Below are 115,343 nucleotides of genomic sequence, written 5' to 3' on the forward strand. Positions count from 1 at the left end.
GGACGCCGCCGGCAAAGCATAGCGGGTGGATCTTCGCATATACGCCATGGATTCCGCCGTTCCTGGTGCTGGAAACGCAGATTAGCAGCCTGTTCGGCTCTATGTGGTGCAGTTCACCGATGCGCCGGACGATGTCGCCGATCAACCGCTTAAGCGCACCGGTGATATTGAAGCTGCCCACCTAGATCTTCTGAAGTTTGTGGCAGAACAGGCAGCGCGACGGACCTTCCTTCGGTTTGACCGGATGGTTTGCCGGGAATGGGATTCCCCCCTGCTCGTTGTGGCACTGGGGGCATCCCTTGTCCGCCTCCATCTTGCTGCCCGTCTGTTTGAAGATCTCGTAAGACGGTTTATGATTCTCGTCGTACGGGACCTTCTTCGTCTTTTCTTCCCCCGAAATGGCGAAGAAAACGATGAGCACCCCCGCCACCAGGGCAATAAACAGCCAATCCTTTTTCGCAATTTTCATCGAACCTCCATAATGGCAGGTAGAGGCCCATGCCTTTACCTGTTTCTAAAAGTTGCGCATCCGATAGCGCCGTTGTGCTGCGGGTAGGTGGGGACGACGACCTGCATCCCGCTATCCCTTTCAAGAAGCTTGATCAGCCCCTGGTTCCGGGCGACCCCGCCGGTTACAACCACGTTAGACGAGGGGTATCGACGAAGCATGGGAAGAACCCGCTTGACGAGGGTCTGATTGACTCCCGCGCAGAGCCGGGGCACCGGATGCCCCTGCAGGATCTGGCCGATCAGCTCCGATTCGCCGAAGATGCCGCAGGTGGCGTCGAGTTTTACCGGGTCCTCCCAGTAGGATGACAACTCGTCGAGGCTGACTTCGAGAATGGCCGCCATGTTTTCCAGGTACCTGCCGCTGCTTGCCGCGCACTTGTCGTTCATGACGAAGTCGTCCAATCGTCCGCTGCGGACGAGGGCCACCTTCGTATCCTGCCCCCCCAGATCGAGCAGTGTGAAATCCCGCAGCCCCGTCTGGTGGAGAACTCCCGCCACGTGTGCCCGGATTTCCGAAATGACGGTGGCACCGCGAAGCGAAAGGGTATTGCGGCCGTAGCCGGTGGCGGCTATGGAAGCCTCCTCCAGTTCCATGGTAGTGAAGAACCCGGTGGCCGGCAGGTCGAGGCAAAGCTCCCCCCCCTCCAACCGGCCGAAGCGCTTGTAGAAGAGGACTGTGTCGAAGTCTGCCAGCCGCGGTTCATCCCCTTCCCGGATGAGTGCGAACTTTGCCTTTCTGCTTCCGAGATCGATTCCTATATGTATCCGGTTTTCCATGGCTACACGTTCTTCTTTCGTTCCTGGAGCATCTCGATGAACCCTTCGATGCGGATCTTGCTCCGGGCGTCTAAGGGGGAGGGTTTGTCCCCTTCGAGGGTGAGCACCGGGAAGGGAAGTTTTGCCCGGATGATCATATCCTCGATCTGGCGAAAGCAGAAGGACTGTACGTAGTGTATTACGCCGTCCACCCGCCTTTTCCCTGTCTCTGCAACGATGTCCGCGAGCCTGTGGAAGATGTCGTAGGGATAGGTATAGGCCAGATACTGCTGCACCAGATCGTCCAGGCAATACGGCATCGCGAACTGGCGCTGCGTCTCGTTGAATACGACCCGTGCACCGTGGGATTCCAGAAACCGGTACAGGTCGCTGAAGATCGGCGGCACCCCGATGTATGCGAGCCTGAGCGGCTGGTCTGAAGGGGTTCTGCCGGATGCCCTGGCCAGAAACGCATCGACCTCCTCTTCAAAGAGGTCCGGATCGCTGTTCATATCCGAGGTTGCAACCTGGAAGTAGTGGTTTTCCTCCCCACTGACGACGTTTTCCTGCCATGTGAGGCGGTCTATCTCCGAGACCTTCCGCCTTATCCTGTCGAGCCTTTCCTTGGACTGCCGCACTTTCTCTCTATCTACGCCGAAGTGGCTCATGAGCCGTTCTATCTCGGCGCGCAGGGAATCGGCATCCCGGCGGTGCGGGTAAGCGAAAGGGATCACGGTGACGCCATGAAGTGAAAGCACTTCCATAAGGGCTTTAGTGTAGCTGCAGTCCCCCTCGGTGACTGCAATCATCTCCTTGATTCCCCGTTCCAGGATGACTGAATAGATACCCTTGATCCAGCCGCATGTATTGCGGGGAAAGCCTGCCAGTTCAGCCTCATCTATCAGCTCAAGGCTTCTCGGGCTGGTGATGAAGATGTTGTTCAGGTCTACCGGGACTCGCCCGGCGGCAAGGATTATTTCCAGCGGAATTGTGGTTGTAAAGCCGACTGTGGTCACGGTCATTCCGATTTGACGAACAGGAAGTAGATGAGGGCGCCTCCAATTATGAGGGAGCCGAAGGCGAAGGGGAGAGTCGAGCCTAGACTGAGCTGGTCCCCTTCATGGCCTTGAAGCGTGAAGCGAACGAGTAGAATGGTCGAGACGCAGGCGAATAGAAACGCCAGCACGAACTTCGAACGCTTTACGACGGCGTAAAAGAAGACGACCATGAGCATCGTCAGGATAAGCGGGTTTTCCATGATCGACTTCAAGGTTAGGCTGGTGGCGAACCGGATCACATTTTCCGTTTCCAGCGGAGCTACCAGCTCCTTCGTCTTCGTCAGAAATGATTTGGTTCCCATCGCTTCCCCCGCGCCTCCCCCTCTCATAGCAGATTTAGTCCTCGAATTACAGCAGGATTTTCAGGAGGTTGCGCGCCAAATGCCTTGACACTGTCAGAGATGACCTAGTATATATGTCTTTTTCGACAGCTACAAGATACTCTTGATACACTTGAATGTGTGAGCATAGCGGCAGGCGGGTTTAGAGCACCGTGCCGGCAAGGAGACGTGCCATAGTGGCCTGGAAAGGTATAGGGATTTTCGATTCCGGAGTGGGGGGGCTTACTGTCCTCAAGGAGATAATGAAGACTCTTCCCCAGGAGGACACCATATATTTCGGGGATTCCGCGCGCTTCCCCTACGGTACGAAGTCCCCTGACACCATCGTCAGGTACAGCCACGAGATCGCCGCCTTTCTTTCCCACCGTGACATCAAGCTCCTCGTGGTCGCCTGCAATACCGCATCTGCAATGGCGCTCGAATCTCTCAAGCAGCAGTATGACATGCCCATCGTTGGCGTGATCGAGCCGGGGGCGCGCCGGGCGGTGACGGTGACGAGAACGGGGAGGGTGGGTGTAATCGGGACGGAGGGTACAATCCGGAGCGGCGCCTACACGAAGGCCATCAAGCGCATGAACCCTGAGGTCGAGGTGCTCACCCGGGCGTGCCCGCTTTTTGTTCCCCTGGCTGAAGAAGGCTGGGTCGATAATGATGTGGCGAGGCTTACGGCCAACCGTTATCTTCAGGGGCTCAAGGAGGAGGGGGTCGATACGCTGGTCCTGGGCTGCACCCATTACCCGCTCCTCAAGGGGATCATTTCGGAAGTGATGGGAGAAGGGGTTACGCTGGTCGATTCAGCCGAGGAGACGGCGCGCACCGTTGCCGAAATTCTTCGCGGGAGAGCGCTGCTGCGCCCTTCGGCAGAGAGGGGCAATCATCACTACTTCGTAACAGACGTGCCGGCGGGCTTCATACGGATCGGTAACCGCCTCTTCGGGGGGAAGCTCGGCGATGTCTTTCAGGTGAGCCTTGACGACCCTGAGCTGGCGGGAAGGGGAGCGGTGCATGAAGAGAGTTAGATCGCGGCGGAAGACGACGCTCATCTTTCTTGCGTTCCTGGTCTGCGCCGGCTTTCTGGGCCTGTTCATGCTGAAGCGGTACGAGACCAGGCATCCGCAGGTTCCGGCAGTTCCGGTTCCTCAACAATCGGGCAGCGTTTCCCTTACACTCTTCTTCGCCGCTCCCGATGGTTCCGGCCTGATTCGCGAGGGGCGCAACGTCGAACCGTGCAGCGCTACCGCAGAGTGCATCGGACGGCTCATCGAGGAGCTCGCAAGTGGGCCACTGGGAGAACTTGGGCCTACGATCCCGCCTAATACCGTTGCCCGTGGAGTGAACGTAGCGGGGGACATGGCGGTTATCGACCTTGAGGAGAGCTTCGTGGAGGGCCTGCCGCCGGGAAGCTCCGCGGAGATGATGGCGGCCTACTCCCTCGTCAACAGTATCGCGGTCAATTTCCCGCAGATCAGCAAGGTGCGATTATTGGTAGGTGGCAAGGGTGTAGAAACGCTGAAGGAGCATCTTGATATCCGGGAGCCTCTTTCTCCCGATTTTTCTCTGGAAAAGAACGCCGCGGCACAGTGACCGATGCTGCTGCGGGATGTTCCAGGGCTGCATGTTCATCTCGGCAGCACATATTCTAAAGTGAGGACGAATTAAATGATGCGACCTTTTCTTCAGGCCCTGCAGGAGCGGGTGCTTGTTCTTGATGGTGCGATGGGGACCCTGCTTCAGGAGCGCGGGCTCGCCCCTGGGCAGTCGCCGGAAGAGCTCAACCTGACGATGCCCGATGTGGTGGGGGGGGTGCACCGAGATTACGTGGAGGCCGGGGCCGATATCATCGTTACGAACTCCTTCGGCGGAAACCGGATCAAGCTTTCCCACTATGGCCTTGAAGAGAAGGTGCGAGAGATCAATGTCCGCTCTGTCGAGATAGCACGTGCGGCTGCGGGTGACCGGGCTTACGTTGCGGCATCCATAGGTCCTACGGGGAGGTTTATGGAGCCTGTCGGAGATGCTTCCTTCGACGAGCTGTACGAGGTCTTCCACGAACAGGCCGAGGCTCTCATCGCAGCCGGGGCCGATGCTATCACTTTCGAGACCTTCCTGGACATAAAGGAGCTTCGAGCCGGCATCATAGCTGTCCGGGACATAGATCCCACCTTTCCGATTATCGCAATGCTTACCTTCGACGATAACGGCAGAAGCGTACTGGGTACGCCGCCGGAGGCCGCTGCCATCACCCTTGAAGCGGCGGGAGCCGATGTTGTGGGTTCCAACTGCGGTCTGGGCGTGGAGGGGATCTACGAGATACTGTCGGCCATGCGCCGCGTATCGCGTCTTCCGCTTATCTCCCAGGCCAATGCCGGACTTCCTCTTCTCGTGGATGGAAAGACGGTCTTTCCCGGTACACCGGAGGAAATGACATCGTACCACGACCGTTTTCTCGACCTGAACGTGCGAGTGATCGGCGGCTGCTGCGGGACGACACCTGCGCACATAGGGGCTATAAAGAAAAAACTTTCCGTGTGCGATCAGCGGTGGCGTTCTTGCGGGCCCCCCGACGGCGTGCTGTTTCTTTCAAGCCGCACTGCCTGGACCGCCATAGGTGGCGACAACCCGGCCGCCATTATCGGCGAACGGATCAATCCGACCGGCAAAAAGGCTTTTGCCGCGGAGCTGCGGGAGGGGAAGGTATCATATATCCGTCGCGAAGCTGTAGAACAGGTGGCAGCCGGAGCCACACTTCTGGACGTTAATGTCGGAACGCCCGGCATCGACGAACCGGAAGCCATGGAGCGCGCCGTTTTCTGTGTTTCCGGGGCCGTACCGGTCCCCCTCGTTCTCGATTCGTCGAACCCGGCGGCCCTGGAGCGTGGCCTCAAGGCTGTGGACGGGAAGGTTCTCGTCAATTCCGTTTCTGGGGAAGAGAAGAGCATTGCGCGGGTGCTGCCCCTCGTCAAAAAATATGGCGCTGCGGTGGTAGGTCTTGCCCTGGATGAAGCGGGCATACCGGAGACTGCGGAGGGACGGGTGCGCGTCGCTGAGCGCATCGTCGCTGCCGCCGAGACTCTGGGCATCGCCAGGCGAGATGTTGTCGTCGATTGTCTGACCCTCACCGTGAGCGCTGAACAGAAGAGGGCCGTGGAGACATTGTCTGCGGTGAAGGATGTGAAGGAACGCCTGGGAGTGGCTACCGTCCTGGGCGTCAGCAATATCTCCTTCGGACTTCCGAGGAGGCCGCTGGTTTCTTCCACTTTCTTCGCCATGGCTCTTGCCGCGGGTCTGGATGCCGCCATCGTCAATCCGAAGGAAGAGGCCATGATGGCGGCTTTTCGCTCCGCCATGGTTCTTCTGAACCGGGACGCCAACGCGGCAGCATACATCGAGGCATACAAGGGGAATGTGGAAGAGGTCGCTTCGGCGGTTTCAGCTGCTCCTGCCGATATTCGGGGGCGCCTCGCTTCTGCGGTAATCGGCGGTGAGCGGGAAAATGTCGTATCCCTGGTGGATGAGGCGCTGCGTGAAGGCCTTTCACCACTTCAGATCAGCAACGAGGGGCTCCTGCCGGGCCTGGAGGAGGTAGGGCGCAGGTTCGAGCGTAACATATACTTCCTTCCCCAGGTCATGCTTTCCGCCGAGACCATGCAGGCTGCCTTCGGCCGCCTCAAGCAGGAGATGCAGGGTGGAGAGATGGGGAGCGCCGGCCGCATCCTCATGGCGACCGTGGAAGGTGATATCCACGACATAGGCAAGAACATCGTCTGCACACTCCTGGAAAATCACGGGTTCGAGGTGATCGACTTGGGGAAGAACGTCTCCGCCGAACGGATAGTTGCGGAAGCCAGATCAAGGCAGGTTGATGCCGTAGGGCTTTCCGCTCTCATGACCACGACCATGACTGAAATGGAGAATGTCATAGCACGCCTGAAGGAGCAGGGAGTGAAGACATTTACGATGGTGGGGGGCGCCGTGGTGACTCAGGAATACGCCGACAGTATCCATGCCGATCTCTACGCCAGAGATGCAATGGAAGCGGTCGCTAAAGTCAAGCGCCTTCTCGCGGGATGACGGAGCAGGAAAAAGCCGGACTGCTTTCCTTTGCCGCTTAAGCCCGCGCCTGACGGGGTTTTACTTGTTGCAACTATTTCACCCCTGTGGTACGGTGCAGTTACGTCATTTGGCGGGAAGCGGAGTTCCGCGATGGTCGTAGGGTTCAATCACAACATAATGTACAGGGGCGAGGCCTTCCATATTCAGACGGAGGATGGTGGTGCCGATAACCCCAGCATCGTGACCCACATATTTCGCGGCGGCAGTGTTGTCTCCTCCAAAAAGCTGAGCTACGCCGACATCGTCAAGGTCGAAAATCTGGATACGGTAGTGACCGAACTGATGAAAGACCAGCACAAGGAAATGCTCCGCAGGCTGAAAGACGGCGAATTCGATGACCGTGCGCTTCCGGAACGATCTCGCGGTACGGATCTGCCATAGCTGCCGCCGGCTTGCCTCCTCTTCCTCCCGCCGTGATCCCGTACTTCAAACTCCGAATTTCATAAATCACCCCTGAAAGGAAGTCGTAGTGAACCTCGCTATTGCCGATCTGGAAAAGAAAGCCAACAGCCTGCGCGTTTCCATCGTCAGAACCCTTCACAAATCTCAGTCCGGCCATACCGGAGGGTCCCTTTCCGCCATTGACATGGTCGCCGCCCTATATTTCCACAAAATGCGCCACAACCCGCAGAACCCGGCGTGGGAGGGGCGCGACCGGTTCGTGCTCTGCAAAGGACACGCTGCCCCCGCCCAATATGTGGCTCTGGCGGAAGCGGGTTATTTTCCGAAAGAAGACCTGATGATGCTCCGCCGGCTCGGAAGCCATCTCCAGGGGCATCCCGACAGCAAATCAACCCCGGGGGTCGACGTCTGCACCGGCTCCCTCGGCCAGGGCCTGTCGATGGCCAATGGTATTGCGCTCGGCTTGCGGCTCGATGGGAGCGCTTCGCGAGTTTATGCACTTCTTGGGGACGGCGAACTGCAGGAGGGGCAGGTATGGGAAGCCGCCATGGCTGCGGCGCATTACCGGCTCGACAACCTGTGCGCTCTCGTGGATCTGAACGGGCTGCAGATCGACGGGGAGGTCGCGAAAGTGATGAATGTGATGTCCGTCGCAGACAAATTCCGCGCGTTCGGGTGGAATGTCCTTGAAATCGACGGCCATGACATGGCCGCCATCGTCGAAGCTCTTGATGCAGCCGAACAGGCAGAGGGGATGCCGACCGCTGTGGTTGCCACAACCGTAAAGGGGAAGGGGGTTTCCTTTTTCGAGAACAAGGCTTCCTACCACGGAGTAGCCCCCAGTGACGAGGAGCTACCGCGGGCACTGGCCTGCCTCGGCGTTGTCGACTAGACGGTTGTTGAAAAGCAGCCATTTCGCCCCCGTCCTCGAAAGCCGCCGTGTGCGGCGTAGCGCTGTTTATGCCCCAGAGGGTACTACGCCTCCGTGGGCTTTCTGCGGGTGCGACGATCTAGCTATTTTTGAACAACCTGGGCCTTCGTAATGACTTGCGCTGCCTGCTGTGGGTTTAAGAAATTGAAAGGATGAGTTGAGTTATGAGCCAGATGATTGCTACACGGGACGCTTATGGGGAAGTTCTTGCCGAGCTCGGGACGGAGAACCCCGATATCGTAGTGCTTGATGCGGACCTCTCGGGTTCAACCAAGACCGCCGTCTTTGCGAAAAAATTTCCTGAGCGTTTCTTCAATATGGGTATAGCCGAGGCCAACATGGTAGGGACAGCGGCGGGGCTGGCTGCTGCCGGGAAGGTGCCCTTCGTTTCCACCTTTGCGATATTCGCGGCTGGGCGGGCGTGGGAGCAGATCCGCCAGTCGGTGGCCTATCCGAAAGCCAACGTGAAGATAGTTCCGACCCACGGCGGCGTGACCGTCGGCGAGGATGGCGGTTCGCACCAATCGGTGGAAGATATCGCCATCATGAGGGCAATACCCAACATGACCGTCATCGTTCCCGCGGACGGACCTGAGACGAAAGCGGCTATAAGGGCTGCTGCCCTTTACAAAGGGCCGGTGTATGTGAGGCTCGGACGAAACAAGGTCCCTTCGGTCTTTCCGGCTGACTGTTCTTTCCAGATCGGGAAGGGGTGCGAGCTGCGCGGGGGCGCCGACCTGACTTTCGTCACAACCGGGTTGATGACAGCCCAGGCGCTGAAAGCTGCCGAGCTTCTGCAGAAGGAAGGAATCTCCGCACGCGTAGTGCACCTGGGAACCGTTAAGCCTCTGGATCAGGAGCTTGTAATCCGCGCCGCCCGGGAGACCGGAGCCATCGTCACTGCCGAGGAGCATTCGGTCGTGGGCGGGCTTGGGGGGGCTGTCTCAGAGGTGCTCTGCGAGAATTTCCCTGTGCCGGTAAAGAAAGTGGGAGTAAACGACCGTTTCGGGACCTCCGGTAAAGCGGAGGAACTGCTCAAATACTTCGGACTTACCGCGGAGGATCTGGTGGAAGCGGCGCGGGAGGTCCTTGCGCGGAAAAGGTAGCGGGTAATGAAGCCGAAGTGTCTCTTCTCAACCGCAGGATTCACCTACATCGCTGCGCTCATGATGGTGGTGGTCATGGGGATCATGCTCGGCGTGGTGGCCGAGTCGTGGCAGATGATCATGAAGCGGGAGCGTGAAGAGGAGCTTCTGTTCCGTGGCGAACAGATCCGGTATGCCATCGAGCGGTGGTACAAACCGAGACCGGGGCAACACGTGCCGACTCCGCTGCGAAATCTTGATGACCTTGCCCAGGACCCTCGCTCTCTTTCGGTAGTGAAGTACCTGCGGAATAAACCGTCTGAAGCGGCATCGCTGAAAGACCCGATAACCGGCAATGAGTGGGAGGTTGTAAAGAACCCCGAAGGGGGCATCATGGGCGTTCACAGCAAGAGCGAAGCGGAGCCTGTAAAGCAGAAGAACTTCCCCATTGTGAACGAGACTCTTCCCAACAACACCGTGAATCGGGATATTTACAAAAGGTTCGAAGGTAAGAAGAAGTACAGCGAATGGCAGTTCGTTTACAACCAGCTGCCGCCTGCCGGATCGGTAACCGGGCTAGACAGGCCGTTCGGCTCCGGCGCCCGATGATACGTACCAAACTTAGCGACGGGATTTTTATGTTGCCTCATCTGCCGTTTTTCATTCACAGCATCGCCTTTCCGGCCTGATTCGACGGAGGCAGGTTGATTTTCAAAAGCGTTACAACCAGAGTAATCGTTATCTCCATCAGCCTGCTGGTCTTCGGCATCAGCTCCTTCACCTTCCTCAATCTCACAAGGGAAAGAACACAGCTCATCAAGTCTGCCCGGGAGAGCACAGAGCTTCTGCTGCAGACCATCGAGCGGAGCATCTACGGTTCCATGCGGATCGGGAACACCGAGGACGTTCAGCGGATACTGGAGATGGTGGGTCAGAATCACAAGCTCCAGGGGGTGCGGATCTTCCATCCTCACGGAGTCGTCCTCAAGTCCTCCAATCCGGATGAAGTGGGGAAGCCGGTGGATGACCGGGACTACAACCTCTTCATCAACAACAAGAAGGATGGAATTTTTACCGTTGCGGGGCGTGGTGACGTCATCAAGATGCTCAAGCCCATCTATAACGACGTTGCCTGTTACACCTGCCATGGCCACAAAACAAAGGTCATCGGCGTTCTCAATATCGAATATTCGCTGGCGGAAACGCGGAAACGGATGGTGGAGGCCACGAAGCTTTTCATCGTCTCCACCATTGCCATCATCTCCTTCCTTTCAATAATGATCTCCTTCGTGATGCTGAAGTTCGTACGAACACCCCTGCGGCTCATGGCGGAGAATATGGCTCGGGTGGAAAAGGGGGATTTGTCGGTCCGGATGAAGCACGAGGCCCCGGACGAGATAGGCCGCCTTATTTCCAGTTTCGACTCCATGGTGGGCCGGCTCGACACTGCGCGTAAGGAACTGGAGCAGCTTCATTTCCAGCAGATGGAGCGGGCCGACAGACTCGCTTCGGTGGGGGAGATGGCGGCGGGTATCGCCCATGAGATCAAGAACCCGCTGACCGGAATAGCTTCGGCCATTTCCATTATAAAAGACGATTTTTCCCCCGAGGACGGGCGGACGGAGATATTAAACGAAGTCCTGGAGCAGGTGAAGCGTCTCGACAAGACGGTTAACGACCTGCTCTTCTTCGGTAAGCCGACTCCCCCGGAACCTGCCTATACGAATATCAACAGCGTTCTTAAAAAGACGCTGCTTTTCGCTGCGCAGCACCGCGGCGGCAAAAGCGTGGAGAAGCGGCTTGACCTTCAGGACGAGCTTCCTCCCGTTTACGTGGACCCGAAGCAGATCCAGCAGGTCTTCCTCAACCTGATGCTCAATGCTCTCCAGGCGATGCAGGGCAAAGGAGTGCTGACAGTGAGGACGCGCCTGACGGACGAGGAGGGGGCGCGATGGATCTGCGTCAGCATAGCCGACACCGGGCCCGGAATTCCTGCGCCTATTCTGGACAAGATTTTTATACCTTTTTTCACCACCAAAGCCCAGGGGACCGGTCTCGGACTTGCCATCTGCCATAAACTGATCAAGCAGCAGGGGGGGGAGATCTCGGTGGTAAGTGAAGACGACGTTGGGACCGAATTCATCGTCAAGCTGCCTGTGGCCGTCGATCCGACCCTTCTTGCCGAAGGTAGGATTTCGGAAGTACATTACGAAGGAGCATAGGGGACGAGTATGAGGAAGACGAAGATCCTTGTGGTCGATGATGAGCATCTTATCCGCTGGTCGCTGGAACAGAACCTTAAAAAGCAGGGTTATGAAGTCATCACCGCGGGAAATGGCGAGGATGCACTGAAGCTCGTTCGTGACGAGCAGCCGGACATGCTGCTGCTGGATATTCAGCTTCCCGGAATCAGTGGACTGGAAGTGCTGGAAAAGGTGAAGGAGATCGATGAGGAAATCATCGTCATCATGGTAACTGCCCACGGCGGCCTTGAGACTGCGGTTAACGCCATGCGGCTGGGTGCTTACGATTACATCAACAAGCCCTTCAACCTCGATGAAATGGCCATTGTAATCAAAAAGGCCCTGGAAACTTCCGATCTCCGACGGGAAGTGGCAAGCCTCCGCAGCGAGCACAAGAAGTTCGGGCCTCCGAAGATAATAGGTGCCAGCAAGCACATGCAGAATGTGCTCGATATGATGGCGAAGGTGGCACGCAGCGAGGCTTCAACTGTCCTTATTCAGGGAGAGTCGGGTACCGGTAAGGAATTGGTCGCCAAGTGGATACACTATGAGTCGAACCGTGCCGAAAAACCGTTTGTAGCCATTAACTGTGCGGCGGTTCCTGCGACGCTCCTTGAAAGCGAGCTGTTCGGGCATGAGAAAGGATCATTTACCGATGCCAAGGTAACGAAGAAAGGCCTTTTCGAACTCGCCGACGGCGGTACCGTGTTTCTCGACGAAATAGGTGACATGGAAGTGGGGATGCAGGCCAAGCTCCTCCGGTTCCTTGAAGACAGGACCTTCCGCAGGATCGGGGGAACAAAAGGAATCTCTGTCGATGTTCGCATCATCTCGGCGACAAACAAGGACCTGCTCAAGTCTATCGAGGACAAGACCTTCAGAAACGATCTATACTACCGGCTCCAGGTTATCCCGATCTTCCTGCCCCCCCTGAGAGAGCGTAAAGAAGACATCATTCAGATTGCCAACTACTTCATCGAGCACTTCAACAAGGAATTCAACAAGCACGTCAGGGGCATCTCCAGCATGGCCGAGAAGATGCTGGCCGACTATCATTGGCCGGGCAACATCCGCGAACTGAAAAATGTGATCGAGCGAGCGATTATCCTCGGGAACGAGGACACCCTCCTGCTGGAACATCTACCTCTTGAAATAGTGGCCAAAAGCACCAGCTCCTGCGCTTCCGTCACAACGTTCAAGCTCCCCCCCGAAGGAGTGGACATTGAAGAAGTCGAAAAAGAGCTGATCAGGCAGGCTCTCGACAACAATGACTGGAATCAGTCAAAGGCTGCAAAAAAACTGAACCTGGGAATAGATGCCTTCCGCTACAGGATGAAGAAGTTCGGTTTCCTAAAGTAGCAGAAGTGCATACATTGTTCTTTCTGAGCCCCCGAACGCTTCGGGGGTTTTTTTTGCCGGGGGTACGGCAGATCTGCCAAGGTACAGAAAAAGAGAGCGGCGTGGCCGGGACTGGGCATCTTGATTGCATTTGTCCTGGGTAATCTTCGCAGCACGACTTTTATGAACTATACGGTCTGCAAAAATCTCCAATAGTTTCGGAGGGATATAAAATGGGACTCAGCTCACCGAAAAACCTCGCAACACTGGTCATCTCGCTGGCATTGACGGTTATTTCACTGCCTGCAGTATCGTTTGCCGGCCCGCCAGTAATTGCGCCTTCAAGCATCCGTGTGCTTACGGATGGGGTGAAGACGCCTCTTGGCGTGGCGCTGGACGGCGAGGGTAACATCTTCGTGGCGGATGCCGGCCGACGCGGCGTCGTGCGCTTAAGCAAGTTCGGTGTGCCGACGATGTTTATAAAAACCGTGGGGGTTCCTCAGCGGGTTCTGGTGAAGGATGACGGGAACATTCTCGTTTCCCAGGGCAATCAGGTTATTGAGTATAACAATAACGGCAGTGAGGTCCGTCGGCTGACGGGTGGCGATCTCAAGTTCGCAAACGGTATCGCCGTTCACCCGGTCACTAAGGAGATTCATGTTGTCGACAGCGGAGCCAAGCTTGTAAAGGTTTTTGCGTCTGACGGAAGCTATGCCAACAAGAGTTATGGGACGAACATTGCTCCTCCGGAGCCGACCCGTCCCGGTTATGTTGATTTTCTGATGCCGACGGACATAGTTCTTGTTGATGAGAGGCCTGGCGGAGGCCCCTTGCGTAGTATCCGATTTGCGGTCGCCGATACGGGTGGCGGCAGGATAGCTATCTTCGACGGTTCGGGGGTCATTCAGAGCGTGATCGGCAGGTTTGGCGTCAACATGAATGAATTTCTGATGCCTCAGGGTATTGCGGTCGAGTACACTGATGGTGCGGCGGCGGACAGGGTCGTGGAGAGGTTTTATGTAGTCGATTCCTATCACGGCGTACAGGTTATGGATGCTTCCTGGTTGTCGCAGGGGTTTGTCGGGCGCTACGGGACTGGCACGGGAAACCTGATCAATCCGGCGGCGGCAGCGTTTGACGTTGCAAACAGTCGGCTCATTGTCTCCAATGGCTTCGGCAACGTTACCATGTATCCAGTTGATGGCGGCAGTAATCCTGTGGCCAGTGACGTGACCCCTCCTCAGTTCGAGATTCTGGTGTCAGCCAATAACGTAAGCGTGCCCGACATAACCATTAACGGTACCCGTGAGGGGGCCGATGTAACTCTTCGTCTGACCATCAATACTGTCGCAAAGGTAGGTAAAACCGAGTATCTCGACGCCCAGAACTGGAGGACGGCCATCGCCGGTCTTGCGCCGGGGGCCAACGCAATTACGGCTGAGGCGGTTGACCTTGCTGGAAATAAGACTACAAAAACCGTAACCATTTACTATACAAATTCTCCATTCCGCATTCAGAGCTGGGACGGCTTGACAAAGGTCAACCCCTATCCGTTCGAGGGGGAGCGGCCTGTAGGCGCAACTGTTGATGTAAACCTTGCCGCTACGTGTTCCTACCCTACTGTAACTACCTGGAGATGTCTCGTTACCCTGGCTGAGGGGCCGGCGCCGACTCTCGTTCAGTTCACCGTCACCGATGGAGGAGCCTCCTCTACCGGGTCCGCGAGCATAATCCTTGATACGACTGCCCCGGACGTTACCGTCTATGCCGTTGGGGATGGGAAATCCACGAGTACCCAGGTTCACAACGTAATAGGCACTGTTGCTGATCCGCATCTTGATAAGGTCACTGTCGAGTTCAACGGTCAGGCTCCTCAGGATGTCGCGGTGGTCAATGGTGTCTTCAGTGTTCCGTTTGTTCTCAACAACACCGGCTCGGCGGGAAATATATTCTCCGTCAAGGCTATAGACCGGGTTGGCAATGAAAGAACCACGCTGCCTCAGACGGTAAATCTCGATATGAATGCGCCGGTTGTTACTATTGATGCTCCGGCGGATGGAATAACCACCAAAACCTCCAGCCTTTCGCTCGCAGGAAGTGTGGATCGCGTCGCAACCTGCAAATTGGGTGGAGTGGATGCAAACGTTGATGGCCTCAATTGGACGATTTCATCAGTTAACCTGGTGGAGGGATACAACAATCTCGTCGTCGAATGCACCGCAGGCGGAAAGACATCCGCTGTCAAGCGCACAGTATATTACCAGCCGGCTGCGCTTGATCTGACTGTTGCGTCTCCAAAGCAGGATGCTGCCACCAAGGCAGCTTCCGTGGCCATTGCAGGCACGGTTGACAGCACCGTCACTTCTCTCACTGCTACACTCAACGGGGTAAGCAGCAAGGTTAATGTAGACAATGGCGCCTTTACTTTTAATGCCCCCCTGTCAAAAGAGGGTACATATTCTGTTGTGTTTGCTGCTGCTGATGGGAGTGGAAAAACCTCTATCTCCACCAGAAGCGTAATTGCCGATACTACGCCCCCCGCTCTCGCCACTCAGTATGCATACAGTGGTGAAACTCCGGTGACTAATGCTTCGGCTGTCTCCGGTACGGTTGAGCCTGGTGCTAAGGTCGTTGTCACTAACCTGAGCAACCAGCCGGTCGGCACAGTATCCTATACCCACGGCGGATTCGATGCGGTGCTTGGGCAGAATTACGATCTCTTCAGTCTTGTTGTTGCCGCTACGGATCAGGCCGGAAACGTGACGACCAGGTCTGCAGCCCGGCCGGACGGCAATTGTAATGGAAGCGTAGGAGGTTCTGTCAACTCCGATGACGTGCTTGTGTGTCTCGATATAGTCGCTGGAAGAGCGGCGACAAATCTCGAAGTTGCTCACTGCGACATCGGCCCGCTCCAGGCGGGGCAGATCAATCCGAGTGGTCAGATCGACCTTGCCGATTGTATTCTTACTCTGCGTAGGGCCAATACCCTTCCGCCGGAATGGTGGAAGAAGCCCACGCCGTAGCTGAAGGTAGATTCACGTTGATAATCACATGCTTTGCTAGGAGCGTGCTATGAAAAGATCGGCAGTCCAATATCTGATTTTCGCCACTGTTCTGTTGCTGATGCCCTCTGTGGTCTTGGCTGCGGACGGCCACGAGCTGCATCAGCCTTATGAATGTGCGACTTGTCATAAGGCAAGTACACACAAGGACCTGGGTGTCTCAGGCAGGTACTCGAACCTTTGTGTCGGTTGTCATAAGCCGGGCAACGTGGACCTCTATACAGGCGATTATTATGTTCGCTCATTCAGCTACGGCGACATGGCCAACCCGTACAAGAATGACCCGGGTCTCAACGGCAAGAAGGATGCCATGCAGCTTTCCCACAAGTGGGTAGGGTCCGATACGGTACCTGCTGCCGGAGCGGTTCCTCCGACTACCGATGCATTGAATCCCCGTACAAACGAAGGTTACGCGCTTCTCGGCACTGTCAGTTGTACGCGTTGCCATAACGTCAAACTCGTAAACACTAACAAGCCTTACCTGCGAGCCCAGATCGACGACATGTGTCTTGACTGTCACAGGCCCCGCAATACCACGAGTCACCTCGAAGGTACCCATCCGGTTAACGTCTCGTACACAAGCGCTACATCGAAGCCGAAGCTCTTCCCGGGTCAGTACTATCCGCGCCCCCTCAACTCAAACCCTGATAACAAGACTTCTCAGCTTGGGACGAAGGGGGGTAAAATCCTCTGTACCACCTGTCACGGCATCCACTATGTCGATTCCAATAGCCGCACCTATGATAATTTCTCCAGTCTCGTGATGGGACGCCTTTCCAGCTCACAGGGCAACCTGCTGAAGACCGATCTTCGCGGTGGAACGGCCAACGACAGAAACATCTGTACCAATTGTCACAAGTCTGCAGACGACCCTGCTAACACTCTGGCCAAGGTTAAGAATCACAACGGCAAGAAAAACCAGAACGTTCAATGTGCTGACTGCCACGGTGGCCATGTGGAGTACGATCCGGCAGATCCGACCGCGCTTAAAAACGTGTACCTCATCAACCGTTACATGAATATCTCCACTACCTATGGAGCGGTCAGGAACAAAAGGGTCCTTTTCCAGGATGTGAGCAACAAGAACTACAACCAGGACCAGTATGGCGTCTGCGTAGCATGTCATGTGCCTACACCGCGAATTGAGCATACGAATAAGGGTGGCGTCTACTGCAACAAGTGTCACGTCCATGAAAAAGGATTCTCTGCCGACTGCACAACCTGCCACGGCTTCCCGCCGACAGCGTCTGACAAGGGTGGGGGACCTTACGGCTACGCAGATACCCCTTACGATTACAGCGATCCGCAATATGGTGTTTACAAAGATGAATCCAAGACGCCTCATGCAAAGCATGCGGCAGGAGGGAGTAGCAACTATTCATACGATTGTGCCCAGTGCCACAAAGGGTACACTCACATGGACGGCAAGTTCCAGGATGTTTTCATCGATCCTGTCGACACCCTGGCTGGATCGGCGGCGACCTACACCAAGGCCTCACCCGGAACCTGTAACAACGTCTACTGCCACAGCAACGGTGCTCAACCTGCCGTTTACAAAAACCCCACGTGGGATCAGGGTAAAAACACCGTTGGCTGTAATTTCTGCCACGATGCCAAACCTACAACCAATGCTCACTCTCGTCACGTAGCAGGCGGGGCGCAGGGCAAGGCGTATGACTGCGAGGCTTGCCATAGCGCAACAGTGACCGGTTCCACCATTATCAAAGACAGGGCCAAGCACGTTGATGGACGTTTGGATGTAGTCGGTGCTGATGGATGTCTCGACTGTCATAACAATGCCGCTGGCGGTCCTCCGGCTGTGACACCCGACTTCAAGGTCAGCACGACCGGACAGTGCGGTTCCTGCCATGCCAACCCCCCAGGATATGCTCACAATGCGCATATCTCCGCAGTATACGGTCCGGTCTTCGGTGCTGATACACTGGTAGCCTGTGCCAAGTGCCATACCTACACCGGCGAGCTTTCAGCGACACATGTCGATGGCAAACTCGACAACACTCTTCAAGCAGTGGCATGCGGAACATGTCACCCCGGCACCCTTCCCAACTGGAAAGGGATAGGCAGGGTTACCTGCGAAAGCTGTCACTCCGGCGGAACCCAGTCCGTTATTAACGGTATCGCTGCGCCTGCCAAGAAACTTTCTACCGAGTCGGGCCACGGAAAATTCGAAGGGGCCAGAAAGACCTGCGCCGACTGTCATGACGGTGATTCAGCCCATATCGATGCCAGTGCCTCCGTACACAGAAAACGCGTGTTCGACAACATGACCGGCTTCAACAAGGGTTGTACTTACTGCCATAACGACGAGCAGAAGATCAAGGCCGGATGGACATGGCGTAACTACAGCAGTACCTACAAGATAAGAGGGTATGTCCCCTTCTACAATATGAGCACGCACTTCACCAAGAAGGGCGGAAGTGCGGTACCCAATGGTCAGGACATGGCTTGCTCGCAGTGTCATGATCTTCACGGCACTACCAACCTCTCCATGGTCAGGACCAAGATTGCTTACACAAACAGCACTACCTGGACCATCAGTTTCGCCAACAGATCCACGATCGGTGGAGGTGACGGGCCAGTCAACAAGGTAACGAACCGCGGTCTCTGCCAGGTCTGCCACACCAAGACCAAGTACTTCAGGGCCGGTGTAGACGAGACGGGGCATCCGGACCGCAACTGTTTCAGCTGTCATCCACATAATGCAAGAGGCGGGGCGTTCAGCCCGAGTGATGGTACCTGCGACACCTGCCACGGCTATCCGCCGATTCCGAAGAGTTCGGTCGTTGGTCCCGAGCAGGTAAGGGGCACTGCCCTCTTCAGGCAGACCTATGGGGTTGAGAACAACTTCATCAACGCCAAGTTCGAAGACTACTCGGGTGGCGGCGGTGTCCATATGTGGCACGTCGACCCGGCTGCCAAAGCAAGCGACGGCTGGAACGCCTGTGCCATCTGCCACACCGGCGGAAGCATGACGAATACGCAGACTCACGTGATGAGAATGCCCCTCAAGCAGAACATCAGCAACGTAACGGTTAAAATAGATCCAAGGTGGCGCTTCAATGACGCCGTCCTGCCTACCTACACCGGGGCAAGGCTGGTGAATCCGCCTGAGGTCAACAAGACCGGCTCCTGCATCAGCGTCGGCTGTCACTTCAAGCCTACAGGACTGATCGGTCCCTGGAGTGCTGATAGGTAAACCTGTTACATAGATGGAATAGTGAGGCATGCGCCAGGATGGGCATGCCTCTTTTTTTGTATTGAAGCAGGAGTCGGGAATGGTTGTGTCGATCAAGATTAGCGCGATGCGGACATTTCGAGTCTTTTCGTTCGTGTGCATTGCCGGATTAGGTCGTACCGGGATCTAGTTCTGATCACAGCAGATGCCTGTCATAACCAGTCGCATGCCAACCTGTTTTAGCTGCTCCCGGCTATATAATAGACGTTGAGGCTAGCCCATGATGCGTTATTCCACCGAGCGATATGGCAGTTGCCGTATCTATCATGTGCAGGTAGGCCTGGATCAAACGCCGGGTGTGCTTGTTAAAATTTCACGTTTTTCGGCGTTAAACAGGTTCTAGTCTGCAGCATAATATCGAGCATGGAGAGGTAAGCCTAGCGAAGAACGCCCTGCGCAGACACTCCCTCAAAGCGACAGTAATAGGTTTAAAAAGAAGATGTGAATGGGCTCATTTCTCCAAAATAATTTTAAGATCTGCATATTTCCATGTAGTTGGTATGCATATTTGCATATGTACTTGTCCTGAGAAGGATGGAACAGTCAAATCCCCAATGATTTAACAGTGATGCGATTAGCTTTAAATATTATTGTGCAGCTATTTCGCGGTTTACTGGGTTAAAAGGCCAAACAATTTGAGCTGGAGTAAACCGTACGGAACTGTATCTGCTGGTGCAGCGTGCCAGCTAAAGAGATTATGTTTGAGAACCGAGAAGCTGATAGGTATCGCAGTGAAAAGAGACTCGCAGGTAGATTCGATAAAGGAGGAGATTATTGTGAGCAGCTATTTTAGGAGGATGGCGGCATTAGCGCAGGTCGGATTGTTGGCCTTGTGTCTAGTTGTCGCAATTTCAGGTGCAGCACAGGCCGCGCAGTACAGCATGACCTGTGCCTCTTGTCACGGGATGCCCCCGCTGGACGACACCACCCGAAATATCGGTACGGGTGCATTCCAAGGGAATCACCAGACTCACCAGCCGGCAGTTGCTACTGCTACTGATTGCGCGATGTGCCACAACGTCACAGGATTCCACAATGGGCACATGGATGGGCGGATCAATTTACAGCCGAATGTAAATAATTCTCCGGCTACGGCTCAATACAGAGTAGGTGGGGCGGCTGTTGCATTCAAGAACCAGACATCTGTGCCTGTTCTTGGTTCCTGTTCCAATGCAAACTGCCATTTCGAGAGACAAACTCCTGTCTGGGGCAGCCCGAAACTGGGCGCACGCTCAGAAGCCGTCTGTTCCACTTGTCACGATGCAGTTCCGACCACGGATGCTCATGCAAAGCACACTGCATTCATTGCCTCCAAAAACTCAGTCCCTGCGGCAGATACCTGTAATTCCTGTCACGTAACCAATTATGGTGATGCAGCGCATGCCTTCGAGGTTGGGCGGGCTATCAAGGTGCAACTCGCTTCTGGAAAGTATAGCACCGCCACCAAGGCGAGCTACCTGCCATCCCAGCAGTCTTCAAGGGTCGCTGGTGATTGTAGCAACCTTTACTGCCACAGTAACGGTGCAGGAAGCTTCACCAAGCCGAACTGGGGAACTCCGGCATCTGGAGCCTGCGGAACATGTCATGCTAATCCTCCGGTGACGTCGACCCACCAGACCTTCGGCGCAGCAGCAAATAACTGCTCGACCTGTCACATCGACACGGACGCAGCCCACGTAAATACAAAAATCGATAAATCGGCACGGCTGACCAGCGCGCCGCACTTCAATAACGTTACCACCGGCTCATACCCGGCATCGTACATCACCTCGAGATCTGCCTGTGCGGACTGCCACAACACCACGGCCGGCAATCAAACGATTCGTCAGCAGTGGGCCGGCTCAGGCCATGGCACCACTACCGCTTCACCCTGGGTTTCTTCTGACTTCAAGACGCGCTCAGGCTGCGTACAGTGTCACACCACCACAGGCTTCGTAGCCTTCTCTTCGGCCAAGAAGACCTCCGCATGGGGTGTTGCTTCCGACAAGACGAAGGAAACCATCACTTGCCGTGCCTGCCACAGCGACGAGGCCACAGGTGCTGTGCGGATGGTTACTCCGGCTAAGACGTTCAGCAGCTATACTGCGTTCCGCAATGCCGACATGCGTACCTCCAATATCTGCGCCGACTGCCACAGCGGCAGGGATGCAGCCAACCGCAGAGTTGCCGTAATGACAAACTTCAGTACGGCTATGAGCTATGGCGCACATTATCTGCCCGCAGCGGGTACGGTACAGGGGATAACCGGCTACGCATTCCCCGGCCGCAGCTACACTCTTGCAGACAACAGCCACAGCAAGGCCGGGACGCTCAATGCCAACAACACCGGCACTGACGGCCCCTGCGTTACCTGCCATATGACCGCTACCGATAAGCACACGTTCGGTGCTGTCACTACTGATGCCGGGGGTGCAATCACCGGTATCAAGACCACCATCTGTACGAACTGCCACAGCAGTTCGCTTCCTGCAGCAACGCTCGATGCCAAGCGTGTAGCATTCAACAACGCCATGGATGTCCTTAAGGCAGCCTTTGCCGACAAGGGGATCATCTGGAACAGCACATCAAAGACCTTCAACACCACTACCGGTGGAACTGTCATCAAGTGGGGACTTAAAACCGGCAACGAGGCAGCTAGAAACAAGTACGGCGCGGCTTACAACTATCGTCTGTTCTATGCCGACCCCGCTGCCTACACCCACAACCCGGCGTATGCGCGTCAGTTGATAATTGATTCTATCGACGCAGCATATAATAACGGGATTGTTACCGGCGACATTACCGCAGCGCTTGCCGACCTGGTAAACAGAGGCAAGATCACACAGGTCCAGGCCGACAGCGTCGTGGCCTACAAGAGCCCGACGGCCAGCTGTAACGGCTGTCACGGAAATCCGCCGGCCACCACAACCCACACCGCGTTCGGCACTGCAGCAAATACCTGCTCGACCTGCCACGTATTCACCGGCGTGAACGGCGAGACGCACCTCAACGGCACGGTCAACAAGACGGCACTGCTTACGAGCGCACCGCACTTCAACAACCTGACGGGAGCGAAGTTCCCGGCCTCGTACATCACCACCCAGTCTACCTGCGCTGACTGCCACAACACCACTGCAAACAACAAGACGATCCGTCAGCAGTGGGCCGGTTCCAGCCACGGGGATACCACGGGGCTGGCCTGGATCAACTATGACTTCAAAACCAGGGCCGGCTGCGTACAGTGTCACACCACCACCGGTTTCGTAACCTTCTCGACTGCACGTAAGACCAGTGCCTGGGGCGTTGCTTCTGACAAGTCGAAAGAAACCCTTACCTGTCGTGGCTGCCACAGCGACGTAGCCTCGGGTGCGGTACGCAACGTCACCCGCTCGAATCCTTTCGACGTAGAAACCACCTACCAGAACGTCGAAATGTCCACGTCGAACATCTGTTCCAACTGCCACAGCGGCCGGAACAACGGCGTATCTATTCAGTCCAAGGTCGGGACCTCCGACTTCACCAACCTGGCCTTTATTTCGCCGCACTACCTGTCGGCTGCAGGTTCGGTACAGGGCAAAACTGCTTTCCACTTCCCCGGCCGCACCTACACTGGCTTTGCGGACAACGCTCACGGCAAGGTCGGCATGGGTAACGCCAACGGTACCGGCACCACCGGCCCCTGCGTCGCCTGTCACATGACCAGTGGGGAGAAGCACACGTTCGAGCCGATATCTACCGCCTCCAACGGTGCGATCACCAAGATCACCAGCACCTCATGTACCAAGTGTCACAACACATCGCTGCCGGCTGTCACGCTGGACACGAAGCGAGTTGACTTCAACAGCGCCCTCAACGTCCTCAGGGCGGCCCTTGCAGCACGTACACCTGCCATCATCGTCACCGATGCCTACCCGTATGTCAGCAACAGGAACTGGGGCACGGGTCAGGCTGGTGCGAACCTGATGGGTGCAACCTTCAACCTCAAACTTTTCATTACCGAACCGGGCGCTTATGCCCATAACCCGGCGTATGCGAAGCAGATCATCGCAGACTCCATCGAAGCAGCAGTAACGGGGGGCACCGTAACAGGCGACCTCAATACCGCCCTGGCCACCCTGGTAACGCGTGGCACTATCACGCAGCCCCAGGCTGACAGCGTTCTCGGTTACAGGGATCCCGAAGGCTCCTGTGCAACCTGTCACGGAAATCCGCCGGCCACCACAACCCACACCGCGTTCGGCACTGCAGCAAATACCTGCTCGACCTGCCACGTATTCACCGGCGTGAACGGCGAGACGCACCTCAACGGCACGGTCAACAAGACGGCACTGCTTACGAGCGCACCGCACTTCAACAACCTGACGGGAGCGAAGTTCCCGGCCTCGTACATCACCACCCAGTCTACCTGCGCTGACTGCCACAACACCACTGCAAACAACAAGACGATCCGTCAGCAGTGGGCCGGTTCCAGCCACGGGGATACCACGGGGCTGGCCTGGATCAACTATGACTTCAAAACCAGGGCCGGCTGCGTACAGTGTCACACCACCACCGGTTTCGTAACCTTCTCGACTGCACGTAAGACCAGTGCCTGGGGCGTTGCTTCTGACAAGTCGAAAGAAACCCTTACCTGTCGTGGCTGCCACAGCGACGTAGCCTCGGGTGCGGTACGCAACGTCACCCGCTCGAATCCTTTCGACGTAGAAACCACCTACCAGAACGTCGAAATGTCCACGTCGAACATCTGTTCCAACTGCCACAGCGGCCGGAACAACGGCGTATCTATTCAGTCCAAGGTCGGGACCTCCGACTTCACCAACCTGGCCTTTATTTCGCCGCACTACCTGTCGGCTGCAGGTTCGGTACAGGGCAAAACTGCTTTCCACTTCCCCGGCCGCACCTACACTGGCTTTGCGGACAACGCTCACGGCAAGGTCGGCATGGGTAACGCCAACGGTACCGGCACCACCGGCCCCTGCGTCGCCTGTCACATGACCAGTGGGGAGAAGCACACGTTCGAGCCGATATCTACCGCCTCCAACGGTGCGATCACCAAGATCACCAGCACCTCATGTACCAAGTGTCACAACACATCGCTGCCGGCTGTCACGCTGGACACGAAGCGAGTTGACTTCAACAGCGCCCTCAACGTCCTCAGGGCGGCCCTTGCAGCACGTACACCTGCCATCATCGTCACCGATGCCTACCCGTATGTCAGCAACAGGAACTGGGGCACGGGTCAGGCTGGTGCGAACCTGATGGGTGCAACCTTCAACCTCAAACTGTTCATTACCGAACCGGGCGCTTATGCCCATAACCCGGCGTATGCGAAGCAGATCATCGCAGACTCCATCGAAGCAGCAGTAATGGACGGCACCGTAACGGGCGACCTCAACACCGCCCTGGCTACCCTGGTAACGCGTGGCACTATCACACAGGCCCAGGCTGACAGCGTTCTCGGTTACAAGAATCCCGAAGGCTCCTGTACAACTTGCCACGGCAATCCGCCAAATAACGATACGCATCTTGGTATCGTGGCGGGGACATGCGCAAGCTGCCATGAGTACACCGGGGTAAACGGTGCAACTCACAATAACGGCACCGTAGACATGAATGCCACCGGCGGCAGCTGTGATGCTTGCCATGGTTACCCGCCTGCACCGCGTAAAATCGCAGAGGGACAGACTCTTGTATTCGGTAAGCAGGGTCAGTGGTCAAGCGCACGCTTCGAGGATTACTCGGGCGGTGGTGGTGCTCACCTCGTAGCAGCTCATATCAATCCAGGCGTCAAGCCTTCGGATGGCTGGGCACCGTGCCTCACCTGCCACGTAGACGGCTCTGCGGCACATGCCAGAACGTTGCCGGTCAAATACAACGTGAGCAACGTGACGGTCAAGATGAAGCAGAATTACAAGAAGTTCAACGTCAGCCAGTTCATTACCTACAGTGGCGCGAAGTTGAGCAATCCGCCGCTGCGTAACACAACAGGCAGCTGTTACAACTCCAGCTGTCACTTCAAGCAGTCTCCGCAGTGGAGTATAGAGAGGTAGCAGGGCAGTGAGTGGAGGGGGGCCTGTGTCCCCCTCCACGTCTTAATTTCGAAAGTTATGTGGCTAAGTTAAGTAATTCACAATTCATGTCGAAGATATTGCTGTACCTGTTTGTGAGGCAGGTCACAGTTTTTACTTTTTCCCGCATTTACAATGGTTTTAGATAATCACATCAATGGTTGGAGATATTACAAATTTTTAATTGTTTTTTTGTTGAAAAGTCTCCGTTCAAATATTAAAAACGTACAAATGTTTTTCTATGTGCAAGGAGTATGAGATGAGAAATACGTTTGGAGCTACTACCATAGTTCGCTCAAGAAATTGGCTCTTCCTGCTGCCTGTTCTCATGCTGTGTGGTATTCAGTCCGTGGAGGCCGCTCCGCAATACAATCTCACCTGCAGCTCCTGCCATAATATGCCCCCTCTAGACGGCGCTAGCAGGAATCCTGGGACCGGGGCTTTTACCGGCAATCACCTGACTCATCAGCCTGCCAGCGCCACCAGTGGCGACTGCGTTCTTTGCCACAGTGATGATGCCGCTGATTTTTCAACCGGTCATACCGATGGGACTATCAGCTTCAAGGCTAATATCAATGCATCACCTGCTGTCGGGCAGTATAAGGTTGCCGGCAGTGCCGTATTATTCAAGAACCAGACGTCGGTCCCTGCTTTGGGTACTTGTTCCAACGTCAATTGTCACTTCGAAAAAACGACACCACAATGGGGCGCGCCCGCATTAGGTGCTGCAGATATAGCAAACTGTTCCGTATGTCACGATGCATTGCCCTCCTCGAATTCACATGCAAAGCACATTTCCGCCGGTGGCGGCACTTTGGCTTCATGCGCTAAATGTCATCCCGATTACGCTGCCCCCGCTCTTCCCAAGCCTTACATGCATGCGACGAGTGTCGGCCGCCCGATTCTCATAACAGCGGAAAATTCTTACATTGGCTCCAATAATCTCTATCTTCCCAGCCAGAGCGGAAGCCGAGTTTTGGGTAGCTGCGATACCGCAAGTTGTCACGATGATGGTACCGGAACACAGGTTGATACTCCTGCCTGGGGGACGGTTGTTCCGAGCTGCACCGTCTGTCACCCGCGCCAGCCCCAGTCCGGGAGCCATGAAGGGCATCTGGGCATGGGAGCGGTATGCGCAGACTGTCACGGTGGGACTGTTGAAGGCTCGACGGCGAATGCGAAGCATGTCAATGAAGTCATAGACGTCTTCAAAACAAACCCCGGCGACCTTGGATATCCGCAGAACAAGGCAAAAGGAAGTGCATACGCTACCTGTTCAAATGCCAGCTGCCATGACAACGGAACCGGTGTTCCCAGCACTACTCCCGTCTGGGGAGATGTAGCTCCGAAATGTACTCAATGTCATGCTCTTAAGCCGACTACCGGAAGCCATACCGCTCACTTCAACGGAATGACCATGGTATGTTCAGACTGCCATAAGGGTGCAGTTGAGGGTGTCACTCCTCCGGTGGAGCATCTCGACCACAACATCGATGCTTATGTAACCAATCCTGGAGATATGGGCTACCCGGCCAATAAGCCGAAAGGCACCGCAGGCGCAACCTGCAGCACTGCAACTTGTCATGACGACGGGCGGGGAAACCTGGTTACCTCGCCAGCTTGGGGCACTCCCAATAATGACTGTTCAGCCTGTCATGCGAAACGGCCGACTACCGGGACTCATACTCAACATGTTGTCGGCGTCGGCATGACCTGCGCAGGCTGTCATAAAGGGGCGATTGAAGGATCTACCGCTTCCCTGCAGCACATGGATCATAATGTCGATGTTTACAAAACGGTAGACGGCGATCTTGGCTACCCTGCCAATAAGGCAAAGGGAAGCGCCTTTACTTCATGCTCGGCGTCTGCTTGTCATGGCACGTTGTCCCCCGCTTGGGGAGCCAATACCAACAGTTACCAGTGCACCAAGTGCCACGGCAAGGGCACTGTACTGCAGAACTACAGCACCGGCACGCATCAGCAGAGCGCTCCCGGCTACGACTCTGTCGGGCTCGGCACCGGAAGACAGACGGGAACGATTATCAGTGAAGTATCGGATGATCCCAAGGTCGGGGCGCATGACGCACACCTCAGGTCCCGCAACAATATTGGAAAGCCTTCGCTCTGTACTGACTGCCATGCGGTACCCGCAACGGCTCTCATAGCGGGACATATGAACGGGTCGTCCCTCCCCAGCTTCAGCAAGTTCGTCAAGAACGTTGAGACTTCAACCGGCAGTAACGTGCCCTATACCTGGTCTTCAGGAGCATTGATCTCTTCCTATTCTGCCGGTACCTGTTCCAATACGTACTGCCATGGTTCCACGCTGCCAGGTGGAACGGACAAGAGCCCGAAATGGAACGTGGGAAGTTATCTCGATGGAACGAGTGCAGACTGCGCGAAGTGCCATGGTAACCCTCCCACCACCTCTGTTAAATATCCTCACGCCGCAGGCGACACAGCTTGCTCGTCATGTCATCCGCACGACGGTCACAAATCGGAGGTCGATCCGCTTAATGGTGTTCCTTTCCACCTCAACGGCAAACTCGAGGCCAACAAATACTGTGATACCTGCCATGACTATGACACTCGCGGTGTAGGAGGAACTATCTGGGGCAAGGGTGCGCCGATGGCTGTAGAAGGTTTCGGCGCCCACGCAATGCATATCAACTACCTTAAAATGCGTATGAACGCGACATACCTCAATCCAAACGTGGATGAATACGGGCAGGGCTATGCCGCTGCCGTCTGCGGTGTTTGTCACACGAACGACCCGCTCAAGCATGAGAAAGGGAATCGCAGCGCGCCGCGGGACATCACCTTTGGTGAAAGCAACGCACGCCAGTTTGGATCTGTCAGTGATTACACCCTCTGGTACAACGGAAGAACAGGCCAATCATCAGCCGTTCGACTCAAAACTTGTTCCAACATAGACTGCCACTACAAAACGTCGCCTATTTGGCAGCCGTTCTAGGTTTGGGAGGAAATTACATCATGGGTAAGAAACTGGGCAATTCTATAAAACGTATGAGCTGGCAGGCGAAAGCCGGGCTTGTAACGCTTTTCACTCTCCTCCTCACTGTTGGAATGTATCAGGGATGGTACGGCATCCTCACTTCTGAAGCAGCGCCTGTGGGAGGAAATGCTTGGACCTCGGTATATGCAAACCAAGCGTATCCGAACAACTCCAATTACACTCTGACCATACCTTCGGGCCAGAACCGCCTGCTAGTAGTCGCAATCGGTACTACGCGAACCACCGCCGGTGCTGTAACCATCGCTACTCCTACCTTCGGCACCCGTCCGATGACGCTCGCCGCTGGTGATGCCGGGAGCACGACGACTTGGAATCATTCGGCACTTTACTACTTGACGGAAGCAGATCTCGCAGCCGCATCAAACTCAACACTCAATCTGACCATCAGTGGCGGAACGGCCTATTATAACTATGTTTATTACCGGGTCTACACAGGAGTAGATCAGAGTGCTCCCATTACCGCAGCCCGAAACTACAACAGCAACTCCACATCCAGCAGCAGCGTTGGTCCTTTCAATCCGACCCTTACAGTCGGCGCAAATGATCAAGCCATTGAGATCGTAAACCTTGCAAGAAACGCATCAGGTACAACTGCACCGAGTATCTCAACCTGGGCTACCGGTTGGACAACCGCCGGCGTAGCGCCCACCGCGCGCACTACTTCAGGACCCACTGCACGGCTATACATCCGGGATCGGGCTGTCCCGACCGCTGTCACCAATGACGGTTCCACCCACACCGCCAGCACTGCCAGTTCATGGAAGTCGATGACCGCAATGAGTCTGAAGGCTGCGCCTGCCTCTACAAGTCTCACAGTTTCGAACAATACTGCTATAGCAACAGGGAGTAAACTCGATAGCGATGAGGGCGTCCTGATGCAGCGCATTCAGGTGACAGGCTCGGGCCAGCTAGAGCTTAACTCCCTTACAATGAACAATACCGGAACTGCCACTACGATCGGCGCTGCAGAAATCTATATCTCTTCCTCCTCTCAAACAACGCTTCCTGCCGATGCTGTCCTGCTCGGCAGCGCTACCAACTGGGGAGGTGCCTCCACCCAAATCAGCCTTACCGGTGGAACACAGACAAACAGGACATTGGGAGGTACGCAGCCGCTGACCAAATACCTCTACATTGTGTATGACATGTCAATTGGACAGGCAGGAAGCACTGTCGGTTCCCGTGTGACTGCAGTCGGTGTTGCATCCCCCAACACGGGGGCAACAGGCCTGAGCCTCAGTTCCAATACCCTTACTCTTACCCGCTCCGGCAACCTCCTTTCGGTCACCGGAAACATTCCCGGCCGCACCACAGCCAAGGATTCCGACGCCGCGGTCGTGATGCAGCACTTCCAGGTTGACTGCGACGCTGCATTCGATAACGCACTGCAGATCGATTCCGTTACCATCGAGGATCTGGGAACCGCAGCACTCGTCGATTCCGTCAAGGTCTATATCAGCTCGGTTGAGGAAGCCGATGCTACTGTGCTGCCAGCTTCAGCAAAACTGATAGGCGCTATTGGAGAATGGAACAAGACTTCCACGGTGATAGATTTCAACGAACATGATCCCGGCACTACAGCCGACAGAACCGTCATAGCCAATGGGACGTTGAACGGTGGACCCAAGTACATCTATATAGTCTACAGCATGCATTACGATGATGTATTTGTCGCCGGCAAGACAGTTCAGTCGAAAGTGACTGCAGTGGGAGTCGCTTCTCCGGATGGCGGTGCAAACAACCTCAGCCTTCTCTCAAACACCATCACGCTCACCCGTGGAACCTGGTCCAAGATTACCAGCTGCGGTGGTTGTCACGACACGGCCAATATCCAGGATGGAACTGCTCGTAACGTTCCCGATGGTAAATTCATCGGCTCTCACAACAAACATACCAATGCACTGGCAATGGACTGTATTGTCTGCCATGCCAAACCACCGATCAACAAATTCAATCACGCCGACGGATTTATCAACCTTACAGGAGCTGTAGGGAAAGGTTATTCCAAAACCAAAAAGTTTCAGGTCTCGAATAATCCGACAATGGGAACATGCTCCGGTCTTTACTGCCACAGTAACGGTACATCCGTAGCTACCGGAAATGTTCAGCCTATCCAGACTCCTGCTTGGGGGGGAAGTACCAATTGCAGCAGCTGTCATGCATTCCCACCGGCATACACAAGCGGGACACCTAAAGCAAATACGCATTCCGCCAGTGGTCATAATATCGGCTGCGACAGATGCCATTACTCGGTTACCACCAATGGAACTTCCGTAACAAATGGTGCAAATCACGGTAATAATGCCTATGATGTAAGCCCGAATACCGGGGCCGGCATAAGTTTCACCTATACATTTGCACCTTCAGGAGGCACATGCTCCTCCAATGCGTGCCACGGCAACGTCGCTTGGGGCGGTTCCCTCGGCTGCATAGAGTGTCATAACAAGACTATCACGCGAACCAAAGGGCGGCCCGGGACCACTCTCGCTAATGTCTCAGCCGAGTTCGGACTGGCATGGGGGCACAAGAAGGCTGGGCGAGGGGCAGTAACGAGCGCCGACTGCATCGTGTGCCACCTTGAGGGTGTTTCGTCAACAGGCAGAACCTCCTCGTACCATCAAAACGGCAACATCGATCTGAGAGACCCTGACGGCACCGGTGAGGCACAGATTAAAGATGTTTCCGGTGTAAATGCTTTTGCGTTCGCACGGTTTTCAACATCATATGCAGCTGGAACAAGGACCTCGACAGGGCACAACTCCAATACCGACATCGCCAACGTGATAACTCAGAAATTCTGTCTCGCCTGCCATGATGCCGATGGTGCTACCAACACTACCGCCCGTTCGGGTGCCAATGCTACGCAGTACATGCCATGGAACGGTGTTCAGCTCGGTGCAAACTATACGGCAACCAATGGCGCTACCGGGACCCAGGGGCTCGTTAACGTGAAGTCACAGGTCGCTACGACGAACTCTTCGAAGCATCCGGTACTCGGGCCGCTCAATCGCGATTACCCGACGGCAGCAAGGCTCCAAGTTCCGTACAAGCCGACAGGAAGCCGCGGGACTTCCGGCACGCTGTCACAGGGCGTAGTTATCAACTGCTTCGACTGCCACAACATCCCCGGCAACTCGCCGCTTACGAAACGTACCGTGACGGCGCACGGTAATGCCAATACGGTCCGCGGCGTGCCTGCCGTGTTCGGGACAGCCTCGGTGTCTAACCAGGCGTCACTTTGTCTGATCTGTCACCTCGGATACGACACTGTAAGTACCTACGACCACGGTACCGGCTCTGCGGCCGGGACCAGCGGCACATTCGACAGGTCCGAGAAGAGTGCGTATATCAAGTGGGGCTGCAACCTCTGCCACAGCAGTACCTATACTTCGACTGCCACCGCAGTACGTCCCGTCAGGGCCATGGACGTACACGGTTCCAACGTCGTGCCTACCGGCCAGGTCGCCAAGCGTTCCGGCAGCAGGTGGGCCAGCGGTGGCGGACCGATCGCTTTCATCCGCAACAGCGATCAGTTTAGCACTCACAACCCGAGAAGGATCGGTACGACGACCTATACACCGGAGTGTATGGGCGGTAGTTCCGGTAAATTCAGTGCCTGCAACAGAAGCTCCGTAGAAAACTACGCTCCAGGCGGAACATTCTAGCATCTGACAGTGCAGATGCGACAAAAGCCCCGCTTGCCAAAGGCGGGGCTTTTGATTTATCCTCGTAAGGGTGTTCAGCCCCAGCAGTTCCCATTTTTATTTCAATGTTTTTAACTGAGGCAGAATGAATCCGAAGATCGTATGGTTTCCCGTCATCCTCCTGTTGCTTGCGTTATCCGCGTGCAGCAGGACCGCCGGAAAGGCTTCACCCTCACCATTCAATTCGAAATCGACAAAGCTTGCCACGCTCCCTCCTGGGTACGAGATAGGAGATATATTTTTCAGCCCCAACGGCCACGGAGTTGCCGTATTTGCTGGCCGGGAAGGACAGTCTGTAGTATCGCTCAATGGACGGCTTGGCAAAAGCTATGCGGCAGTACTTACCCCGGTTTTCAGGCAAGGCGCTGATGATTTTGCGCACGTTGCCGTTGAGGGCAGCAAGCAGCGGGTGTTGGTAAACGGAGATGAGGGTAAGGCATACGACTCGGTCGGAAAACCCGTTTTTGCATCTAATGGCCGCATCATCCATGAAGCACGTGTCGGGGAGAAGTGGGTCATAGTCAGGAACGGCGGGGAAAGCTCCCAGTTCTCATCTGAGAACCCGGGCATAGTAGTCGCCTCTGACGGTGCACGATTCGCCTATGTAGAGCAGACGCCCGATCATAAGAAGTCTTTTGTTCGCGTGTGTTCCAGTGATATGGGAACCTGTTTCAAGGGGAAAGAGTATGACTGGATCAGTGCAATTGAGACTGACAGATCTGGGACCCGTCTCTTCTATACCGTCAGGAATGGGGCAAGCAAAGCCCTCGTCACTACTGATCCCCGTCAGAAGGACTTTTCAGAGGAGGAATCCCCCTGGTATATTGATATTCTTTTTGCAGGGATCTCGGATGGCGGTGGTCACGTCGCTTATTTTGCCCAGCGGAAAGGGCGGACTGTCCTGATCAGGGACGGCCACGAAGTGGCCCCCGCCCCTGACCAGAACATTTTCAATATTGCTGTTTCTCGGACAGGCAGGACAGTTTATTCGGCCTTGATTGATGGGAAGGTTGCCGCATGGGTTGACGGCATCAGGCAGCGAGAAGCTTACGATGAAATCAATGAACCTTCATTCAGTCCCGACGGCATTCACTTTGTTTATGCTGTAACGCGTGGGGAAAAATCGTTCATTGTGGTGGACGGAACCGAAGGCCCGCAGTACGACAAGGTGGTTGGGCCGAAATTTTCACCGGACGGCTCGCGTCTAGTCTATCGTGCTCGTAGAGACGGGCAGCGTTTTGTGGTGATTGCAGACCTCAAGGGGGCTACCCTTCGGGAGCTTCCTCAATACGAAGCGGTCTGGGACACTTCTTTCTCCCCTGACGGGAAGCTTGTCGGATACGGCGTGAGACAGGGGAACGATCTCTGGTGGATGGTCGAAAAGCTTTAGAACGCGCATTATCAGCATGGATTGCAGCTCGCGCACACATTCAGTGCTGCTCATATTCGTAAGGTTCACATGATCGACAACAATCAACCGGCCTACACAGAACAGGAAAAAGATTCCGAAACCTATCCCGTCCAGCCCCGATATCACCCTATCCATAAAATACCCCGCGTGATATATGATTTTCTGGCTTCCGCAAGGCTTGCTATGGCCTTGCTCCTGGTTATCCTCTCCTGCAGCGTCGCCGGGGTGACTATCTGGCGGGGAGAGACGGCATGGCAGCTTATCTTCAGCACCGTCTGGTTCAATTCGATTCTGGTCCTGCTGGTTGTAAATGTCGCCTGCTGTTTTTTCGGGAGGATCTGGGGGCGGCGGATCACCATAGTGTCCTTTGGGATGATCCTCTTTCATCTGAGCTTCGTTGCCATGTTTGCCGGCATAGTCTATAACAGCCTGTTTTTCTTCGACGGCATTTTGCGGCTGACCGAAGGGGAGACTCTGCGCAATGGGGACCCACAGAGTTATGACACGATCCGTTACGGGCGCTTCTTTTCATTTTCGAAACTCAAGGGAGAGACCACCCTCATCAAGATGTACAAGGGGTACAGGGTAGGGGATGAGGACAAAAGGGTAGCTTATGAAGTCGCTGTAGGGGAAGGGGCTTCGAAAAAGCAGCAGGTTATCTATGTTACAAAGAATCTATCTTTTAACGGGATAAAGTTTTTTCCTGAAAAGGAGGGGTATTCGCCTCTCGTTCTGCTTGCCGACGGAAGAGGCAGAGAAATTTATGGAGCATACATCCCGCTCCAGAGCCTCAGGCAGGCGGATGACTCCTATTTCTACACCACCGGAACCAAGGACGGGCCCGGTGCGTTCCTCTATCCGCAGGAGCCGCTGGGAAAGCCGCTTTTCGATTTGCAGGTGACATATCTGCCTTCGAAGCTGGACGACCGTGGAGGAGAGGTCACCCTCAGCATATGGCCCATTGACGGATCACAATCTGGAGGGAAGCCTATTGGGGGGGGGAGAATACCAATTAATTCGAGCCTGGAAGCCGCCGGGCACAAATTCATGTTTAAAGAGCTGCGTTACTGGGTCGGCATGAAGGTGCGTTACGATCCGGGAAAGCCGTTTGTGCTGACGAGTCTCTGGATAGGACTCGCCGGGATGCTCATTACCACTGTCGGGCGCATGATGCGAAGCGGGGCGCGTAAAGCCTGAGCGGCTTTTTCAGTTCAGCCCTGTTTGAAACGCATAATGCGCATGCAGCGCTGCCATTCCATTATAAGGAGCCTCTATGAAACCCGAATTCATGTTCTTTTGGACTGCTGTCGCACTCTATGGCGTCAGCGCGTTCAGCTACATCTTCGGCATGATGGCGAAGCAGGACAAGCTGTTCAAGATCGGCCTCTTCAGCGCGTTGGCCGGTTTCATCCCGCATACTGTTGCCATTGGCCTTCGTTGGGCAGCGACGAGCATCAGTCCTTTCATTGCAACGTCGGAATCGCTTTCTCTCGGTGTCTTCATGGCGGTGCTGATATTCCTTGCTCTTGAGTTCAGCCCCCGCAAAGTTATGCCGATGGGGGTGCTGGTTATGCCGATATCGTTCGTTCTCATGGGATGGGCAGGAACGCTGATGGAGGAGGTTGCAAGCACTATCGCTCCGGCGCTGCAGAGCGGCTGGATCTGGGCCCACATAGTCGGAGCATCTGCCGGTTTCGGCGCAGTTCTCGCGGCGGCAGGACTCGGATTGATGTACCTCCTCAAGGAAAAGAACTCCGGAGGCATGTATGCAAAGCTGCCGGATTTAAAGGCGATGGATGAGCTATCCTACAGATTCGTTGCAGGGGGCTTCATCATGTATGGCCTCATGATGGTTTCAGGGTGTTTCTGGGCTAACCAGGTGAAAGGGAACTACTGGAACTGGGATCCGGTCGAAGTATGGTCTCTCGTTTCATGGCTCACCTACGGAATCTACCTCCACTTGCGCGTCACCTTCGGCTGGCGTGGTAAAAGGCTCGCCTGGTACGCGCTTCTCGCTCTGGTAGCGATGATCGTCAGCTACTGGGGCATACCTTTCACAGTGGAAACTTTCCACTCGGGATTCCGCATCGAACATTAAGGCAATGGGTCGCGCCTTATACCGGGGAAGGTAAATCGGCAGCTCGGCTGTACATGAGTAAGAGGGGGAGTATCCAGTTGACCAAGATCGTCGTTATGTTCATCCTTGTGTTTGCCGCGCTGCAGGTCGGTGCATGTTCGAGGAATGAATCGGAAACCTTGACTAATAAAAAAGGAACACCTGCGTTTCATGGTGTGAACGATACCTCAGCAGGCTCTTCCCAAGGTTTTGTAGCAATCATAAAGGGTGCAACCCTTGCAGATTACAGAACGGCAACAATCGGTAAGGCTACCGACGATTACCGCTACTTCACCCGTAGGGAGTGGAGTGAGACAAGGTCCGAAAACGGCAAGGTATATGTGGATTTCTCCGGCTGGTTCGATGGCAAGAGGGTGATCAATGGACTTGCTGCTGACGGAGTCGAAGTGAAGTTCGTCATCGAGCCTACCGGTGAATTCTATGTTGCCATGGTGTCCGGTCTTCAGGGCAATGCGGGTGCAGGGATCACACGACATCCACTGGCGCAGATCAAGCCGGTGCTGGAATCCATCTACAGCAACAAGCCGATCACCCTCTGATCGGCCCTGTTATCGGTCTTAAGGCTACTGAAATGAAACTCTGCATTATCAAGCCGCCCCTGCCGTTCGGGTGGACCCCGGTTGCACCTCCGATACTGGAGTATCTCGCTGCGCTTACCCGTCGGGCTGACCCATCCATCGAGATCGAGCTCCTCAGCGCCAGTGCAACCCCGGACGCCATCGATAAGCTGGAGTGCGACCTGGCGGCGATAAGCCTCCTCACCCCTACCGCAGTGCCCGGCTATCGGATTGCAGAGAAGTTGCGCGCTCGCGGAATAAAAGTCGTTTTTGGCGGCATGCACGCTTCCGCCATGCCCGAGGAGGCCAAGTCACACGGCGACTCTGTAGTGATCGGCGAGGCTGAATCGGCTTGGCCCGAGGTGCTGCGTGACTTCCGGGCGGGCACGCTCAAACCGTTCTACTATGGCGAGCAGCTTCCGCTAGACGATCTTCCCACTCCTCTCTACGGGATGCTGCAGGGGGGGCATCAGTTCCGGATCCTGAATACATCGAGAGGCTGTCCATACAATTGCACATTCTGCTCGGTAAAGCCGTTCATGGGGGAAAAGATACGGTTCCGTCCCATAGACGATGTCGTTCGCGATGTGGCCGCAATACCTGAGAAGATGTACATCAACGGCGATGAGAATATCTGGTGGGCCGGCTTCGAGCAGAGGGCCATCGATATGTTCACCGCGCTGAAGGGGAGCGGAAAGAAATGGATGGGGTTCGGGAGCCTTCGCCCCGTCCTTACTCCGGCAGGGTCCCGCATGCTTAACGCTGCCCGCGAAAGCGGGATGCTGACGGTCTGGGTGGGCTGGGATGCTATCTCCGACGAGAGCCTCACGGCATACAAGGCTGACGGAAAGATCGGGGTGGACCGGGAACGGGCGGTGCGGACTCTCAGGGATCACGGCATCGACGTCTCCCTCTTTTACATGCTCGGCAGCCGCACGGACACGCTAGATGATTTCAAACGCGCTGTCGATGTGGCCGACCGTCTTGGGGTCAGCATGCATCCATCGCTGGTCGTGCCCTATCCGGGAACCGAGCTTGCGAAGCAGTACGAGCCGTATATCTACAAGGACCTGGGTTGGGAGTATTATACCGGGGCATACGCCCTCTTCGAGCATCCAGATCCGGCCATGACGCCGGAAGCGCGAGAAGAGCAGTTTTACGAGAGCTCGCTCGAGCTGTTAAGCCTTCCGCGCGTCCTGAGGCATATGTTCAAGATCCCGGTTTCCGGCTTCCCCTATGCTCACATACTGTCTCTCATGAACCAGCTTCCAGTCCGAAAAGGGATGCGGATCGCATATGAGCAGTGGAAATTATCAAAGAAGCAGGTGCGAGAGAAACAGCTGAAGGTTTAGCGGCGATTTGCGTGCATACATAATAGGCCCTCTCGCTGCGCTGTCTCGCCTGTCTTTCCTGTTATCCCTGAAACCCCTGTCCTGCCGGGCATTCATCCGGTTCACCTCATCGTGTCCTATGTTCAGAGAAAACGGGGTTTTTCATTTACTCTTTCAGGATGTTCCTGTTATATTTTGCTTTCTGCATGCACATAAACCTTCAGTATTAGCCGTTATGAGACAATCTCCAACGACGCAGGTTGATCGTCATACGGACAAGAGGCAGCCAACAAGCTAGAGGAGGTCTTTCATGTCCACGAATGACAACAGTACCCATCAGCTGACCGAGGAGGTCCTGGGACTCATAGCCGCCGGGGTTGACGCCGATCTTTCGGACGCGGCTTTCAACGCCTATTCAATGCGGCTCTTCGCGCTGCATTACGACAACAACAAGATCTTTCGTGAGTTCTGCGAGGCAAAGAAGGTCACGCCCGAACAGGTAACCAGGTGGGAAGACATCCCGATGGTCTACAACGATGTCTTCAAAACCCATCTGGTAGCCTCCTTTCCCCTTGAGCAGGCTGTCATGGCCTGCCTTACCGGAGGAACTACGAGCCTGACCCAGAGGGGACGAATTTTTAGAGACGAGGACGGGAAGCGGTTGGTTTTTGCCGCCAATCGAACTATGACCGGCGCCTATCTTTTTCCCGATTTCGAGGAAGGGAGGCGGTGCCGTATCCTCATTCTTGCGCCAAGCCCTGATCTGGCTCCTTCCATGGGGATGGCCATAGGTATGGACCAGACCCGCCGCGCGTTCGGTACCGAAGACAGCATGTTTCTTCTCGGGAAAAGCGGCATTGATATAAAGGCGCTCCTCAAGGCGCTTCGCGAGTCGGAATCGAGCGGCGTACCTGTGGCGTTGATAGGTGCGACATCGGCATATGTATACTTCTTCCAGGCCTGTCGTAGAAAAAATATGTCGTTTCGTCTCCCCCCGGGCAGCCGCATCTGTGACGGAGGCGGATACCGTGGGCGTTTCGGCAAGGTAAGTCGCCAGGACTATTATGATATGGTGCAGGAAATCCTGGGCATACCGGAGACTCATTGTGTGAATGTGCTGGGGGAGGCCGAGACTGCGACCAATTTATTTGACGACGCTCTGCGGCGGCATGTGAAAGGACTCCCAACGCGCCAGCGCACTCGGCCTGTACCCCCCTGGTCACGGGTTCTGGCGATGAGCATCGATACCCTGAAGCCCCTGCCGGACGGCGAAGTAGGGCTCCTTGCCCACTGGGATCTGGCTAACGTTCCCACTGTCCTGGCGGTAATCACCGACAACCTCGGCTATACCACTGACGGCGGCCGCGGGTGTGAGATGGTGGGGCGGGCGAAGATCGAAAATGGCAAGGTGTCGCCGCTCCCCGATGAGACGCCCATCAGCCCCATGGGGGATTCCGCGATCTTTCGGATGCTGGAGACGTATGTCAACTTCTCCATCGACTTCAAGATGCGGGTTGCCAAAGATCCGAAGGTCGAACCGAGTGTGCGGGAGGAAATCGAAGCACGCCCAGGGTCCGTGGCGTCGTGTCCTCAGGTGGTGGATGAAATTCTTGTTGCCCAGGCTGATGAGGAAGCAGCCAGGCTGCGGGATGCCGCGCTTGGTACGTTCAAGGATCAGACTGAACGGCCGCTCGACTGGTACAAGGCTGAAGCGGAAAAACAGGACCTCCTGGACCACCCTGAAGGTCTCGGCTCTGAGAAAAAGACTGCTGTGAAAAAAGGGCGCCCTTGAGGCTTCATGGCTGACTCGCGGAGATGAAGATTAAGAAATCGGTTGTCATACTGAATGGTTTTATACACGACTTCGCAGCGGGTATTTGGCTGGCGGCGATTGTCGTCATTGGCTGGCTCCATGCGGCTCAGCAGACTCACCCGTTGGCGGCAGAGGTTCTCTCCCTGCTCGAAAAGCGGATGTTCTGGATGAGCGTGGTGTCCGCAGTCCTCATCATGGCCACCGGAGCGGGAAGAACCTTCACCTACGTAGACAACTGGTATGGTGAGGATGCCGAGCGCACCCGTCGTCGTGCCCTGATCGTCAAGCATGTTGTGCTCTTCGCCGCCTATGGGACCGGGTATCTTTGGGTGTGGGAAAAGGTATTCCATTGAAGGGGGCCAAGATCGGGCAGGTATCGTTTGACCGGATTGAACGGGACTGGGCGATTGCATGGTGGTCCGTTTTTTGCTATTCGTGCATGAACCTTTTCTATCAGGAGCTGCGTGCATGAACCTTTTCTATCAGGAGCTGAAATGAAGATAAAGAAAGTCGCCCTCATCACGCCACCGTATCACTCCGGTGTGGTCGAATCCGCCGGCACATGGCTCAACGTCGGCTTCGTATATATCGCAGGAGCCCTCCGAAAAGCAGGCTATGAGGTCGACTACTACGACGCAATGTCGTTGTGGCACAAGTGGCCGGAGATCGAAAAGCGGATTGAGGAATTCGCTCCAGATGTCGTCTGCACTACCGCATACACAGCATCGATCGTGGATGCTGTAAAGCTCCTCAGGTTGGCCAAGCAGATCAACCCTAGGACCATCACCGCGCTAGGCAATGTCCACGCTACCTTCTGCTATGACGAGCTTCTGAAGGCGGACCATGATGCAATCGATTTCGTGGTGCGGGGGGAGGGGGAGGAGACGCTTCCCATGCTCCTTACTTGCATAAATGCCGGAGACGATCCAGCAAAGGTTCCGGGACTTGCATTCTGGCGTGAAGGTAAGGTGGAAGTCACCGTTAAGGCCCCCTATATTCAGGATCTGGACTCTCTGTCTCCAGCCTGGGACCTGGTGCAGTGGCCGATTTATTCATACCGAGCAAAAAACAATGCCCGCCTTGCCATAGTATCTTCTTCGCGCGGCTGCCAGCAGCAGTGCTCCTTCTGTTCACAGCAACTCTTCTGGGCAAGAAGCTGGCGCGCACGCAGTCCTGAAAATTTCGTGGCCGAGCTTGAACTGTTGCATGGCTCCTACGGGGTCGAAGTGGCGATGCTTTCCGACGAAATCCCTACTTTCGACCGTGCGCGATGGGTCAGGATTCTTGACCTGATGATCGAGCGCCAGGTACCGGTAAAGCTCCTGATGGAGACCCGTGTCGACGACATTCTGCGGGACGTCGATATCATGGAAAAGTACACGCGTGCAGGCGTCGAGCACATCTATGTCGGCGTGGAGGCGGGAAGCCAGGAAACGCTCGATCTCTTCAAGAAGGAAACTCTTGTTGAGCAGTCGAAGCAGGCCATAGACATCATCAATGAAGCCGATATTGTCTCCGAGACCTCCTTCGTGCTCGGGATGCCGGAGGATACGCCCGAATCCATCGCCCAGACCATCGAGCTCGCCAAGCATTACAATCCGGACATGGCATTTTTCCTCGCCATTGCGCCGTGGCCCTATGCCGAGCTCTACCCCGAACTCGAGCAATATGTCGCGACCAAGGACTACCGGAAGTACAATCTCGTGGAGCCGGTCCTGAAGCCCCGGAACATGTCGCTGCAGGAACTGGAGCGTGAACTTGGAAAAGCTTCCCAGAAGTTTTTCATGCACAAGTTCCAGAATCTCCACCAGCTTTCCCCCTGGAAGCAGGAGTTCATGCTTTCCGTCCTCGATCTTCTTATCAATCATTCCTACCTTGCCGGCCAGATGAAGGCCGCCATGAAGGACGGCAAGGAGATGCCGGAGGAGGTCAAGCGGCTGTTGAAAACAGTCAGTTCGGCTTCTGCATCCGGTGCTCCACACGTCATAGCTCCCATTCCCTGATTCAGCCCTGACCAGCAATCCTTACAAAGTGTCGCACCACCTTTTATGGCTCCGGCATGAGTAACAGTTCTCATGCCGGAGCCTGTCTCGCCCCCGGTTAAAACACGGTTACGTATTTTTAATCCGGCCAAATGGCTAGCATAACTAGTTGGTTTAATTCTATTTATTGTTATTTATTTATGTGCCTTTTCTTATGCTGTTTGATTTTTGAGGCTTTCTACGCCTAGGGAGGCAGGTAAGCCTTCCCGGAGATTAAAAAGGTAGGGAGGTGGTGCTGGAGGAAGGCTGGCATTCATTGTGCTCTTCGTAATTTGTGATAACGGCCGGCTTAGGTGTTTCCTGATCAAGCGAAAATGAGCAAGTTCGCAGGAGGTGAAGGTGGGAAACAGGGAACATGTCCCGATTATCGTGAAAAACAGCACTACGTCGATAATAGAGGACGCGTATCTGGTTGCGGCGCTGATGACCTTTGATCCTGATGTGGTGTGTTACCCGATACTGAACAGCTCCGGACGTGTTGCCTTTGAAGTGAAAGGTCAGATCGCCGACAAGCTGGAGCGCCTCTACTCGGGGGAATCCGCCTCGCTGGAAGCTTTTATCTCCAATCTGAAAAAATTGAGAGCATCAATTTTCAAACTGAAGAACGCATACAAGAAAAATCAAAGCTGACTGCAGCTTCCCCCTTTTCATACCATCGTCACAACCGCACAAGTTCGTACACCCGAGTCCCAAGCCCGATTTTCTCTGCGTGTTCCAGCTGAATTTCCCAATCGATATCGGGGTGAACGCCCCTGAATTTGTCGCCTCCCGGCTCCCAACCGCTCTGTAGCGCGGTGTCTCTGTTTCCTTGGGCATTGTTGACAAGGTCCGCACAGGCCTGATCGAGAGCTACCGGATCGTTGGAGGCGCAGATGCCGATATCGTTGACGATGGGCGCATCGGCATGTCCGTAGCAATCGCAGGCAGGTGATACTTGAGTTATGAAGTTGACGTAGAGCGTCTTCTCGGTCTTTCCCTGAACCGCACCGAGGGCGAACTCAGCCATTTTCTTCATGACGAGCGGTGCCGCCTCATTCCACTGAATGTTCACGGCCTTTCTGTGGCAAGCGGTAATGCAGCGGCCGCATCCGGCACAGCGGTCGGGGTCGATTCGGGCGCTGCCTTCGATGATGGCGATGGCGTCATGAACACACGCTTTGAGGCAGATCCCGCAACCGTTGCAGAATTTTTCCGCCACCTTTGGCGCCACGTTGGAGTGCTGAACAAGCTTTCCTGAGCGGCTGGCGCACCCCATCCCGAGATTCTTCAGCGCTCCTCCGAATCCCGTGAGCTCATGGCATTTGAAATGAGAGACCGTGACCAATGCGTCGGATTCAAGGATTTCGCGGCCAATGCTTACCGATTGCAGGACCTCGCCCCGTATCGCTACATCTTCCGCGGAATGGCCACGCAAACCGTCGCTCATGATCAAAGGTGCCCCTACTACCGCAAAGGCGAAGCCATTTTCTATTGCACACCGAAGCGCCGAGACCGCTTCCTTCCTTTCTCCGGGATAGAGGGTTGAAGAGTCGGTAAGGAACGGATTGCCGCTGCAACCCCTGATTTCGTCCACAACGCGTCGGATGAAGATGGGGCGAATGAAGGTGTGGTTTCCGCGCTCCCCGAAATGAAGCTTAACAGCTACAAGGTCATTCGCGGAAATCTTCTCGGAGATTCCGCATGCCTTCAGCAGGCGGCCGAGCTTGTCCAGCAGGTTTTCCCGATGCCCAGCCCTCATGTCCGCAAAAAAGACCTTGCTTGACATTGATCTCCCTCCTCATAAATCGTGCCGCCGAGGCGGCTGTTGCCGTGACAGACGCTATCGCTGTGCTTTGAGGGAGAAGCTATCATATAAATCCTCATCGATCAAGGCAGCAGCCGGAGCAGGTGGAAGAAATGTCTTGCGCAGAAAGGAAAATATGATATTTATTAGAAAACTTGAAGCACCGACAGGAGTGGGGATGGCGGCATCTGGAAACGGGCGTGAACTGTGGCTGATGGGGTTCGGGGAGAGGCTGGAGCGCAGTGCGTTAGTGCGCGAGTACTTGGCTGATGCCGGTTATCAGACCAGGTTCGGAACTCCTGCCGAGCTTCCGGGAGGACGGGCTCTGGGAGTGCTGCTGGATCTTTCTCCATATTCCGACGACGGGTGGGGGATTCTCCTCTCGCTGAAGAGCAACCCCGAGACCCGCAACATTCCCATTCTCCCTATCTATCTCAGTGAAGAAGGGAAGGTAGGAGGGGTTTTCCCCGTTGCTGGTTTCTTTACCCTGCCGATCGACGAGCAGTACTTCGTGGATCGGCTCGCAGTGCTGGGTCTGATCGAGGATACGGAAGACTACGACCTTCAGGCTCTCCTCATCTCACGTAAAGGGGAGGAGCGGGTCAGTAAGCTGCTGGAGTCGATCGGTTTTGAGGTGGTGAACGCCTACACCGGGAAGGAGGCTCTTGCTCTCGCCACCACAGGACGACACTACATCATATTCTGCAGCCTGATGCTGTCCGATATAGCTTCGTTCGAGCTTATAGAAAGGTTCCGTCTCTTCCCGCAGACGAGAAATATTCCGTTCTTTGTGCTCGTGAAGGATTCGATGAAGGAAGGGGAGCGCATCGCCATAAGCCGTGAGATTGAGCATCTGGTACGGAAGAAGTCTATGTCAAAAGAGGAATTCCTGACTTACTTCAGACGGAGAAGCCGGGAAGGGGAGGAATAAGGCTCTTCGCCCCCCCTCATATCTTAACCGTCTTGTATAGAAAATTCTTGAAACGGAAAAAGCGTTTCCGTTCTTCTTCATCCCCATTTACATCACCGCTGATGGCCTTGAGGTGACGGGCGATCTGCGGCATGCTCCGTCCCGCAATATTCCTGCTTTTTTCTACAACCAACCTTACCACATCCCTCGATATTGCGTTTTGTGAATAAGGCTCGTACACGGCCTGCCAGAAGTCATGGCCTTCGGCGATTTTTTCCAGTATGTTTCCTGCTATCTGGCTTGTTAGGAGCTGCGTCGCACCTTCGGGTGGTGACTTGAGCATGTCATACTCGATCGCACGCTCAATATCGTCTTCATCGATGAATTTCCCTTTGCGGAAGAAGATGGCGCGCAGCAGTATGCTGCGGAGTTCCCGGATGTTCCCCTTGTAGCTGTGCGCTACCAGCACCCGCTTTGCCTCTTCGGTAAGAACAGGCTGTGTTTCCCTGGAATCATCTTTGCTCCAGTAGGTCCTGTAGAGCTTACCAAGGAAATGCGTTGCGAGGTCCGGTATGTCCTCATGCCGCTCGTTAAGGGAGGGGACCTTTACGGAAAGTTCCGAGAGCCGGTGGTAGAGATCCTCACGGAAGTTCCCCTTGCTGATTTCATCCATGAGATTGCGATTTGTGGCGGCCACTACCAGCACGCGACTGAACCGGTCCTGATTGTCGCCGAGCCTGATGAACCCCCCATTGTCGAGGAATCGTAGCAGCTGCACCTGAGTCTTGGGGTCCGCATCCCCGATCTCGTCGAGAAAGACTATACCCCCGTGGGCTTCCTCCAAAATACCTTTCCTGTCGCTGTATGCGCCGGTGAATGCTCCTTTTTTGTGACCGAACAGCTCCGAGTAAGTCAATTCTCCGCTGTAAGCGGCTATATTTGTTTTCTTGACGGGCAGCTCTCCGGTAGGATTGATTTCGTCGCGGTACATCTCGTTCAGCTTGTTGTAGAGGTTGTTGAAGAAGAATTCCTTTCCCGAACCTGTTTCCCCGAGCACCAGGATTGACGGCAGGCCTATGGTGGCTTCACGAAGAACATTCTTGCTCCAAAGCGCGATCCTGTTGAACAGGGGGACTGATACGGTGTTGATGAAGTCGACTATCTCCTGGGCCTTCCGGCTGTTGCCGATGATGTTTCCGAGGCGGTAGGAGGAGATCTGCGGATCTTTATATGCGACGTCGGTCTGCAGCCTGGTGACTTCGCTCTGAAGCCGGTCGATACGCTGGATGTCCGAGATGTGCCGGGCCGTCAGCCTGTCGATGATCTGGAGGATCTGCTTGTGCTCTTCCGTAAAATAGTTGGGGGAGAGGGAGTTGAGGCAGACGACCGCAATGACTTCGTCGTCGCAGATTATCGGGACAGCCATCTCGCTCTTGATAAGCTCGTTCATTGATCGGTGAAACTGTGCCCCCTGCTGTTCCTCTTCTACATGGCTGATGATCTTCGGCTGCTTTGACCAGGCCACATACCCGGTCAGGCTTCGCTCTTCGGCAGGAAGTTCATGGCCGCCAATTCTGAACGGCGGGATGTATTTCTTGAGCCATTCCTTGTTTTTGGCTCCGACAATGCTGCCCTGCTCATCTTCCACGACAAGCCATTTCCCCCCTTCGCGCTCCTCCACGATCGCGATGCTGCCGGTATCGGCGCCGATCAGTTCCGTCGCCTTTGAAAGCACCTTGGTGAGGAAAGAGTGGAGCCCCTCATTCCGTTGCTGGAGGAGGTGTGTTATTTCCGCCAGCACCTTTATCTCCAGGTGCTCGCCCCCTATTTCGTGGATCGCTCGCTCCACCATTTCGGCGTGTGTCTGCAGGAGCCCCATTTCAAAATCGGAGAACCGGTAGACTTCGCGGGTGAAATAGTTTACGAGGCAGATGACCTTCCTCGTGGCAGGCTCGTAACGCGGAACCACGTAGAGGGAGCGGAGTGCCATCTGCTCCGTTAAGGCGCGCTTTTGAAGGGTGTGCTGTGTGAGGTCCGCAATAAAGATCGGGCGCAGCAGGCGGTCGTCAGAGATGACCCCGTCATCCCTTACGTACTGAGATATGAGGGACTTCCCCTTTTGCAGATCGATAGCCCCCTGCTGGTCGTAAAGAGCCTTCATCTCTACATCTTCCGAATAGCTTGCAAGAATTTCCAGCGCACCCTGGCTGCTGTGATGGGAGGGGACAAGCACCGAGGCAAGGGTCAGGCGGTCGATGAGCCGGACGGCGGATCTCACCATGAACCCTGCTGCTTCCCGTTTTTTATATTCATCCACCCTGCGGGCCAGCAGGAGCTGCTGATGGTATATCCTGGCGTGGTCAATGCGATCGGCGATGCCGGTGACGAACTCGTTGAGCAATGACTTTTCGCGGGCGCCGAGCACTTCGCCCGGCTGGTCCTGGTCAATGCATACCACTCCTATCGATTTTCCGTAGCTGGTAACCGGAATCAAATATGACGAGGCGATGTTGAACCTTGAACAGAATTCCCGGTCCTGTGCCGGGCCGTGCCCCAGGGTATCCCTGAATTCGGTGGCATATTGTGATGCAAAAACGCTGGAAACCATTGCCGAGCGGGAGATGATGGGAAAGGTGACTTCCCGCACTTCGCTCGCAAAGGGCCCGGCAGCGTAGCTGCAGGTTAGAGAGCCGCGGGTAAGATCCTCAAGATACGCCCGCACCCTTTCACGTCCCGTGACGGTCCGTATTCCTTCCACGACGCTGTGCAGCATCTCGGTAAGGTTTTCCTTGCCATACCCTTCGATTTTTTCCTGCAGACGGACAAGTTGCCGTTTCATGTGTGCTCTCGCTGAGTAAATTTTTACACTGAAGGGTCACTGTAAAGAAATCTTCAGGTGGTGTCAAGGTGGGAGAGGGCTGGGGCTCTAGGAGCAGTCGATGGAGAGGCCATCGTAGGCCAGCTCGATGCCGGGGGGTAGATTGCGGCCATCACTGTATGGGACTTCGTGGGTAAGGTGGGTCAGGATTGCCCGCTTGGGGTTAAGCTTCCGGACCATATCCAGTGCGCCGTCGATGTTGAAATGATGCGGATGCGGTGTGTAGCGCAGACCGTCGATGATTAGGAGTTCGAGGTTTTCGAGGAGGGGAAGCGACGTGTCCGGAATCAGGCTGCAGTCGGTGAGGTACGCGGCATCGTTGAACCTGTAGCCGGTAGCGGGCATCGAGCCGTGCCGAAGGGGGACCGGTGTGATCCTGCATCCGGCAAGGGCTACGGGGCCTTCAATGATGTGAGGTTGGAGTAGCTTTGCATAGCCGGCCCGTTCCAGTCCGTCAAAGATGTAGGGGAACTTCTCCATGATCGCTTCCATTGTTTCCCTCTCCCCATAACAGGGAATCACCCTCTTATGTATGAAATGAAATCCTCTCATGTCATCTATGCCATGGATGTGATCGGCATGGGCGTGAGTGAAGAAGACTGCATCGATATGGGGAATTCCCGCGCGTATGGCCTGCTTCCTCAGGTCGGTCGAAGTGTCGACGAGGAGGTAGTGTCCCTCGGTTTCGACGAGGATAGAAGCTCTTGTACGCTTGTCGCGTCGATCGGTGGAGGTGCAGACATTGCAGCGGCAGCCGACCATCGGGACGCCGGTGGAGGTGCCGCTGCCGAGTATGGTGATTTTCATGGTACTTCCTTGCGAGGCATACGCTGAAAATACCATGAGAAAGAGGGGGAGGCAAGGGGGCCGCGGCTAGCCAAGCCTGTCCAGAAACGCACGTATGAGCGGCGCGAAGGTCTCATGTTCGAGCAGAAATGCATCATGGCCGTAGGAAGAGGGGATCAGATGGTATTCCGCGTCTTTCTTCAGGTCGTGGAGGGCCTGCACCATTTCCTCGGTCTGATAAGGGGGGTAGAGCCAGTCGGAAGTGAAGGCGAAGAACTGGATGGGGACCTGTACCGGCGCGAAAGCTTCATGCAGGCTGTCGCATCCCAATGCCGCATCGTAGAGATCCAGAGCCTTGGCCAGATAAAGAAAGGAGTTGGTGTCGAAGCGATCGACGAAGTTGTAGCCATTGTAGGTAAGATATCTTTCGACTTCGAACTGGCCGAAGAAGTCGAACTGCCCATCCTTCGCCGAAAAACGTCGGCCGAATTTGGCAGTCATCGATTCATCGGAGAGAAAGGTGATGTGTCCTATCCCGCGGGCCAGCGCCAGGCCGTCCTTCGGATTCTTCCGGTACTCTCCCTTCTTCCAGCTTGGGTCGTTGAATATGGCCCATCTGGCCACCGCGTTCATGGCGATGGCCTGCGCGGATGGGCGGGGCGTCGTAGCGAGGGCAATGGCCGAAGCAACACGATCTGGAAAGCAGATTGCCCATTCCAGGGCCTGCATGCCTCCCATGCTGCCGCCGAGAACGGTCAGCAGCTTATCGATTCCAAGATGATCTATCAGGAGTTTCTGCGCCCGCACCATGTCCCGTACCGTGACCACCGGAAAGGACAGGTTGTATTTCTTTCCGGTTTTCGGATTGATGGAGGCCGGGCCGGTCGAGCCGTAGCACGAGCCTATTACGTTGGAGCAGATTACACAGTAGCGGTCGGTATCCAGCAGCCGTCCCGGCCCGACGACAGCGTCCCACCATCCCGGCTTTGCTTCATCGGCGTTGTATCTTCCGGCCAGATGCGCACTGCCTGTCCATGCATGAGTGACGAGGATGGCATTGGTCCGATCCCTGTTCAGTTCGCCGTAGGTCTCGTAAGCAAGGGTTATGGGGCCGAGAATCCGCCCGCTCTCCAGTCGCAGGTCTACATCGAAGGTTATGGATTGAGGTTCAACGATTCCGGTGTACATTTAGTTCCAGTCTGGTCAGGTAGGTTCCAAGCGACAAAAAAGCCCCTTTTCATGATGAAAAGGGGCTTTGGGGCAGGATGGGCAGTTCAGCGCCTTTCTCATCTTTGCCTTTCGGCAGGATTTAGCACCTGGCGTCCGCTGGCGGACCGGTTGCTGTGGCTTCGCAGGGCCTATCCCTCCACCACTCTTTATAAGAAAGCGAGTATTCAATTGTGCGGGAAGAATAACGAAAGGGCGGCGCCTTTGTCAACGGAAAACCAGCGGCACCTGCTTCCTCTATTTTTTCTCCTTTCGTCCGAGAGCATGGAGCATGGCGTGCCCCATCCTTGTCGGACTCTGCGACACCGTGACTCCACATTCCTGTAAAGTTCTTATCTTGTCTTCAGCTTTTCCCTTGCCGCCCGTGATGATCGCCCCCGCATGCCCCATTCTTTTGCCCGGAGGGGCGGTAACTCCTGCGATGAAAGCACCGACCGGCTTTTTCATGTTTTCCCGGATCCATTCAGCAGCTTCTTCTTCTGCCCCGCCGCCGATCTCTCCGATCATGAAAACACCCTCGGTTTCTTCATCCTCATTGAAGTGCTTCAATACGTCGATGAACTTCAATCCGATGATGGGATCACCTCCGATGCCGACGCAGGTAGACTGGCCTAGACCCACTTCGGTCAACTGCTTTACCGCCTCATAGGTGAGCGTTCCGCTGCGGGACACGACGCCGATTTTACCCGGCTTGTGAATGTATCCCGGCATGATGCCTACCTTGCACTGCCCGGGAGTGATGACACCTGGGCAGTTGGGGCCGATCAGCTTCATCTTTTTCCCGTCAAGTATTCGCCGGGCCTGTACCATGTCGCGCACCGGAATCCCCTCGGTGATGCACACAGCGAGGTCTATTCCTGCATCTGCCGCTTCCAGTATGGCGTCTGCGGCAGCAGGGGGCGGAACGAAAATCATGGAGACCGTCGCTTGCGTGTAATGCACGGCTTCCTCGACGGTATCGAACACCGGAATCCCCTCGATGTGTACGCCACCCCTGCCCGGGGTTACCCCGGCGACTATCTTGGTGCCGTAATCGCGGCACTGCTGGGTGTGGAAGAGGCCGCTGCGGCCGGTTATGCCCTGCACGAGAACCTTTGATTCACTGTTCAATAATATCGCCATTGCATTCTCTCCTGTCTGATGGTGCGTTTCAGGCTTCCTCGTGCTTGTCGTGATTGAGCATTGCTACTATTCTGGCAGCGCCATCCCCCAGGTTTTCCCCCACCTGTACATTCAGCCCTGATTCAAGAAGCAGTTTCTTTCCTTCTTCCACCTGCGAACCGTCCATCCGTACCACTATCGGAAGTGTGCAGTGAACCTCCGAGGCGGCTTCGATGATCCCCTGTGCTATGATGTCGCAGCGCATGATGCCGCCGAAGATGTTGACGAATACTCCTTTGACGTCGGCGTCCTGAAGGATGATCTTGAAGGCTTCCGCTACCTTCTCCCGCGTTGCTCCACCCCCTACATCCAGGAAATTCGCCGGTTCGGCACCGAATTCCTTGAGGACGTCCAGAGTTGCCATGGCGAGGCCCGCTCCGTTGACCATGCATCCTACGTTGCCCTGGAGCTTTATGTAGGAGAGGTCATACTTGCTCGCATTGATCTCCAGCGTATCGAGCTGGGAATAATCGAGCATGTCCGGGTATTCCCGGTGCCGGAACATCGCGTTGTCGTCGAAGTTGATCTTGGCGTCCATTGCCATCAGCCAGCCCGCCTTGGTGATAACCAGAGGGTTTATCTCTACGAGGAAGCAGTCCTTCTCCAGGGCGCAGCGGTACAGGTTGAGGATGAGCTCCACGCAGTCCTCGCAGATGCTTCCCTTGAGACCTAGAGCGATGGCGATTTTCCTTGCCTGATAGGGGCGCAGTCCCGTATAGGGGTCGATGGTAAGAACATGTATCTTGTCCGGCGAGCGTCTAGCCACCTCTTCTATTTCCACCCCTCCTTCCGCCGAAGCGATGAGGCAGTAGCGGGATGTCTCTCTGTCAAGGGTTATGGAGAGGTAGAACTCGCGTGCAATCTCCACCGCCTCTTCCACTAGGATCCGTCGTACCCGCAGCCCTTCCGGCCCTGTCTGCGGCGTTACCAGCCTGCGGCCGAACAGTTCCTTGCCGAGTTCCTGGGCCTGCTCGGGGTGATGGACCAGCTTTACACCTCCTCCTTTTCCCCTTCCCCCCGCATAAATCTGTGCCTTGACGACGCACCGTCCCCCCATCTCCTTAGCCGTCCTCTCGACCTGGTCGGAGGTGAGGGCTACGCGACCGCGGGGGACCGGTATGCCGTAGGAGCTGAGAATTTCCTTCGCTTGGTATTCATGGATATTCATGGCTTCTCCGTTTTAGTCATAATAAATTTTTTTATCTATATCATAATGTGATGGCGGGGCAAGAACTTTTTAACGTTTCCTCCGCCTAACAGTGTATCGCCTTCTTGTAGAAGTGCCTTTAGCTTTTGTTCATGATTATTCTTATTAGGTATCATGCCTGCGGTCATAGTCAATCGGGGTGATTAGGTAAGCAGTACCACGCCTTGAACCGCCCTTCCGAGCTGGTACAATTGACGTACAGCCGCTGTTCTGCAATGAGAGCGGCTGCAACGGGAGAGGGGGGGGCGATGGATTTCGACAACACCGACTATGAATATCTTCCTGAATGCACGGACGGCTGTGGAGCGATAACGGAATGGCTGAGGAGCAAGAAGGCGGCCCATGACGTGGCGCATGCTCATGACGCCGACCGGGGGCACCATTCGGTCGTAAGGGAGAGGATGCGGGCGTAGCGGTTACTCGGTTTTCCGGTCGAGACTACGATACTGGATAGCTTCCGATATGTGGTTGTCGCGGATTCGATCGCTCCCCGCCAGGTCGGCTATGGTCCGTGAAACCTTGAGGATCCTGTTATAGGAGCGCGCGGAGAGGCCGAGGCGGTCCGTGACTAGTTCGAGCAGGCGGTGTCCTGCTTCGTCGAGTTCGCAGTGCTTCTTGATGAGGCGTGGCGTCATCTGCGAGTTGCAGTGTACTTTGGTGCCCCTGAACCGCTCCTGCTGGAGAAGCCTTGACTGCTCCACCCGCTTGCCGATGTCAATCGAGGTTTCCCCATCACGGCTGTCGGAGAGATCACGATACTTGACACCAGGAACCTCGATGTGGATGTCGATCCGGTCGAGCAGCGGCCCCGAAATCCGGGAACGGTACCGCTGCACCATGATCGGTGTGCAGGAGCACTGATGAAGGGGATCGCCGAGATAGCCGCAGGGGCAAGGGTTGAGCGCGCTGACCAGCATGAAGCGGGAGGGGTAGGTCATCGAGGTGAGGGCACGGGAGATGGTGACCCGCCCATCCTCCAGCGGTTGGCGTAGCACCTCCAGGACATGTTTCTTGAATTCCGGAAGCTCGTCGAGGAAGAGCACGCCGTTGTGGGATAGGGAGACTTCCCCGGGCCTCGGGGAGTTGCCGCCGCCGATCAGTCCGATATCGGATATGGTATGATGAGGCGAGCGGAAGGGACGGCTGGCGATAAGAGCCTTGTCTCTGTCGAGCAGTCCCATGACGCTATAGACCTTGGTCGTTTCGATTGCTTCGTCGAAGGACATTGGGGGGAGGATGGAGGGAATACGTCGGGCCAGCATGGTTTTGCCGGAGCCGGGAGGGCCGATCATCAGGATGTTGTGCCCACCGCTGGCCGCGACCTCCAGGGCGCGCTTCGCGTGCTCCTGGCCTTTCACCTCGGAAAAATCATCCCCATATTCTGCGTTCTGCCGGAATAGCGACTGAACGTCGACACGGTGCGGATTCAAATCCAGCTCGCCGTTCAGGAATTGAACCACCTCGGCCAGTTCTGTTACGCCGATGATGTCGACTCCTTCGACTACGGCAGCTTCACCGGCGTTGTCCTTTGGAACGATGATGCCCGCGAGATTGCTGGCTCGGGCGGCGACTGCTACCGGGAGGGCACCCCGTATCGGTTTTATCCGTCCATCGAGGGAGAGTTCGCCGAGGAGCAGGTAGTTCCTCAGACGGTGGTCCTTTACGACGCCGGTTGCGGCAAGGATGCCGATGGAGATGGGGAGGTCGAAGGCGGCGCCTTCCTTTCGGATGTCTGCGGGGGCTAGATTTACCGTGATCCTTCGATTCGGAAACTCGTAGCCGGAGTTTTTCAGAGCCGATTTGACGCGGTCTTTGCTTTCCTTGACCGCGCCGTCAGGAAGACCGACCGTTGCGAACTGGGGGAGCCCCTGGGCGATGTCCACCTCCACGTCGACCAGGATTGCATCGATGCCGAGCAGGGCGCTGCTGAGTACCTTGGCAAGCATCATTTCCCTTTCATAAGGCGGCATGCACCATGGTCTTTGAAATGGCTGAAGCTGTTACCTGAGCTGAGACGGGGAAAGACTAGCTTTTATGCATGTCCAGGTATCGCTCCGCATCCAGGGCTGCCATACAGCCAGTGCCGGCGGAGGTTATCGCCTGCCGGTAGACCGAGTCCTGGACGTCCCCGGCAGCGAAAACTCCGGGGATGCTCGTGGCGGTATAGTTTCCTTCGGGGCCGCAGAGTGTCCGGATATAGCCATTCTCCATGTCGAGCTGTCCGGCGAAGATCTGCGTGTTAGGTGTGTGGCCGATTGCGATGAAGGCGCCGTGCACGGGAATTTCCTTGGTCGAGCCGCTGGAATGCCTGAGGCGCACTCCCGTGACTCCTGTTTCGTCGCCGAGGACCTCATCGAGCTCGTGGTTCCACTCGATGGTCACATTCTGCTTCGTCCGCTCGATGAGTTTGTCGGCCATGATTTTTTCGGAACGGAGCCTGTCGCGGCGATGAACCACTGTCACATGACTCGCGATGTGGGAGAGATAGAGAGCTTCTTCTACCGCAGTGTTCCCCCCCCCGATGACGGCCACCGGTTTGCCGCGATAGAAAAAGCCGTCACAGGTGGCACATGCGGAGACCCCTTTCCCCTTGAACTTCTCTTCTGAGGGGAGGCCGAGGTACCTGGCGGAAGCTCCCGTCGCGATGATGAGCGCATCGCAGGTGTAGACGCCGGCATCTCCTTCGAGGCGGAACGGACGCTGGTTCAGGTCTGCTTTACTGATGTGATCTATGATGAACGTTGTATTGAACCGCTCGGCGTGGAGGCGCATCCTCTCCATCAGGTCTGGGCCCTGCACCCCTTCCTGATCGCCGGGCCAGTTGTCGACGGCGGTGGTGGTCATGAGCTGCCCCCCCTGCTGCAGGCCGGTGATCAGGGCGGGGTTCAGGTTGGCTCTTGCTGCATATATCGCTGCGGTATAGCCGGCCGGGCCGGAGCCGAGAATGAGCAGTCGATGGTGCATGATCATTTTCTAATCCTCCTGCTGATTTGTGGCTACCATACCAGCAAGCGCCCGGGATTGCAAGGCTCCATAGCCTGAGGAGCGCGACTCGAAGCCGGCCGGGGTTGACCGGAGAGGATCGCTCTGGTAGACTCACTTCGTTTTCAGAAAATCTCATTAATTGGAGGGGTGATGAAAAGACTGCTGATGGTATGTATCCTCGTTGCGGCTTTTGCCGGGCAAGCGACCGCCGGCGACATCAGATTTACCAGTGCGTTCACGTCCGGTGAATTCCGGGAGCTCAGCAAAGAACTCGGGGCTGCTCTTTCCTTCAAGAACAATCTCCCTCCGCATCCCCTGGGGGTCACCGGTTTCGATATAGGCGCTGAGGTTAGTGTCGCCGACATCAAGGAAGAGAGCAGTCACTGGAGCCGGACCACCGCCCCTTCGGTCATAGTGTTGCCTAAGCTGCGGGCGCGCAAAGGCCTGCCCTTCGGGATCGACATTGGCGGCATGTATTCCAATGCCGGAAACACGGATATCGAGCTATACGGCGTGGAGCTGACCAAAGCGATCATCGAGGGGGGGCCTGCCACCCCGGCCCTTGGCCTTCGGGCGGCATACACAAAACTGACAGGCTTAAGCGATCTGGACCTGCAGACGGTCGGCGTGGATGCGAGCATAGGCAAAGGGTTCCTCTTCATCACTCCTTACGTCGGCGCCGGGATGCTCTGGATCGACACCGAGGCAAAGGGGGAGTTGCAGCGGTTATCCGGGTCGCTTTCCGAGGAGATCTGGCAGCCGCGGTTTTTCGGGGGTGTAGAGATAAAGCCCCTCCCTCTGTTGCGAGTGATAGGTGAAGTCGAGTACGCCGTACGGCCGGTTTATTCGCTGAAAGCGGCCATCGGCTTCTGAAAACAGGGCCGGATGGCCGAATTCACCAAAGGTGGTACTCAATGGAAGGTGAAGCACATCTCGATCAGACCATAGCAGGCCGCTTCAAGTACGCTATAGTGCTTACCGCTCTCACCCTTGTGGCGGAGGTGGTGGGGGGAATCTGGACCAACTCCCTTGCTCTCCTCTCCGATGCGGCCCATGTGTTTCTGGACATCTTCGCCCTGGTCCTCTCCCTGGTGGCCATCAAGCTCGCTGCTTTCCCCGCCACCGACACGCGCACCTTCGGCTGGCATCGGGCGGAGGTTTTCGCCTCGTTCATAAACGGGATCACCGTGTTTCTCATGGCACTCGGGATCTTCTACGAAGGGTGGCATCGGTTGTTCGATCCCCAGGAGGTGAAGAGCCTGCCGATGTTCATCATTGCCGTGATCGGCCTCGTAATGAACCTCTTTGCAGCATCTGCCCTTCACCAGCATTCACATGACGATCTAAACGTCCGAAGCGCGTTCCTGCATGTGGTCGGGGATGCTGCGGCATCGGTGGGTGTGATCGCCGGCGGCCTTGTGATGTATTTCACCGACTGGTTCGTGGTGGACGCTGTAATTTCCATATGCATCGCCTTCGTTATCTTCTGGGGGGCGTGGCGCGTCCTTCGGGAGGCTTCACACATATTGCTTGAAGGTGTGCCGCGGGGGTTGAGCGTGCCGGAAGTTGTCGAGGCGATACATGCAGTGCCGGGGGTGAATCACGTCCACAACCTCAACATCTGGACAATCTGCTCCCATATCCTCGCGCTCTCGGCGCATGTGGACATATTGCCGGAATACAAGGAGGAGCGGCAGGCCGAGGTGTTGCGCGCAATAGAGGAAATGCTTATGCAGCGGTACCATATCTCGCATACGACGCTCCAGGCCGAGTGCACCATGTGCATCGAGGCTCCCCCCGTAATCAAGGAACTGCGCCACCGGCCCCGCGTGAGGGATCAGCACGGCCATCATCATGACGATGGCGGCCATGCTCATGGGCCTGGCTGCGCCCACGGCCATCACCACTGAATTGCGGTCTATTCATGACACATACCGACAAACTGCTCGATTACTCTCTCGTCGCTGAAGCTGCGGACCGGCTTAAAAAGCGCATCCGCCGCACAGAACTCATTCATTCCCACCCCTTCAGCGAAAGATGCGGCCTTCCCGTCTATTTTAAATGCGAAAACCTGCAGCGCACGGGCTCCTTCAAGATACGCGGAGCACTGAACTTCATGACTGCGCAGCCGCGGGAAAAGCTCGAACGTGGCGTAATTACTGCCTCGGCGGGCAATCACGCCCAAGGGGTCGCTTTCTCTGCCGATCTTCTAGGGGTGAAGGCGGTCGTCTACATGCCGGAAACCACCCCCCCGCAGAAGGTATTCTCCACCCGGGATTACGGGGCGGAGGTGGTTCTTACCGGCCGGAATTTTGATGAGGCCTTTGCGGCGGCCCGCAAAGCCGAACAGGAAAGAGGGGCACTTTTTGTCCATCCTTTCGACGATCCTCTCGTAATGGCGGGGCAGGGGACGATAGGCCTGGAAATACTCCATGACCTTCATGATGTTGCCAATATTCTGGTTCCCATCGGAGGAGGAGGCCTCATTGCCGGGATCGCACGGGCTGTCAAGGAGATGCGTCCGGGTGTGCGTATAATAGGGGTCGAGGCGCAGGCGGCTCCCTCCATGCACTTCTCCCTTCTCCAGGGGAGGATCATGGAGACGCCGCTGGCGGTAAGCCTTGCCGACGGCATTGCTGTCAAACGTGTGGGAAAAAACACCTTCCCGGTCGTGCAGGAGTTGGTGGACGAAGTGGTGCTGGTAGAGGAGGAGGCGATTGCCCAGGCCATCGTAGCCCTACTCGAGAAGACGAAGTTGCTCGTCGAAGGGGCGGGAGCAGTGACGCTGGCTGCGCTCCTGTCGGGCGCGGCGTCGGGCCTGTCAGGCAAGACGGTTTGTCTGCTGTCGGGGGGGAATATCGATGTAAAGACTATATCTGTAGTCGTGGAAAGGGGGCTCCTGGCCGCAGGACGCTACCTGAAGCTTCGGGTGCAGCTTGACGATGTTCCCGGCTCTCTTGCCAAGCTCGCGACTGAAATTGCCGCTGCAAAGGCAAATATCTCCATCATAACCCATGACCGCCGCTCGAAGTCGCTCCCCATCGGGAAGACTGAGGTACTGGTGGAACTTGAAACACGTGGTTATGAACATATCCAGGAAGTGATCGGCTATCTTGAGCGGGTTGGTTACGAGATTGAGGTGTTGAAGTGACTACTTGCTCTCCTTCAATGGTTTGATAGAAAAAACGCCCTGCATCACTTGCAGGGCGTTTTTTTCTTCTGGCCATCTGTTAAAGAATAAGGAATCCTACTTGGTAATTGCAAGCCATGTGGCTTTTACCGTTCCACCATCCAGCATGACCTGAATCTGGTACGTTCCCCTCTCCAACAGACTCGTGTTGAGGTTATAGATATAGATTCCATCGGAAATACGGAAGTAGTTGCCAGTATCAGCTCCGCTTGTGGAAGTTACCTCGATTGGGTCTCCGACCGGCTCGCTGCCGGCATACTTCTGCAGAAGGAACTTTGCTGTTGCAGAAGTCACGGGATTGCCGCCTGCGTCGGTAAGCTGAAATTTGACCGGTACGGTGGAGCCGGCTTTAAAAGGTTTGCCCAGATTTACCGGCGGCAAAAACCCTGCGAAGACGTAGTCCACCCAGATCGTTGCCGAGGCTGAAGTGCTGTTGCCGAAATCATCGGTCGAGGTGAACGTGACTATTTTCGGCCCCACTGCAGTCAAATCGGGAACGGTGTAGGTGACTGTCGTGTCGGAATCGACATTGTCAGTTGCGGACGCTGCCCCCAGAAACGCCTGGACTACAGGCGCACTGACCGGTGTATTCAATGGTACCCAGATCGCCGCGGGAACATTCAGTACAGGAGGAGTGGTGTCCTGAACCTTGATGCTAAAGCTTCCCGTTGCGCTGTTCCCACTGCCATCACTCGCCTTGCAGGTAACTGTAGTTGTTCCGATCGCGAAGACACTGCCTGATGCCGGTGTGCAGGTAACATGAGGATTTTCTGTTACCAGATCCCGTGCAGTGACGTTGAAAGCCACAATGGCGCCGCTAGCGGATGTTGCTTCTACTACTCGACCGTCAAGACCTGCAAGTACCGGAGGTGTGGTGTCTGTTACGGATACGGTTTGAGTTGCGGTTCCCCTGTTTCCCGCCGCGTCAGTGGCGGTCCAAAGGACGGTGGTCGTGCCGATGGGGAATTCTCCCGGAGCGTTGCTGGTGAGGGACGTAACACCTACGGCATCAGCGGCAGTTGCCGTGCCAATGGCGACAGTGGTTTGCGGACCTGTTGCTTCAACGTTCAGATTCGTAGGCGGGATAACGACTGGTGCAGTACTGTCTGTCACAGTCACGGTCTGAGTCGCAGTTCCCCTGTTCCCCGCCGCGTCAGTGGCGGTCCAAAGGACGGTGGTCGTGCCGATGGGGAATTCTGCCGGAGCGTTGCTGGTGAGGGACGTAACCCCTACGGCATCAGCGGCAGTCGCCGAGCCAATATCGACAGTGGTCTGCGGCCCTGTTGCTTCAACGTTCACATTCGTCGGCGGAATAACGACTGGCGCAGTACTGTCTGTCACAGTCACGGTCTGAGTCGCAGTTCCCTCGTTTCCTGCCGCGTCTGTGGCGGTCCAGATGATGGTTGTAGTCCCTAGGGGGAAAGTCGAGGGAGCGTTGTTGGTAAGAGACACAACGCCGACGGCATCGGCTGCGGTTGCCGTGCCGATTGCAACTGCGGTCTGCGGATCTGCTGCCTCGACAGTCACATTGGCCGGGGGTGTGACTGCCGGAGCGGTGGTGTCCACGACGGTAACGCTGCTCGTCACCGAGGTGGAGCCGCCCGCGAAGTCGAACGCTGTCGCTGTGACAACGGTCGTGCCCATCGGGTAGACCGAGAGCGATGGAGTCACCACCATCCTGTCGAGTCCGCAGACATCGGTTGCCGTGACAGGGAGGCTGTAGGGCGCACCAGTCGGCCCTGTTGCTTCGATTGTCACGGCCGGATCAGCGATAACAGTCGGGGAGACGGTGTCTGAGATCGAAACCGTGACAGAGGCGGTGTCTGTTGCTTTGCCGTCGCTTACGGTAAGGGTTATTGCATGTATTCCTCTGGCCAACATAGTCAATACGGGGCTACCGGTTGCTGTTCCGAAAGGTCCACTCCAGCTGTAAGAAAGGGTGTCGCCGTCGGGGTCTAACGATCCTGATCCGTCAAGGGTTACCGCAGTCAGAGGGCCGCTGCACTCGTATGTCTGGGACACTCCCGGATTAGCTTGTGGGGGGGCGTTGCGGTAGCTCGTTCCCGAAACAGCAATTGTTGTTGTTCGCCCAAGTGCGTCGGTTGCCACCGCCTTGACGACGACCGTCGCCCCTTCCGGAAGATCGGTAACGCCGAACGCGGAGGTGAAGGGAGCGCTCGAGTCTTCGCCGAGGAAGAGAGAGCCGCCCGCTGATTCGCGGAAGAAACTCACACGCGCGGGCGCATGGTTCGGATCAACGGATATTTCCACGGGAATTCCTGTTCCTGAAAAGACCCCCGCCGGAAGCGGCTTAAGGAAGGAGACGGGGGGGCCGAGGTTGTCGACGGCCCCGGTGCTGGTCTTTTCTACGGTTCTTCCGTCGGCGAAGGTGGCGACGACCTTGAGGGTGATGGTGCCATTGGCAAACTGGGTTGAGTCAAATGATGATTCGAATACTCCTCCGGCATTCGGCGTGTCATCGCTGCCGACTTCTACTCCATTGACGTAGAAACCCATTTTCGTAGTCTGTGCGATGCGGTCGGTCGTGGCCTGAAATAGGACGGAAGATCCGGAAACGGTTCCCGTAGGCTGGAGAATGGTGACTGCTGCGAGATTCCCGAGAGCCCGATCGAGATCTGACCGGTCGAGGATATAGGCATAGGTGACCGACTTCGACTGCCCAGGAGCGAGGTCGCCAAGGTCGAAGGCCAGGACGATTGCCTGATCGTATACGACCGGCGCCGACGGCGTCGGCTGCGCCGGGTTGTCGAGGATACGGTCGATGTCGCGGTTTGAGAACCCTTGCGTGGCGACAACGGCCCGAGGATCGATGGCGCCGAGGCCGAGGGTAAAGCCGTACCGCAGCCCCTGTGCGAGGACGAGCGCACTGCTCGTGTTACCGTCAGGGCGGGCAGGGAGGCCGGATTTGCCCGGAACACCGCTGCGCGGTGGCTGAGCCTCGACCCAGTTGCGCGTCGTAAAGTCCCCGTAGGGAAGTTCCACTTCCTGGTCCGGATCCACGTTTCTCATATACTTCAGTGCATGAAGCGTGGATGTGCCGGTGTTCGTGAAGACGACATTCATCGTGAAGAAGAGGTCGTTGACGTTGAAACTGACATTTTGCGTTACATCCAGTTTTCCTTCTCTCCCGTTGGCGGTTCCGACCCAAAGGGCGGATTTAGTGTCGCCGCTGCTTGTTTCGGCGAGACTCGTGACGGGGACCTGAACCTGGCTCATCAGCCCATAGTTGTGGAAGAGATTTTTTTCTCCCAGGGCGTCTGTCCACTGGACCGACCATCCTTCTTCGGGAGAGCCGGGAACGAAAAAGTCACCGGTGGCAGGGGGATTGCCTACCGACCATCCATCCTTTGCCGGGTCGGCAATAAAACCAAGGCGCCTGCCGTAGCTGTGAAAACTTGCTGGGGGCGAGGTCGAAGTGCCGAACGATCCACTGTTATGAACGCCGACCTCTATGTAGTTTCCCTTGAGGAACACCTCTGCGCAAGGCGCGCCGGCTAGAAGGTGAGAGGCTGCGGCGAAGAGAACGAGAGAAATCCATTTTCTGAGCATCATGGCGTCCCTCCTTCGCTGACGAGGATTAATGAGGCAACACGGCCTGAGGCGTCGGTGGCTGATACGTCGAAGTTGAGCGGGATTTCGACCCCCTCGCGAAGCTGCTCCGGAGGGAGTAAGCTGAGGACAGCTATGTCGAGGGTTATCGAGTCGCCGGCAGCGAGGCCGGATATATCAATTGTCGATCCGGGCGAACCGGGGACGACGAGAGGATCTTTTGCCGACAGACGCGCGGCAGCAAGATCGGTATCTCCGGTGTTAGTAACCGTGAGCATGAATCGGAGCGTACTCCCGCCGTCTGCGGGTGTGCCGGAGACGAGGCGGTGTGTTCCGGAAAAGGAGACGCCGGCATGGACAAGCGTGGCGGAGATTGTGAGAAGCAGCGTGAACATCAACAGAAGTAAGCGAATTAATTTCATTTTTCCTCCTTGTGAATTGAAGATGTGCCCTCATGCGCATTAACCTTTAGGCTGATTTACGACGTTCACCCCCTTAATGAACTTTGCGAAAACGATATCAGGGTAGGGGTTACGGATTGGGGTACGTATGGGCAAGAAAACGATTAGCGGTCTTTAAACAGGGGGGTATTCGGCATTAGAGAGGATAGTCTCTTATTTCAATGCGGCTTCATAGAGTGCGGTGGTCTTGGGGGATGGTGGGACCCGAAGTCCGATGGCGAGGTTCTTCTTGCATCGTTCAAAGGCTTTTATCGCTTCCGCTCGCAGTCCAGCGGAGAGGTAGCATTCCATCAGATTCTGATATATCTCTTCTGCAAGGTCGTCGACCTCCAGCCCATACAGATAGCATGACATCGCACGGCTGTCGTCGTTTCTCTTCCGGTATAGGCCCGCCAGTGCCACGACATTGAGGACGAACCTGCTCTTCAGGCGCTTCCGGAGAGACACTGCCCATGGCTTGTCGGCATCCTCGGCAACAAAGTGTCCGCGGTACAGGCTTATGGCATTTTTCGTCAATCCAATGGCCTTTGTCTCCTCTCCCGCTTCCCCCTGCATTTGGGCCTGAGCCAGCAGGCTCTCGAACGCCCAGGCATCAACCCAGAAATATCGCCGATCCATGAAAAGACGACCCTCTCGCAGTTGAAGGGCTTTTTCGGCTCCGACAAGTTCCCGCAGGCGGTAAAGGGTCACCTTAAACGAGTTTCTCGCCGTGTCTCCGTTCGAATCCGGCCACAGAAGGTCTGCGATCTGCCCTTCCGTTTTCTCCTCACCGCCTAGCGCGATGAGAGCTTTCAGTATCTCCAGCGGCTTTTTCTGCACTTTCCCGGAAAATGCGAGGGTCTTGCCATCCTTCACCAGCCTAAAGCTGCCTAACATGTACACCTTGAGCGGCCAGGGCCAGCGTTCAATGTGGATAGGGGATTCAGTGGGCCATAATTCGCGTTTCCTGATCAGAGCAGTAACGTATTCCACTTCGATGCCTGCTTCCAGGGCCTTCATACATAGCCTGGTCATACGTTCAGGTTTCCAGAAATAAAAATTTTCGATCCGATGTAGTGCTCCCAGCCTGAAAGCTTTCTTGAGAGAATCGATTTCTTTTGGTTCATTGCCCTCTTTCATGTGGAGATATGATTCCGTAAGGAAATAGATCAGCGAAAGGTAGGCACTGTCCATGCTCAATACTCGCGGGAGCGCTTTCTGCAGACATAGCGAGGCTTCCCTTTGATTTCCTAGGTCAAGATGTGTTTCTGCCATGTTAATCATCATTGCAGTTTCAGGAGCGACAAACCCTATCCTAGAGCCTATTTCCAATGCAAGTTCCAGGAACTGCCGTGTTTGCACGAAATTTTCCTGGAGGGCGAATTTCCACGCCATCAGCCAGTAGTAATATGCCTTGTCGACACGGCGACAGTCGGTTAAGCCGGCGGACATTTTTGCCGTCAGTTCTCCAGCAATGTTTTCGTCACCTTTGGCCAGTGCGGCCGCAAGCGCATGGCCGTGATTGTGCATTGCCCATATATCGATCCCGCTTTTAACGGAAAGGTCGAGGACCTCAAACGCCTTTTCCAGGCACTTTTCGAGTTCACATGTGGCGAATGCGTAATGTGCTTCCACTGTTTTCACCATCATGAGGACGAATTCGTTGGCTCCTTTCGACTTGGTAGGCTCACGAATGAGATCGACGATGACTGCTGCTCTGGCCAAATCCCCCTGGTAGATGAGATGAATGGCGAGATGGAGCCCTGCACTGAGAAACAGGTTCGCATCCGATACTTCTCCCGTGCATAAAAGTGCAAAGGCCTGCTCGCGGATCGTATTGATATCCCGGTGGTTAGGAAGTCCAAAGGCCACGGCATTGAACTGGTTTAGTGCGACACGCACCTCGATGTCCCTCGATGAATACCGGGGGTGCTCCTTCAGAACCTCGCTCAAAACCTCAATCCATTGCGGCATAAGCGCATATTCGCTGGTGTGTATGGTTGCGTCTACAACCCCGCACCAAGAAAGAAAAACACCTGTTTCATCCCCCTGAGAGCGAAAAATCTCGAAAGCTTTTTTAAAACGGCTGCGACTTTCGACCGGGTCTGATGAAAAAAGAGAGGCCCCTGACCAAAAGAGGAGATACGGCGTGCCTTGCAGCAGGGGAAGCGGTAGACGGTCCACCCATTCTATAACTGTGCGATTTCTTCCTTGGCATAAGAAGGTTGGTGCATTTCGGACAATCAATCCGGCAAGCCGAGACCAGTCGCTCGTGTCGATGCAGAGCGAAGCTGCTTCTTCTATTCTGCCTGATTCCTCCAGAAGGTCAGATGCGCTTGCCTTGATTTGGGCAAGATGCTGCCGGTCGTAGACAGTTTCGGCCTTGTTGATCAGGTACTCGCGGAAAAGAGGATGAAAGCGGTAAATGACTTCTCCATCGTACCGTTTTTCAGTGAAAAAACTATGGTTGTGCAACTCTGCCAGGATCACGGCCGCGTCTGAGTTTTCCGACAGCCTTTCCGCCAATCGCGGAAGGACAGCCGGCATAAACGATGTCTTTAGCAGTAGGTCCCGGATGCGAGGGTCGGTCTTGTTGAACAGTTCCTCGGCGAAGTAGTTGAAGATTTCCTGCTGTGTTCTTTTCCCTTCGAGCCATTGCTCCAGTTCTTCGACGCTGCCCCGCTCCAGCAGGAGCACGAGCCCGGCGACCCACCCCCCGATCCTGTCGTGGAGCTTGCCGAAAGCCTCAGGCCACTCACCGGACCTGCCATGCAACTGAATTATGCCTGTAGTTTCCTCTACAGTCAGCCGCAGTTCGTCCCAGCCAACAAATGACATCTGTTTGCCTGCGCGCAAGCGGGCCATGGCTGGAGGCGGGGGAGTTCGGCTCATCACAATGATGTTGATTCCCTGGGGAACCTCGGCGAATGCGTATTTGACTACTTCATGAAATATCGAATCTGGGCCGACCTCGTGGTAATCGTCCAGGACCAGCGTATAGGGGGGCTTCAGCCGGGCGAAAAGTTTTTCGAAGTAGCGCCGGGCGAAGGTTTCGGCTCCAGGTTGGTACTCGGGAGTGAATAGCGGGAGTGGGCGGCCACGCTGTGGCGCAGCCTTCCTGGCCGCAAGCCTCATGTAATGAAAAAGGGTCGCAACGTCTGCGTCCCCTTGATCTACCTGATACCAGATAGATGGAAGTTTCCGGAAATCGAGATAACTAGCGACGAGTGTTGATTTGCCGGAGCCTCCTGGGCCGTGAATCCAGGTCACCGGCCTCTCGAGGCAGTGGTCGAGAATGTGGAACAACCGCTCGCGAGGAAGGATGTCCGACATCCTCGGGCGGGTGATTTTGTTTATCGAGGATGGGCTTTCTGTACGCATGCTCTCCGTGGCAATTCCCGCATTGAATAGGAACCATATAACAATTTTCGAGATATTTTTCCATATCTTTCATGAGAGCAGTTTGCGGATTGTGTGGGAACGAAAGGTCTTATCGAGGGCCTTCGCCGGCTTATATCGATGTTGGGTCCACCGTGACCGTTATGGCGGCTCCTGAGTACGTTGTTCCGAGGTGAAAAGAGGGGCGTGTGCGGCTCCAGTGCCGGTTGGGGAAGGGGTAAGGTATCCATTACGAGAGAAGTTGAAAGAACGTCTGTTGATCGTGCCCGTGAAAAAGCTCCAGTTCGATGCGCTTTGCCATTGGAATCCAAGATAGAATTTCCAGCTATTCTCGTGCAATGCTTACAGGTCTGAACGCCATAATCGCCACGGTGATGGTGCGGCTGAAAGAGTCACAGAGAGTTTTGGTCGGACCGCAGAGCTCGGAGGATAAATTCCCGCGTCATCCGCGCGCCGTTCCTCTCATCCAGCAGTTCCGGTCTCAGCAGGTCCTCAGCCGTGTCCAGGTCGTGCCACTCGGGGAGAAGGGCGAATCGTATGCCGGCAGCGGTTGCCTTTTCGATGGTTTTTTTCAGAACTGAAGAACTGCTCCAGGCTATCCCGCAGAAGAGCTCCCGATGGAGCGTCTTCATTGCCAAAAGGTAATAGCCACCATCGGTGGCTGGTCCGAATACCGCGTCTACAGCATCGTCTTTGAGAAGCAGGAAGGCTTCCTCCAGGTAGTGCCGGGGAAGATGGGGCGAATCGGTCCCTATGATGGCCGCTGCCATGCTTCCGCGATCGAAGATCTGACGGAATGCGTCCTCCATCCGCTCTCCAAGGTCTTTTCCCCGTTGTGCCATGCGCTCCAGTTCCGGGGCTACTTCCTCAAAATACGAGCAGGCATCGATGTCAGGTTCGAAGAAGAGGACCGACTGCCTACGCATAGGCTTGACGAGTTCCAGCGTGTCGAGCAGCATGCAGCGGTAGAGCTCCGCAGCTTCTTCCGGCAGTAGAGCGGGCGTGAGGCGTGTCTTCACTCTTCCGGGCCGGGGGTGCTTCGCGAAGATGATTAGGGACTCTTTCAAGAGCAGGTGCTCCTCCGGTTTTTCATCATGGCTGCCCGACCCGTGCGCGTTTGGTAACGAACCGATGACAGAATCGGGAGGTGAAAAATGTAGTTTTTTCCACTTTTTATTGCTTTATGCACAGGGTTATCCACAGAAAGGGGAGGTGATGCCAAGGAGAAGCAGATGTAGTTCGGTTAGGTTTTGTTCATAAGGTGCCGGGTTATGAAGAGGCCTTGTCACGCTCGATGGACGCATAGGCCGAGTGCTTGTGGATAGACTCGTAATTCTCGGCCTCGACTGCGAACCAGGTGATATTGTCGCTCCCCATCAGCTTCTGGGTTGCTTCCCGTACGATGTCCTCGACGAACTTGGGGTTCTCGAAAGCCTGCTCGGTCACGAACTTCTCGTCCTCTCTCTTCAGCAGAGAATAGACGGGGCTCGACCCGCACGATTCGATAAGCTCGATGATATCCTCGATCCAGATGAACTCACGGTAGCGGACCCTCACGGTGATGGTGCTTCGCTGGTTGTGGGCGCCGTAGCGGGAGAGTTCCTTGCTGCACGGGCAGAGGGAGGTAACGGGAATCCTGATGCCGAGGATGAAGTCGAAGGTGTCGGCGAGGCTGGCGATGAACTCGCAGGTATACTCCATGAGGCTCTTTGCCTTCGAGACCGGTGCCTGCTTTTCCACGAAATAGGGGAATTCCATTTCCAGGTGAGCACGTGAAGCTCCGAGCTTTTCCTTCATGCGCTGGAGGATGACCTCGAGCTTGTCCAGTGCGATGTTCTCCCTGTAGTGGTTGAGTATCTCGATGAAGCGGCTCATGTGGGTCCCCTTGAAATGGTGGGGAAGGTCCACGTACATGTTTACACGCGCGACCGTGTGCTGGAGGGTCTTGTTCTTGTCCATCACTATGATCGGGTAGGAGATGTCCTTCACTCCCACCTTGTTGATGGGGATGTTCCGAGGGTCGCGGGTCTTCTGCATGTCGGGCATGAGGGTCATGGCAGTCTCTGGTGGGTTGTTGAAAAACAGCCATTTCGCCACTCTCCTCGTAAACCGCCGTGTGGCGTAGCGCTGCCTCCATGGGGCTTACTGCGGGTGCGACGTCTGTCTGTTTTTGAACAACCTGAATTTTCAAATAACCTGCTAAGGGCGGTTCTTGTGGGCGGCATACCTGACGGGATCTTCCAGACCGGCTTCGGCAAAACCCTTGAGCCGCAGACGACACGAGTCGCATTCTCCACACGCGAACCCCTCTGGAGCAGGGTCGTAGCAGGAGTGTGTATGGCCGTAATCTACGCCGAGGGAGAGCCCTCGCTTGATGATCTCCCCTTTGCTGAGGCTGATCAGCGGTGCGTGAATCGTGAAACGTCCGCTTCCTTCCACCCCTGCCTTTGTGGCAAGGTTTGCCATTTTCTCGAATGCGGCGATATACTCCGGGCGGCAGTCCGGGTAACCGGAATAGTCGAGGGCATTGACTCCGATGAAGATGTCGAAGCAGCCCAGCACTTCCGCCCAGCCGAGAGCGAAGGAGAGGAAAATTGTGTTTCGTGCCGGTACGTATGTGACGGGGATGTCGTTGCCGACGCCTTCCTTGGGGACGGCGATGTCTGAGGTCAGGGCGCTCCCGCCCATGCGCCGCAGATCGATTTCCACCAGCATGTGGTCCACGGCTCCGGCCTCCCGGGCGTACTTCCGGGCCACATCCAGCTCTGCCCCGTGCCGTTGCCCGTAAGCAAAGCTCATGGCGTACGTCTCGAAACCTTCAGCCCTGGCAATGGCAAGGCAGGTTGTGGAATCGAGCCCGCCGCTGTAGAGGACGACTGCTTTTCGTTTCATATCACCTTTCCCGTCTCTTTGTCTCCCGCAGGGCCCCTGAATAACTCTTCCGAGCTCAGGTTGCTCAAAAACGGTCAGATCTCCGCTAAAACAGCGAAAAGTTCAGGTACCGTTTCGGGTGCTCCTTGATGTCCTTCACAAGGGCATCGACGCTATCTACCATATGGTTGAGGCGTTCATACGTTTCGTTATCGTTCAGGAGTTTTCCGGCAGTACCTTCACCGCGATTCAGGCGCCCCGCGATATCTTCGAAGCCTTTGACGGAGTTTTCGGCACGGTCGATGAGGGCAATCCCCCGGTCGTACAGATCCCGTTCCCCGAGCAGTTTTCCGATAGTGGAGTCGCTGGAGGTCAGCTTCCTGTTAAGCTCCCGAACATCCTCCGCCGCCTCGATGCTCTTGTCAGCCAGGGCGACGAGTTTGTCGTAGAGTTGCCGGTCCCTGACCAGCCGACCAAGGGTTCCGTCCGCAGACTGGATGTCCTTGATAGTCTCTTCGGTGCGGGTGAGGATGGAGATCAGCCGGTCGTAAGCCTCGCTGTTCCGGCTGAGCTGGCCCAGCGTTCCTTCTCCCCTGTTGGCCGACCGGGCAAAGACCTGCAGTTCACTGGTCAGGCTAACCAGGTTGTCGTAGAGCTGCGGGTCGCGGCTCACCCGGCCGAGGGACCCCTCTCCCCGCTCGATTCTGTCCACGATGCCGTTCAGACGGTCGAACGTGGTTCCCGCCTTTTGCATCACGTCGTCGAGTTTTACGGTAGGAGCGCCCACAATGGTCGTTTCGGGTGTTTCCTGGACCGTCCGGCTGGGGGTAATATCGACATATTTTTCCCCCAGAAGGCCCCGGGTCTTGATGGTGATCCTGGAGTCCCGGCCGATTTTCCTGAGTGCGTCCTTGTCGATTTCGAGGCTGACCTGAACCTCGTTGCTTTTTTCGGGGGAGGTGAACCCGATGCTCCGGACAATGCCCACGTCCACTCCGGCGAGCCAGACCGGAGCACCGGTCTTAAGACCCGACGCATCGGTCATGGTGACGGTGAGCTTCCCCTTCGGCATGAAAAACTTGGTCTTCTGCCCCATCATGAGCACCCCCGCCGCGAAAAAGAGAAGGGCTGTGACGATGAAGATGCCGACCTTGACCTGGGACCATGCGATATCGTTGCTTCGTTTCATCGTTCCGGTTCTCCTCGTTCTTCATTGGTCCCGTTGCCGGGGGTAAAGAGCGAGCTGTCGCTGGGATGAAAGAATTCCTGCATCTCCGGCAGTCCGGCTGCCGTAATTTCTTCCCGTGTTCCCTCGAAGAGGAGGCGTGCCCTGTGGAGAAACGAGAACCGGTCGGAGACGGCAAAGGCCGTTTCCATATCGTGCGTAACCATTAGCGTTGTCTTTCCTGCACGCTGCAGGCTCAGCATGAGATGGCGGATGTTGTAGACTCCTATGGGATCGAGCCCCGTGGTGGGCTCATCAAAAAAGATGTAATCCGGATCTGCCGCCAGTGCCCGTGCGATGGCCACGCGTTTCTTCATCCCCCCCGACAGTTCGGCCGGATAGAGGTCTATTGCCTGCTCAAGCCCGACGAACCGCAGCTTTTCACGGACAACTTCCTCTATTTCAGGCTCGGTCACCTGCCGTTCTTCTATGAGGCGGTAACCGACATTCTCGCCGACGGTCATGGAGTCGAATAAGGCGCCTCCCTGAAAGACGATGGCTATTTTGCTGCGAACCCTGGTCAGCTCGCTTTCGGGGATGCCCTCGATGCACCTTCCGTCTATGAAGACCTTTCCCTCATCGGGGCGCAGAAGCCCCAGCAGCAGCTTAAGGATGGTCGTCTTCCCGGCACCGCTTACACCGAGGATCGTTCGGTTGATTCCCGGTTCCAGCAGAAGATCGAACTTTTCGAGGATAGTACGTCCGCCGACGGAATAGGAGACCTGTTCCATGCGGATCCCCTTTTCCGTGCTCACCGTTGCCTCACGTCCTGAAGACGATGAAAATCTTCGTCAGAAAGAAATCGGAAACCAGCACCAGGGAGGAGGCAAGTACGACCGTACGCTTTGCCGCGGCACCCACCCCTTCCGCTCCCCCGGTAGTGCTCAGTCCGACGTAGCAGCCTACCATCGAGATTATGAAGCCGAAGAAAGCAGGCTTCAGCACCCCCTCGATCAGGTCCTGGAACACCATGAACTGTGGGAGAGAGTTCCAGTACATCACGGGGTTTATATCATACCCCGCGGCAATAATATACCCTCCAAGGAGCGCCACCGTATCGGTAATGATTGCCAGAAGCGGCATCGCGAGAACCGTTGCCTTGAGGCGGGGAGTGACGAGGCGCTTCACAACGTCGGTCCCTTCCACCCGCATTGCGTCCACCTGTTCGGTCACTACCATGGTTCCCAACTCGGCGGTGATGGCGGAGCCGACCCTGCCGGCAATCATGAGGGAGGAGAGCACCGGCCCCAGTTCCTTCACCATCGTTACCGCCACCATGCCCCCCACGTAGCTTGTCGCGGCGAACGGCCGCAACTGGATGAGCGCCTGGAGCGCCATTACCATGCCGGTGAATATCCCGGTGAGGAACACGATGAAAAGCGAATCCACACCGATCTTGTCCAGCTGGATGACGAATTCCCGGTAATAGAACGGACGCTGGAAAATCCTCGCGATAGCCCTGCCTGTCAGAAAGAAAAATTCCTGGATTTCGTGAAAAAAGGATTTAAGCAGATTCTCGACGATGTTGTTTTTCATCAGCAAACGAGACTTCCATAATAAGGTGTCGGCGGTCAGGCAGCCTATTGCAGGGCAGCTGAAACCGCGTCACGGACATCGTCGACGTAGACGAATTCAAGTTCCTGCTTCACGTTCTCGGGAATATCTTCCATTGCTTCCTTGTTGCGGGCGGGAATTATCAGCTTGTTGACTCCGGCACGACGGGCAGCGAGAACTTTTTCCTTGAGTCCTCCAATGGCCAGGACGCGGCCGGTGAGGCTTATTTCACCGGTCATTGCCACGTCGCGACGGGCGTGACGGCCGGTAAACAGGGATATGATGGCGGTGACCATGGTAATGCCCGCTGAGGGACCGTCCTTCGGGATGCTCCCCGCAGGGACATGGATATGAATGTTGGTGTCGTTGAAGCTTTCCTCCTTGATGCCCCACTCGCTGCAGTTGGCCTGCACGAAGGAGAGAGCGGCACGGGCGGATTCTTTCATCACCTCTCCCAGCGAGCCAGTGAGGATCAGGTCGTTCTTGCCCCGCATCCGCGTTGCTTCGACGAAGATGATATCCCCTCCCGTCTCGGTCCATGCCAGCCCGGTGACCACGCCTATGCGGTCTTTTTCTGCAGCCACCTCATTGAAGAATTTCCGCGGCCCGAGAAGCTCATCCACCATCTCCGGAGTTATCTTTTTGCGCAGGGGCTTGTTCTGGGTGATCTCCTTGGCCACCTTGCGGAATATGGAGGCGATATTCCGCTGCAGGTTTCGCACGCCGGCTTCGCGGGTGTAGTTGGTGATCACCTTCACCACCGCCTTCTCTTCGAATTCAGGCGGAGTATTGGCCAGGCCGTTTTCTTCCAGCTCCCGCGGTATAAGATATTTGAATGCGATGCTGGTCTTTTCCTCTTCAGTGTACCCGGAGAGGTTGATTACCTCCATCCGGTCCTTGAGGGCTGCGGGAATCGGGTCGAGCAGGTTCGCCGTGGTTATGAAGATGACGTGGGACAGGTCGAACGGAACATCCAGGTAATGGTCGGTGAAGGTGAAGTTCTGTTCCGGATCGAGTACCTCCAGAAGCGCACTGGCAGGATCGCCGCGGAAATCGAGCCCGATCTTGTCAACCTCATCAAGCATGAAGACGGGGTTGTTGCTTCCGCACCGGTAGATGTCCTGGATGATGCGTCCGGGGAGTGCGCCTATGTACGTCCGGCGATGGCCGCGGATCTCCGCCTCGTCTCGCATCCCCCCCAGGGAGACCCTGATGAACTTGCGCCCGAGAGCCCGTGCGATGGAGCGCCCCAGGCTCGTCTTCCCGACCCCGGGGGGGCCGACGAAACAGAGGATGGGGCCTTTCATCTTTTCCTTGAGGGAGCGCACCGCCAGATATTCGAGGATCCGCTCCTTTACCTTTTTCAGGTCGTAATGGTCCTCGTCCAGCACCGCCTCGGCCTGCACTATGTCACGGTTGTCCGTGGTCGATACCTTCCACGGCATTCCGGTGAGATAGTCGAGGTAGGTGCGGGAGACGGTATATTCGGGGGAGGAGGAGTTTATCCGCTCAAGCCGCTTCAGTTCCTTCTCCGCGACTTTCCGGACTTCATCGGGCATTCCGGCGGTCTCTATCTTCTTCTTGAGGTCTACCACTTCGGACCCGCGGGAATCCTCGTCTCCCAGCTCTTCCTGAATCTGCTTTAGCTGCTCCCGCAGCAGGTATTCCTTCTGGGTCTTTCCGACTCTCTTGGTGACTTCCGCCTGCACCTCTCCCTTCACCTGCAGGCGCTGGATCTCGTTGTTCAGGTATGTGTACACCTTCTTCAGGCGGTCCAGGGGGTCGAGTGTTTCCAGCAGCGTCTGGAGTTCGTCGGGGGGAAGATTGACATAGAGCGCCACTAGGTCCGAAAGACGAGCCGGGTTATCGATGTAGTCGATCATCTTCATGACGTCGTCCGGCAGCGGCTTGCCGTACGACAGCGCGATCTTGAGCAGGGCGTTGAGGCTGCTCACCAGCGCTTCCGAGACCACCGACCTTTCCACAAATTCCCGGATCAGTTCGACCTGGGACAGAAGAAAGGGGGATTCCTGCGTGAGCCCGAGCATCCTGAGACGCGCAACTCCTTCGAGAACTACTTTTCCGCCCCCTTCGGCAAAACGCAGGAGATGGTTGATCTTGCACAGTGTGCCGATGTCGTGGAATCGCTCGGGTTGGCGCGGATGCTGCTCTCCCCGCACTTTCACCACCCCAAGCATGTTGTTCTGGTTTACCGCTTCTTCGAAGACGGCGAATTCTTCGTTTTTGAGGAACAGCGTGAAGATCATGTGGGGGAATGCAACCATGTCCCGCACTGGGTAGACAGGTATGATGTCGGGAATGGCAACGGTCTGTTCGTGCATTCGAACCCCTTCTTCTATAAGGATTAGTGAAACTCCATTGAAAGAGTAACCAGTTCAGCGGGCCATGTCAATGACCGGCTGGCAAGGGATGGCGTCAAGGATGCTGAGGCTGGAGACGTTACTGGACGCTCCTGCTCATTGCAGCTCCTCCCACTTGCGGTAGAGCTCCGAGATTCTGGACGTAAGCCCGGCATGCTCTTCTCCGCACCGGCGTGCCGCTTCATGATCCCGGAACAGCTCGGGGTCGGACATGCGTTCGTCAAGCAGTGCCAGCTGACGTTCGTGTGTTTCTATCTCCTCTTCCACCGCGAAGATGAGTTTCTGACGGCGCTTCTCTTCCCGCTGTCGCTCCTTTTCTTCTTCCCGGATGCGGAGCCGCTCTTCACGGGAAGCCGGAGCCTGCAGCGGAGGGAGCGAATCCGACGGCGCAGCGGAGTGGTTGCCCGCGGGCGTTTCCAAACCTTGCTTCTTGGACAGATAGTACTCGTAATCACCGATGAAGGAGGTGATGGCGCCCCCTTCAACCTCTACGACCCTGGTGGAGAGCCCATCTATGAAGTGGCGGTCATGGGATACGAAGACGACGGTTCCGGCAAAGGAGCGCAATGCATCCAGGAGGACTTCCTTGCTGAAGAGGTCGAGGTGGTTTGTCGGCTCGTCCATGAGGAGAAGGTTCGCCGGCCTGAGCAGCATTTTTGCAAGGGCGAGCCGGTTTCTTTCTCCCCCCGAGAGGACTGACACAGGCTTGTTGATATCGTCGCCGGAGAAGAGGAATGCACCGAGTATGTCCCGCAACTGCGGAACCATGGCGAAGGGAGCGTCTGCCAGTATCTCCTCGTAGACCGTGCGCGATCCTTCCAGTACCTGGGCCTGATCCTGCGCGAAATAGTCGAGAACGACATTGTGTCCCGGGAGCCGCTCTCCTTCCTGAAATTCCCCCCCCGCCAGCACCCGCATCAGGGTCGATTTTCCCGCACCGTTGTGTCCGACCAGGGCTATCCGTTCACCCTTTTCAATTGTAATGTCGACGGCATCCAGGACCCTGTTGGAGCCGTAAGCCCTGGTGAGCTGTTTCAGCTCCATCACGACCCGCCCGCTTTTCGGCGGCTCCGGAAATTTGAATCTGATCTTCTTTCGCTCCGGGGGCAGGGTGATCCGCTCGATCTTCTCCAGCTGCTTCATCCGTGACTGGACGAGGGCGGCCTTGTCGGCCTTGTAGCGGAAGCGGGAGATGAAATCCTCCATCTTCTCCACTTCTTCGTCCTGCCGGCGCTTAGCTTCGCGCAGCGCGGCCACCCGTGCTTCCCGCTCGGTCAGGTATTTGCTGTAATTGCCGTAATAGTCGGTAAGGGTGTGGTTCCATACTTCCACCATTCTGCTGCAGACCCGGTCGAGAAAGAACCTGTCGTGGGAGACGAGCATTACCGACCAGGAATGTTCGCAGAGATATTCTTCAAGCCAGTTGCGAGCCTCGATGTCGAGATGGTTCGTAGGTTCGTCGAGGAGAAGGACGTTCGGCTTCTGCAAAAGTAGCTTCGCCAGGGCGATACGCATCTGCCATCCACCTGAGAATTCGCCGCAGTCGCGCTCCCAGTCGCTGGGTCCAAAGCCGAGGCCCCGCAGCACGTTGCCGACCTCCGCTTCCATGGAATACCCGCCCTTCAGCCGAAACTCCTCCTGGAGATGCCCGAATCGTTCCAGGAGTGGCTGGTAAGCAGGATCGTCATGCCGGATTTCTTCGAGGCGTCGGGTTGCCTCGGTGAGTTCCCGTTCCAGTTCCCGAAGATAAACCAGTGCGCTGAGGGCCTCGTCGAAAAGCGTTCGTCCGCGGCTCACGATGCCGTCCTGGGGCAGGTAGCCGACGGTGGCAGAGCGGGCAAGCTGTATTTCACCCTCCGAGGCTTCCACCTGTCCCGCTACTATACGCATCAGCGTAGATTTGCCCGCTCCGTTTTCACCGACCAGCCCCACACGCTCACCCTTCTTGAGGTGCCATGTGATATTGCTGAAGAGGGGTTTCCCTGCGAAGTCCTTGCTGAGATTCTTGAGTTGCAGCATATCCTTTTGATCCGTTCTAACGATCCAGTAACTTATTTGGGTTCCGAACAAGGGGACATTCTAGTGAGTCATTTGCAGCTTTGTCAATTATTTGCCGGTTTTTCGGCAGTTTTTTCATGTTCATGGCCGATATTCTTTGCTATAGTTTTAAATTCGATAATTAAAACAACAGTCGATGTTTCATCGTCTGCTTAATACCATGCGGAGGCGCACCATGTGCTTCCGCCGAAGGACTGCGTACAGATGGCAAGAAAAATGTTGATCAATGTAATGCACCCTGAAGAAGCCAGGGTTGCTATCGTCGAGGACGGTCGCCTGGTGGAGCTGGACATAGAGATCGCGGGAAGCGAGCAGACCCGCGGCAATGTCTACAAAGGGGTGGTTGTGCGTGTCGAGCCGGGGCTGCAGGCGGCCTTCATCGATATCGGCCTCAAGAAGCTCGGCTTTCTCCAGATGGGGGAGTTACACCCCGACTGCTGGCAATGGCGGGACGACATACCTGAGGAGCAGCGCAAGCGCCGTCCCCGAATCCAGGAGGTGCTGCGCCGAGGCCAGGAGCTGATCGTCCAGGTGGAGAAGGGGGAACGTGACAACAAGGGAGCCGCTCTCACGACGTACTTGTCTTTGCCGGGGCGCTACATGGTCATCATGCCCGGAAGCGATTCCGCCGGAATATCGCGTAAAGTGGAGAGCGAGAGCGAGCGGAAGAAGCTGAAGTCCATGGCGGCAGAGATGGAGATACCGGAGGGGATCGGTTACATCATCCGCACCGAGGCTCTCGGCCGCAAGAAAACCGAGATGATGAAGGACCTGGGCTACCTGATGAAGCTGTACGAGTCAATCCAGGACAAGGGAGCGGTCGCCAAGGCCCCCTCACTCATCTACCAGGAATCAGGACTGGTGATCCGAACGATCCGGGACTACTTTACCGCAGAGATCGACGAGGTCCTTGTTGACAGCAAAGAGGTATACAAGCAGGCCCGGGCCTTTTTCAAGGCCACCATGCCCAAGTACGAGAAGATCGTCAAGATGCATCAGGAAAAGCGTCCGATCTTCTCAAGGTATCAGCTGGAAGAACAGATCGACCTGATCTACGAGAAGAAGGTGCCGCTGAGGTCGGGCGGTTCCATCTTCATCGAGCCTACCGAAGCCCTCGTCAGCATCGATGTCAATTCAGGTAAAAGTACCGGGGAGAAAGGGGTGGAGGACACCGCTTTCAAGACCAACCTGGAAGCGGCAGAGGAGGCTGCGCGACAGCTGAGGCTCCGTGACCTTGGGGGGCTCATCGTCATAGACTTCATCGACATGCGAGACCGCAAACACAACGCGGAGGTCGAGAAGACGCTGAAGAACGCCCTCAAGGCGGACAAGGCACGGGTGACGGTAGGCAAAATATCCCAGTTCGGCCTGCTGGAGATGTCTCGGCAGCGGATCAAGCCGACCCTTGAGCAGGGAATTCATCTGGAATGCCCCCATTGCAGCGGGCGGGGGAAAGTAAAGTCGACCGAGGCCATGGCGCTCTCCTTCCTGCGCAAGGTCCACGGAGCAGCTGCCAAGGGAACGGTGGGAGAGGTACGTGGAGCCCTTCCGCTCGACGTCACGTACTTCCTCCTCAACCGGAAGAAGCGCGATCTTGCCCAGATAGAGGACGAGTACGAAATAGAGGTTACCGTCAAAGGGAAACCGTCCTTCCTTATGAATCAGCTTGAACTGGAGCTGGTCAAGAGGGAGAAGCCTCTTTCGATGGAGGTATCCGAAACCCCGCTGGAGCCTGTGCAGTATGTTGCGGAGGAGGGGGAGGAAGATGAGGAAACCGCAGTCGCCGAAACTGCGGCTCCGGAGGGGGAGGGGAAAAAGAAAAAGCGCAGGAGGGGGAAGAAGAAGCCTCGGCATGAAGCTGACATCGCCTCGGAACTGCCTCAGGACCATGTGAAAGGGGAGGTGGCTGCGCCAGCTGTGGACGAAGCCCCCGTCGAGCTTGCCGCTGTTCCTGGCGCAGCCGCTGAGGCGCCTGCCGGCGAACCCGGCCTGGAAGAGATGAAGAAGAAGCGCCGGCGGAGGAAGCGCCGGAGCAAACATGCTCAGGAAGCCGCAGTTGCACCGGTGGAAATGCAGCCCCAGACTCCTGTGGAGCAGGAACCGACTGCGGCTCCCAGCGCCGGGGAAGAGGAGACTCACGAAGAGGTACGCAAGAAGCGGCGCCGGAAGCGCCGTCGTGGGAAGCGTCCTACCGAGGAAGGCGCACAGGTGGAAAGGCCCGATCAGGCCTCAAATGATCGTGTGCCGTTTGCACCAGTACCGGAGCAGCCGGTAGCTGCGGAGGTCGCTGTTACCTCCCCGGCACAGATTACATCTGTCCCGACAGTGGAAGCGGTTGCGCCACCCTCCCGGACAAGACGTCCGCGGAAGAAGGGTGCGGAGTCGCCGGAAGCGTCCACGGCGGACGTGGCGCCCGAGCCGGCGACGGCTCCGGAGGTTCCTGCGACTCGTCCCTCACGGCGAAAGAAGACCGCTGCTCCCGTTGCGGGTGAGGAGTCGCAGGCCCCCGCCGAGAAGGCGCCTGCACGCAAGCGTACTCCGCGCAAGAAGAAATCGGAGGAGGTTTCGCAGCCTGAGCAGGGGGAATAGCAGGCTTATCGGTCTCAGGAGCAGAAAGGATCATATTGCCGCAGCTTCGGAAATCGGGGCGGCCGGAGAAATGAATGGCGGTAGCCGTTTCCATAGCATTGCTGGGCGCTCTCGGCTGCCTCGCAAGATTTTACTTTTCAGGATGGGTCTACGGGGTCGCCGGCAGGACCTTCCCCTATGGTACCCTTGCCGTGAATCTCGTCGGCGCTTTCTGTATCGGGTTCATCATGGAGTCCTCCACCCGGAGCGACATTCTTCCGCCAATGCTGAGAACGGGCCTCGCTGTCGGCTTTCTCGGGGGGCTCACCACTTTCTCGACATTCAGCTACGAGACCTTCCGCCTTCTTGAGGACGGGGAATTTTGGCGGGCGGCGACGAATGTGTTGGTGAGCGTCCTTGCCTGCCTTCTATTCACCTGGCTGGGAATAACGGCGGCAAAAGCCCTGTAAGAGAGGGAGTTATGGCAAAGGTTCGTGAAAAACGCGTTCTGATGCGGATATTTATCGGCGAAAGCGAGAAGTTTAATCACACACCACTCTACGAAGCCCTGCTGGAACTTTTCCGCCGCGAGGGGGTTGCCGGAGCCACCGTCCTGCGCGGGGTGGCAGGATTCGGAGCCCGCGGCATTATTCATACCCACAAGCTGCTCGAACTTTCCACAGACCTTCCTCTCGTGATCGAAGTGATCGAGGAGCAGGGGAAGCTGGATTCCCTGATGCCGCAGATCGATTCGATGATGACGGGGGGAACCATCACCACCGAGAACGTAGTCGTTACCCGCTACGGAACATCTTCCTCTGAATAGCCCGATTTTTCTAGGCTAATCTTGTTTAACCCGCTTGCTGTGGTAAAGTTTCCGACGATGAGTGACTGTTGCCCGGAGGTACGTCATGATGCGTCACCCTGTTCCTTCCGAGGAACTGCCATGGTATCCCGAGATCTCCTGGGAGAAGTGCAAGGGGTGCAGGACCTGTTTCCGTTTCTGTCCGGCTGCGGCTCTCGTATTTAACAGGACGCGCCGAAAAGTCAGGCTCAAATACCCGACGAGGTGTCGGGTGGAATGCCGCATCTGCGCCAGGTTCTGTCCCGCCCGTGCCATTAGTTTCCCCGACCAGACTAGATTCGTCAGCCGCCATCTGGCAATGCATGAGCCGGCGCCTCTCCCATCAGCGCACCCTGCGCCTCCTCCCGTCCGTCCACGGTTGCGACCCCTCGGCACTCCTTCCCGTTTCATCCCCCTTGGCGGATGACCAAGCAGTCCTTTGAATCATGAGGTCTCTCTGCTATACTCTTTTCGTTCGCTCATGACCACCAGTTCATGAGTCCCACAGGTCGCAGTTTCACCCTTACATCGAACATCAGGGTTACCGCATGGGGTTCTTCGGCAATACCAGCCCTCAGTGGCTGGAAGCTCAGTATCTCCTCTGGCTGCAGGACCCGAGCCTTGTCACGAGGGATCTGCGGATATTTTTCGACGGATTCGGTCTTTGCGGCGATTCTATCCATCCGGAAGAGCAGGGGCCTCGACAGTCCCTGAAATCGTCGGGTGTCCAGTCCCTTATCTACCGGTACAGAGACATCGGGCACCTTCTGGCGTGTACCGACCCGCTTTCCCCGTGCAAGACGCACCACCCGCTACTTGACCTCTCCCAGTTCGAACTGGATTCTTCAGACCTCGACCATACTTTTCACACCCGGCGCTTCATGTCCGAATCGGCTACGCTCAGAGACATTCTCGGTGTGATGCAGGAAACCTATTGCCGATCCATCGGCGTTGAGTTCATGCACATCCAGGCTCCGGCGGAACGTCAATGGCTCATCGATCGGATGGAGCCGAACCGCAACAGGCCCGCTCTCTCTTTTCAGGAGCGCCTGGCGATCCTCGGGCGGCTTGTGGCCGCTAATCAGTTCGAGGCATTTCTGCAGCGCAAGTTCATCGGTCAGACGCGGTTTTCCCTGGAGGGTGGGGAGACCCTCGTTCCCGTTCTTGAAGAGGTCGTTTCACGCTCGGCTCGTGCGGGCGTTTTCGATATTGTCATCGGTATGCCTCACCGGGGAAGGCTGACGGTACTCTCTTTATTGCTCGGCATGCCGCCGGAGAACATCTTCGCCGAATTCCGGGACGGTCCGGGCCATGGCGTGGGGGCAGGGGACGTCAAGTATCACCTCGGTTTTTCCGCCGACCTGGACCGGGACGGGCGCCGACTGCACGTAACCCTTGCTGCCAACCCCAGCCACCTGGAAGCTATCGACGCGGTTGTCGAGGGAAAGTGCCGGGCGCGGCAGGACCTTTTCGGCATGGGTGGAGCACGAGGGGTTCTTCCACTCCTTATTCATGGCGACGCAGCTTTCTCCGGGCAGGGGGTAGTTGCGGAGACCTTCAACCTCTCCCAGTTGCGAGGTTTCTCGACCGGAGGAACCTTTCACATCGTGGTCAACAACCAGATAGGATTTACGACCCGCCCCGCCGATGCCCGGTCAACCTGCTATGCAACCGACATGGCAAAAGCCGTCTCAGCCCCGATATTCCATGTCCATGGGGAGGACCCGGAAGCTGCCGTGCATGCAGCACGTCTTGCTCTCGACTACCGGCAGGAGTTCGGCCGCGACGTGGTGCTTGAGCTTATCTGTTACAGGCGCTACGGCCACAACGAAGGAGACGAGCCGGCGTTCACGCAGCCCCTCATGTACCGCCACATCTCCAGTCGCCCGACGGTGCCTGAGATCTACGCGGCACGGCTGCGACAGGATGGGATGGACCCACCTCTGAGGGAACTGACGGAGGGGGAAGTCGCCCGCCTGGAGCGCGCGTTCGCTGCTCCCTCTGTCGACGCCGATCGCGGGTTCGGCGGAAGTTGGAGCCGTGTCGCGCGGGAGTACGACGCGGCCCCGGTGGATACGCGGGTGAGCCGAAAGGAACTGGAGGAACTTGCGGATGCCGTTAACGCCATTCCCGAGGGTTTCTCTCCCCATCCGAAGGTACGCGCTCTCTTCGACAGGCGACGAGAGGCCCTCCGTTCCGGTGAAGGTGTCGATTGGGGTAACGCCGAGGCCCTTGCATTCGGCAGCCTCCTCAGGGAAGGTACCTCAATACGGCTGTCGGGACAGGACGCGGGGAGGGGAACCTTCAGCCATCGGCATGGCATCGTCTACGATCAGGAGACGGAGCGTGCGTTCACGCCTCTTGATCAGGCGTCAAGTAGCGGCGCACGTTTCGAACTGTACGACAGTATGCTGTCGGAATACGCCGTCCTCGGTTTCGAATACGGATATTCCATCGAGTCTCCCGATGTCCTGACGCTGTGGGAGGCTCAGTATGGGGATTTCGCCAACGGAGCCCAGGTGATAATCGACCAGTTCATCGCCGCTGCAGAGACTAAATGGCAGCGGGTGAGCGGCCTGACGATGCTCCTTCCTCACGGATACGAAGGGCAGGGGCCTGAACATTCCAGCGCCCGGATCGAACGTTTTCTGGAGTTGTGTGCGGGCAACAACATCATTGTCGCCAACCCCACGACACCCGCACAATATTTCCACCTGCTGCGCCGTCAGGCGAGGCAATCCTTCCGGAAGCCCCTCGTGGTTTTCACTCCGAAGAGCCTTCTGCGCAGCAATCGCTGCGTATCTTCGGTTGCGGAACTGGCGGGAGAAGGGTTCAGGGAAGTTCTCGTGACGGCGGAAAATAGGGGTCCGTGCCGAGCGGTTCTAATCTGCTCTGGTAAACTGTTCTACGAATTATCGGACCGCAGGGAACGCGACAAGCGTGACGATGTTGCCATTGTGCGGGTAGAGCAGCTTTATCCGCTGCGCACCGATCTCCTGAGGGAGGCATTCGGACGGTTTCCGGAGGCAACGTTCAGCTGGGTTCAGGAGGAACCGGCGAACATGGGACCATGGCCGAGGCTTCGTTACTGGCTGAGCGAGATATTAGGCAAGGAGCCCCGCTACGTCGGGCGCGAGGAGGACGCTTCTCCGGCGGCTGGGTACCGGTCGGTGCACCTGAAAGAACAGGAGAAGCTGGTAGCGGAGGCATTCGCCTGATCGGCGAATATAGAACCGGAGTGTCCATGGAAATAAAAGTTCCAGCAGTGGGGGAATCTGTAACCGAAGCACTGATCGGCCGCTGGATCAGGCATGACGGAGAGCGTGTCGCAAAAAACGACCCGGTCTGCGAGATAGAAACGGACAAGATCACGTTCGAGGTCGCTGCCGAGGCGGATGGCGTACTGTCGGTCAAGGTGCCGGAGGGGGAGACGGTGCCGATCGGAGCGGTGATAGCCGTCATCGAAGAGGGATCGCCAGCCGTTCAACAGGCGCCGCCGCCGATGCCCGCTGCGGAGGGGGAGCAGGATTCCGCGCCACCCCCCCTGTCCCCTGCTGCTCGGAAGCTGGTGAAGGAAAAGGGGATCCATCCCGGGGATATCAGAGGGAGCGGCCGCGGGGGAAGGATCACGGTCGAGGACCTTCTCGTGGAACAGAAGGAGGCAGAGGCGGAAAAACAGCACGAGGTTCCTGCGGAGGCAGAGAGAACCTCAGGATATGAAGCTTCAACCCCGTCATCGTCTTCCGGAGCAGAGAGGGAGACACGTCGGAAGATGACGCCGATCCGCAAGCGGATCGCGGAACATCTACTTGCTGCCCGTCAGCAGACGGCGATGCTCACGACCTTCAACGAAGCCGACATGTCCAGGGTGGTGGCCCTGAGAAAGCGGCACAAGGAAGACTTCCGGAGGAAGCACGGAGTTTCCCTGGGATTCCTTCCCTTCTTCATCAAGGCCTGTGCGGAGGCCCTCCGCGACTTCCCCGCGCTGAACGGACGGATCGATGGAGAGGAGATCGTCTACCACAATTTTTACGATATCGGCATCGCCGTCAGCGGAGAAAAAGGACTCGTAGTGCCGGTGCTCCGGAACGTCGATCGGCTTTCATTTGCCCAAATGGAACAGGGGATAGCGGCGTTCGTGGAGCGGATCGCGAATAATCAGCTGACTCTCGCCGAACTCGAGGGAGGAACCTTTACCATTACCAATGGCGGGGTATACGGCTCGCTGCTCAGCACTCCGATCCTGAATCCACCCCAGAGCGGGGTTCTTGGCCTGCATGCCGTTCAGGAGCGGCCGGTGGCACGTGAGGGTAGGATCGAGATCCGGCCGATGATGTATCTGGCCCTCTCTTACGACCACCGGATCGTGGACGGACGTGAGGCGGTGCAGTTTCTGAAGAAAGTGAAGGAACTGGTGGAGGAGCCGGAGGAGATGCTCATCGAGTAATAACGCTGAAGCAGAGCCCGCCTGCGGCGTTGACTGCCCCCTTCCTCAGGAAGGAGGCCCTGGGTCCGGATCTTTTATTTTAGGCTTAGTGAGCACAAATAGATCATTACAGATGATGGAAAGTTGGAGGGAATAGTTGATGCCGAAAGAGACGTACGACCTGATTGTCGTCGGTGCGGGGCCGGGAGGCTATGTGGCCGCAATCCGTGCCGCTCAGCTCGGAATGAAGGTGGCGGTTGTGGAGAAGCGGGAGCGGCTGGGTGGGGTATGCCTCAACGAGGGGTGCATTCCCAGCAAGGCGCTCCTCGATTCGAGCGAACTCTATGCCCTCGCGCGGGGAAAATTCGCCGGGCACGGGATCAGGATCGAGAACGTTACGCTCGACCTGCAGGCGATGATGGCGCGCAAGGACGATGTGGTAAAGAAGCTTACAGACGGCATCGCTTATCTTTTCAAGAAACACAATATCCAGTGGCGGCGCGGCTCTGCCAAGCTCGCCGGACGGCGCAGCGACGGCCTGCAGGTGGTCGCCGTCACCCCGGCGGATTCTCCGGGAGAGCCCCAGCTCCTGAGCGGGCGGCGGGTGCTTCTGGCGACGGGGAGCGTGCCCGTTCCCATTCCTTCCGTTCCCTATGACGGGGAGCTGGTGGTGGACGCCCGCGGGGCACTCTCCTTCGATACGGTGCCGGAGCATCTGATCGTGGTCGGAGCCGGTTACATCGGCCTGGAGCTGGGCTCGGTTTGGCGGCGGCTCGGCAGCCAGGTCACGGTGGTGGAGCTGCTCCCGAAGGCGCTTCTCCACACGGACCGCCAGGTGGCGGACACCCTGATCCGTTCCCTGAAGAAACAGGGCATCACCTTCCGGATGGAGACGAGCGTTGTCGGAATCCGGAGGCTGGAGGATGGCCGGGCGGTTGTCCGGCTGGCTGCGGGGGACCAGAAGGATGAGCTGCAGTGCGACCGGATACTGGTGGCGGCGGGTCGCCGTCCGAACACGGCGGATCTGGATCTGGAGCGGATGGGGATAACACTCGACAGCAGCGGCCGTGTCGTGGTCAACGGGGAGTACGAGACCACCTCCGCCGGCATTTATGCCATCGGCGACCTTATACACGGGCCTATGCTGGCCCACAAGGCAATGGAGGAGGGGACGGTGTTCGCCGAACGGCTGGCGGGGCAGGCGTCGCAGGTCGATTACGATTACGTCCCCGGAATCGTCTATACCTGGCCCGAAGCTGCTTCCGTCGGAAAGACGGAGGAGGAGCTTCAGCGGGATGAGGTGCCGTACGCAGCGGGCAGGTTCAACTTCATGGCTAATGGGCGGGCCAGGTGCATGGACGAGACGGAAGGGTTCGTGAAGGTCCTGTCCCACCGCAGGACCGGCCGGGTCCTGGGCATACACATTATCGGCCCACGGGCCTCCGAAATGATCGCAGAGGCGGTGACGGTGATGACCTATGGCGGCAGTGCCGAAGACATCGCCCTTACCTTCCATGCCCATCCGACCCTCTCGGAGGCGATGAAGGAGGCGGCGCTGGATACGCAAAAAAGAGCGATCCACGCCTGACAGGGAGCAAGACGCCACGGAGGCGCAGAGGAAACATAGTCGCTGCCGGGAACTATGATGGTGGTATGTCATCTCCGTGTCTCAGTGGCAGAGATTGAAAGGAAGGTTACAATGGCGAAAAACCTCGCAACCAAGATACTCGAAGCGCATCTAGTGGAAGGGGAGCTTGTGCCGGGGAAGGAGATCGGTATCAAGATTGACCATACCCTCCTCCAGGATGCCACCGGCACCATGGCGATACTCGAGTTCATGGCAATGGATGTGCCGCGGGTCAAGGTGGAGCATGCGGCCCAGTACATCGACCATAACCTGCTCCAGACCGACAACAAGAACGCCGACGACCACATATTCCTGATGACGGCCGCGCAGAAATTCGGGGTTCATGTTTCAAAACCGGGCAACGGCGTTTCCCATCAGGTGAACCTGGAGCGTTTCGGAGTTCCGGGGAAGGTGCTGCTTGGAGCCGATTCCCATACCCCTTCGGCGGCTGGGCTCTCCATGATCGCCATCGGCGCCGGCGGGCTCGACGTGGCGATGGCGATGGCCGGCCACCCTTTCCATCTCCGATGCCCGAAGATATGGGGGATAAAGCTGACGGGACAGCTTCGGCCATGGGTTTCCGCAAAGGACGTCATTCTCGAAATGCTCCGGCGCCATTCGGTCAAGGGGGGCGTCGGTAAGATCATCGAGTACTATGGGCCCGGCGTAGCTACCCTTTCGGCCACCGATCGGGCGATCATCGGAAACATGGGCGCGGAGCTCGGCGCGACAACCTCGATCTTCCCTTCCGATGAACGTACCCGCGAGTTCCTCGAAGCCCAGGAGCGGGGATCTGTCTGGGCGCCGTTATCCGCCGATCCCGATGCCGCCTACGATGAATATGACGAGATAGATCTTTCCACGGTGGTGCCGCTTATCGCCATGCCATCTTCTCCCGACAATATCGTGAAGGTATCTGATTTGGAAGGGCTCAAGGTGGATCAGGTGATCGTGGGAAGCTCCGCAAACTCCGCTTTCCGTGACCTCATGACCGTCTGCCGCATCCTCGACGGGCGCCACGTCGCTCCTTTCGTTTCCTTCCATATCAATCCGGGCAGCCGGCAGGTGATCGAGAACGTTGCTGCCCAGGGAGGGTTCATGATGCTTCTGCTTGCCGGCGCCCAGGTGCATCAGCCGGGTTGCCTCGGATGCATCGGAATGGGGCAGGCGCCGGGGACCGATCAGGTCAGCCTGCGGACATTCCCCCGCAACTTCCCCGGCCGCAGCGGGACCAAAAACGACCGCGTCTATCTCTGCTCCCCCGAAACGGCTGCCGCCGCAGGCCTTTTCGGTGTAGTCACCGACCCCCGGAAGCTCGGGGATCTGATGGCGTGGCCCGACGTGAAGAACCCGGAAAAGTACGTCATCGACGATTCGAGCATCATCCCTCCGGTCGAGGATACGAGTGCAGTGGAAATAATCACGGGGCCGAACATTGTGCCCTTCCCCGATTTCGACGAGCTCCCCGAGGATCTGTCTGCCGAAGTGATCCTCAAGGTTGGGGACAACATCTCAACCGACACGATCATGCCCGCCGGGAACAAGGTGCTTCCGTTCCGCAGCAACGTTCCCGCCATCAGTAAATTCGTGTTCGAGCAGCTAGACCCGGGTTTTCCGGCACGGGCACAGGAAAAGGGGAACGGTGTGGTGGTCGGAGGGGAAAACTACGGGCAGGGGTCCTCAAGGGAACACGCGGCGCTTGCACCCCGTTACCTTGGCATCCGCGCCAAGATCGCCAAGAGCTTCGCCCGCATCCACAAGGCCAACCTCATCAACTTCGGCATCCTGCCCCTTACCTTCAAGGACCCGGCCGATTACGACCGTCTCCAGCAGGGAAGCACGCTGGTGTTCAAGGGGGTGCGGCGGCATGTTGCGGAAGGGGCGACGGAGATACCGGTAACTGTCGAGGGGCGCGAGATAGTGACACTCCTCGAAGTCTCGGAGCGGGAGCGGCAGGAGCTTGTAGCAGGTGGGACGCTAAATTTTGTAAAGAAGACCTCGAAATAGGAGAGTATGAATCCGTGAGGCATGGGAACTCGCCTCCGCCGGAAGGCCTGCTTTCCGGCTCACTGGCAGGGAGAGAGCAGAGGTTACCGCAGGCGCCGACAACGATTGAAGCGCCGCGGCGGCGGTGGACGCAGGCATTTCCGCTTCCACCTAGCCCCCATGCCTCACGGATTCAGTGCAGTAGTTTTAGAAGAAAGATTTTGGAGTGTCCAAGGGCAGCGCCACGCCGCCTGCAATGAGGAGGGCGGCGAGATGGTGGGAAGATCGTCTCTATATAAGGAGTGGCCATGGATTCGAAGCTGAGAGCTGTTCTCCCTGACCACGACCTCCTAAAGCTCTACCGCCAGATGCTTCTCTGCCGGGAGTTCGAGGAGGCATGCGCCGAACAGTACACCAAGGGAAACATAACCGGCTTCCTCCACCTATACAGCGGACAGGAGGCGGTGGGGGTGGGGGCGTCCCATGCGCTTTACAAGGATGACTATGTTGTAAGCGCCTACCGGGAACATGCCCAGGCTCTCGTGCGGGGGGCAGATCCCCGGCGTGTGATGGCGGAGCTTTTCGGCAGGGCAACCGGCATGTGCAAGGGCAAGGGGGGCTCCATGCACCTGTTCGACCCGGAGCTTGCCTTCATGGGAGGGTACGCCATCGTGGGGGGGCAGTTTCCCATAGCGGCGGGGCTAGCCTTCGCGGCCAAGTACCGGAAGGAGGAGAAGATAGCGGCCTGCTTTTTCGGGGATGGCGCCGTCAACCAGGGGAACTTCCACGAGGGGCTCAATTGGGCGAGGATCTGGGAGCTCCCCGTCCTCTTCATTTGCGAGAACAACTTCTACGGCATCGGGACGGCGGTAAATCGGGCATCCGCGCTCGTGGACATCCACAAGCGCACCTGCGGCTACGATACACCTTCCTCCGAAGTGGACGGCATGGATGTGATAGCCGTTTATGAGGCGGTTAAGCGTGGGGCGGAATGGGTGCGGGAGCATAAGCGGCCGTTCCTCATAGAGGCGCTCACATACCGTTTTCGCGGCCATTCCATGTCCGATCCCGGGAAATACCGGAGTCAGGCCGAACTGGAGCTGTGGAGGGAGCGGGATCCGATTCCCAACTACACCCGCCGGCTCTTATCCGAAAGGATCGCTGACCAGGAGGAACTCGACGAAATCCGTCTCCAGGTGGCGGAGGTTGTGAAGGAGGCGGTGAAGTTCGCAGAAGAGTCGCCGTGGCCGGAGGATAGCGAGGTCTTTACTGATATTTACGTATAGACGCCGAATCTGCCACAGAGACACAGATGCACGGAGAATTCGATGCGGTGGCAGCTCGAAGGTCTTAAGCGATCGGGGAAGCAGATTTCGGAAGGGCGAGGCCCAGGTGAGGACGGAACAGCGGATGCAATTTCAAAGGATGCAGGAGCCACTAGATCTCTGTGTCTCTGTGTCTCCGTGACAGGTCTCAGGAGGGCAAGATGCCTGAAATGACATACCGTGACGCCATCAACACGGCTTTGAGGGAGGAGATGCGAAACGATCCTTCGGTGGTGATCTGGGGGGAGGACGTCGCTCTCTACGAAGGATCGTTCAAGGTGACCCGAAAGCTTCTTGCAGAATTCGGCGAGGAGCGTGTCAGGGATACTCCCATCTCCGAAAATACCATAGTCGGTGTCGCAATCGGCGCTGCGATGGGGGGGCTGCGGCCCGTGGCGGAGCTGATGACGGTCAATTTCGCGCTCCTCGCCATGGATCAGATCATCAACCACATGAGCAAGATCCGCTACATGTTCGGGGGGCAGGTAACGGTACCTATGGTAATCAGGGCTCCTGGGGGTGGCGGAAGTCAGCTGGGCGCCCAGCATTCCCAGTCGCTGGAGACCTATTTCATGCATGCTCCGGGAATTTACGTGGCGGTGCCGGCTACTCCTGCCGACGCGAAAGGGCTCCTCAAGACCGCAATCCGCGATGACAACCCGGTGATGTTTCTGGAGCACGAGCTCCTTTACAACAGCAAGGGAGAGGTGCCGGAGGATTCGGAGTTTCTGATTCCATTCGGAAAAGCCGAGATCAAGCGGGAAGGCACAGACGTAACCATCGTGGCTTACTCGAGGATGACGCTTCTGTCTCTCCTGGCGGCGGCGGAGCTGGAGAAGGAGGGGGTGTCGTGCGAAGTGGTTGATCTGCGGACGCTTACTCCCCTCGATTCGGAAACTTTCGTCGAGTCCGTACGCCGCAATGGCAGGGCAGTCGTCGTTGAGGAATCGTGGCGTACCTGCGGAGTCGGAGCCGAAATCGCTTCTCGAATTTACGATGGTTGCTTCGATTCCCTTCTGGCGCCGGTTCGGCGGGTTTCGGGACTCGACGTTCCGACCCCCTATTCGCGAAAGCTGGAGGCGCTCTGCATCCCCAAAGTGGATGATATCGTAAAGGCGGTGAAGGAGACGCTGAGCGGGAGCTACTGAAAGCTCCCCTACTGTGACGCGAGGAGTCGATATGGCAACAGAAATAACGATGCCGAAGCTGTCGGACACGATGACGGAGGGGCGCCTCATCTCTTGGAAGAAGAGTGTCGGCGACAGGTTGGAGCGCGGCGATATTCTTGCGGAGGTAGAGACCGACAAGGCCACAATGGAGCTGGAGTCCTTCAGTGCGGGTGTTCTTCTGGAAACCCGGGCAAAGGCAGGCGACATGGTAGCGGTCGGAGCGGTGATCGGTGTCGTAGGAGAGGCCGGGGAAAAGGTGGCTGCCGTACCGGGCGCCGTGCAGCCGGAAGCGGCGGAAGCCAAGGAGCCGGCGATTTCTCTCCCGAAGGAAGAGCCCCCCAAACCGGAGCCTAAGGAGCCCCCCTCCCCGGTGAAAGAGGAAACTTCCGCGGCCGGAGTGGAGCCGTTGGATTCCGCTGAAGAGCATGAAGGCGCGGAGAAGGCCGACGTGGGACAGCGCGAACCTGAGCCGCAAGGGAGAGACGCGGAGCGGGCGTCACCGATCGTGCGGCGTCTGGCGCGTGAGAGCGGGGTGGATCTTAGAGAGGTCCGCGGCAGCGGTCCCGGTGGAAGGATCCTCCGTGAGGACCTTGACCGGGTGCTCGGGGAGCGGCAAAGGGAAAAACCGGAAGTAACCACCCCCAAACCCTCTGCGGGTCCGACCCCTGGCAGCACCCTTCCCCTCACGCGGATGCGTTCCGCCATTGCCCGTCTCGTGACTGAGGCGTGGCATACGATTCCTCATTTTGCGGTGACGGTGAGAATCGACATGGGGGAGGCGGAGGTGTTGATTCGCGGCCTCAGGGAGAGCGGCAAGCGCCTCTCCGTAAACGATCTAGTAATCAAGGGATGTGCAGCCGCTCTCGTCCGGCATCCCGGGGTAAATGCCACCTTCGGGGAGGAATCTATCGTCGTTCATCCCGAGGTGAACATCGGCATTGCTGTGAGCCTTCCGGACGGACTGATGGTGCCGGTGATAAAAGGATGCCAGGATCTCTCACTTCTGGATATCGCCGAGCGGAGCAGGGAAGCTGTAGCCCGGGCGCGTGAAGGGAAGGGAACGGAAAGCGACTTCACCGGCGGCACCTTTTCGATCTCCAATCTCGGCATGTATGGAGTCGAAGAGTTCATGGCCATCATTCATCCCCCCCAGGGGGCAATTCTGGCGATAGGAGCAATCGACGACGAGGCTGGAGTCAGAGAGGGGCAGATCGTGGCGCAGCGGGTGATGAGAGCGACCCTCTCGGCCGACCACCGTCTTATCGACGGCGCTTATGCGGCCAAATTCATGGGCGAGCTGAAAAAAGTGCTGGAGAATCCGGTCGTGCTGCTGGTTTGAGATGAAAGTTGCGGATCTCGGACTCGTCGATTTTTCCAGGGCCTGTGCCGTCCAGGATCGTCTCGTTGCCGAACTGCGAGCCGGATCTTCCGGAGAAGTCCTGCTTCTTCTCGAACACTTCCCGGTTTACACCATCGGCAGCGGCGGTAGAGTGGAGAACATCCTCGCGGAGGGAATAGTTCCGCACCGGATCAACAGGGGCGGTGATGTTACGTGGCACGGCCCCGGCCAGCTTGTCGGCTATCCGATACTCGATCTAGGCAGGCGGGGCAGAGATCTGCACCGCTATCTCCGCTTTATCGAGGAGGTCCTGATACGGCTCTGCGGGAATCTCGGCGTTGATGCCGGCAGGGTCCCCGGGCTCACGGGGATATGGACGGCACGAGGCAAGCTTGCATCGATCGGGGTCGGTGTCAGGAGGTGGGTTACGATGCACGGGTTCGCCCTCAATGTTTCCCCCGACCTCGGCGCCTTCGCCCTGATCAACCCGTGTGGTATGGCTGATTGTCCCGTTACCTCTCTTGAGAGGGAACAAACGCAACCTGCACCGATACCCGAAGTCAAGGAGCGTATAGCCGTCATTTTCCCCCAGTTGCTGGCTGAGCTGCTGCCGCAGGAATCTCCTGTTGCGAACGTTGAAATCATTCCGGATACTTTAATGAAGGAGGCTTAGATGATTGCGGATGAATTGAAGGTACCCGTCGAGAGGCTGAGGTGGGAATGTGATCCTGCCCATTTCGACTTCCAAACAACGGATGACCTGCCCGAACTGGAGGGGACGATCGGCCAGAAGAGAGCCATCAAATCAATAGAGTTCGGTCTCGACATCGAGGACAACGGGTACAACATCTACATCGCCGGGGAAGCGGGTACTGGCCGGACATCGAGCATCAAGAACATCCTCAAGAAGCGGGCAAAGAACGAGGCGCGTCCCTCTGACTGGTGCTACGTGCATAATTTCAGGGTACCCGACAACCCGTTGGCGCTGACCCTCCCTCCCGGCAGAGGACGGGAGCTGGAAACCGGAATGAAGGACCTCCTGGAAAGCATCCGCAACGACATCCCGAAAGCCCTGGACAGCAAAGAATATGAGATGAACAAGGCGCACATCATAGAGAAGTACCAGGAGAAGAACGGGGAGCTTTTCGGTGCGCTGGAGGCTGAAGCGGCCGCTCAGGGCTTTGCCTTGCAGCGGACCGTATCCGGTCTGGTGATGGTGCCCCAGAAGGAGGGGCATAACTTTACACAGGAGGAGTATGAAGCACTGTCGAAGGAGGAGCAGGATCGGCTCGAACAGCAGGGTAAGGAACTGACAGAGAAGCTGAACGACGTACTGCGCCAGGTGCGGGAGAACGAAAAGGCGACGAAGGACGAGCTGGCTCAACTGGACAGGGATCTCGGCCTCTCCGCTGTCGGCCACCACATTGAGCCGCTCCAGGAGAAGTTCGCCGAGTTCGAGAAAGTGGTGAAGTACCTGGAGGCGGTGAAGGAGGATATTCTCCGCAACCTTGAGGACTTCAAGCCGCAGCAGCCTGCGCCGCAGATCGCGGGCATCCGGCTTCCCCGGCAGGAGCCTTCCTTCGAGCGGTATGAAGTGAACGTCTTCGTGGACAACCGCGAAATAAAGGGTGCCCCTGTCATCTTCGAGACGAATCCGACCTACAACAACCTGTTCGGCCGTATCGAGCACGTCATGCAGATGGGGGGTACCGCGACGACCAACTTCACGCTCATAAAACCGGGTGCGCTCCATCGGGCAAACGGCGGATACCTGATCGTAGACGCCCGGGAGGTGCTCATCAATCCCTTTGCATGGGACGCCCTCAAGCGCTGCATACGCAACGGCGAGATCAGGATCGAGGACGTCCTCGAACAGTACCGTTTCATGACCGTCGTATCGCTGAAGCCGGAGCCGATCCCCCTGCAGGCGAAGGTTATCATGATCGGGACTCCTTACATCTACTACCTTCTTTACTACCTGGAGCCCGACTACCGGAAGTTCTTCAAGGTGAAGGCCGATTTCGACAGCCGCATCGTCCGCACCCCCGAGATCGTGAAGGACTACGCCCTCTTCGTAGCAACCCATTGCAGGGGGGAAAAGCTCCTCCCCTTCGACCGGAGCGGCGTGGCCACGCTCCTTCAGTACTCTGCCCGTCTCGTCGAGGATCAGGAGAAGCTTTCGTCCCAGTTCATGGAGCTGTCCGACCTGATAAGGGAAGCGAGCTACTGGGCGAGTAAGGAGAACAGCCCCATAGTGAACAGCGGCTATGTCAAGCGCGCCATTGACGAGAAGACCTACCGCACGAACAGGGTCGAGGAGCGGATGCAGGAGCTCTTCGAGGAGGGAACCATATACGTCGATACCGCAGGCGCGGAGGTGGGGCAAATCAACGGCCTCTCCGTAATGACGGTGGCGGAACACATGTTTGGAAGGCCGTCACGTGTAACCGCACGCATCTACATGGGGCGCGCCGGGATGGTGAACATAGAGCGGGAGGTGAAGCTTTCCGGGCCGATACACGACAAGGGGGTAATGATTCTCATCGGTTACCTCGGGGGCAGGTATGCCGGCGACAAGCCCCTTTCCTTTTCCGCGTCTATCTGTTTCGAGCAGTCGTACGAGGGGGTCGAGGGGGACAGTGCCTCATCCACCGAGCTTTACGCCCTGCTGTCGGCCCTCTCCGGGGTCCCCATACGACAGGGCATCGCAGTTACCGGCAGCGTAAACCAGCTCGGGAAGGTGCAGCCTATCGGCGGAGTCAACTACAAGGTCGAGGGCTTTTACCAGGTTTGCAAGGCTAAGGGGCTCACGGGGGATCAGGGGGTGATGATCCCGAAGAGCAACGAGCGTCACCTGATGCTGAATGACGAGGTGGTCGATGCGATCAGGGAGGGGAAGTTTCACGTCTGGAGCGTGGAGACCATTGACCAGGGGATCGAGCTGCTGACGGGGGTTCCGGCCGGCGAGCGGCAGGCCGATGGCTCCTACCCGGAGGGAAGCATCAACTATCTTGTGGACAGGCGCCTGCGGGACCTTGTGGAGAAGATGAACAAACTTTCCGGTCCTCCGGAAAAGGAGGAAAAGAAAGAGGGGGAGGGTGAAAAGCCGGTGCGCGTCCGTTCAGGGAAAAAGAAATGATCAACTAGGGAAGAGGCCGGGAGAAGGGATGAGATATCTGCAGATACGGGATTCTTCATCTCCGCTTTCAAGGTAGGTGCGGGTTCCGCCGGCCCCTGAGTAGGCGGGTGCACGAGAGATGGGACCAGCACCATACAAGAGACAAGGAAATGATGTTGCTAAGGGGGTTGTCTGCCAGGCGGTCAATGCGCCGGTCGTAGGTGTCGAGGATCGGCGTCATTCCTGACCCGGGAGGAATGCCGCGCCGCCGGTTCCGCCACGCATCGCATGCAAAGGCCAGCTGCCATGCGTTACGGCGTACGTACGAACCTGTGGCATACCAGATGGTGAGCCGCTCTCGAAGGGGAAGCTCTCCTAGCATGCGGTGGACCTCCCGAAGCAGGAGGGGGACCTTCAACTGCCGAGCTTCGTGCTGTGCCGGGTAGAGGTCCGGAAGGCGGCGGAAGAAGAGGTGCAGTTTAATAGCGGCGAAGTTCATGATGAGGGCGTTTACAGTCTGGCGTTGACGCAACCCCTCGACCTCGAAGCGGCGGGCGGAGGTGATTATTTCCCCCGGCAGCAGGATCAGTCTTCCGGCATCGAGCACCCTGTCCGCCAGGCGTGTCTCGGCGAGCATGGAGAATAACTGGTCGAACGGCCCCACTTCATCGAAGAAAGAGCGCGGGAGCAAAAGCCCCTGGTCTCCGTGGCTGCATTCCCTGCGCAGCAGTCTTGCCTTGCTTTCGTAAAAGTAGTAGCCGAACTGTTGGTCCTGCTCCGTGCGGTGGAAGCGAAGCCTGAACTTCCCGGCTACCCGGCTGCTACCCTTGGCGAGGGATTCTTCACTGATCGCGCTCAATCCGTCACGCAATGCGTTCGGGTCGGAGAAAGTGGAGTCGGCATGAAGGAAAAGAAGATATTTTGCGCGAGCTCTCGCCGCTCCACGATTCAGCTGCCCTCCACGCCCCGGCGGCCCCTCCACCACATCCACTTCCAGCGACAGCTCCTCTCCTAGTTTCCGGGCACGAGCGGGAGTCCCGTCTCCTGAACCTCCGTCGCTGAATATCACCTCCATCCTGGCATCCTTCTGGCGGGCAAGGCCCTCCATCAGTGGGCGAAGATTTTCCGCCTCGTTCAGGATGGGGATCACGATTGAAACTTCAGGATCTGCGAGAGGCATCATGTTTCACCTTGGCTCAGCATGCGTCCGGATACTACCCGAGAAGCGTCTGCCGGACAAAGGAAATTGTACCTTCCCTCCTCCGGTCGCGAAAGGCCTTGACGGATTGTCTGCAGGCTCCTTGCCCGGTGCCGGTCTTCCTGCTATATACCTGTTATGCACATGAAAAAGCAGGTCAGCCTGAAGGAGATCTTTCGTGTCTTCTTCATCATCGGCGCCACCGGGTTCGGCGGCGGCATGGCCATCGTTTCGCTGACGGAGCGGGCATGCGTTCATGAAAAGGAGTGGCTGAGCCATGAGGAATTCATGCACGGCCTTGCTTTCGGACAGCTACTGGGGCCTTTTTCCCTCAATGTCGCCACCTTCGTCGGCTATTTCCTTCGCGGTGTGGCCGGGGGCATAGCCGCTGCTACAGGTTTCATCCTGCCGTCATTCTGCCTGATTACGCTCCTTTCGGTCTTCTATTTCAGGTACCAGAAATTGCCGCAGCTCCAATCGGCTCTCAATGGAACCAATCCCGTCATTATAGCCCTGATTGTAGTGGCGGCACTGGGCATGGCGAAGAACCACATCAGGGACAGGAAGTCATGGGCAATGTCGGTCACGGCGTTTTTTGCCGCTGCGTTTCTGCATGTGAGCGGGCTGACGATACTCGTGGCTGCCCTCCTCTGGACGCTGATAAGCGAGTATGCGAGAAGGGAGCATGTCTAGTGGCAGGGCTCGCGGGAATCGCATGGACTTTTCTCAAGATCGGCATGATCTTCTTCGGCGGGGGTTACGTCCTGGTGCCGCTGCTGCACCGCCTCATGGTGGACGAGTATGGCTGGCTTTCCCTCAAGGAGTTTCTGGACGGCGTCGCCCTTTCCCAGCTCACTCCCGGTCCTCTCGCCATGCTGGCTACCTTTTCCGGCTTCCGCGCCGGAGGCTTCGCCGGTGGGCTTGTCGCCACCATCGCTATCTTTCTCCCCTGCACCCTCCTCATGCTCGCTATCTCCAGCCGCTATGAGAAATTCCGCTCCATGGAGCTCATCCGGAAATGCCTTGATGGAATTCTGCCTGCTGTGGTGGGGCTCGTGGCTGCCGCGGCCTTCAATCTGGGAATGACTTCACTCTCGGCCCCGCCAGATTTCCTGCTCCTCTTCGCTGGAATGGCTCTTCTCCAGTTCACGAGAATCAGCCCCATGGTCGTCATCCTGGGGGCAGGGGCTATCGGTTACCTCTTCAGTTTCTGACCCCCGGCGCTTCTCCTCCAGACGGCCCCGGTTTCACCCCTTCCAGCGCTCTCCCGTCATACTCCCGAGGTTGCGCGCTTTATCCATAAACCTCAATAAAAATAAACACATTGGTGAGTGGTATCTGTTTTGCAAAGGCAGGTCTTTTATGCCTTGCATATTCGAAAAGAAGATGTCTAGAATGAATTACCTGAGCTGTGGCTGAATCTAATTATCAGTGGCCGATCCTATTTCGAATAGACGGGAGAAGACGAGTATGACACAGAAAATTTGGACGCTGCATGACCATCTGTCGGCAGTAAAGGAAGGGACCCGGAGGTTCGAGAACGCTTTCCAGGGGGTCGCACGGATGATCCTTGAGGATGAAATCGAGAAGGTCGTGGTGAATGGAAAAACGACCTATGATTTCCGGATTTTCCGCACCGGGAGGAAGCACACCATCGGGATGTACGACGAGATCAACAGCTTCGTCTCCTTCGTGAAGGATGCGGCGGAAGGGGGCTCCTCCAAAGAGATGGCATACGTTCTCGTCGGCGAGCCGGGGAACGGGAAGACCTTCTTCGTCGAGCTTCTCTGCGCCAAGTACCGCAGCTTCCTCAGCCAGGATGCGAATCGCCGTTATACCTTCCGTTTCGTGAACATGGATCGGCTAGGGCACTACGGCAAGATCGCTTCCATCGAGTCACAGACCTACGAGGACCCGATGATTCTTGCCATGAACCTGTACGAGGACCGGGAGGAAAGCATACGTTTTCTGACGGAGAAAGCCGGCTTCAGCGACAAGGATGTCGAAAACGCTCTCGAAAACTACCGCCCCATGGGCGCCTGCAGCGGCTACATCTGGAACGACATCCGGGTCCATGCCGACGGCGATCCGGAGGAGATGCTCAAGTATGTCGAGATAATTCCGGTACCGATGAGCGAAAGCCTCGGCACCGTGACCGGAAAATACCCGGCGAAGGACAAGATAACGTCGTCGGCGGTGGACCTCCTGGGGGAGGAATCGATCCAGCGCCTGCTTCACATCACCGACACCAATAATCCGTATCGTTTCGACCTGCGGCGAGGCGCGCTCGCCCGCGTTGCCGGTGGCGGGATCCACTTCAGCGACGAGATCTTCAAGAACAAGAAGGACCTGGTCCAGGTCTACCTGGGCGTTATCCAGAACCGCGCCATCGAGATTGACGGCTTCAAGTGGCCAATCGACACGCTAATCATAGCCACCAGCAACAACTCCGAGTTCAACCGCTTCCTGGCCGAGCGGGAGGAGGCTCCCATAGTGGATCGCTGCCGCATCTGCTACGTCTCCCACAACACCAATTACCGGATGCAGGAGGGGCTTACCGCCTATGCCATCGGGAGCGAGTCGAAGACGACTCTCCTCAAGGAGTCGCTCCACCAGGACCCGAACCTCAACTATGCGGCATCCACCGCTGTGGTTCTTACCCGCCTCCCCCGCTCCGAAAAGCTCACCGCCATCGAAATGATGAAACTCGCAGCCGGGGAGGTGGCCGGGGAGAAGAGCATCAAGACACTCGCCGAGGTAATCGACACCCTGAGCCAGGACCCGGACATCACGAAGCGCTTCGGGCAGAAGGGGCTTGGGCACCGCAACCTCGGCCGGGCGATCCAGCTCCTGGTGGAGAACTCGGAAACAAATGAGGGGCGCTGCATGATCGCCTACGACGTCTTCAGGACAATGGAGCGGGTCATCCTCGACTATGTGGTCGACCAGAACGACCGGGCGAAATTCCTTGAGGATCTCAAGATCGCCCGCGGCCTCTACCGCGAGCGGATCATGACGGAGATGTTCAATGCATACATGGACGAGCCGTACGCCATCCGCAAGGACGTGATGAACTACGTCAACATGATTATCGGGATTGACGCCGAGAACCTCGGCCCCGACCGGATGTGGAAGTACAAGGACCCGCAGACCGGCGAGCTGCGGGCGCTCAAGATCGACGAGCGGTACGTGAAGAGCGTAGAAGAGCGGATCGGCCTCAAGACAGAGGAGCAGCGGGAATCGTTCCGTACCTCCATCCGGAAGATCTACGGGCAGAAGATCTCGATGGATCCCAATTACGACTTCATGGACAACCTCGAACTCGTCAAGGCTGTCACCGACGTCCGTCTCAAGTCCGACATTGCCGGGGCGGGGAGCCTCATCGGGGCGCTGGCGAACCGCACCAACGAGGAGAACCAGAAGCTGTATGACCGGATGATCAGCACCATGCTCGGTAAACTCGGCTACTGCCGCACGTGTGCGCAGAAGACGATCGAGTACTTCTGCACCCAGGTAGACGAAGGGTAGCGCGGGGACTGCAACGTTAGGTGTAGTTGATCAGGGCGGAACCCGGTTTGGAAAGAGCTAATGGCAGATAGAATGAACAGACAGAATGAATTGTACGCCCGGCTGAAGGAGCGGGGGCTCGATCCGGAGCGGGAGAAGAGGATTCTCGCCGAGTTCCACGACGGGCGCAGCCACGACCTCCCGCCGGAATCCGGGGGGGGCGGCTTCAACCCAAGTCCCGGCTCCTTTTACGAGCAGGACGACCTGAAGGTGCTTCAGGACCTGTCACCTTACGCAAGCTACACCGCCTGCCTCAAGTCACTGGACGAGCTGATGGAACGTGACCGGATGCGGGAGGAGGATGGCTTCCCCCGCAAGATCCGCATAGGCCGGCTGGTGAAGCCGGGCAAAGCGGGGAAGGAGAAGGTCGTGATCGTTCCCTCCACTGTGGAGGAGAAGTTCTATCACGACAAGGTGAAGCCGGCGACGGAGGAGGAAAGCGCTTCGGGAGGCAGCGGGGAAGGCCGGGAAGGGGAAGTCATCGGCGAACAGCCGGTGCGTCCTCAACAGGGTCAGGGAAGCGGCGGCGCGGGCCAGGGGGGTGAGGAATCCCACGATATCGAATCAAGCGCCTACGATCTGGGAAAGATACTCACCGAGAAATTCCAACTCCCCAACCTGAAGGACAAGGGGAAGAAACGCTCCCTTACCAGATATAACTACGACCTCACCGACAAGCACCGCGGCTTCGGGCAGGTTCTCGACAAGAAAGCGACGCTCCGCAAGATCATCGAGAGCAATATCAGCCTGGGGAACCTTCGCGATCCTGATGATATCGATCCCTCCGGATTTCTCGTGGCTCCCAACGATCGGGTCTACCGGATTCTTTCCCGGGAGAAGGACTATGAGTCGCAGGCAGTGGTCTTCTTCCTGCGTGACTATTCCGGCTCCATGGAAGGTAAGGTTACCGATCTTGTAGTCACCCAGCATGTCATGATCTACAGCTGGCTCCTTTTCCAGTATGCGAAGCAGGTGGAAACCCGCTTCATCGTCCATGACACGGAGGCGAAGGAGGTCCCCGATTTCTACACCTACTACAATTCACGTGTGGCGGGGGGGACTCAGGTATCGACAGCTTACAAGCTCGTGAACGATATCGTGGCAAAGGAGAATCTGGCTGCCGACTATAACATCTACATCTTTCACGGCACCGACGGCGACGACTGGGACAGCGAAGGTGATGCCTCGATCCCGGAGCTGAAGCAGATGCTCAACTACGCCAACCGGGTAGGCATCACAATCGCAGAGCACAGCTACAGCCGCAATACCGAAGTGGAGCGGTACCTGAAGGGCTCGGGGCTTCTCAAGGAGAAGCCGAATCTGCTCCGCCTCGACGTATTGGGAGAGGATTCCGAAGAGCCCCGCCTCATCGAGGGGATCAGGAAGCTGATGTCATAATAGGCTAAGGGTTTCGTTCGCTGCGCTCACAGGTTGAGGTCGAGGAATGAAGCCTCAACCTTAACCTCAACCTTAACCTGGACAGATTATGGAACTTATCAACCAGCATACGAAAAGGATCATGGAGGGGTGCAAGGAGCGGGCTCGCAAGGCGGGACTCCGTTTTCAGGACGAGACCCTCGAATATATCGTTACAAACCGGGACATGATCGAGCTTTCACCGAAAGTGATGATCCCGACCCTCTACGACTACTGGGTCCACGACGTGGAGATCCTGAAGGAAAAGGGGATGTACGAGCTCTATCCCCATAACCCCTACGAGACGGTCATCAACACCCGTCCACCGATCTCCTTCTATAACGACAACAACCCGGACTGGCTCAACGTGATGATCTTCTATCACGTTCTCGCCCACATAGACTTCTTCCAGAACAACCTGTTCTTCCGGCATACATGGGATTACGACTTCACCGGGCAGGCCCTCTCGGACAAGCGGCTCATCGCCAAGCTCCGCGGGGAGCACGGCCGCTGGGTCGATTACGTCATCGAGTTCGCACGCGGTATCGACAACCTTGTCGGCTACCACCACGAGCTGTCCGAGCTGCACCGCCCTGAGGGGAAAGGGGTAGCAAAGAAGCTGGACTACTACTTCGACGTCTTTCTCCAATCGGTGAGACGGGTGCCGGTGACGGAATACATCAAGGAGATCAACCGCTACAACGACTGCGTCAAGCAGTTCGGCAAGCTCGGGGAGAAGACCTTCTTCGCCGACGCGGAACGGAAATACCCGGAGCTGGAGGCGCTCTACCTCAAGAATCTGGATGAAAAGCCGGTTCAGCGGAAGGACCTGCTCCAGTTCCTCATGGACCACTCGGAATTCCTCAACCGGGATGCAAACAAGTGGATGAAGTCAGTCATAGAGGTCGTCCGCAAAACCTCCATTTTCTTCCAGCCGCAGATCAGGACGAAGATCATGAACGAGGGGTGGGCCAGTTACTGGCACGACACCCTTTTCCTGGCGGACGAGCGGATTCTGGGTCATGAGGTAGATTACGCCCGGATCAACGCCGGCGTGACGGCGATGCCGCGTGTAGGCCTCAACCCGTATGCTCTTGGTATGCGGCTCTTCAACTATGTCGAAGAGGCGGCGGAGAAGGGACGGTACTCCTTCGACTTCCAGCGTCTGGCGAACCGGGAAGCGAGGAAGCAGTTCGATTCGGGAGCCGGGGGCGGAAAGGAGTACATCCACCGGGTCCGGGAGAACATGTGCGACTTTACCTTCATCAGAACCTTCATCGACCAGGATTTCGTCGACCGCCACAAGCTCTTCGTGGCAGGCAAGCGCCTGAACCAGCAGCGGATGGTGTGGGAGTATTACGTGAAGAGCCGGAAGGCGGAGGACTACAGGCAGATGGTGCTCGATTCTCTCTACCATCCCCCTTTCATCGAAGTGGATCCGCGGAGAAACATCGCGGGGAACCTCTACCTGGTGCATCACTTCGAGGGGAAGCCGCTCGTCAAGGACTACATAGCCGCCACCATGCGGGGAATCGAGTTCTTCTGGGGAGGCCCCGTCATTCTGGAAACCAGTGAAATCGTCCCGCCACCACAAAAGGAACGGGGGGACGCGGCCGAGGGTAAAGAGCCTGAAATCCACTGGCAGCGGGTACGGTATACTATGAAGGACCGGAAACTGGAGCATGAGGCAGCACACGAATCGAGGAGCCGGTAGAGAGGCTATCTCTGCGATGGAACCGACAATGTCCAATATCGATAAAGCACTTCAGCATCTGAGCCGGGTCATTTCCGAACAGGAGCATGTCTCTCCCATCACCTACGACGGATTCCTCGCGGAGCTGACGGCGAAGCCGCAGATGACTATCCGCAACGTCTTCCAGCTCTTCTACGATATGATCAAGAACTATGTCGGCGAAGGGATGGACGAGTATCCCGACGACCCGGAAACCATCAATTACGTCAACTATGACACCCGGCGACTCTTTGTCGAAAACTCGGACCAGCCGTTTTTCGCGGACCGTCTTTTCGCAAACCGCCTCGTGAATCACGTGGAGGCGATGCGGCGCGGCAAGCAGCAGAACAAGATATACATCTTCGAGGGGCCAGCAGGGTCGGGTAAGAGCACCTTTCTAAACAACCTGCTAATGAAGTTCGAAGAGTACTCCAACACTGAGCAGGGACTAACCTATGAGACGGTCTGGCGGCTCGACAGGAAAATCCTTGGGAAGTTCGCGGAGCACGAGGTGTCGAACTTTCTCGACAAGCTGGCCAGCCTCCTTGACCAGTACGAGCTGAGCCAGCAGCAGATCATAGAGGCGAGGGAAACGCTCGTCGGCACACAGGACTTCGTCGAGGTCCCCTGTCCGAGCCACGACCACCCCGTCCTGATGATTCCGAAGCATCATCGGCGCGCCTTCTTCGACGACCTCTTCCGAAACGACGAGTTCAAATGGAAGCTCTTCACGGACAAGGAATTCGACTGGGTCTTCCGTAACAACCCGTGCACGATCTGCAGCTCCCTCTATCATGCGCTTCTGGACCGGGTACAGAACCCCGTGGAGGTCTTCTCCATGATCTATGCACGCCCGTTACGCTACAACCGGCGGCTCGGCGAGGGGATCAGCGTCTACAACCCGGGCGACAAGCCGATGCGGCAGAACGTGCTGACCAACGAGCAGCTCCAGAAGAGGATCAACGAGCTTCTGCGGGACAGCAACCAGGTGAGGTACATCTACTCCCAGTTCGCCAAGACCAACAACGGCATCTACGCCCTCATGGACATCAAGTCTCACAATGCGGAACGCCTCATAGAGCTGCACAACATCATCAGCGAAGGGCTTCACAAGGTCGAGGACATCGAGGAGAATGTAAATTCCCTCTTTCTCGCCCTGATGAATCCCGAGGACGAGGTGGCCATCCAGGAGTTCCCATCCTTCTCCGACCGGATCGAGTTCATCAACATTCCGTACATCATGGACCTGAACACCGAGGTGGAGATATACCGCAACATCTTCGGGCGTCACATCGACGACAGCTTCCTCCCGAGGGTGCTACACAATTTCGCCCGGGTCATCATATCCACCCGCCTCAACACCAAGTCGGACGCGCTTCTGGAGTGGATCGTCGATCCAGAGAAATACCAGCTCTACTGTGACCAGAACCTGCAGATCCTGAAAATGGAGATTTACACCGGGTTCATTCCGAAGTGGCTTGCAGAGGAGGACCGTAAACGGCTTACGGCGAAACGCCGGCGAAAGATCATTTCAGAATCGGAGATGGAAGGGGATCACGGTTTTTCCGGACGTGATTCAATCAAGATATTCAACGACTTCTACTCCGCCTACGCCAACAAGGGGAAGCTCGTCAACATGTCGATCCTGTGCAACTTCTTCACCAAATGGCGCAAGGATCTAACTCCGGCCATCCCCGAGGGCTTCATAGATTCTCTCCAGCGAAACTACGATTACACGGTTCTGCAGGAGGTGAAGGAGTCGCTCTACTACTACAACGAGGAGCAGATCTCACGCGATATCCTGAACTACATGTTCGCGGTCAATTTCGAACATGGGACCGTCGAGACCTGCAAGTACACCGGGGAGAAGCTGGAGATAACCCACGAGTTCCTCATAAACCTGGAAAACCACCTGCTCGGGATGGTGGTGCCCATCGAGAGGCGCCTCGCCTTCCGGAAAGAGACCCAGAAGGAATACACTACGAAGACTTTGACGCAGGAAATGATGGTGGAAGGCCGCAGCGCGACGGAAACTGGCCTGTATCAGTCTCTCCTGGAGCGCTACGTTTACAATATCAAGGAGAAGGTGCTGGATCCATTCCTGGAGAACACGAACTTCAGGAGAGCGATAAAGGATTTTGATACCGATGCGTTCAAGACCTACGACAAACGCATCCGGAGCGACGTGACCTTCCTCATCAACAATCTCGGGAACAAGTACCGTTACACCAAGCAGGGGGCGAAGGAGGTCTGCATCTACGTCATAGACAACGACCTCGCCAAGAAGTTCGCAAACTCCTAGGTTATTGAAAAATAACCTGCTAGGTCGGGAGTATGTGTAGATGAACGCAAAAAGGCCGCACCGTGAGGATGTGGCCTTTTTTGCGTCTTGCTGTTTTCTCGTAGCTTCGTCAGATGTTGGACTTCACTCGGGCCTGCTTTTCCCGTGCTGACGCCGCCGTGCTCTTTATCATGCCCACGAGGGTGATGATGGCCGGGATCAGCTGGGCCACAACGACCAGGGCACAGAAGCCGAGGAAGACAAGGACCAGGATGCCGCTCGAGTAGACCTTGGTGGTGGAAGCGGCGAATGCCGGGGTAGCTGCCGTCAGTGCAAGAGCGAGGGTGGTGATAACAGTGCGCAGGGTTTCCATGATGTACCTCCTTTAGCCGATTGGCTGCGATATGGATGTTGTACTTCTCAACGGTTTCGGTTGCTGGCGGCCTGTGCCTGTGCAGGCTCCCCTTTGCTGAAAGCGCCTTTCAGCATCGACACGAACAGCAAAACGCCGGGGAAGAGCTGCAGGGTGATTATCAGGGCGCCGAACCCCAGGAACAGAATGGTCAGCAACCCCATGCCGTCGTTCTCTGCACCGCTGGCGGCGAATGCAGTTGTGGCCGATCCTATTGTTGCCGCTGTCGTCAATCTTCCGATGGCTTTCATGATCACCCTCCTTGCTGGTTTGTTGCCGACCTTGCCCTTTATTGTGCATCGGCTGTGCCGAGAGTAGAAAACATTCATAAATAAATCATAAATAATTGATTTTAGTGATTAATCAGGGTTACGCGCCACTAGCCCTGCCTGGATGGATGAAGCGCAAAAGTATAGGAAAACGATACTAAATTTGATGCGAGCGGTAGGGATTGAGGGGCGATCCGGAAGTTTGCATCAGTGATTTCGGGGGGTTATGAGGAGTATGGTATGTATGTGCCACACATACATCTGTACAACTGGGTGGTGCATCAAAATATACACGCTGTTGCTGTTACTGAAGCGCTACATCGGAGAGGCGTACAAAACGGAAACCGCGGCGTTTCAGTTCGGGGACCGCATCCATGACTCCGTCCGCAGTGCCGCTTCCTGGGTGGTTCATGTGCAGGATCACGATATCACCAGGCTTTGCCGCGAGCAGCGCACGGCGCACCTGTTCCCGCGAGAAGGTCGCGCCGGCGTCTCCCAGGAGCGAGAACCCGACCACTTCCATTCCGAGGTCCGCTGCAATCTTTACCGCGACCTCGTCGTAATATGCCGTTCCGGAGCGGAAGTAACGTGGGCCATGCCCGGTTACTTCTGAAAGCTTCCGGTTGTTCAGCTCGATCTCATCCACCAGTTCCGAGATGTTCCGGGTTCCGGCGATCCCGTACGCCTGCCTGCCGTTGACCGAAGCCGGACGGTGGTGCAATCCGTGGTTGGCTATTTCGAAGAGGGGGTTTGCGGCCAGCCGCTGCAAGGTGCTCCGGTTAGGGCCGACCCACCTTGCATTGATGAAGAGGGTTGCGGGAACCTGCTCTTGCTCCAGGAATTCGACGAGGCGCTGGTCAATGCCGATCCCCCTGGCGCTGCCACAGGCGTCGAGGGTGAGAGCGATGAGTTTGTCAGTGCCGCTGATGCGGGTTTTCACGCCGGGTACAACCTCTCCCCACAGCTTGGGTGAAATATTCCCATAACGTTCGGTAAGCATCTTCTTTGCCGGCTGGAACGGGTCTGTGGACACCGAAATGTCTGTATTGGAGAGAGCTGCCGATATGGGCGGAGCGACGGCTGTAATTGCGGCCAACGTAAGGACGCCGAGATACTTCCTGTACATGATTCCTTTCCTGCACTACGGGTTTGCGGGCTGCGGGTGGATCAACGGGTGAGAAGCCGCATAGCATGCGGCTTTGCGGCGAGCAGTTGCTCGGGCGGACTCATAACTGCAAGAGGCGTACCTCCATTTTTTTCCCGGGGGCGGAGACGTAAAGGAACAGCAGGGTTACCGGGGTTTCCAAAGGCGGCAGTTCCCGGTAATCCCTTGTGAACCGGGCCGCGAGGGTGCGCACCCTGCTCTCAGAGGTGATGGAGAGTTCTTCCGTCATCCCGTTTATCTGCGTTCTGGAGGGCTTCTCTGCCAGCATGTCCCGGGGGAAGAAGGATGGGAAGCGGACAGGGTACTCGGCCATGCAGTAATCGAATGACAGCGCTTCACCCAGTTCGTTGCGCCGGGGTATCGGATAGCGCCCGAAGAACCGCCACAGCAGGTCGAAGAGTGTGTGCAGCGGAAGGCTTCCCGCTATATCTTCCTCCTCCCAGAAACTCGCAAGATCCGCGAAGAATTTGACGAGGGGTGTCAAGGAAGCAAGCGTAGCGAGTGTGGCGGCGAACCTACCACTGTTGTAATATAGGTCGAGGAGACGCGAGACAGTTTCGATGCGGGTAACGTCCGAGAAGGAGAGCCACGGCGTTTCCAGTATCTTGTATGGCGGGTAATCCGAGAAGCGGTACTCCTCGTCGGCCGCGATGCGCCGCATGGGGGAACCTTTCAGCACCTTGAGGGGTTCCACCTGGATGTGGTGGGGCGAGAGTTCCAGAAGGCTTCCAAGGGAGCCGAGGAAACCCTCAAGGTCCTCGTGCGGAAGCCCCGCTACCAGGTCGAGGTGCAGCGTGACCTGCGTTTCGCGGCGCAGGCGGTGAACGTTCGAGAAGAGGCGTTTCAGATCCGATTTCCGCCCCACCCGGGTCAGCGTTGCTTCGTTCTCCGACTGAACTCCGATCTCGAACCTGAACATTCCCGCTGGGACCCGCCGCAGCAGCCGCAGGTTGTCGTCCGTCAGGAGGTCCGCGGCGATCTCGAAGTGGAAGGAGCTGCAGCGGTTGTGTTGCAGGATGTAACTCCAGATGTGGCTGGCGCGCCGGGGGTCGTAGTTGAAGGTGCGGTCCACCAGTTTGACGGTGCCCACCTGCCGCTGCATGAGGATCGACAGGTCCCGCTCTATCCGCTGCCGGGAGAAGGAGCGTACCCCCTGTTCCACCGAGGAAAGGCAGAAAGCGCAGGAAAAAGGACAGCCCCGTGAAGTCTCGTAGTAGACGAGCGGTTTCTTTATGTCGACCAGTTCCATGGCGAAGGGGGAGGGAATGGTGTCCAGGTCTGCCAGGGGGGGGCGTTCCGGGAGGGCCACCAGATCTTCCCCGCTGCGGAAGGTGAGCCCTTCCGTCACCCTTTCCAGTGCCTGGCTCGGCGTCCCCGCTAACGATAGCGCCTTTACAAGGTCTAGGAGAGTGCCTTCTCCCTCTCCCCTGATGATGCAGTCGATGAAAGAATTCCGTTCGAGGAGTTCGAAAGCGCCGTAGCTAACCTCGGGGCCTCCCAGGATGATGAACGTCCGGGGACGGATTTTTTTCAGATCCCCTGCGAGCCGCAAAACCGCTTCCACGTTCCAGATGTAGGTGGAAAACGCGACAACATCGGCTTCCGCCGCCGCCAGGGACCTCAACGTCCGCTCGTGCGCCTCCTTGAGCGAATACTCCCTGATCTCTATCTCCATTCCGGCAACATCCCGGCAGGCCGCGGCAAGACAGGGGAGCGCGAGGGAAGCATGCACGAACTTGGCATGGAGGGTGGTCAGGAGGAGTTTCATGATAGGGGATTGTAGCGGATGGATGATGCTTCTTCCAGTGAAACTTCCTTAACTGCCGGGGGGGGATGTGCAACTATCGCCCCATTGGGCCGGATCCTGCCGGTAGTACTCCGATAGGGCCCGATAGAGCTCCGTGTGTCCCGCCCGCAACGACAACGGCTCCTGGAAGAAGCATTCCGTAGCGACGGCGAAGAACTCGGCGGGATTTTCCGCCCCATATTCATCGAGAGCGGTGGGCCTGCCGAGGCGGACCGATCGTTTCAGCTGAAGATAATTACGCCGGAGGATTTCGGCGAATCCTCCCGTTCCCGCCGTGATGCCGTCTTCAGCATCCAGTTCGTGGGCGAATTCATGCAGGACGACGTTGTATGCGCTGTGCACGTCGAGTCCCTCGGCGACCACGTCCTCCCATGACAGGACAAGAGCGCCTTCGGGTGAAAACTCGCCGGAGCGCCTGTCGATCCCTTCGGTGACCACCCCGCACTCGTCCACCTCCGTGAGCGGCGCAAGGTACTCTTCCTCGTATACGATGATCGACGACACCCTCGGGTAGTATGTGGGCTCGCGGTGCAGCAGGAGCACGCACGCCTGGGCCGCGATGATCAGCCTCATCCGTTCAGTTACGGCGAATCCGCCGCCACCTTCGAAAGCTTTTTCGGCGAGGAGAACCTGCACATGCCCGTGCAGTTCGTCGCGGTCCTCTCCGTGCAATCTCCGGTAGAGTGGAACTTCCTGTTCCAGGACCTGGAGCCATCCCTGCGGGAGGGGCTCGTTTCTGAGGCGCCGCCGTCGCCGTCGTGTGAAAAATAGCATGGGCGGATTATACTGAAACAGGCTGCAATAGCAATGGAGAGATGCCGGGAGGCAACCGTTGGCAGGGAGCCCTTTCTGTGGTAGATTGCTCGCCATGAAGCGTCTTTCTCCAAAGCTCCTCTACGCCGACGAGCGCGGCAATATCTTCGATCATCCCTATCTCTGCATGGCCGGCATGAACGGGGACGACCCGGTCCTGCCGGAGGGGGTCGAGCTGATACCCCTCCCTGAGGACAGCCGGCTCTTCACCATACCCGATACGCCCCCCATCGCCTGGGACCGGAAAGCAGGAAAGTTCGTAACCGTAGAGCAGGTGCGGGAGGGGAGGCGGAGCGTGCGGGTCCAGGCCGTTTCCGCGTTTATGGCTCCAGGTTATGTGCGGACCTTGCTCCCTGCGTGCGACTATCGGCGAAAGAAGGTCCACCTGCCTCTCTGGTCCTATACTGCCGTAGGCTGGGATGAAGAGCAGGAGAGGTTTGTCGTGGCAGCCTCCAGGGTTGACACCAATGAAAACTGGCTCCCCCGAAACTACGATGACCGGCTCCTGGACCCGCTCGTAAGGAAGCTGTCGGCAGAGTTTCCCGACAACCGGCTGCTGGTGCAGCTTGCCCGCTGCGCCGTAGATTACCACTGCTTCGCCGCCAAGAATCTTTTCTTCCGCCGTTGGGAGGCTCCTATTCCGACCTCTCCGGCTTGCAACTCGCGCTGTCTCGGCTGTATCAGCCTCCAGCCTTCCGACTGCTGTCCGTCGAACCACGAGCGGATCGGGTTCGTTCCGACTCCGGAGGAGATCGTCGAGCTGATGCTTCCTCACCTGGAGCAGGCCCCGGACCCGATCGTATCCTACGGCCAGGGGTGCGAAGGCGACCCCATCCTGCAGGCGGACACCATCGCCGAGGCGACGAGGCTGCTCAAGAAGGCATCCTCACGGGGAACGGTCAACTTCAACTCCAACGGGTCGATGCCGGAGAGGGTGCGCATGCTCTGCGATGCCGGGATGGACTCCATGCGCTTTTCCATGAACTCCGTGCAGGAGGATCTCTATAACCGCTACTACAGGCCCGTCGGCTACGTCTTCGCCGACGTGGAGCAGTCGGTGCGTATAGCACGGGAGCGGGGGCTCTTCACGATGATCAACTACCTTGTTTCTCCCGGAGTGACCGACAGTGAGGCAGAGGTGGAGGCGCTGCTCCGTTTCATAGATCGCACCGGGGTGCATATGATCCAGATGCGGAACCTTTCCATAGATCCCGATTTCTACAATCGAAGGATGCAGGTGACAGGGCGGGGCGTGGGCATGTACCGGATGCTTCAGCGGATAAAGAGGGAATATCCACGTATCCAGTTCGGCTACTTCAATCGCACCCGGGAAAATTTCTTTCCTCCCGATCTGGAGCGGAGCTGGCCGATTGCGGATGTCATGTGAGAGTCCAGCTAGGGGGATTCCTGGTGGCTCGTGCCGCCGGCGGAATCCCCGGCTGGGTGAACAGCGGGAAGTCCGTATGTGGGGTAAAAGGGACCTGAGTTACCTGGGCCTGAAGGTTGCACAGTCGGGGTGACCGCTGTGCCGGGTGACGTTGATGCTCTGGGCGGAGCATTCAAGTGAGTCATTGTAGGAGCAGCTTTGTACCCGGCAAGCTCCGACGCCCCCCTGAATATCGGGAATTCCTCCCTGCTGCGCCATATTGGCAAAGGTGTCGCACATGGGGCACGCATCGCCGGGGCCTCCTACCGTTATGGCCAATGTATGACAGGAATTGTGTTTGTTGTACGAACAGTCGGTTACTTCGCATGATGTAATGGTGGACATGTTTTTGACCATGCAGTTCTCCTTGTCGTCCTTCCCGCTTCAGGAAAAATTGTGGCAGCTCTGCCTGCAAAGTCAAGGAGTGGTGATCGAGGACCCGGAACAGGCATGATAGGCGGAGCGTGAACAAAAAAAAACGGCCCCTCCGGAAGGAGAGGCCGTTTCTCTTGAGAATCAGGGGACGACCCTGTGGGTTACTCCACCACGATTTCGGCTTTTTCCATGATTACACCATATTTATACCCGCCGCCGAAATCCTTGTCTTTGTAGAGAATCCCTGTCGCCGTCACTACCTCGCCGACAACCGGAACCGATTGCGATGTAACGACAAGGTTGTTGTTCCCCTTCTTGGAGGTGCCGCTGCCGTCCTGCAGGTGTATCCAGTTCTTGCTCATGATGTTGGATGAGACCTTAATCACTTTGCCCCGGACGCTGATCTTCTTCTTGTCCAGTTTTCCTTTCAGCTTGTACACGTCCGCAATGCGGTAACCGTCGGCCCCGGCTGCCTTTTCAACGACTATTTTCTCGTCGGCCTTGGCCGAAGCGCCTTTGCTCCCCGGTGACTTCCTGTTCTCCTTGCTTTCCTTGCCGCTGCCCTTGGCAGGGGTGACGGGCCCCTCCGAGAAGATGATCTTGTCGAAGGTACGTTTGAGACTCTTGCTTTCGAATCCGGCCATTTCCATCCCGGGACGGAACGTCATCTCCTGGCCTACCATGATCTGGGTCTGCGGAACCGCCAGCCAGACTTTCTGGCCATCCTCCTTTTTCAGGAGGACATAAGTGTAGCCTCCGCTTTCGAGGGTCTGCAAAACTTTCCCCTTGATGGGTGAAGCTTCCTTGGCGCCGGGCGCCGGTGCGGCTTTTGCCGAGGTGAATGCTTGCATTGCCATGCCGGGGTTTGCCGAAGCGTCGAGGCCGGTTCCGGCAATTACCCCACAAACTGCGGCGGCGGTTAAAAGGTGTCGGTGCATCGTGTTTCTCCTTTCGCGTAAAGCTATGGTTGCGGCTTCTGCGCACCTTCGTTTATAGAGAAGTGGCCGGAAGTTGTCAAGCCGGCGTCCGCCCCGTAACCGGCGGCCGTGGTACAATACAAGCAGGAGGCGTCACATGACCCCGCAGTTTCACCCGTTCCTCGTCAACGACCCCCTGGGGGACCCTGCTCTTTATGTCGATTTTCTTCACGAGCGCCGCGCAGTTCTTTTCGACCTGGGGGAGATCGCCTCGCTTGCACCGCGGAAAATCCTCAGGATCAGCCACGTCTTCATATCCCATACACACATCGATCACTTCATCGGGTTCGATCACCTGGTGCGCATATGTCTCGGAAGGGACAAGACCATTTCTTTCTACGGTCCACCCGGATTTGTGGATCAGGTGGGGCACCGCCTTGCCGCCTACACCTGGAACCTGGTGGAGAACTACCCTACGGATTTCACTGTCATCGCCCACGAGCTGGGGCCTGACGGAACGGTTTCATCGGCTGAGTTCCACTGCGTTCGCCGGTTCGTGCGGGAAGGGGAGCGGCGGGTTTCCATAACCGGGGGCGTGTTGCTCGATGACCGTCGCTTCCGGGTCAGATCGGTCTTTCTCGACCACAAGACCCCCTCCCTAGCGTTCGCTCTCGAAGAGAAACAGCACGTCGGTATAATGAAGAACAAGCTCGATGAGCTCGGCCTGCCGGTCGGCCCCTGGCTTGCCGATTTCAAGGATGCTGTGTTGCGGGGTGACCCGTCGGATCGCCCGTTCCTGCTGCCCGCCCCCGGAGTCAACGCTCTCCCCTCCCAGATTCCGCTCGGGGTCCTAAGAGAGCAGATCGCCCGTGTTGTACCCGGGCAGAAGATCGCGTATGTCACCGACGCCGTTTTCAGCCCTTCCAATGTGGAGCGGATACTCTCTCTCGCGACGGGGGCCGATTATCTCTTCATAGAATCAACCTTCCTGCACGAAGAAGCGGAGCGTGCCGCTGAAAAGTGCCACCTTACCGCACGGCAGGCCGGAACCCTCGCCCGCGAGGCCGCTGTTGCCCGCGTCGTCCCCTTTCATTTTTCCGCAAAGTACAAGGGAGTGGAGGATCAGCTGCGGCAGGAACTTTTGGTTGCATTTTCAGCCTCCCTCGACGCGCCGTAGCATCGCCCGCTCATCATACTTCTTCCTCCAAGTTACGACTCCCTTCCTCCTTGCATTGACCGTTGTACCCCCGACCATTAAATTTTTATGAAAAATAACTAATAATGCCTTGACTATGCATCCAGTCGGGCTATATTTATTAGAAATTAATTAATGTCTGGTGTTGCGCCTGTCAAATTATCTGAAGGAGGGGGAAATGAAGAAAGTAGTTTTAGCTATGGCGATGTTGCTGGCGAGCACGATGTTCCTTGGAGGATGCGGCAGCAGCGGCGGTGGAGGAGGAGCCGCGGCACCCTCGGACAAGGCCACGATCTCAACTCAGGAGGACGGAGCTACCAAAGCCGTTGTCGTGCTTGCTTCGGCCAATGCGACCGCGGCCATCCCTGAGGGGACGGTGCTGGCGGATGAGGCAGGACAACCGGTCAGCGGGACGATCTTCGCCTCAATGCAGTACTCCAGCCAGCTTTCGGACCTGGAAGAGAAAGCGAGGGTAATGCCCGGTGGCCAGGGCCTCGTATCTTTCCTCGACATCACCATGAGTACCGGGACGAGAAACGTGAAGTACCTGAGCAAGCAGATGACGGTCAACCTGAAGGCTCCCGGCACCCAACCCGGCGCCGTTTTGAGCCATTACAGCTTCGATGGCCAGTCGTGGATTCCGGAGGAGGAAACGACCGTCAAATCCGACGGCACCGCCGACATCAAGGTAAGCCACTTCTCCTACCACGCACTTTGCGCACCAGCTCTTCCATCGGTGGTTTTCAGAAACCCGGCAGACGGCGCCCCCGACATTCCGGGGAACACGAAGATTCTTGCGGTCTTCAGCGAGCCGATGGACGCTTCGACCATAACCGCCGCCACCTTCACGGTCAATACTGAGTCTGGTACCCCGATAAACGGAATCGTCTCCTACGACGGCGATACCAACTCGGCGCTCTTCAAGCCCGTTTCCACTTTGCCCCCGAACACTAAATTCATCGCGAAGATCAGCTCGGATGTCAAAGACAAGTCCGGAAACGGCTTGGCTGCTGACGTAACGTGGAGCTTCGTGAAGAAATGGTTCCTTGATCAGGCCAGGCCGCTGGTGATCAGAACCGAAGTCTCGAATACAAAGCTCATCATCTACTTCAACGAACAGATGGATCCTTCAACGGTAAAGCAGCAGCTCGTATCCGGTGTTGCAGGGACCATGTCTTACGACCCGGTCGCCAATATCGCAACTTTCACCTTCGCAACTCCTCTCGGTGCGGGTAGTTCATACACGATAACCATTGGTGACAGTGCCAAGGACCTGGCCGGAAACTCGCTGGTTCCCGAAACCATCACCAAGGTCATTCCCACAGGGTCAACGGGTACGTCGGGTTTCTGAGTACCCGCGCAGAGCCGCAGGCAACCGGAAAAGGTCCCCCCACTCAGGGCGGGACCTTTTTTTGTGCGGGGATAATCACGAAAACCTGTCAGCAGCGGGAGCCGAGCCAGGCGCCTTCGCCGGGAGTGTGGAGGATGGGGCGGCGATACTGAAAAGGGGGAGTATTACGGAAGGGGAGGTCACTGAGTGAAGTTACGGCAGACGTGTACTGCATGCGGCTCGCGTTGAACAGATTCCCGCTGATACTCCGATCCTTCCAGACGCCAGTTGGTAAAAAAGTTCTTCGTACCCGTCGGCGACTTTCTCCCATGTATACTCGGAAGCGATCCGCCTGACAGCCTTAGACCTGAAGCGCGGCAGCTCATCGTGATGGTCCAGGCTCCATTGCATGTGTGCGGCGAGATCTTCCGCATCCTTCCTGAAATATATCCCGCCATCCTGCAGCACATCCCGGCTGAAGGGTACATCTATGGCGATGGTGAAGCAGCCGCTGGCCATGGTCTGGAGGAGGGCAGGGTTCGTTCCTCCCACCTCGTTTCCGTGCACATATGCATGGCAGTTGCACCACAATGCATTCAGCAGGGCCTTGTCGTAGATGAACCCGGGGAGAACAACTCCGGGGCATGCCGCCGCTTCGGCAGCCAGTGCCCGGGAGTAGTCGCTCTGGTAGGGGACGCCACCCACCAGTACAAGTTTCTTGTCGGTGGAGAGCTTCTTGTAGGCCTGAATGGTAAGCAGCGGATTGTTCTCGGGTTCGAATCTGGTTATCTGCAGGAAGTAGCCGGATGGCTGCAAACCGATCCTGTCGAGCAGCTCCGGGTCACCGGCCGTCACGATTTCAGCACCATAGGCGATGTTGCTGCTCTCCGCGCCGTACGATTCCCGGTAGTAGTCCTGAATCCCCCTGGAGTCCGCCACGATGCGATCCGCCAGCTTGGTGGACAGCCATTCCGCGAACTTGTAGTAACGGCGTCCGAGGAGCCCCCACTTCCCTCTCTTCCATTCCAGTCCGTCGGTGTTGATGGCTATCTTTTTTCCGAAGAGGCGCGGAAGGAGGAGGGCCGGGCTGTTTGCAGCATTGAAGACCATGAGGACGTCGTATGGATGCCGCAGCGCGTGAAGGGTGGAGAGGAACGTATGCGAGAGCGTGTCCAGCGACTTCTTCCGCAGATTCGGGAGGTAAACCAGCTTCATCCCCAGATGGTCTGCCTGACGGGTTTCGTAATAGCTTTTCCGGCAGTAGACAATGACTTCGTGCCCCCGTTCCACAAGCCTGCGCCCCAGCTCTTCCGCACAGGTCTCGAAGCCTCCGTAGCTGGCGGGGACTCCTCGTGTACCGATAAGGGCGATCTTCAATCTGGGATGTGACGGCATGCAGTATATACCTCATGTACGGTGTTGGTCTGCGCTGCCGGATGCCGTTGTTTTCAGCAGGAGCCTTCCCGTGCGAAGACCACCTTGAATGTCCTGGCCAGCAGGCGAATGTCGAGGGAGAGGCTCCATCGTTCGATATAGTCCAGGTCGAGCCTGACCACCTCGTCGAAGTCCCGGATCTCGTTGCGTCCGCTTACCTGCCACAGACCCGTGATGCCGGGTTTGATGCAGATGCGCTTCCGTTGCCAGTTCTCGTACTTCTCCACTTCGTCCGGGGTCGGGGGGCGCGTCCCGACGAGACTCATCTCCCCCCGCAGCACGTTCCAGAACTGGGGCAGCTCGTCCAGGCTCGTCTTTCGGAGAAAGTGTCCGACACGGGTGATGCGGGGATCATTCCTTATCTTGAAGATCGCTCCCTTCATCTCATTCAGCTGCATCAGTTCCTTCTTGCGGGCTTCGGCATCGATATACATCGAGCGGAACTTCCAGCAGGAGAAGGTGCGCCCGTTCTCCCCCACTCGTGTCTGGGAAAAGAGGAGCGGCCCCGGGGAGTCGAGCTTTATCGCCAGGGCTATGAAGGGGAGCAGCAGAGCGGTTATGGAAAGCCCGACGCATGCACCGATGATATCGAGGCAGCGCTTGAGGAAGAGCTGGCCGGCGTCGAAGGTGGTGGGATAGAAGGTGAGCAGAGGAACTTCGCTATGGAACAGGCTGAGGTCCTTGCGGGTATTGAACCTGTAGTAGAGGTTGAGAACCATCCTGACGGTGACTCCCATCTCCTCCAGGTCCTCCACGTACTCCTCCACATTGAACTTGAACTCCTCCTTGCTGCTGCAGAAAATGA

Annotated in this window: 84 protein-coding genes and 1 riboswitch (2 of these 85 running past the window's edge); of the genes, 50 read left to right on the top strand and 34 right to left on the bottom strand. The window is 56.8% G+C overall.

Translation table 11 applies throughout. The features are described from left to right. The 5 genes in view from CFB04_RS16520 to CFB04_RS16540 are tightly spaced (at most 35 nt apart) and all read right to left on the bottom strand, a layout consistent with a single transcriptional unit that may run on beyond the window. On the bottom strand, positions 1–181 hold the 5' end (the start) of the coding sequence (locus CFB04_RS16520; protein ID WP_088536418.1) for a putative metallopeptidase. It extends 401 nt beyond the left edge of the window; the window shows 181 of its 582 coding nt (coding positions 1–181); the start codon lies at positions 179–181; its stop codon lies off the left edge, out of view. After that, complete coding sequence (locus CFB04_RS16525) at positions 182–469, bottom strand: cytochrome C (RefSeq protein ID WP_088536419.1); 288 nt, start codon at positions 467–469, stop codon at positions 182–184. A 35-nt stretch (positions 470–504) separates the two neighbouring features. Further along, complete coding sequence (locus CFB04_RS16530; RefSeq protein WP_172825523.1) at positions 505–1,287, bottom strand: acyl-CoA dehydratase activase; 783 nt, start codon at positions 1,285–1,287, stop codon at positions 505–507. Positions 1,288–1,289: 2 nt separating this feature from the next. After that, positions 1,290–2,282 (bottom strand): 2-hydroxyacyl-CoA dehydratase, encoded by a 993-nt coding sequence (locus tag CFB04_RS16535; protein WP_088536891.1) that lies wholly within the window; start codon positions 2,280–2,282, stop codon positions 1,290–1,292. A gap of 2 nt (positions 2,283–2,284) precedes the next feature. Further along, positions 2,285–2,626 carry a hypothetical protein gene (locus CFB04_RS16540; RefSeq protein ID WP_088536892.1) on the bottom strand — a complete coding sequence of 114 codons (342 nt, stop codon included), beginning with the start codon at positions 2,624–2,626 and terminating at the stop codon, positions 2,285–2,287. A gap of 215 nt (positions 2,627–2,841) precedes the next feature. On the opposite strand from CFB04_RS16540, the gene murI reads away from it, so the two are divergent. The 23 genes from murI (at position 2,842) to CFB04_RS16655 (ending at position 41,804) form a co-directional block, all read left to right on the top strand. Continuing rightward, positions 2,842–3,684 (top strand): glutamate racemase, encoded by an 843-nt coding sequence (gene murI, locus CFB04_RS16545; protein WP_088536420.1) that lies wholly within the window; start codon positions 2,842–2,844, stop codon positions 3,682–3,684. Further along, positions 3,671–4,249, top strand: a complete 579-nt coding sequence (locus CFB04_RS16550) for a GerMN domain-containing protein (RefSeq protein WP_088536421.1) — start codon at positions 3,671–3,673, stop codon at positions 4,247–4,249. Before murI ends, CFB04_RS16550 begins: the two co-directional genes overlap by 14 nt. Positions 4,250–4,324: 75 nt before the next feature. Then, positions 4,325–6,736 carry a homocysteine S-methyltransferase family protein gene (locus CFB04_RS16555; protein WP_088536422.1) on the top strand — a complete coding sequence of 804 codons (2,412 nt, stop codon included), beginning with the start codon at positions 4,325–4,327 and terminating at the stop codon, positions 6,734–6,736. Positions 6,737–6,868: 132 nt separating this feature from the next. After that, positions 6,869–7,159, top strand: a complete 291-nt coding sequence (locus CFB04_RS16560; RefSeq protein WP_088536423.1) for a hypothetical protein — start codon at positions 6,869–6,871, stop codon at positions 7,157–7,159. Between the two features lie 88 nt (positions 7,160–7,247). Further along, a complete protein-coding gene (locus CFB04_RS16565) occupies positions 7,248–8,072 on the top strand; it encodes a transketolase (protein ID WP_088536424.1) in 825 nt (274 codons plus the stop codon). Positions 8,073–8,275: 203 nt separating this feature from the next. Then, on the top strand, positions 8,276–9,217 hold the full coding sequence (locus CFB04_RS16570) for a transketolase family protein (protein ID WP_088536425.1): 942 nt from the start codon (positions 8,276–8,278) through the stop codon (positions 9,215–9,217). Positions 9,218–9,223: 6 nt separating this feature from the next. Beyond that, a complete protein-coding gene (locus CFB04_RS16575; RefSeq protein WP_088536426.1) occupies positions 9,224–9,805 on the top strand; it encodes a type II secretion system protein in 582 nt (193 codons plus the stop codon). Positions 9,806–9,900: 95 nt separating this feature from the next. Continuing rightward, the gene (locus CFB04_RS16580) at positions 9,901–11,418 is read left to right on the top strand and encodes a HAMP domain-containing sensor histidine kinase (protein WP_088536427.1); all 1,518 of its coding nucleotides are present in this window, start codon (positions 9,901–9,903) and stop codon (positions 11,416–11,418) included. Positions 11,419–11,427: 9 nt separating this feature from the next. Then, positions 11,428–12,798, top strand: a complete 1,371-nt coding sequence (locus CFB04_RS16585; protein WP_088536428.1) for a sigma-54 dependent transcriptional regulator — start codon at positions 11,428–11,430, stop codon at positions 12,796–12,798. Between the two features lie 212 nt (positions 12,799–13,010). Beyond that, a complete protein-coding gene (locus CFB04_RS16590) occupies positions 13,011–15,800 on the top strand; it encodes a hypothetical protein (protein ID WP_088536429.1) in 2,790 nt (929 codons plus the stop codon). A gap of 49 nt (positions 15,801–15,849) precedes the next feature. Further along, on the top strand, positions 15,850–19,056 hold the full coding sequence (locus CFB04_RS16595; RefSeq protein WP_088536430.1) for a CxxxxCH/CxxCH domain-containing protein: 3,207 nt from the start codon (positions 15,850–15,852) through the stop codon (positions 19,054–19,056). A gap of 740 nt (positions 19,057–19,796) precedes the next feature. After that, on the top strand, positions 19,797–25,124 hold the full coding sequence (locus tag CFB04_RS16600) for a CxxxxCH/CxxCH domain-containing protein (protein WP_088536431.1): 5,328 nt from the start codon (positions 19,797–19,799) through the stop codon (positions 25,122–25,124). A gap of 277 nt (positions 25,125–25,401) precedes the next feature. Next, complete coding sequence (locus CFB04_RS16605) at positions 25,402–28,116, top strand: CxxxxCH/CxxCH domain-containing protein (RefSeq protein WP_172825524.1); 2,715 nt, start codon at positions 25,402–25,404, stop codon at positions 28,114–28,116. A 20-nt stretch (positions 28,117–28,136) separates the two neighbouring features. Next, entirely contained in the window at positions 28,137–31,844 is a 3,708-nt protein-coding gene (locus tag CFB04_RS16610; protein ID WP_088536433.1) for a CxxxxCH/CxxCH domain-containing protein, read from the top strand. Positions 31,845–31,968: 124 nt separating this feature from the next. After that, positions 31,969–33,273 carry a PD40 domain-containing protein gene (locus tag CFB04_RS16615; RefSeq protein WP_088536434.1) on the top strand — a complete coding sequence of 435 codons (1,305 nt, stop codon included), beginning with the start codon at positions 31,969–31,971 and terminating at the stop codon, positions 33,271–33,273. Positions 33,274–33,342: 69 nt separating this feature from the next. Further along, the gene (locus CFB04_RS16620) at positions 33,343–34,491 is read left to right on the top strand and encodes a hypothetical protein (protein ID WP_088536435.1); all 1,149 of its coding nucleotides are present in this window, start codon (positions 33,343–33,345) and stop codon (positions 34,489–34,491) included. Positions 34,492–34,567: 76 nt separating this feature from the next. Further along, positions 34,568–35,392 (top strand): cytochrome c biogenesis protein CcsA, encoded by an 825-nt coding sequence (gene ccsA / locus CFB04_RS16625; RefSeq protein ID WP_088536436.1) that lies wholly within the window; start codon positions 34,568–34,570, stop codon positions 35,390–35,392. Between the two features lie 77 nt (positions 35,393–35,469). Next, complete coding sequence (locus CFB04_RS16630; RefSeq protein WP_088536437.1) at positions 35,470–35,970, top strand: hypothetical protein; 501 nt, start codon at positions 35,470–35,472, stop codon at positions 35,968–35,970. A gap of 32 nt (positions 35,971–36,002) precedes the next feature. After that, positions 36,003–37,340 (top strand): radical SAM protein, encoded by a 1,338-nt coding sequence (locus CFB04_RS16635; protein ID WP_088536438.1) that lies wholly within the window; start codon positions 36,003–36,005, stop codon positions 37,338–37,340. A gap of 289 nt (positions 37,341–37,629) precedes the next feature. Then, positions 37,630–39,111: an acyl-protein synthetase gene (locus CFB04_RS16640; RefSeq protein ID WP_088536439.1), complete on the top strand. Its 1,482-nt coding sequence runs from the start codon at positions 37,630–37,632 to the stop codon at positions 39,109–39,111. Between the two features lie 23 nt (positions 39,112–39,134). Then, complete coding sequence (locus tag CFB04_RS16645) at positions 39,135–39,485, top strand: hypothetical protein (RefSeq protein ID WP_088536440.1); 351 nt, start codon at positions 39,135–39,137, stop codon at positions 39,483–39,485. Between the two features lie 141 nt (positions 39,486–39,626). After that, positions 39,627–41,135: a cobalamin-dependent protein gene (locus CFB04_RS16650; protein WP_088536441.1), complete on the top strand. Its 1,509-nt coding sequence runs from the start codon at positions 39,627–39,629 to the stop codon at positions 41,133–41,135. Positions 41,136–41,513: 378 nt separating this feature from the next. Then, positions 41,514–41,804, top strand: coding sequence for a hypothetical protein (locus tag CFB04_RS16655; RefSeq protein ID WP_088536442.1), 291 nt, complete (start codon positions 41,514–41,516; stop codon positions 41,802–41,804). 28 nt (positions 41,805–41,832) lie between these two features. Here CFB04_RS16655 and CFB04_RS16660 read toward each other — a convergent pair whose 3' ends face one another. Beyond that, positions 41,833–42,939 (bottom strand): DUF362 domain-containing protein, encoded by a 1,107-nt coding sequence (locus CFB04_RS16660; protein ID WP_088536443.1) that lies wholly within the window; start codon positions 42,937–42,939, stop codon positions 41,833–41,835. A 196-nt stretch (positions 42,940–43,135) separates the two neighbouring features. On the opposite strand from CFB04_RS16660, the gene CFB04_RS16665 reads away from it, so the two are divergent. Further along, positions 43,136–43,888: a response regulator gene (locus tag CFB04_RS16665; RefSeq protein ID WP_088536444.1), complete on the top strand. Its 753-nt coding sequence runs from the start codon at positions 43,136–43,138 to the stop codon at positions 43,886–43,888. 16 nt (positions 43,889–43,904) lie between these two features. Here CFB04_RS16665 and CFB04_RS16670 read toward each other — a convergent pair whose 3' ends face one another. The 5 genes from CFB04_RS16670 to sucC form a co-directional block, all read right to left on the bottom strand. Continuing rightward, entirely contained in the window at positions 43,905–46,706 is a 2,802-nt protein-coding gene (locus tag CFB04_RS16670) for a GPMC system transcriptional regulator (RefSeq protein WP_088536445.1), read from the bottom strand. Positions 46,707–46,793: 87 nt separating this feature from the next. Then, positions 46,794–47,552 carry a GPMC system MBL fold metallohydrolase gene (locus CFB04_RS16675; RefSeq protein WP_088536446.1) on the bottom strand — a complete coding sequence of 253 codons (759 nt, stop codon included), beginning with the start codon at positions 47,550–47,552 and terminating at the stop codon, positions 46,794–46,796. A 66-nt stretch (positions 47,553–47,618) separates the two neighbouring features. After that, positions 47,619–48,719, bottom strand: a complete 1,101-nt coding sequence (locus CFB04_RS16680) for a homoserine O-acetyltransferase (protein WP_088536447.1) — start codon at positions 48,717–48,719, stop codon at positions 47,619–47,621. Positions 48,720–48,814: 95 nt separating this feature from the next. Continuing rightward, a riboswitch (SAM riboswitch) is annotated at positions 48,815–48,916 on the bottom strand. Between the two features lie 79 nt (positions 48,917–48,995). Beyond that, positions 48,996–49,880 carry a succinate--CoA ligase subunit alpha gene (gene sucD / locus CFB04_RS16685; RefSeq protein WP_088536448.1) on the bottom strand — a complete coding sequence of 295 codons (885 nt, stop codon included), beginning with the start codon at positions 49,878–49,880 and terminating at the stop codon, positions 48,996–48,998. Between the two features lie 28 nt (positions 49,881–49,908). Beyond that, a complete protein-coding gene (gene sucC / locus CFB04_RS16690) occupies positions 49,909–51,087 on the bottom strand; it encodes an ADP-forming succinate--CoA ligase subunit beta (RefSeq protein WP_088536449.1) in 1,179 nt (392 codons plus the stop codon). A 287-nt stretch (positions 51,088–51,374) separates the two neighbouring features. On the opposite strand from sucC, the gene CFB04_RS18155 reads away from it, so the two are divergent. Continuing rightward, entirely contained in the window at positions 51,375–51,539 is a 165-nt protein-coding gene (locus CFB04_RS18155) for a hypothetical protein (RefSeq protein WP_197692529.1), read from the top strand. A gap of 3 nt (positions 51,540–51,542) precedes the next feature. Here the strand turns inward: CFB04_RS18155 and CFB04_RS16695 are convergent, their stop codons facing one another. After that, a complete protein-coding gene (locus CFB04_RS16695; protein WP_088536450.1) occupies positions 51,543–53,072 on the bottom strand; it encodes a YifB family Mg chelatase-like AAA ATPase in 1,530 nt (509 codons plus the stop codon). A 79-nt stretch (positions 53,073–53,151) separates the two neighbouring features. After that, on the bottom strand, positions 53,152–54,096 hold the full coding sequence (gene trxB / locus CFB04_RS16700) for a thioredoxin-disulfide reductase (RefSeq protein WP_088536451.1): 945 nt from the start codon (positions 54,094–54,096) through the stop codon (positions 53,152–53,154). A 165-nt stretch (positions 54,097–54,261) separates the two neighbouring features. On the opposite strand from trxB, the gene CFB04_RS16705 reads away from it, so the two are divergent. The 3 genes from CFB04_RS16705 to ilvA are packed head-to-tail and all read left to right on the top strand — an operon-like array spanning position 54,262 to position 57,262. After that, the gene (locus tag CFB04_RS16705; RefSeq protein ID WP_088536452.1) at positions 54,262–54,984 is read left to right on the top strand and encodes a hypothetical protein; all 723 of its coding nucleotides are present in this window, start codon (positions 54,262–54,264) and stop codon (positions 54,982–54,984) included. A 41-nt stretch (positions 54,985–55,025) separates the two neighbouring features. Continuing rightward, on the top strand, positions 55,026–56,021 hold the full coding sequence (locus CFB04_RS16710) for a cation diffusion facilitator family transporter (protein WP_088536453.1): 996 nt from the start codon (positions 55,026–55,028) through the stop codon (positions 56,019–56,021). A gap of 32 nt (positions 56,022–56,053) precedes the next feature. Further along, on the top strand, positions 56,054–57,262 hold the full coding sequence (gene ilvA / locus CFB04_RS16715) for a threonine ammonia-lyase (protein WP_088536893.1): 1,209 nt from the start codon (positions 56,054–56,056) through the stop codon (positions 57,260–57,262). 96 nt (positions 57,263–57,358) lie between these two features. On the opposite strand, the gene CFB04_RS16720 is transcribed toward ilvA, so the two are convergent. From CFB04_RS16720 to CFB04_RS16770, 11 genes are all read right to left on the bottom strand, one after another. Further along, on the bottom strand, positions 57,359–60,874 hold the full coding sequence (locus CFB04_RS16720) for an HYR domain-containing protein (protein ID WP_088536454.1): 3,516 nt from the start codon (positions 60,872–60,874) through the stop codon (positions 57,359–57,361). After that, positions 60,871–61,293 (bottom strand): hypothetical protein, encoded by a 423-nt coding sequence (locus CFB04_RS16725; protein WP_157698822.1) that lies wholly within the window; start codon positions 61,291–61,293, stop codon positions 60,871–60,873. The genes CFB04_RS16720 and CFB04_RS16725 overlap by 4 nt, the downstream gene beginning before the upstream one ends. A 192-nt stretch (positions 61,294–61,485) precedes the next feature. Continuing rightward, a complete protein-coding gene (locus CFB04_RS16730; protein ID WP_088536456.1) occupies positions 61,486–64,692 on the bottom strand; it encodes a BTAD domain-containing putative transcriptional regulator in 3,207 nt (1,068 codons plus the stop codon). 410 nt (positions 64,693–65,102) lie between these two features. After that, positions 65,103–65,777: a TIGR04282 family arsenosugar biosynthesis glycosyltransferase gene (locus tag CFB04_RS16735; RefSeq protein WP_231934253.1), complete on the bottom strand. Its 675-nt coding sequence runs from the start codon at positions 65,775–65,777 to the stop codon at positions 65,103–65,105. Positions 65,778–65,979: 202 nt separating this feature from the next. Next, on the bottom strand, positions 65,980–66,765 hold the full coding sequence (gene folE2 / locus CFB04_RS16740) for a GTP cyclohydrolase FolE2 (RefSeq protein ID WP_172825560.1): 786 nt from the start codon (positions 66,763–66,765) through the stop codon (positions 65,980–65,982). A 144-nt stretch (positions 66,766–66,909) separates the two neighbouring features. Further along, the gene (gene queC, locus CFB04_RS16745) at positions 66,910–67,602 is read right to left on the bottom strand and encodes a 7-cyano-7-deazaguanine synthase QueC (protein WP_088536458.1); all 693 of its coding nucleotides are present in this window, start codon (positions 67,600–67,602) and stop codon (positions 66,910–66,912) included. Positions 67,603–67,687: 85 nt separating this feature from the next. Beyond that, positions 67,688–68,770, bottom strand: a complete 1,083-nt coding sequence (locus CFB04_RS16750; RefSeq protein ID WP_088536459.1) for an MlaD family protein — start codon at positions 68,768–68,770, stop codon at positions 67,688–67,690. Beyond that, positions 68,767–69,537, bottom strand: a complete 771-nt coding sequence (locus tag CFB04_RS16755) for an ABC transporter ATP-binding protein (protein WP_172825525.1) — start codon at positions 69,535–69,537, stop codon at positions 68,767–68,769. The genes CFB04_RS16750 and CFB04_RS16755 overlap by 4 nt, the downstream gene beginning before the upstream one ends. A 31-nt stretch (positions 69,538–69,568) precedes the next feature. Continuing rightward, entirely contained in the window at positions 69,569–70,342 is a 774-nt protein-coding gene (locus CFB04_RS16760; RefSeq protein WP_088536895.1) for an ABC transporter permease, read from the bottom strand. Between the two features lie 44 nt (positions 70,343–70,386). Beyond that, positions 70,387–72,702 (bottom strand): endopeptidase La, encoded by a 2,316-nt coding sequence (gene lon, locus CFB04_RS16765; protein WP_088536461.1) that lies wholly within the window; start codon positions 72,700–72,702, stop codon positions 70,387–70,389. Between the two features lie 135 nt (positions 72,703–72,837). After that, positions 72,838–74,760, bottom strand: coding sequence for an ABC-F family ATP-binding cassette domain-containing protein (locus CFB04_RS16770; RefSeq protein WP_088536462.1), 1,923 nt, complete (start codon positions 74,758–74,760; stop codon positions 72,838–72,840). 243 nt (positions 74,761–75,003) lie between these two features. Between CFB04_RS16770 and CFB04_RS16775 the strand changes: the two genes are divergently transcribed. From CFB04_RS16775 to CFB04_RS16835, 13 genes are all read left to right on the top strand, one after another. Beyond that, positions 75,004–77,388: an Rne/Rng family ribonuclease gene (locus CFB04_RS16775; RefSeq protein WP_088536896.1), complete on the top strand. Its 2,385-nt coding sequence runs from the start codon at positions 75,004–75,006 to the stop codon at positions 77,386–77,388. A gap of 74 nt (positions 77,389–77,462) precedes the next feature. After that, positions 77,463–77,837, top strand: coding sequence for a fluoride efflux transporter CrcB (gene crcB, locus CFB04_RS16780; RefSeq protein WP_088536463.1), 375 nt, complete (start codon positions 77,463–77,465; stop codon positions 77,835–77,837). 11 nt (positions 77,838–77,848) lie between these two features. Continuing rightward, positions 77,849–78,193 carry a DUF190 domain-containing protein gene (locus tag CFB04_RS16785; RefSeq protein ID WP_088536464.1) on the top strand — a complete coding sequence of 115 codons (345 nt, stop codon included), beginning with the start codon at positions 77,849–77,851 and terminating at the stop codon, positions 78,191–78,193. Positions 78,194–78,281: 88 nt separating this feature from the next. Beyond that, on the top strand, positions 78,282–78,638 hold the full coding sequence (locus tag CFB04_RS16790) for a 4Fe-4S binding protein (RefSeq protein WP_231934499.1): 357 nt from the start codon (positions 78,282–78,284) through the stop codon (positions 78,636–78,638). A gap of 121 nt (positions 78,639–78,759) precedes the next feature. Further along, positions 78,760–81,429, top strand: a complete 2,670-nt coding sequence (locus CFB04_RS16795; protein ID WP_088536466.1) for a 2-oxoglutarate dehydrogenase E1 component — start codon at positions 78,760–78,762, stop codon at positions 81,427–81,429. A 26-nt stretch (positions 81,430–81,455) separates the two neighbouring features. Next, a complete protein-coding gene (odhB, locus tag CFB04_RS16800; protein WP_088536467.1) occupies positions 81,456–82,658 on the top strand; it encodes a 2-oxoglutarate dehydrogenase complex dihydrolipoyllysine-residue succinyltransferase in 1,203 nt (400 codons plus the stop codon). 139 nt (positions 82,659–82,797) lie between these two features. Next, positions 82,798–84,225: a dihydrolipoyl dehydrogenase gene (gene lpdA / locus CFB04_RS16805; RefSeq protein ID WP_088536468.1), complete on the top strand. Its 1,428-nt coding sequence runs from the start codon at positions 82,798–82,800 to the stop codon at positions 84,223–84,225. Positions 84,226–84,336: 111 nt separating this feature from the next. Continuing rightward, the gene (locus CFB04_RS16810; protein WP_088536469.1) at positions 84,337–86,271 is read left to right on the top strand and encodes an aconitate hydratase; all 1,935 of its coding nucleotides are present in this window, start codon (positions 84,337–84,339) and stop codon (positions 86,269–86,271) included. Positions 86,272–86,558: 287 nt separating this feature from the next. Beyond that, on the top strand, positions 86,559–87,536 hold the full coding sequence (gene pdhA, locus CFB04_RS16815) for a pyruvate dehydrogenase (acetyl-transferring) E1 component subunit alpha (protein ID WP_088536470.1): 978 nt from the start codon (positions 86,559–86,561) through the stop codon (positions 87,534–87,536). A 200-nt stretch (positions 87,537–87,736) separates the two neighbouring features. Then, positions 87,737–88,723 carry an alpha-ketoacid dehydrogenase subunit beta gene (locus CFB04_RS16820; RefSeq protein ID WP_088536471.1) on the top strand — a complete coding sequence of 329 codons (987 nt, stop codon included), beginning with the start codon at positions 87,737–87,739 and terminating at the stop codon, positions 88,721–88,723. Between the two features lie 31 nt (positions 88,724–88,754). Next, positions 88,755–90,083, top strand: coding sequence for a dihydrolipoamide acetyltransferase family protein (locus tag CFB04_RS16825; protein ID WP_088536472.1), 1,329 nt, complete (start codon positions 88,755–88,757; stop codon positions 90,081–90,083). 1 nt (position 90,084) lies between these two features. Next, the gene (gene lipB, locus CFB04_RS16830) at positions 90,085–90,756 is read left to right on the top strand and encodes a lipoyl(octanoyl) transferase LipB (RefSeq protein ID WP_088536473.1); all 672 of its coding nucleotides are present in this window, start codon (positions 90,085–90,087) and stop codon (positions 90,754–90,756) included. Beyond that, entirely contained in the window at positions 90,757–93,222 is a 2,466-nt protein-coding gene (locus tag CFB04_RS16835) for a Lon protease family protein (protein ID WP_088536474.1), read from the top strand. It abuts the gene before it with no gap. 67 nt (positions 93,223–93,289) lie between these two features. On the opposite strand, the gene CFB04_RS16840 is transcribed toward CFB04_RS16835, so the two are convergent. After that, on the bottom strand, positions 93,290–94,384 hold the full coding sequence (locus CFB04_RS16840) for a glycosyltransferase (RefSeq protein ID WP_088536475.1): 1,095 nt from the start codon (positions 94,382–94,384) through the stop codon (positions 93,290–93,292). Between the two features lie 159 nt (positions 94,385–94,543). Here CFB04_RS16840 and CFB04_RS16845 point away from each other — a divergent pair, with 159 nt between their 5' ends. From CFB04_RS16845 to CFB04_RS16870, 6 genes are all read left to right on the top strand, one after another. Beyond that, positions 94,544–95,092 (top strand): chromate transporter, encoded by a 549-nt coding sequence (locus CFB04_RS16845; protein ID WP_369833139.1) that lies wholly within the window; start codon positions 94,544–94,546, stop codon positions 95,090–95,092. Further along, on the top strand, positions 95,092–95,613 hold the full coding sequence (locus CFB04_RS16850; RefSeq protein WP_088536477.1) for a chromate transporter: 522 nt from the start codon (positions 95,092–95,094) through the stop codon (positions 95,611–95,613). The genes CFB04_RS16845 and CFB04_RS16850 overlap by 1 nt, the downstream gene beginning before the upstream one ends. Before the next feature lie 256 nt (positions 95,614–95,869). Beyond that, on the top strand, positions 95,870–97,927 hold the full coding sequence (locus CFB04_RS16855) for a serine protein kinase (protein ID WP_088536478.1): 2,058 nt from the start codon (positions 95,870–95,872) through the stop codon (positions 97,925–97,927). Between the two features lie 60 nt (positions 97,928–97,987). After that, complete coding sequence (locus tag CFB04_RS16860) at positions 97,988–99,364, top strand: DUF444 family protein (RefSeq protein WP_231934255.1); 1,377 nt, start codon at positions 97,988–97,990, stop codon at positions 99,362–99,364. Between the two features lie 88 nt (positions 99,365–99,452). Continuing rightward, positions 99,453–101,096: a SpoVR family protein gene (locus CFB04_RS16865; protein WP_088536479.1), complete on the top strand. Its 1,644-nt coding sequence runs from the start codon at positions 99,453–99,455 to the stop codon at positions 101,094–101,096. A 28-nt stretch (positions 101,097–101,124) separates the two neighbouring features. Further along, positions 101,125–103,416: a serine protein kinase PrkA gene (locus CFB04_RS16870; protein ID WP_088536480.1), complete on the top strand. Its 2,292-nt coding sequence runs from the start codon at positions 101,125–101,127 to the stop codon at positions 103,414–103,416. A 109-nt stretch (positions 103,417–103,525) separates the two neighbouring features. On the opposite strand, the gene CFB04_RS16875 is transcribed toward CFB04_RS16870, so the two are convergent. The 5 genes from CFB04_RS16875 to CFB04_RS16895 form a co-directional block, all read right to left on the bottom strand. Then, positions 103,526–103,768, bottom strand: coding sequence for a hypothetical protein (locus CFB04_RS16875; protein WP_088536481.1), 243 nt, complete (start codon positions 103,766–103,768; stop codon positions 103,526–103,528). A 47-nt stretch (positions 103,769–103,815) separates the two neighbouring features. Next, a complete protein-coding gene (locus CFB04_RS16880; protein WP_088536482.1) occupies positions 103,816–104,058 on the bottom strand; it encodes a hypothetical protein in 243 nt (80 codons plus the stop codon). A 322-nt stretch (positions 104,059–104,380) separates the two neighbouring features. Beyond that, positions 104,381–105,202 (bottom strand): polysaccharide deacetylase family protein, encoded by an 822-nt coding sequence (locus CFB04_RS16885; protein WP_088536483.1) that lies wholly within the window; start codon positions 105,200–105,202, stop codon positions 104,381–104,383. A gap of 100 nt (positions 105,203–105,302) precedes the next feature. Beyond that, positions 105,303–107,009, bottom strand: coding sequence for a B12-binding domain-containing radical SAM protein (locus CFB04_RS16890; protein WP_088536484.1), 1,707 nt, complete (start codon positions 107,007–107,009; stop codon positions 105,303–105,305). Positions 107,010–107,057: 48 nt separating this feature from the next. Beyond that, complete coding sequence (locus CFB04_RS16895) at positions 107,058–107,918, bottom strand: zinc-dependent peptidase (protein ID WP_231934256.1); 861 nt, start codon at positions 107,916–107,918, stop codon at positions 107,058–107,060. On the opposite strand from CFB04_RS16895, the gene CFB04_RS16900 reads away from it, so the two are divergent. Then, positions 107,917–109,248 (top strand): radical SAM protein, encoded by a 1,332-nt coding sequence (locus CFB04_RS16900; protein ID WP_088536485.1) that lies wholly within the window; start codon positions 107,917–107,919, stop codon positions 109,246–109,248. The two genes, CFB04_RS16895 and CFB04_RS16900, sit on opposite strands and share 2 nt — an antisense overlap. A 99-nt stretch (positions 109,249–109,347) precedes the next feature. Here the strand turns inward: CFB04_RS16900 and CFB04_RS16905 are convergent, their stop codons facing one another. Further along, the gene (locus CFB04_RS16905) at positions 109,348–109,644 is read right to left on the bottom strand and encodes a DUF1540 domain-containing protein (RefSeq protein WP_088536486.1); all 297 of its coding nucleotides are present in this window, start codon (positions 109,642–109,644) and stop codon (positions 109,348–109,350) included. 179 nt (positions 109,645–109,823) lie between these two features. Further along, positions 109,824–110,600 carry a DNA-binding protein gene (locus CFB04_RS16910; protein WP_088536487.1) on the bottom strand — a complete coding sequence of 259 codons (777 nt, stop codon included), beginning with the start codon at positions 110,598–110,600 and terminating at the stop codon, positions 109,824–109,826. A 136-nt stretch (positions 110,601–110,736) separates the two neighbouring features. On the opposite strand from CFB04_RS16910, the gene CFB04_RS16915 reads away from it, so the two are divergent. Further along, complete coding sequence (locus CFB04_RS16915) at positions 110,737–111,756, top strand: MBL fold metallo-hydrolase (protein ID WP_088536488.1); 1,020 nt, start codon at positions 110,737–110,739, stop codon at positions 111,754–111,756. A gap of 196 nt (positions 111,757–111,952) precedes the next feature. Next, on the top strand, positions 111,953–113,125 hold the full coding sequence (locus CFB04_RS16920) for an Ig-like domain-containing protein (RefSeq protein ID WP_088536489.1): 1,173 nt from the start codon (positions 111,953–111,955) through the stop codon (positions 113,123–113,125). A gap of 192 nt (positions 113,126–113,317) precedes the next feature. Here CFB04_RS16920 and CFB04_RS16925 read toward each other — a convergent pair whose 3' ends face one another. Together CFB04_RS16925 and CFB04_RS16930 are read right to left on the bottom strand one after the other, a co-directional pair. Continuing rightward, positions 113,318–114,499: a DUF1972 domain-containing protein gene (locus CFB04_RS16925; RefSeq protein ID WP_088536490.1), complete on the bottom strand. Its 1,182-nt coding sequence runs from the start codon at positions 114,497–114,499 to the stop codon at positions 113,318–113,320. A gap of 53 nt (positions 114,500–114,552) precedes the next feature. Further along, positions 114,553–115,343 carry the 3' portion of a sugar transferase gene (locus tag CFB04_RS16930; RefSeq protein WP_088536491.1) on the bottom strand. It continues 622 nt past the right edge of the window, so only the last 791 of its 1,413 coding nucleotides appear in the window; its start codon lies beyond the right edge, outside the window — the gene reads right to left on this strand; the stop codon is at positions 114,553–114,555.

The organism is Geobacter sp. DSM 9736, assembly GCF_900187405.1.
In the GTDB taxonomy this organism is placed as follows: domain Bacteria; phylum Desulfobacterota; class Desulfuromonadia; order Geobacterales; family Geobacteraceae; genus DSM-9736.

Bases quoted from the DNA above. Each gene is read 5' to 3' on its own strand.
- CFB04_RS16525 (WP_088536419.1), bottom strand. From the start codon at position 469: ATGAAAATTGCGAAAAAGGATTGGCTGTTTATTGCCCTGGTGGCGGGG.
- CFB04_RS16530 (WP_172825523.1), bottom strand. From the start codon at position 1,287: ATGGAAAACCGGATACATATAGGAATCGATCTCGGAAGCAGAAAGGCA.
- CFB04_RS16540 (WP_088536892.1), bottom strand. From the start codon at position 2,626: ATGGGAACCAAATCATTTCTGACGAAGACGAAGGAGCTGGTAGCTCCG.
- CFB04_RS16550 (WP_088536421.1), top strand. From the start codon at position 3,671: ATGAAGAGAGTTAGATCGCGGCGGAAGACGACGCTCATCTTTCTTGCG.
- CFB04_RS16555 (WP_088536422.1), top strand. From the start codon at position 4,325: ATGATGCGACCTTTTCTTCAGGCCCTGCAGGAGCGGGTGCTTGTTCTT.
- CFB04_RS16560 (WP_088536423.1), top strand. From the start codon at position 6,869: ATGGTCGTAGGGTTCAATCACAACATAATGTACAGGGGCGAGGCCTTC.
- CFB04_RS16570 (WP_088536425.1), top strand. From the start codon at position 8,276: ATGAGCCAGATGATTGCTACACGGGACGCTTATGGGGAAGTTCTTGCC.
- CFB04_RS16575 (WP_088536426.1), top strand. From the start codon at position 9,224: ATGAAGCCGAAGTGTCTCTTCTCAACCGCAGGATTCACCTACATCGCT.
- CFB04_RS16585 (WP_088536428.1), top strand. From the start codon at position 11,428: ATGAGGAAGACGAAGATCCTTGTGGTCGATGATGAGCATCTTATCCGC.
- CFB04_RS16590 (WP_088536429.1), top strand. From the start codon at position 13,011: ATGGGACTCAGCTCACCGAAAAACCTCGCAACACTGGTCATCTCGCTG.
- CFB04_RS16595 (WP_088536430.1), top strand. From the start codon at position 15,850: ATGAAAAGATCGGCAGTCCAATATCTGATTTTCGCCACTGTTCTGTTG.
- CFB04_RS16605 (WP_172825524.1), top strand. From the start codon at position 25,402: ATGAGAAATACGTTTGGAGCTACTACCATAGTTCGCTCAAGAAATTGG.
- CFB04_RS16610 (WP_088536433.1), top strand. From the start codon at position 28,137: ATGGGTAAGAAACTGGGCAATTCTATAAAACGTATGAGCTGGCAGGCG.
- CFB04_RS16615 (WP_088536434.1), top strand. From the start codon at position 31,969: ATGAATCCGAAGATCGTATGGTTTCCCGTCATCCTCCTGTTGCTTGCG.
- CFB04_RS16620 (WP_088536435.1), top strand. From the start codon at position 33,343: ATGATCGACAACAATCAACCGGCCTACACAGAACAGGAAAAAGATTCC.
- ccsA (WP_088536436.1), top strand. From the start codon at position 34,568: ATGAAACCCGAATTCATGTTCTTTTGGACTGCTGTCGCACTCTATGGC.
- CFB04_RS16635 (WP_088536438.1), top strand. From the start codon at position 36,003: ATGAAACTCTGCATTATCAAGCCGCCCCTGCCGTTCGGGTGGACCCCG.
- CFB04_RS16640 (WP_088536439.1), top strand. From the start codon at position 37,630: ATGTCCACGAATGACAACAGTACCCATCAGCTGACCGAGGAGGTCCTG.
- CFB04_RS16645 (WP_088536440.1), top strand. From the start codon at position 39,135: ATGAAGATTAAGAAATCGGTTGTCATACTGAATGGTTTTATACACGAC.
- CFB04_RS16650 (WP_088536441.1), top strand. From the start codon at position 39,627: ATGAAGATAAAGAAAGTCGCCCTCATCACGCCACCGTATCACTCCGGT.
- CFB04_RS16660 (WP_088536443.1), bottom strand. From the start codon at position 42,939: ATGTCAAGCAAGGTCTTTTTTGCGGACATGAGGGCTGGGCATCGGGAA.
- CFB04_RS16665 (WP_088536444.1), top strand. From the start codon at position 43,136: ATGGCGGCATCTGGAAACGGGCGTGAACTGTGGCTGATGGGGTTCGGG.
- CFB04_RS16670 (WP_088536445.1), bottom strand. From the start codon at position 46,706: ATGAAACGGCAACTTGTCCGTCTGCAGGAAAAAATCGAAGGGTATGGC.
- CFB04_RS16675 (WP_088536446.1), bottom strand. From the start codon at position 47,552: ATGAAAATCACCATACTCGGCAGCGGCACCTCCACCGGCGTCCCGATG.
- CFB04_RS16680 (WP_088536447.1), bottom strand. From the start codon at position 48,719: ATGTACACCGGAATCGTTGAACCTCAATCCATAACCTTCGATGTAGAC.
- sucD (WP_088536448.1), bottom strand. From the start codon at position 49,880: ATGGCGATATTATTGAACAGTGAATCAAAGGTTCTCGTGCAGGGCATA.
- sucC (WP_088536449.1), bottom strand. From the start codon at position 51,087: ATGAATATCCATGAATACCAAGCGAAGGAAATTCTCAGCTCCTACGGC.
- CFB04_RS18155 (WP_197692529.1), top strand. From the start codon at position 51,375: ATGGATTTCGACAACACCGACTATGAATATCTTCCTGAATGCACGGAC.
- CFB04_RS16695 (WP_088536450.1), bottom strand. From the start codon at position 53,072: ATGCTTGCCAAGGTACTCAGCAGCGCCCTGCTCGGCATCGATGCAATC.
- trxB (WP_088536451.1), bottom strand. From the start codon at position 54,096: ATGATCATGCACCATCGACTGCTCATTCTCGGCTCCGGCCCGGCCGGC.
- CFB04_RS16705 (WP_088536452.1), top strand. From the start codon at position 54,262: ATGAAAAGACTGCTGATGGTATGTATCCTCGTTGCGGCTTTTGCCGGG.
- CFB04_RS16710 (WP_088536453.1), top strand. From the start codon at position 55,026: ATGGAAGGTGAAGCACATCTCGATCAGACCATAGCAGGCCGCTTCAAG.
- CFB04_RS16720 (WP_088536454.1), bottom strand. From the start codon at position 60,874: ATGATGCTCAGAAAATGGATTTCTCTCGTTCTCTTCGCCGCAGCCTCT.
- CFB04_RS16725 (WP_157698822.1), bottom strand. From the start codon at position 61,293: ATGAAATTAATTCGCTTACTTCTGTTGATGTTCACGCTGCTTCTCACA.
- CFB04_RS16730 (WP_088536456.1), bottom strand. From the start codon at position 64,692: ATGCGTACAGAAAGCCCATCCTCGATAAACAAAATCACCCGCCCGAGG.
- folE2 (WP_172825560.1), bottom strand. From the start codon at position 66,765: ATGACCCTCATGCCCGACATGCAGAAGACCCGCGACCCTCGGAACATC.
- queC (WP_088536458.1), bottom strand. From the start codon at position 67,602: ATGAAACGAAAAGCAGTCGTCCTCTACAGCGGCGGGCTCGATTCCACA.
- CFB04_RS16750 (WP_088536459.1), bottom strand. From the start codon at position 68,770: ATGAAACGAAGCAACGATATCGCATGGTCCCAGGTCAAGGTCGGCATC.
- CFB04_RS16755 (WP_172825525.1), bottom strand. From the start codon at position 69,537: ATGGAACAGGTCTCCTATTCCGTCGGCGGACGTACTATCCTCGAAAAG.
- CFB04_RS16760 (WP_088536895.1), bottom strand. From the start codon at position 70,342: ATGAAAAACAACATCGTCGAGAATCTGCTTAAATCCTTTTTTCACGAA.
- lon (WP_088536461.1), bottom strand. From the start codon at position 72,702: ATGCACGAACAGACCGTTGCCATTCCCGACATCATACCTGTCTACCCA.
- CFB04_RS16770 (WP_088536462.1), bottom strand. From the start codon at position 74,760: ATGCTGCAACTCAAGAATCTCAGCAAGGACTTCGCAGGGAAACCCCTC.
- CFB04_RS16775 (WP_088536896.1), top strand. From the start codon at position 75,004: ATGGCAAGAAAAATGTTGATCAATGTAATGCACCCTGAAGAAGCCAGG.
- crcB (WP_088536463.1), top strand. From the start codon at position 77,463: ATGGCGGTAGCCGTTTCCATAGCATTGCTGGGCGCTCTCGGCTGCCTC.
- CFB04_RS16785 (WP_088536464.1), top strand. From the start codon at position 77,849: ATGGCAAAGGTTCGTGAAAAACGCGTTCTGATGCGGATATTTATCGGC.
- CFB04_RS16790 (WP_231934499.1), top strand. From the start codon at position 78,282: ATGCGTCACCCTGTTCCTTCCGAGGAACTGCCATGGTATCCCGAGATC.
- CFB04_RS16795 (WP_088536466.1), top strand. From the start codon at position 78,760: ATGGGGTTCTTCGGCAATACCAGCCCTCAGTGGCTGGAAGCTCAGTAT.
- odhB (WP_088536467.1), top strand. From the start codon at position 81,456: ATGGAAATAAAAGTTCCAGCAGTGGGGGAATCTGTAACCGAAGCACTG.
- lpdA (WP_088536468.1), top strand. From the start codon at position 82,798: ATGCCGAAAGAGACGTACGACCTGATTGTCGTCGGTGCGGGGCCGGGA.
- CFB04_RS16810 (WP_088536469.1), top strand. From the start codon at position 84,337: ATGGCGAAAAACCTCGCAACCAAGATACTCGAAGCGCATCTAGTGGAA.
- pdhA (WP_088536470.1), top strand. From the start codon at position 86,559: ATGGATTCGAAGCTGAGAGCTGTTCTCCCTGACCACGACCTCCTAAAG.
- CFB04_RS16820 (WP_088536471.1), top strand. From the start codon at position 87,737: ATGCCTGAAATGACATACCGTGACGCCATCAACACGGCTTTGAGGGAG.
- CFB04_RS16825 (WP_088536472.1), top strand. From the start codon at position 88,755: ATGGCAACAGAAATAACGATGCCGAAGCTGTCGGACACGATGACGGAG.
- lipB (WP_088536473.1), top strand. From the start codon at position 90,085: ATGAAAGTTGCGGATCTCGGACTCGTCGATTTTTCCAGGGCCTGTGCC.
- CFB04_RS16835 (WP_088536474.1), top strand. From the start codon at position 90,757: ATGATTGCGGATGAATTGAAGGTACCCGTCGAGAGGCTGAGGTGGGAA.
- CFB04_RS16840 (WP_088536475.1), bottom strand. From the start codon at position 94,384: ATGATGCCTCTCGCAGATCCTGAAGTTTCAATCGTGATCCCCATCCTG.
- CFB04_RS16845 (WP_369833139.1), top strand. From the start codon at position 94,544: ATGAAAAAGCAGGTCAGCCTGAAGGAGATCTTTCGTGTCTTCTTCATC.
- CFB04_RS16855 (WP_088536478.1), top strand. From the start codon at position 95,870: ATGACACAGAAAATTTGGACGCTGCATGACCATCTGTCGGCAGTAAAG.
- CFB04_RS16860 (WP_231934255.1), top strand. From the start codon at position 97,988: ATGGCAGATAGAATGAACAGACAGAATGAATTGTACGCCCGGCTGAAG.
- CFB04_RS16865 (WP_088536479.1), top strand. From the start codon at position 99,453: ATGGAACTTATCAACCAGCATACGAAAAGGATCATGGAGGGGTGCAAG.
- CFB04_RS16870 (WP_088536480.1), top strand. From the start codon at position 101,125: ATGTCCAATATCGATAAAGCACTTCAGCATCTGAGCCGGGTCATTTCC.
- CFB04_RS16875 (WP_088536481.1), bottom strand. From the start codon at position 103,768: ATGGAAACCCTGCGCACTGTTATCACCACCCTCGCTCTTGCACTGACG.
- CFB04_RS16880 (WP_088536482.1), bottom strand. From the start codon at position 104,058: ATGAAAGCCATCGGAAGATTGACGACAGCGGCAACAATAGGATCGGCC.
- CFB04_RS16885 (WP_088536483.1), bottom strand. From the start codon at position 105,202: ATGTACAGGAAGTATCTCGGCGTCCTTACGTTGGCCGCAATTACAGCC.
- CFB04_RS16890 (WP_088536484.1), bottom strand. From the start codon at position 107,009: ATGAAACTCCTCCTGACCACCCTCCATGCCAAGTTCGTGCATGCTTCC.
- CFB04_RS16900 (WP_088536485.1), top strand. From the start codon at position 107,917: ATGAAGCGTCTTTCTCCAAAGCTCCTCTACGCCGACGAGCGCGGCAAT.
- CFB04_RS16895 (WP_231934256.1), bottom strand. From the start codon at position 107,918: ATGGCGAGCAATCTACCACAGAAAGGGCTCCCTGCCAACGGTTGCCTC.
- CFB04_RS16905 (WP_088536486.1), bottom strand. From the start codon at position 109,644: ATGGTCAAAAACATGTCCACCATTACATCATGCGAAGTAACCGACTGT.
- CFB04_RS16910 (WP_088536487.1), bottom strand. From the start codon at position 110,600: ATGCACCGACACCTTTTAACCGCCGCCGCAGTTTGTGGGGTAATTGCC.
- CFB04_RS16915 (WP_088536488.1), top strand. From the start codon at position 110,737: ATGACCCCGCAGTTTCACCCGTTCCTCGTCAACGACCCCCTGGGGGAC.
- CFB04_RS16920 (WP_088536489.1), top strand. From the start codon at position 111,953: ATGAAGAAAGTAGTTTTAGCTATGGCGATGTTGCTGGCGAGCACGATG.
- CFB04_RS16925 (WP_088536490.1), bottom strand. From the start codon at position 114,499: ATGCCGTCACATCCCAGATTGAAGATCGCCCTTATCGGTACACGAGGA.